Origin of the sequence: Streptosporangium sp. NPDC000563 (assembly GCF_040299985.1) — a bacterium.
Taxonomy (GTDB): Bacteria; Actinomycetota; Actinomycetes; order Streptosporangiales; family Streptosporangiaceae; genus Streptosporangium.
On the sequence record NZ_JBEPDA010000001.1, the window covers coordinates 462,734 to 578,076 of the forward strand.

Annotated in this window: 100 protein-coding genes, 1 tRNA gene and 1 pseudogene (1 of these 102 cut by a window edge); 48 read left to right on the forward strand and 54 right to left on the reverse strand. The window is 68.9% G+C overall.

Features of this window, described 5'->3' with window-relative positions; genetic code table 11:
- Positions 1-204 precede the first annotated feature (204 nt).
- The 3 genes from dnaN (ABT352_RS02110) to ABT352_RS02120 all read right to left on the reverse strand — a co-directional run bounded on the left by dnaN (ABT352_RS02110) (position 205) and on the right by ABT352_RS02120 (position 3,713).
- Positions 205-1,305 carry a DNA polymerase III subunit beta gene (dnaN, locus tag ABT352_RS02110; RefSeq protein ID WP_350941805.1) on the reverse strand — a complete coding sequence of 367 codons (1,101 nt, stop codon included), beginning with the start codon at positions 1,303-1,305 and terminating at the stop codon, positions 205-207.
- 219 nt (positions 1,306-1,524) lie between these two features.
- Complete coding sequence (locus ABT352_RS02115; protein ID WP_350943521.1) at positions 1,525-2,178, reverse strand: LuxR C-terminal-related transcriptional regulator; 654 nt, start codon at positions 2,176-2,178, stop codon at positions 1,525-1,527.
- A gap of 2 nt (positions 2,179-2,180) precedes the next feature.
- Positions 2,181-3,713, reverse strand: coding sequence for a sensor histidine kinase (locus ABT352_RS02120; RefSeq protein WP_350941807.1), 1,533 nt, complete (start codon positions 3,711-3,713; stop codon positions 2,181-2,183).
- A gap of 156 nt (positions 3,714-3,869) precedes the next feature.
- On the opposite strand from ABT352_RS02120, the gene ABT352_RS02125 reads away from it, so the two are divergent.
- The 6 genes from ABT352_RS02125 to ABT352_RS02150 all read left to right on the forward strand — a co-directional run bounded on the left by ABT352_RS02125 (position 3,870) and on the right by ABT352_RS02150 (position 9,346).
- Positions 3,870-4,769: an ABC transporter ATP-binding protein gene (locus tag ABT352_RS02125; RefSeq protein WP_350941809.1), complete on the forward strand. Its 900-nt coding sequence runs from the start codon at positions 3,870-3,872 to the stop codon at positions 4,767-4,769.
- Positions 4,766-5,500: an ABC transporter permease gene (locus ABT352_RS02130; RefSeq protein WP_350941811.1), complete on the forward strand. Its 735-nt coding sequence runs from the start codon at positions 4,766-4,768 to the stop codon at positions 5,498-5,500. The genes ABT352_RS02125 and ABT352_RS02130 overlap by 4 nt, the downstream gene beginning before the upstream one ends.
- A gap of 156 nt (positions 5,501-5,656) precedes the next feature.
- The gene (locus ABT352_RS02135; RefSeq protein WP_350941813.1) at positions 5,657-6,400 is read left to right on the forward strand and encodes a phosphodiesterase; all 744 of its coding nucleotides are present in this window, start codon (positions 5,657-5,659) and stop codon (positions 6,398-6,400) included.
- Between the two features lie 540 nt (positions 6,401-6,940).
- Complete coding sequence (locus tag ABT352_RS02140; RefSeq protein ID WP_502992750.1) at positions 6,941-7,513, forward strand: sigma-70 family RNA polymerase sigma factor; 573 nt, start codon at positions 6,941-6,943, stop codon at positions 7,511-7,513.
- Positions 7,510-8,226, forward strand: a complete 717-nt coding sequence (locus tag ABT352_RS02145; RefSeq protein WP_350941815.1) for an anti-sigma factor family protein — start codon at positions 7,510-7,512, stop codon at positions 8,224-8,226. The genes ABT352_RS02140 and ABT352_RS02145 overlap by 4 nt, the downstream gene beginning before the upstream one ends.
- Positions 8,227-8,299: 73 nt before the next feature.
- Positions 8,300-9,346, forward strand: a complete 1,047-nt coding sequence (locus ABT352_RS02150; RefSeq protein WP_350941817.1) for a CHRD domain-containing protein — start codon at positions 8,300-8,302, stop codon at positions 9,344-9,346.
- An 80-nt stretch (positions 9,347-9,426) separates the two neighbouring features.
- On the opposite strand, the gene ABT352_RS02155 is transcribed toward ABT352_RS02150, so the two are convergent.
- The 5 genes from ABT352_RS02155 to ABT352_RS02175 form a co-directional block, all read right to left on the reverse strand.
- The gene (locus ABT352_RS02155; protein WP_350941818.1) at positions 9,427-10,020 is read right to left on the reverse strand and encodes an NADPH-dependent FMN reductase; all 594 of its coding nucleotides are present in this window, start codon (positions 10,018-10,020) and stop codon (positions 9,427-9,429) included.
- Between the two features lie 187 nt (positions 10,021-10,207).
- A complete protein-coding gene (locus ABT352_RS02160) occupies positions 10,208-10,969 on the reverse strand; it encodes a sulfite exporter TauE/SafE family protein (RefSeq protein ID WP_350941819.1) in 762 nt (253 codons plus the stop codon).
- A complete protein-coding gene (locus ABT352_RS02165; RefSeq protein WP_350941821.1) occupies positions 10,966-11,571 on the reverse strand; it encodes a rhodanese-like domain-containing protein in 606 nt (201 codons plus the stop codon). Before ABT352_RS02165 ends, ABT352_RS02160 begins: the two co-directional genes overlap by 4 nt.
- 36 nt (positions 11,572-11,607) lie before the next feature.
- Positions 11,608-12,951 carry an MBL fold metallo-hydrolase gene (locus ABT352_RS02170; RefSeq protein WP_350941822.1) on the reverse strand — a complete coding sequence of 448 codons (1,344 nt, stop codon included), beginning with the start codon at positions 12,949-12,951 and terminating at the stop codon, positions 11,608-11,610.
- A gap of 218 nt (positions 12,952-13,169) precedes the next feature.
- The gene (locus ABT352_RS02175) at positions 13,170-13,439 is read right to left on the reverse strand and encodes a metal-sensitive transcriptional regulator (RefSeq protein ID WP_350941823.1); all 270 of its coding nucleotides are present in this window, start codon (positions 13,437-13,439) and stop codon (positions 13,170-13,172) included.
- 237 nt (positions 13,440-13,676) lie between these two features.
- Here ABT352_RS02175 and ABT352_RS02180 point away from each other — a divergent pair, with 237 nt between their 5' ends.
- Both ABT352_RS02180 and ABT352_RS02185 read left to right on the forward strand, forming a co-directional pair.
- A complete protein-coding gene (locus ABT352_RS02180) occupies positions 13,677-14,513 on the forward strand; it encodes an alpha/beta fold hydrolase (protein ID WP_350941824.1) in 837 nt (278 codons plus the stop codon).
- On the forward strand, positions 14,506-15,078 hold the full coding sequence (locus tag ABT352_RS02185) for a TetR/AcrR family transcriptional regulator (RefSeq protein WP_350941826.1): 573 nt from the start codon (positions 14,506-14,508) through the stop codon (positions 15,076-15,078). The genes ABT352_RS02180 and ABT352_RS02185 overlap by 8 nt, the downstream gene beginning before the upstream one ends.
- Before the next feature lie 99 nt (positions 15,079-15,177).
- Here ABT352_RS02185 and dnaB read toward each other — a convergent pair whose 3' ends face one another.
- Positions 15,178-17,817, reverse strand: coding sequence for a replicative DNA helicase (gene dnaB / locus ABT352_RS02190; RefSeq protein WP_350941827.1), 2,640 nt, complete (start codon positions 17,815-17,817; stop codon positions 15,178-15,180).
- 442 nt (positions 17,818-18,259) lie between these two features.
- On the opposite strand from dnaB, the gene ABT352_RS02195 reads away from it, so the two are divergent.
- Together ABT352_RS02195 and ABT352_RS02200 are read left to right on the forward strand one after the other, a co-directional pair.
- A complete protein-coding gene (locus ABT352_RS02195) occupies positions 18,260-19,579 on the forward strand; it encodes an MATE family efflux transporter (protein WP_350943524.1) in 1,320 nt (439 codons plus the stop codon).
- A 220-nt stretch (positions 19,580-19,799) separates the two neighbouring features.
- Entirely contained in the window at positions 19,800-21,368 is a 1,569-nt protein-coding gene (locus tag ABT352_RS02200; protein ID WP_350941828.1) for an APC family permease, read from the forward strand.
- A gap of 103 nt (positions 21,369-21,471) precedes the next feature.
- On the opposite strand, the gene ABT352_RS02205 is transcribed toward ABT352_RS02200, so the two are convergent.
- The 7 genes from ABT352_RS02205 to rpsF form a co-directional block, all read right to left on the reverse strand.
- On the reverse strand, positions 21,472-22,215 hold the full coding sequence (locus ABT352_RS02205) for an amino acid ABC transporter ATP-binding protein (RefSeq protein ID WP_350941829.1): 744 nt from the start codon (positions 22,213-22,215) through the stop codon (positions 21,472-21,474).
- Between the two features lie 70 nt (positions 22,216-22,285).
- The gene (locus ABT352_RS02210; protein WP_350941830.1) at positions 22,286-23,152 is read right to left on the reverse strand and encodes an amino acid ABC transporter permease; all 867 of its coding nucleotides are present in this window, start codon (positions 23,150-23,152) and stop codon (positions 22,286-22,288) included.
- 121 nt (positions 23,153-23,273) lie between these two features.
- Positions 23,274-24,161, reverse strand: a complete 888-nt coding sequence (locus ABT352_RS02215) for an ABC transporter substrate-binding protein (protein ID WP_350941831.1) — start codon at positions 24,159-24,161, stop codon at positions 23,274-23,276.
- A gap of 317 nt (positions 24,162-24,478) precedes the next feature.
- Complete coding sequence (rplI, locus tag ABT352_RS02220) at positions 24,479-24,925, reverse strand: 50S ribosomal protein L9 (protein ID WP_344744211.1); 447 nt, start codon at positions 24,923-24,925, stop codon at positions 24,479-24,481.
- A gap of 14 nt (positions 24,926-24,939) precedes the next feature.
- The gene (rpsR, locus tag ABT352_RS02225) at positions 24,940-25,176 is read right to left on the reverse strand and encodes a 30S ribosomal protein S18 (RefSeq protein ID WP_344892480.1); all 237 of its coding nucleotides are present in this window, start codon (positions 25,174-25,176) and stop codon (positions 24,940-24,942) included.
- 107 nt (positions 25,177-25,283) lie between these two features.
- Positions 25,284-25,838 (reverse strand): single-stranded DNA-binding protein, encoded by a 555-nt coding sequence (locus tag ABT352_RS02230; RefSeq protein ID WP_350941832.1) that lies wholly within the window; start codon positions 25,836-25,838, stop codon positions 25,284-25,286.
- 77 nt (positions 25,839-25,915) lie between these two features.
- Positions 25,916-26,206 (reverse strand): 30S ribosomal protein S6, encoded by a 291-nt coding sequence (gene rpsF, locus ABT352_RS02235; RefSeq protein ID WP_350941833.1) that lies wholly within the window; start codon positions 26,204-26,206, stop codon positions 25,916-25,918.
- Between the two features lie 265 nt (positions 26,207-26,471).
- Here rpsF and ABT352_RS02240 point away from each other — a divergent pair, with 265 nt between their 5' ends.
- The gene (locus ABT352_RS02240) at positions 26,472-26,774 is read left to right on the forward strand and encodes a hypothetical protein (protein WP_350941834.1); all 303 of its coding nucleotides are present in this window, start codon (positions 26,472-26,474) and stop codon (positions 26,772-26,774) included.
- A 173-nt stretch (positions 26,775-26,947) separates the two neighbouring features.
- Here ABT352_RS02240 and ABT352_RS02245 read toward each other — a convergent pair whose 3' ends face one another.
- Positions 26,948-27,130, reverse strand: a complete 183-nt coding sequence (locus ABT352_RS02245; RefSeq protein WP_350941835.1) for a hypothetical protein — start codon at positions 27,128-27,130, stop codon at positions 26,948-26,950.
- Between the two features lie 95 nt (positions 27,131-27,225).
- Between ABT352_RS02245 and ABT352_RS02250 the strand changes: the two genes are divergently transcribed.
- Positions 27,226-27,984 carry a deoxyribonuclease IV gene (locus tag ABT352_RS02250; RefSeq protein WP_350941836.1) on the forward strand — a complete coding sequence of 253 codons (759 nt, stop codon included), beginning with the start codon at positions 27,226-27,228 and terminating at the stop codon, positions 27,982-27,984.
- Between the two features lie 165 nt (positions 27,985-28,149).
- Here ABT352_RS02250 and ABT352_RS02255 read toward each other — a convergent pair whose 3' ends face one another.
- The 3 genes from ABT352_RS02255 to ABT352_RS02265 all read right to left on the reverse strand — a co-directional run bounded on the left by ABT352_RS02255 (position 28,150) and on the right by ABT352_RS02265 (position 33,610).
- Positions 28,150-29,304, reverse strand: a complete 1,155-nt coding sequence (locus ABT352_RS02255) for a putative hexosyltransferase (RefSeq protein WP_350941837.1) — start codon at positions 29,302-29,304, stop codon at positions 28,150-28,152.
- A gap of 299 nt (positions 29,305-29,603) precedes the next feature.
- Positions 29,604-30,911, reverse strand: a complete 1,308-nt coding sequence (locus tag ABT352_RS02260) for a glycosyltransferase family 87 protein (protein WP_350941838.1) — start codon at positions 30,909-30,911, stop codon at positions 29,604-29,606.
- A complete protein-coding gene (locus ABT352_RS02265; RefSeq protein ID WP_350941839.1) occupies positions 30,911-33,610 on the reverse strand; it encodes a transglycosylase domain-containing protein in 2,700 nt (899 codons plus the stop codon). The genes ABT352_RS02260 and ABT352_RS02265 overlap by 1 nt, the downstream gene beginning before the upstream one ends.
- Positions 33,611-34,208: 598 nt before the next feature.
- On the opposite strand from ABT352_RS02265, the gene ABT352_RS02270 reads away from it, so the two are divergent.
- Both ABT352_RS02270 and ABT352_RS02275 read left to right on the forward strand, forming a co-directional pair.
- Complete coding sequence (locus ABT352_RS02270; RefSeq protein ID WP_350941840.1) at positions 34,209-34,883, forward strand: PadR family transcriptional regulator; 675 nt, start codon at positions 34,209-34,211, stop codon at positions 34,881-34,883.
- A 33-nt stretch (positions 34,884-34,916) separates the two neighbouring features.
- Positions 34,917-35,996: an inositol-3-phosphate synthase gene (locus tag ABT352_RS02275; RefSeq protein ID WP_350941841.1), complete on the forward strand. Its 1,080-nt coding sequence runs from the start codon at positions 34,917-34,919 to the stop codon at positions 35,994-35,996.
- Between the two features lie 147 nt (positions 35,997-36,143).
- Here ABT352_RS02275 and idi read toward each other — a convergent pair whose 3' ends face one another.
- Entirely contained in the window at positions 36,144-36,725 is a 582-nt protein-coding gene (idi, locus tag ABT352_RS02280) for an isopentenyl-diphosphate Delta-isomerase (protein WP_350941842.1), read from the reverse strand.
- 135 nt (positions 36,726-36,860) lie between these two features.
- Here idi and ABT352_RS02285 point away from each other — a divergent pair, with 135 nt between their 5' ends.
- Complete coding sequence (locus ABT352_RS02285) at positions 36,861-38,162, forward strand: MFS transporter (RefSeq protein WP_350941843.1); 1,302 nt, start codon at positions 36,861-36,863, stop codon at positions 38,160-38,162.
- A gap of 98 nt (positions 38,163-38,260) precedes the next feature.
- On the opposite strand, the gene ABT352_RS02290 is transcribed toward ABT352_RS02285, so the two are convergent.
- Positions 38,261-39,475, reverse strand: coding sequence for an adenosylmethionine--8-amino-7-oxononanoate transaminase (locus ABT352_RS02290; RefSeq protein WP_350943525.1), 1,215 nt, complete (start codon positions 39,473-39,475; stop codon positions 38,261-38,263).
- 106 nt (positions 39,476-39,581) lie between these two features.
- Positions 39,582-41,018, reverse strand: coding sequence for a CCA tRNA nucleotidyltransferase (locus ABT352_RS02295; RefSeq protein ID WP_350941844.1), 1,437 nt, complete (start codon positions 41,016-41,018; stop codon positions 39,582-39,584).
- Positions 41,019-41,174: 156 nt separating this feature from the next.
- Between ABT352_RS02295 and ABT352_RS02300 the strand changes: the two genes are divergently transcribed.
- From ABT352_RS02300 to trxA, 8 genes are all read left to right on the forward strand, one after another.
- Positions 41,175-41,696: an aminoacyl-tRNA deacylase gene (locus ABT352_RS02300; protein ID WP_350941846.1), complete on the forward strand. Its 522-nt coding sequence runs from the start codon at positions 41,175-41,177 to the stop codon at positions 41,694-41,696.
- Positions 41,697-41,753: 57 nt separating this feature from the next.
- Positions 41,754-43,880: a DUF6049 family protein gene (locus ABT352_RS02305; RefSeq protein WP_350941847.1), complete on the forward strand. Its 2,127-nt coding sequence runs from the start codon at positions 41,754-41,756 to the stop codon at positions 43,878-43,880.
- A gap of 37 nt (positions 43,881-43,917) precedes the next feature.
- Positions 43,918-45,522, forward strand: coding sequence for a murein biosynthesis integral membrane protein MurJ (murJ, locus tag ABT352_RS02310; protein WP_350941848.1), 1,605 nt, complete (start codon positions 43,918-43,920; stop codon positions 45,520-45,522).
- Positions 45,523-45,717: 195 nt separating this feature from the next.
- On the forward strand, positions 45,718-47,247 hold the full coding sequence (locus ABT352_RS02315) for a protein kinase family protein (RefSeq protein WP_350941849.1): 1,530 nt from the start codon (positions 45,718-45,720) through the stop codon (positions 47,245-47,247).
- A gap of 114 nt (positions 47,248-47,361) precedes the next feature.
- Entirely contained in the window at positions 47,362-48,009 is a 648-nt protein-coding gene (gene sigM / locus ABT352_RS02320) for an RNA polymerase sigma factor SigM (RefSeq protein ID WP_350941851.1), read from the forward strand.
- Positions 47,999-48,919 carry an anti-sigma factor family protein gene (locus tag ABT352_RS02325; protein ID WP_350941852.1) on the forward strand — a complete coding sequence of 307 codons (921 nt, stop codon included), beginning with the start codon at positions 47,999-48,001 and terminating at the stop codon, positions 48,917-48,919. Before sigM ends, ABT352_RS02325 begins: the two co-directional genes overlap by 11 nt.
- A gap of 258 nt (positions 48,920-49,177) precedes the next feature.
- Complete coding sequence (gene trxB / locus ABT352_RS02330; RefSeq protein WP_350943527.1) at positions 49,178-50,113, forward strand: thioredoxin-disulfide reductase; 936 nt, start codon at positions 49,178-49,180, stop codon at positions 50,111-50,113.
- A gap of 385 nt (positions 50,114-50,498) precedes the next feature.
- The gene (trxA, locus tag ABT352_RS02335) at positions 50,499-50,822 is read left to right on the forward strand and encodes a thioredoxin (RefSeq protein ID WP_350941853.1); all 324 of its coding nucleotides are present in this window, start codon (positions 50,499-50,501) and stop codon (positions 50,820-50,822) included.
- A gap of 311 nt (positions 50,823-51,133) precedes the next feature.
- Here the strand turns inward: trxA and ABT352_RS02340 are convergent, their stop codons facing one another.
- A complete protein-coding gene (locus ABT352_RS02340) occupies positions 51,134-51,754 on the reverse strand; it encodes a hypothetical protein (RefSeq protein ID WP_030919650.1) in 621 nt (206 codons plus the stop codon).
- Positions 51,755-52,055: 301 nt separating this feature from the next.
- Here ABT352_RS02340 and ABT352_RS02345 point away from each other — a divergent pair, with 301 nt between their 5' ends.
- The 3 genes from ABT352_RS02345 (at position 52,056) to ABT352_RS02355 (ending at position 55,800) form a co-directional block, all read left to right on the forward strand.
- Positions 52,056-53,288, forward strand: coding sequence for an aminotransferase-like domain-containing protein (locus ABT352_RS02345; RefSeq protein ID WP_350943528.1), 1,233 nt, complete (start codon positions 52,056-52,058; stop codon positions 53,286-53,288).
- Positions 53,289-53,473: 185 nt separating this feature from the next.
- Entirely contained in the window at positions 53,474-54,427 is a 954-nt protein-coding gene (locus ABT352_RS02350; RefSeq protein WP_350941854.1) for a D-alanine--D-alanine ligase family protein, read from the forward strand.
- Between the two features lie 302 nt (positions 54,428-54,729).
- Positions 54,730-55,800 (forward strand): threonine aldolase family protein, encoded by a 1,071-nt coding sequence (locus ABT352_RS02355; RefSeq protein ID WP_350941855.1) that lies wholly within the window; start codon positions 54,730-54,732, stop codon positions 55,798-55,800.
- A gap of 670 nt (positions 55,801-56,470) precedes the next feature.
- Here the strand turns inward: ABT352_RS02355 and ABT352_RS02360 are convergent.
- The 8 genes from ABT352_RS02360 to rpmH all read right to left on the reverse strand — a co-directional run bounded on the left by ABT352_RS02360 (position 56,471) and on the right by rpmH (position 62,037).
- Complete coding sequence (locus ABT352_RS02360; RefSeq protein WP_350941857.1) at positions 56,471-57,445, reverse strand: ParB/RepB/Spo0J family partition protein; 975 nt, start codon at positions 57,443-57,445, stop codon at positions 56,471-56,473.
- Positions 57,446-57,517: 72 nt separating this feature from the next.
- The gene (locus ABT352_RS02365; RefSeq protein ID WP_350941859.1) at positions 57,518-58,444 is read right to left on the reverse strand and encodes a ParA family protein; all 927 of its coding nucleotides are present in this window, start codon (positions 58,442-58,444) and stop codon (positions 57,518-57,520) included.
- A 196-nt stretch (positions 58,445-58,640) separates the two neighbouring features.
- A complete protein-coding gene (gene rsmG / locus ABT352_RS02370; RefSeq protein WP_350941861.1) occupies positions 58,641-59,336 on the reverse strand; it encodes a 16S rRNA (guanine(527)-N(7))-methyltransferase RsmG in 696 nt (231 codons plus the stop codon).
- Positions 59,337-59,647: 311 nt separating this feature from the next.
- The gene (locus ABT352_RS02375; protein WP_350941863.1) at positions 59,648-60,151 is read right to left on the reverse strand and encodes a Jag family protein; all 504 of its coding nucleotides are present in this window, start codon (positions 60,149-60,151) and stop codon (positions 59,648-59,650) included.
- Positions 60,152-60,186: 35 nt separating this feature from the next.
- Positions 60,187-61,134 (reverse strand): membrane protein insertase YidC, encoded by a 948-nt coding sequence (gene yidC / locus ABT352_RS02380; RefSeq protein WP_350941864.1) that lies wholly within the window; start codon positions 61,132-61,134, stop codon positions 60,187-60,189.
- Positions 61,135-61,138: 4 nt separating this feature from the next.
- On the reverse strand, positions 61,139-61,420 hold the full coding sequence (yidD, locus tag ABT352_RS02385) for a membrane protein insertion efficiency factor YidD (RefSeq protein ID WP_425583256.1): 282 nt from the start codon (positions 61,418-61,420) through the stop codon (positions 61,139-61,141).
- A complete protein-coding gene (gene rnpA, locus ABT352_RS02390) occupies positions 61,417-61,791 on the reverse strand; it encodes a ribonuclease P protein component (RefSeq protein ID WP_350941866.1) in 375 nt (124 codons plus the stop codon). Before rnpA ends, yidD begins: the two co-directional genes overlap by 4 nt.
- A 108-nt stretch (positions 61,792-61,899) precedes the next feature.
- A complete protein-coding gene (rpmH, locus tag ABT352_RS02395; protein WP_329088117.1) occupies positions 61,900-62,037 on the reverse strand; it encodes a 50S ribosomal protein L34 in 138 nt (45 codons plus the stop codon).
- A 533-nt stretch (positions 62,038-62,570) separates the two neighbouring features.
- Here rpmH and dnaA point away from each other — a divergent pair.
- From dnaA to ABT352_RS02445, 10 genes are all read left to right on the forward strand, one after another.
- Positions 62,571-64,313 carry a chromosomal replication initiator protein DnaA gene (gene dnaA, locus ABT352_RS02400; RefSeq protein WP_350941867.1) on the forward strand — a complete coding sequence of 581 codons (1,743 nt, stop codon included), beginning with the start codon at positions 62,571-62,573 and terminating at the stop codon, positions 64,311-64,313.
- Positions 64,314-64,888: 575 nt separating this feature from the next.
- Positions 64,889-66,028, forward strand: coding sequence for a DNA polymerase III subunit beta (gene dnaN / locus ABT352_RS02405; protein WP_350941869.1), 1,140 nt, complete (start codon positions 64,889-64,891; stop codon positions 66,026-66,028).
- A gap of 136 nt (positions 66,029-66,164) precedes the next feature.
- Positions 66,165-66,950, forward strand: a complete 786-nt coding sequence (locus ABT352_RS02410; RefSeq protein WP_350941870.1) for a 3-keto-5-aminohexanoate cleavage protein — start codon at positions 66,165-66,167, stop codon at positions 66,948-66,950.
- A gap of 31 nt (positions 66,951-66,981) precedes the next feature.
- Positions 66,982-67,926: a phosphogluconate dehydrogenase (NAD(+)-dependent, decarboxylating) gene (gnd, locus tag ABT352_RS02415; protein ID WP_350941872.1), complete on the forward strand. Its 945-nt coding sequence runs from the start codon at positions 66,982-66,984 to the stop codon at positions 67,924-67,926.
- A gap of 167 nt (positions 67,927-68,093) precedes the next feature.
- Positions 68,094-69,269, forward strand: a complete 1,176-nt coding sequence (recF, locus tag ABT352_RS02420; protein ID WP_350941874.1) for a DNA replication/repair protein RecF — start codon at positions 68,094-68,096, stop codon at positions 69,267-69,269.
- Positions 69,259-70,005, forward strand: coding sequence for a DciA family protein (locus ABT352_RS02425; RefSeq protein ID WP_350941876.1), 747 nt, complete (start codon positions 69,259-69,261; stop codon positions 70,003-70,005). The genes recF and ABT352_RS02425 overlap by 11 nt, the downstream gene beginning before the upstream one ends.
- Before the next feature lie 299 nt (positions 70,006-70,304).
- Positions 70,305-72,257, forward strand: coding sequence for a DNA topoisomerase (ATP-hydrolyzing) subunit B (gene gyrB, locus ABT352_RS02430; RefSeq protein ID WP_350941877.1), 1,953 nt, complete (start codon positions 70,305-70,307; stop codon positions 72,255-72,257).
- 31 nt (positions 72,258-72,288) lie between these two features.
- Positions 72,289-74,838, forward strand: coding sequence for a DNA gyrase subunit A (gyrA, locus tag ABT352_RS02435; protein WP_350941879.1), 2,550 nt, complete (start codon positions 72,289-72,291; stop codon positions 74,836-74,838).
- Positions 74,839-75,020: 182 nt separating this feature from the next.
- The gene (locus tag ABT352_RS02440; RefSeq protein WP_350941881.1) at positions 75,021-75,755 is read left to right on the forward strand and encodes a DUF3566 domain-containing protein; all 735 of its coding nucleotides are present in this window, start codon (positions 75,021-75,023) and stop codon (positions 75,753-75,755) included.
- Positions 75,756-75,906: 151 nt separating this feature from the next.
- A tRNA-Ile gene (locus tag ABT352_RS02445) sits at positions 75,907-75,980 on the forward strand.
- A gap of 370 nt (positions 75,981-76,350) precedes the next feature.
- Here the strand turns inward: ABT352_RS02445 and ABT352_RS02450 are convergent.
- The 3 genes from ABT352_RS02450 to ABT352_RS02460 are packed head-to-tail and all read right to left on the reverse strand — an operon-like array spanning position 76,351 to position 79,153.
- Positions 76,351-77,505, reverse strand: a complete 1,155-nt coding sequence (locus ABT352_RS02450; protein WP_350941883.1) for a site-specific integrase — start codon at positions 77,503-77,505, stop codon at positions 76,351-76,353.
- Positions 77,502-77,708: a helix-turn-helix domain-containing protein gene (locus ABT352_RS02455; protein WP_350941885.1), complete on the reverse strand. Its 207-nt coding sequence runs from the start codon at positions 77,706-77,708 to the stop codon at positions 77,502-77,504. Before ABT352_RS02455 ends, ABT352_RS02450 begins: the two co-directional genes overlap by 4 nt.
- On the reverse strand, positions 77,705-79,153 hold the full coding sequence (locus ABT352_RS02460; RefSeq protein ID WP_350941887.1) for a replication initiator: 1,449 nt from the start codon (positions 79,151-79,153) through the stop codon (positions 77,705-77,707). Before ABT352_RS02460 ends, ABT352_RS02455 begins: the two co-directional genes overlap by 4 nt.
- A gap of 203 nt (positions 79,154-79,356) precedes the next feature.
- On the opposite strand from ABT352_RS02460, the gene ABT352_RS02465 reads away from it, so the two are divergent.
- On the forward strand, positions 79,357-80,331 hold the full coding sequence (locus tag ABT352_RS02465; RefSeq protein ID WP_350941889.1) for a GntR family transcriptional regulator: 975 nt from the start codon (positions 79,357-79,359) through the stop codon (positions 80,329-80,331).
- Between the two features lie 338 nt (positions 80,332-80,669).
- On the opposite strand, the gene ABT352_RS02470 is transcribed toward ABT352_RS02465, so the two are convergent.
- From ABT352_RS02470 to ABT352_RS02480, 3 genes are all read right to left on the reverse strand, one after another.
- On the reverse strand, positions 80,670-81,875 hold the full coding sequence (locus tag ABT352_RS02470; RefSeq protein WP_350941891.1) for a hypothetical protein: 1,206 nt from the start codon (positions 81,873-81,875) through the stop codon (positions 80,670-80,672).
- 330 nt (positions 81,876-82,205) lie between these two features.
- Positions 82,206-82,457 carry a hypothetical protein gene (locus ABT352_RS02475; RefSeq protein ID WP_350941893.1) on the reverse strand — a complete coding sequence of 84 codons (252 nt, stop codon included), beginning with the start codon at positions 82,455-82,457 and terminating at the stop codon, positions 82,206-82,208.
- Positions 82,458-82,459: 2 nt separating this feature from the next.
- Complete coding sequence (locus ABT352_RS02480; RefSeq protein ID WP_350941895.1) at positions 82,460-82,837, reverse strand: hypothetical protein; 378 nt, start codon at positions 82,835-82,837, stop codon at positions 82,460-82,462.
- Between the two features lie 166 nt (positions 82,838-83,003).
- Between ABT352_RS02480 and ABT352_RS02485 the strand changes: the two genes are divergently transcribed.
- Positions 83,004-84,236, forward strand: a complete 1,233-nt coding sequence (locus ABT352_RS02485; protein WP_502992754.1) for an NsdA family TPR-like regulatory protein — start codon at positions 83,004-83,006, stop codon at positions 84,234-84,236.
- A gap of 246 nt (positions 84,237-84,482) precedes the next feature.
- Entirely contained in the window at positions 84,483-84,908 is a 426-nt protein-coding gene (locus tag ABT352_RS02490) for an NUDIX hydrolase (RefSeq protein WP_350941898.1), read from the forward strand.
- Here the strand turns inward: ABT352_RS02490 and ABT352_RS02495 are convergent.
- Positions 84,878-86,131, reverse strand: coding sequence for an IS110 family RNA-guided transposase (locus ABT352_RS02495; RefSeq protein ID WP_350941899.1), 1,254 nt, complete (start codon positions 86,129-86,131; stop codon positions 84,878-84,880). The two genes, ABT352_RS02490 and ABT352_RS02495, sit on opposite strands and share 31 nt — an antisense overlap.
- A gap of 767 nt (positions 86,132-86,898) precedes the next feature.
- Here ABT352_RS02495 and ABT352_RS02500 point away from each other — a divergent pair.
- The 5 genes from ABT352_RS02500 (at position 86,899) to ABT352_RS02520 (ending at position 94,092) form a co-directional block, all read left to right on the forward strand.
- A complete protein-coding gene (locus ABT352_RS02500; protein WP_350941901.1) occupies positions 86,899-87,324 on the forward strand; it encodes a hypothetical protein in 426 nt (141 codons plus the stop codon).
- A 5-nt stretch (positions 87,325-87,329) separates the two neighbouring features.
- Positions 87,330-88,256 (forward strand): hypothetical protein, encoded by a 927-nt coding sequence (locus ABT352_RS02505; RefSeq protein ID WP_350941903.1) that lies wholly within the window; start codon positions 87,330-87,332, stop codon positions 88,254-88,256.
- Between the two features lie 39 nt (positions 88,257-88,295).
- Complete coding sequence (locus ABT352_RS02510) at positions 88,296-89,618, forward strand: hypothetical protein (protein WP_350941904.1); 1,323 nt, start codon at positions 88,296-88,298, stop codon at positions 89,616-89,618.
- Between the two features lie 581 nt (positions 89,619-90,199).
- Positions 90,200-92,473 (forward strand): catalase, encoded by a 2,274-nt coding sequence (locus ABT352_RS02515; RefSeq protein ID WP_502992755.1) that lies wholly within the window; start codon positions 90,200-90,202, stop codon positions 92,471-92,473.
- Positions 92,474-92,694: 221 nt separating this feature from the next.
- Positions 92,695-94,092, forward strand: coding sequence for an SDR family oxidoreductase (locus ABT352_RS02520; RefSeq protein ID WP_350941907.1), 1,398 nt, complete (start codon positions 92,695-92,697; stop codon positions 94,090-94,092).
- Between the two features lie 11 nt (positions 94,093-94,103).
- Here ABT352_RS02520 and ABT352_RS02525 read toward each other — a convergent pair whose 3' ends face one another.
- The 5 genes from ABT352_RS02525 to ABT352_RS02545 form a co-directional block, all read right to left on the reverse strand.
- The gene (locus ABT352_RS02525; protein WP_350941908.1) at positions 94,104-95,888 is read right to left on the reverse strand and encodes a glycoside hydrolase family 15 protein; all 1,785 of its coding nucleotides are present in this window, start codon (positions 95,886-95,888) and stop codon (positions 94,104-94,106) included.
- Positions 95,889-96,017: 129 nt separating this feature from the next.
- Entirely contained in the window at positions 96,018-98,870 is a 2,853-nt protein-coding gene (locus tag ABT352_RS02530; RefSeq protein WP_350941909.1) for an FAD-binding and (Fe-S)-binding domain-containing protein, read from the reverse strand.
- A 192-nt stretch (positions 98,871-99,062) separates the two neighbouring features.
- Positions 99,063-100,166 carry an enolase C-terminal domain-like protein gene (locus ABT352_RS02535; RefSeq protein ID WP_350941911.1) on the reverse strand — a complete coding sequence of 368 codons (1,104 nt, stop codon included), beginning with the start codon at positions 100,164-100,166 and terminating at the stop codon, positions 99,063-99,065.
- 7 nt (positions 100,167-100,173) lie between these two features.
- Positions 100,174-101,973, reverse strand: a complete 1,800-nt coding sequence (locus tag ABT352_RS02540; protein WP_350941913.1) for a thiamine pyrophosphate-requiring protein — start codon at positions 101,971-101,973, stop codon at positions 100,174-100,176.
- Between the two features lie 148 nt (positions 101,974-102,121).
- On the reverse strand, positions 102,122-102,340 hold the full coding sequence (locus ABT352_RS02545) for a hypothetical protein (RefSeq protein ID WP_350941914.1): 219 nt from the start codon (positions 102,338-102,340) through the stop codon (positions 102,122-102,124).
- Between the two features lie 304 nt (positions 102,341-102,644).
- Between ABT352_RS02545 and ABT352_RS02550 the strand changes: the two genes are divergently transcribed.
- The 3 genes and pseudogenes from ABT352_RS02550 to ABT352_RS02560 all read left to right on the forward strand — a co-directional run.
- On the forward strand, positions 102,645-102,965 hold the full coding sequence (locus ABT352_RS02550) for a plasmid stabilization protein (protein ID WP_350941915.1): 321 nt from the start codon (positions 102,645-102,647) through the stop codon (positions 102,963-102,965).
- A 703-nt stretch (positions 102,966-103,668) separates the two neighbouring features.
- Positions 103,669-105,447: a serine/threonine-protein kinase gene (locus tag ABT352_RS02555; RefSeq protein WP_350941916.1), complete on the forward strand. Its 1,779-nt coding sequence runs from the start codon at positions 103,669-103,671 to the stop codon at positions 105,445-105,447.
- A gap of 137 nt (positions 105,448-105,584) precedes the next feature.
- Positions 105,585-105,695: pseudogene (locus ABT352_RS02560) on the forward strand (hypothetical protein); the annotation flags it as partial.
- On the opposite strand, the gene ABT352_RS02565 reads toward ABT352_RS02560, so the two are convergent.
- The 5 genes from ABT352_RS02565 to ABT352_RS02585 all read right to left on the reverse strand — a co-directional run bounded on the left by ABT352_RS02565 (position 105,659) and on the right by ABT352_RS02585 (position 109,731).
- Positions 105,659-106,948: a glycosyltransferase family 2 protein gene (locus tag ABT352_RS02565; RefSeq protein WP_350941918.1), complete on the reverse strand. Its 1,290-nt coding sequence runs from the start codon at positions 106,946-106,948 to the stop codon at positions 105,659-105,661. The pseudogene ABT352_RS02560 and the gene ABT352_RS02565 sit on opposite strands and share 37 nt — an antisense overlap.
- A gap of 29 nt (positions 106,949-106,977) precedes the next feature.
- Positions 106,978-107,982, reverse strand: coding sequence for an iron-containing redox enzyme family protein (locus ABT352_RS02570; protein WP_350941920.1), 1,005 nt, complete (start codon positions 107,980-107,982; stop codon positions 106,978-106,980).
- Between the two features lie 358 nt (positions 107,983-108,340).
- A complete protein-coding gene (locus ABT352_RS02575) occupies positions 108,341-108,505 on the reverse strand; it encodes a hypothetical protein (RefSeq protein WP_350941922.1) in 165 nt (54 codons plus the stop codon).
- 203 nt (positions 108,506-108,708) lie between these two features.
- Positions 108,709-109,275: a hemerythrin domain-containing protein gene (locus ABT352_RS02580; protein ID WP_350941924.1), complete on the reverse strand. Its 567-nt coding sequence runs from the start codon at positions 109,273-109,275 to the stop codon at positions 108,709-108,711.
- Between the two features lie 114 nt (positions 109,276-109,389).
- On the reverse strand, positions 109,390-109,731 hold the full coding sequence (locus ABT352_RS02585; RefSeq protein ID WP_350941926.1) for a putative quinol monooxygenase: 342 nt from the start codon (positions 109,729-109,731) through the stop codon (positions 109,390-109,392).
- Between the two features lie 161 nt (positions 109,732-109,892).
- On the opposite strand from ABT352_RS02585, the gene ABT352_RS02590 reads away from it, so the two are divergent.
- Complete coding sequence (locus ABT352_RS02590; RefSeq protein WP_350941928.1) at positions 109,893-110,609, forward strand: YqjF family protein; 717 nt, start codon at positions 109,893-109,895, stop codon at positions 110,607-110,609.
- A 133-nt stretch (positions 110,610-110,742) separates the two neighbouring features.
- Here ABT352_RS02590 and ABT352_RS02595 read toward each other — a convergent pair whose 3' ends face one another.
- The 5 genes from ABT352_RS02595 to ABT352_RS02615 all read right to left on the reverse strand — a co-directional run.
- Positions 110,743-111,963: a cytochrome P450 gene (locus ABT352_RS02595; protein WP_350941929.1), complete on the reverse strand. Its 1,221-nt coding sequence runs from the start codon at positions 111,961-111,963 to the stop codon at positions 110,743-110,745.
- A 171-nt stretch (positions 111,964-112,134) separates the two neighbouring features.
- On the reverse strand, positions 112,135-113,526 hold the full coding sequence (locus ABT352_RS02600; RefSeq protein WP_350941930.1) for an NAD(P)/FAD-dependent oxidoreductase: 1,392 nt from the start codon (positions 113,524-113,526) through the stop codon (positions 112,135-112,137).
- Positions 113,523-113,777: a ferredoxin gene (locus tag ABT352_RS02605; protein ID WP_350941932.1), complete on the reverse strand. Its 255-nt coding sequence runs from the start codon at positions 113,775-113,777 to the stop codon at positions 113,523-113,525. The genes ABT352_RS02600 and ABT352_RS02605 overlap by 4 nt, the downstream gene beginning before the upstream one ends.
- A gap of 545 nt (positions 113,778-114,322) precedes the next feature.
- Positions 114,323-114,919 (reverse strand): ATP-binding protein, encoded by a 597-nt coding sequence (locus ABT352_RS02610; RefSeq protein ID WP_350941933.1) that lies wholly within the window; start codon positions 114,917-114,919, stop codon positions 114,323-114,325.
- Positions 114,920-115,113: 194 nt separating this feature from the next.
- Positions 115,114-115,343, reverse strand: partial view of an STAS domain-containing protein gene (locus tag ABT352_RS02615; protein WP_350941935.1) — the 3' portion only. It continues 142 nt past the right edge of the window; the window shows 230 of its 372 coding nt (coding positions 143-372); its start codon lies beyond the right edge, outside the window; it ends in the stop codon at positions 115,114-115,116.

Consider the following 115,343-nt stretch of genomic DNA (forward strand, 5'->3'; position numbering starts at 1 on the left):
GCTCCGGCGCATCCTGTCCCACCCCCCCCCCCCCCCGAAATAACCCATACGGCCGGCGCCCCCCACACCTTTGGGCCCCCCCCCCCGCGACATGAGAGCGCCTGGCATGCGAGAGGGCACCCGGCAGGGGAGGCCGGTATGGGTTCTCGGGACGGACGCGGAGAGCGCTCGTCTCGAAACGGCGCGGCCGGCGGCAGGGTCCGATCAGGTGAGGCGCAGGGACATCACGAGGTAGCGGAAAGCGGGGTCGGCATCGCCGGGAACCTCCGTGATGAGGGCCGGTCGGCTCGGTGACTCCATGTTGAGCCTGACGAGCTCGGTCTCGACCCCGTGCAGGCCGTCGAGCAGGAACTGGGACTGGAAGGCGATCTGGATGTCGCCACCGGAGATCTCCGCGTCGACGACCTCGGTGCCCCGGCCGATGTCACCACCGCCCGCCTGGATGAGGACCTGCCCCTGGGCGAAGGAGAGCCGGACCGCGGTGTTGCGCTCGGCGACCAGCGCGACCCGTTTGATCGCGTCGATGAACGGCGTCACCGGCAGGTCGGCCCTGATCGACCAGTCGTCGGTGAGCCGCGAGCGATAGTCGATGAACTGCTCGTCGAGCAGGCGGACCGTGGTGGCCCGGCCGATGCTCTCGAAACCGGCCACGCCGTCGCCCAGCGCGACCGACACCTCGCCGCCGCGCAGCGACCTGGCCACATCGACGAGCACCCGCGCGGGCACCATCGCGGCGGCCGTGGTGCCGGCCGTCTCCGGGCGCCAGTCGAACTCCCTGGCCGCGATGCGATAGCGGTCGGTGGCGGCCATGGTCACGTCGTCACCCGAGATGTCGACCCGGATGCCGGTCAGCATGGGGAGGCTCTCGTCGCGGCTCGCCGCCGGGGCCACCTGATTGACCGCGCTCGCGAAGACCACACCGCCGACCGCACCGATCTTCGGCGGCATCTCGGGCAGGGAGGGGAAGTCCTCGACCGGCATGGTCAGCAGGCCGAACTCCGCGCTTCCACAGGTCAGAACCGCTTCGGAACCACTGGTGAGGACCTCCACCACCTCGCCGGGCAGGCTGCGGGTGATCTCCGCGAGGATCCGGCCCGGGATCAGCACCCGGCCCGGCTCCGCCACGACCGCCTCGATCGAGACGCGGGCGGAGACGTCGTAGTCGAAGGCCGACAGCACGAGGTCGCCGTCGTCGGCCTCCAGGAGCAGGCCGGACAGGACGGGGATCGCCGGTCGGTTCGGCAGCACCCGGGCCACCCAGGCCACGGCGTCGGCCAGGACATCACGGTTAACCTGGAACTTCACCTGATCATCCCTTCGTCCCGAACGGCACACCGGGCGCGGAAGCCGTACTTCAACAGCACGCTATCCGCTGAGACCGACAGAACAGGTACCCGGCCGAAGAAAAGCGGATCGTCCGCGCGGGCGCCGACGAGTCGGCTCGTCGATGGGCGATGTGCCCGGCCGGGAACGGGCTCGGGAGGTCGACCACGCGGATGTCGGGGGAGATCGCGTTGAGACGGGTCAGCCGCGGGCGGCGTTGAGGTAGGTCAGGACGGCGAGCACGCGGCGGTTGTCGTCGTCGGAGGGTGCGAGGTCGAGCTTGGCGAAGATGCTGGCCGTGTGCTTGCCGACCGCGCTCTCGCTGAGGAACAGCCGCTGGGAGATCGCCGCGTTGGAGCGGCCCTCGGCCATCAGCTCCAGCACCTCGCGCTCGCGCGGGGTGAGCGCGCCGAGCGGCTGGTGCCTGGCGGTGCTCGCCAGCAGCTTCGCGATCACCTCGGGGTCCATCGCGGTGCCCCCCGCCGCCACCCGGCGGACCGCGTCGACGAACTGCTCGGCGTTGAAGACCCGGTCCTTGAGGAGATAGCCGATCGCACCCGAGCCGTCGGCGAGGAGCTCTCGCGCGTACAGCTGCTCGACGTGCTGGGACAACACGAGCACCGGCAGTCCGGGGATGGCCCGGCGCGCCGCCAGCGCGGCCTGGAGACCTTCGTCGGTGAACGTGGGCGGAAGGCGAACGTCGACCACCGCGACGTCGGGTCGCAGCCCGGTCAGCGCTCCCAGCAGCTCCGGCCCCGACTCGACGGCCGCCACCACCTCGAAGTCGTGTGCCTGGAGCAGGTGGACCAGGCCGTCCCGCAGGAGATACAGGTCTTCGGCGATGACGACTCTCAGGCTCATCGGCCCAACCATAGGCGGGCCGGCAGGACCTCCGCCAGCCGCTGCTGGCGGGCGTGCATGACGGGGATGAGCGTGCCCGCGGTGTACATGGACAGGCCCAGGAGGATGTTGAAGACGATCAACGGCCACTGCAGGGACTCGGGCAGGTAGAGCGCGAGAACCCAGCTGCGCTCCTCGGCATCGAAGATCTTCATGAACATCGCCACCAGCCCCTGCGGGAAGAGCGGGAGCCAGCCGAGCCCCCAGCAGATCCCGACGATGATCGCCTTGCCTCGGGGCAAGGACGACTTGCGGTCCGGCCCGCCCTCCCCCGAAAGGGCGTTGGGCAGGTCGAACGTGGCGGTGGTCGGGCCACCCTTCGGACTGTTGACCACGAGCACCCCGTCGAAGGCCGCCAGCCTGCGCTCGATGCCGCGCAGACCGCTGCCCAGGGACGGGTCGGCGCCCCCCGAGCCGTCGTCGGTGACCACCACCCGCAGCGCGCGGTCGTTGCTGCTGATGTCGATCCACACCCGCTCGGCGCCGCCGTGGCGGGCCGCGTTGGTGAGGAGCTCGCTGATCGAGAAGTAGGCGGCCGACTCCACGGGCGAGTCGGGGCGACTGGCCAGGTCCACGGTGACGGTGACCTTCAGCGGGCTGTCCAGCGCGAGGGCCCGCACGGCATCGCCGAGGCCGCGCTCGGCCAGGACCGGAGGGTGGATGCCCTTGACGAGGTCGCGCAGCTCGACGAGCGCCGTGGAGGATGCCTCCCTGACCTTGCCGAGCAGGACCTTGGCCGCCGCGGGGTCCTTGTCCATCAGCTCTTCGACCGCGCCGAGCGTCATGCCCATCGCGACGAGCCTCGCCTGCGCCCCGTCGTGCAGGTCGCGCTCGATCCTTCGCAGCTCGGAGGCCTGGGAGTCGACCGTCGCCAGGCGTGCCTGGTCGAGTCGCTGGACCCGCGCCGTGAGCACGGCCTTGGCCGTGGGCGACAGCAGCAGGTGGTTCCACCGCGCGTACCCCCGCAGCAAGATGGGCGTCGCGAGCAGCGTGAAGGCCGCGGCGAGCGCCAGGAGCGGCGAGCCGGCCGCGGGGAGATCGGACCGGAGCGTGAGGAGGGCGTATCCGGCCAGGAGGAGAGGCAGCAGCAGCAGGACACCGGCCAGCGGGTTGAAGAAGGCCCAGAGCCCGTCCCGCCAGGTGGCCGGGTCGCCGAACATCCACTTCAGACGGTTGTTCCAGTCGGGCCACCACGGTGTCTTGTAGAGCTGGCGCTCGTAGCGGTACCAGCCGTCGGGCTGGGGACGCACCGGCAGCGGGGACGGCAGGTAGGGGACCGGCACCGCGGTCCCGAGCCACCTGCCGGTCAGCCTCCTCGCCACCCCCGTGCGAAACCTGAGCAGCCGGACCATCGGCGGGAAACAGAAGATCATCCCCAGCCCGAACGTCAGCAGGGACGCGACCAGGATCACGACGACGAGGACCGCGTCCAGCAGCGCCATCGCTCCCAGGACGAGTGCCCTGCCGACCGTCACCGCGTACGTCTTCATGGGTCAAGTGTCGGTGATACGTCCAATATGTGCCCAGTGGTGGAGGGTGCCCTACGGGGGTGGGGGTAGCCACACCCCCCTCGGGTGCCTGACCCGCCCCCGCCGGGGGTGTAGACGGATTCTCCGCGTGCGGCGCGGCTCGTAGCGTCGGTGAGCATGAAGGTCATCGAGGTCAGCAACCTCCGCAAGCGGTACCGCGACCAACTCGCGGTGGACGACGTCTCGTTCACCGTGGAGGAGGGCGAGATCTTTGGAGTTCTCGGCCCCAACGGCGCCGGCAAGACGACCACCGTGGAGTGCGTCGCGGGCCTGCGCGTCCCCGACTCCGGCACCGTCAACGTGCTCGGAGGCCTGCACCGCACCGAGCTCAGGGAACAGCTGGGAGTCCAGCTGCAGAGCTCCGCGCTGCCGGAGAAACTCAAGGTGTGGGAGGCGCTCGACCTGTACGCCTCCTTCTACCGGAGGCCCGCGGACTGGGTGAAGTTGATGGAGCGCGTCGGGCTCGCCGACAAGCGCGACACCCCCTACGGCAAGCTCTCCGGAGGCCAGCAGCAGCGGCTCTCGATCGCGCTGGCCCTGGTCGGCACCCCCCGCGTGGCGATCCTGGACGAGTTGACCACCGGCCTGGACCCCCAGGCCCGCCGCGACACCTGGGAGCTCATCGAGCGGATCCGCGAGGACGGCGTGACGATCCTGCTCGTCACCCACTTCATGGAGGAGGCCGAGCGGCTCTGCGACCGGCTCGCCCTGATCGACTCCGGCCGGGTGGTCGCGATGGACACCCCGTCCGGCCTCATCGCCATGGTCGGCGGGCGGCAGACCGTCAGGTTCCGGTCGTCCGGGCCGCTCGACGACACCAGGCTCGAAGCCCTCCCCGAGGTCACCGGGGTGAGCCGCAGCGGCGGGCAGGTCGCGGTCACCGGCACCGGCAACCTGCTCCTCGCGGTCACGACCGCCCTCGCCGCCGCGAATGTCGTACCCACCGACCTGCGCGTGGAGCAGGCCACCCTCGACGACGCCTTCCTCAGCCTCACCGGAAAGAAGATCTCCTCATGAACAAGATGCTCCTGACCGAGGCCAAGCTCTTCCTGCGGGACCCGGGCAGCCCGATCTTCGCGATGCTGCTGCCCCTCGCCCTCCTGATCGCGCTGGGACAGATCCCCGGCTTCCGGGAGGCGACCCCCGATCTGGGCGGGGAGCGGGTCATCGACACGCAGCTGCCCGGCATGATGGTGATCCTCGCGGTGGTGACGATGGCGCTGACCGTCCTGCCGGCGACGCTGGTGAGTTACCGGGAGAGCGGCGTGCTGCGCCGGATGTCCACCACTCCCGTCCATCCGATCCGGCTGCTGGTCGCCCAGCTCGTCAACAACCTGGTGGTGGCGATCGTCGCCACCGTCCTCCTGGTCGGCGCGGGCCATCTCGTCCTGGGGTCGATCCTGCCCAGGAGCCCGCTCGCCTTCGCGGGGGTGTTCGTGCTCGGCACGGCCTCGATGCTGAGCCTGGGACTGCTGATCGCCGCCGTGGCGCCCAACGCGAAGGTGGCGCCGGGCATCGGCTCGCTGCTGATGTTCCCGCTGCTGTTCATGGCGGGGATGTGGATTCCCCGGGAGCTGATGCCCGACCTGGTGCGGCGGATCGGGGACTTCCTGCCCATGGCGCCGTTCGCCGACGCGCTCCGCGACACGTGGGCGGGACACGCGCCGCAGCCGCTGCACCTGGTGGTGATGGTGGCGACCGTGCTGGTCATGGGCGGGCTGGCGGCGCGGTTCTTTCGCTGGGAGTAGCCGGTACGGCCTACGGTCCGCCGGGGTCCGTCCCACGCGAGGGGCAGGGACGGACCCCGGCTTCTCCTGTTCACACCGGCTTTCCCCGCCCGGTGCGTTCCTGCTCGGCGCTCCGGATGCCCAGCGATGGGAAGCCGGATATGTCACTCTTGACTGATGCTGATCCTGGCGCACGTAAGTGACGTCCACATCGACGGTTCTCCCCGCAGCATCGACAGGACCCGATCCGTCATGCGACACCTGGAGAACCTCCCCGGTCCCCTGGACGCGGTCGTGGTGACCGGCGACATCGCCGACAACGGCCTGATCGAGGAGTACGAGATCGCGCGTGAGCTGCTGACCACGCGCCATCCGACGATCGTCTGCCCCGGTAACCACGACGCCCGTCCGGCGTTCCGCAAGGCCCTGCTCGGCCTCGACGAAGGCGGCGACGGGCCGGTCAACCAGGTCCTCAGGCTCAACGGGCTCACCGTCGCGCTGTGCGACTCCAGCGTCCCCGGGCGGCCAGAGGGCTTCCTGGAGGACGAGACGATCACCTGGTTGAACGGCGTGCTCGCCGAGGCTCCGGACACCCCGGCCCTCGTCGGCATGCACCACCCGCCGGTGTCCCTGGGCATCCCGTACGTCGACGGGATCCGGCTGCGGAACCCCGAGCGGTTGGAAGCGGTCGTGCGGCGGCACCCGCAGGTGGTTTCCGTCATCACCGGCCACGCCCACACCGCGGCGAGCACCGTCTTCGCGGGCCTGCCGCTCTCGGTGGCGCCGGGGGTCGTCTCCACGCTGCGGCTCAGCCAGGAGCTCGACATCCCGATCCCCGTCGACTACGACCTGCCGCCGCAGATCGCCATTCACGTCTTCGACGGTGGCCGTCTCGTCACCCACGTCCGTCCGGTCCTGTGACATCGCCGCGGCCCGCCCTCCCGGCGTGCCGCGGCCTGAGCGGTACGCTCCAGGAGACCCGGCCACTTGACGGCCGTATGTCGTGGAAGATCTGACCTTCCCGTCGGGAGGCCCGTCCCCGGCGGCTCGCGCACCTCGGGAGAGCGGCCGGCACGCATGTCCTGTCGGAGTGGTGCCGCGACCGGAAATCAGCCTGCTTTCACCCCTGGTGCGAAGGTTTTTCGGCTGATAGCCGGAAACCCACATGATCCGTTGAACCCGCGGGGATCCGGCGACGTACTGCCTGCCGACACCGGAAAACGTCCGGCGCCCGAACCGGGGAGGGCACAGCGTGATCATGGACGCCCTGTGGCGGCCCGTTCCAGCGAGCACAGCCGTGATCGCGGAACCGCAGCCCGGCATCCGCGACCGCGAAGCGGCGGGCGACGCCGGCCCGCGCTCCGGTCACGACCGCCCGGCGCGAACCGCGGGAAGCGCGTGGTGACCCGGCAAGGCGCCTGTACCTCCCTGTCGGCCGATTCCCCCGGAGAAGACCCCATCGTGAAAGCCTCCTCCCGGTCCGGTGACCGGCCGCGCCGCTCCCATCGCCTGCGACCGGTCGACGCCCCCGACGACGAGTTGGTCGTCGCGGAGCTGTACCGGACGTACCGTCGGCCGTTGCTCTCCTTCGTCGTACGGCTCACCCGTGGCGACGTGCAGTGGGCCGAGGACGTGGTGCAGGAGACCATGGTGCGCGCGTGGCGCAGCGCGGACCGGTTCGACGCCGACGCGTCGTCCCTGATGCCTTGGCTCGCGACGGTCGCCAGACATATCGTGATCGATGACCAACGCCGTAAGGACGCGCGTCCCCACGAGGCGGGTGAGGGACCACTGGAGAGTGTGCCCATGCCCGATCAGATGGAAGATCTTTTGCGACAGGTCGTCGTGTCGGACGCGCTCAACTCGCTGTCTCCCGCCCATCGCGAGATCCTCAACGAGACCGTCCTGCGCGACCGGTCGGTGAACGACGCCGCCGAGGCGCTCGGCATCCCCGTCGGTACGGTGAAGTCGAGGGCGTACTACGCCCTCCGCGCGCTGCGCGTCGCCCTTGAGGAGAGAGGGGTGACGGCATGACCTCGCGGGTGGAGCACACCGATGTGGGCGCGTACGCCCTGGGCATCCTCGGGGAGCCCGACCGGACGGCCTTCTCCGACCACCTCGCCACCTGTCCGTCCTGCACCGCGGAGCTTCGGGAGCTGTCGGGGGTGGCGGACGCGCTCGCCGGCATCGGTCCCCTCGGGGACGACGTCACGGGTGCCGGCGAGGGAAATCCCGCCGAGGTGGTCGACCTGCTGCGCCGCCGCAGGACGGCCGACCGGCGTGCCCGCAGGGGGACGTTCGTGATCGGCGCCGCCGCGGCCGTCACCCTCGTCGCCGGAGGGATCGCGGCGGGCACCGCGATCTCCGGCGAGGGTGGCAGCGTCCCCGTCGGTCACTCCGCGCACGGTCCTGCGGAAGAGGCGTATCGGACAGGCACCCCGCTCGCCGGTAAGGGCGCCTCCGGGGTCACCGGCGGCCTGGTGCTGGAGACGAAGGGCTGGGGCACCCACGCCGTCCTGGAGCTCAGGGGCGTCAAGGGGCCGCTGGAGTGCGAACTGGTCGCCGTCTCCCCGACCGGCGAGCGGCGTGTGGTCACCGGATGGGCGGTGCCCGAGCGGGGATACGGGGTTCCCGGTTCCCCGGAACCGCTCTACGTGCACGGCGGGGTCGCCTGGGGACCTGCGGGGATAGACCACTTCGAGGTGCGCACGAACGGCGGGGACACGCTGCTCACCGTCGCGGTCTGACCGGGCATTTTAGCCCTCCCGTTCTGCGGGAGGGCTTTTTCCCGGCCGTTTCCCTCTGCGTATTTTTACGTATTTGAATGTTGAACCATCGTCGGGCGTAGCGCCGTACAACCGGCTGAAGAACACAGCAGCCCCTTACAGCTACGAGAGGTCCACGATGTCCAAGCGGTCCATGCGCAGCACCCTCACCGTCTCCGGCGTGGCCATCGCCGCGACCATGCTCTCGGCACTCTCCGCGACCCTCGCCCCGGTCGCGCAGGCCGGCACGACCGCGGCCACACCGTCCGGCACCGCGAGCACCGCGGACGCCTACTTCGCGGGCACCCTGCTCGGCAAGAACGAGGTGCCGACCAGCGGCGGTCCCGCCGTCGGCGACAAGGACGGCAAGGCCGTCGCCGTGGTCCGCATCCGCGGTAACGAGGTCTCCTACGCCGTACGGTGGGAAGGGACGGACACCCCCACCGCGTTCCACATCCACCAGGGCAAGGCCGGCAAGAACGGCGACGTGAAGGTCGGCTTCTTCATGGAGGCCCTGCCCGGCGGCAGCAAGGCCATCCTCGGCAGCGTCAGGATCAACGACGGCGGCCTGCTGGCGGGGATCAGGAAGAACCCGAAGAACTGGTACCTCAACCTGCACACCGCCGAGTTCCCGGGTGGCGCGGTACGCGCCCAGATGCACAGGATCAGCCCGACCAACCTGTCCAACGTGCTCGCCGCCGGCGTGCGTCCCGTCTACCACTCCAACGCCGACGGCCGCCAGGAGGTCCCGGTCCCCGGCAAGAAGGTCGGCGACCCGAACGGCCGCGCCGAATGGCTCGTCGGTATCAAGGGCTCGAAGGTCTACTACGCCACCATCTGGGAGAAGCTCGCCGCCCCCACCAACGGGCACATCCACCGGGGCAAGAAGGGCAAGAACGGCGATGTCGTGATCGACTTCTTCGCCGACTCGAACGGCCTGCCCAAGGGCGTCACCGGGATCGCGGGCACCGCGCCGGTGAAGCCCGACATCGCCCGGGGCATCAAGAAGAACCCGAAGAACTGGTACACCAACCTGCACACCACCGAGTTCGGCGGCGGCGCGGTGCGCGGTCAGCTCTACAGGTCCGGCGGCGGCTGGTGAACCGACGTCCGGGGATCGCGCCGCGGCGGTGAGTCCGGGACGCGGAGGGGATCCACGGTCGTCACAGGCCACCCGTCAGGTCAGGTGACGTAGGGGCGGGCGGTCCTTCCCTCGCGCAGCGTCCGCGCCCACCAGGTCAGCTGGTCGAGCAGGACCTTGGCCGCGCCGTCGCAGCCCTGCGGGTCGATCGGCTCCCCCTTGTCGTCGAAATTCCTCCGGGCGCCGTGGAAGCTGACGGTGTCTCGGATGGTGACCGCGTGCAGCTCCGCGAAGACCAGGCGGAGCTGCTCGACCGCTCGAAGGCCACCGGAGACGCCGCCGTAGGAGATGAAACCAACTGGTTTGGCGTGCCACTGCCGGTCGTGCCAGTCGATGGCGTTCTTCAGCGAGGCCGGAAAGCTGTGGTTGTACTCGGGCGTCACGACGGCGAACGCGTCGGCTCTGGCCAGCCGCGAGGTGAGCATCCCCAGAGCCCGCGCCGCCTCCGCGGCTGGCGCGGCCCCGAAGCGGGGCATCACCATCGGCAGAGGGGTCTCGGCAAGGTCGACGACATCGACGTCCATGCTCTCGTGCCGCCGGGCCCGGCCCGCGAACCACTCCGCGACGGTCGGGCCGAGCCGCCCTTCGCGGACACTGCCGACGATCACCGCTAACCGGATCTGCTCTTCGGGCATGACGGTCCTTTGCTGGTCACAGTGGGTCTGTCCGCGCCCTCGCGGCGCCGTACGAACAGGTTCGTACCTCAACCTTGGTTCACGTCAAGCCGGAACCGCGCACCCGTCGGCATCGGTCGCCCCCGCCCACGGCGTCCACGGTGGTGGCGGCGCCCTTCCGGCGCGCGGCGCGATTCTCCCCGCCCGCTCACGTCGGCACGGTGACCTGCTGGGCGATCACGAACACGCCCATCGCCAGGACGAACCAGCCGAACGCCTTGCGCAGCCGATCAGGGTCGACATGTCCGGCGTATCGGCCGCCGAGCAGTCCGCCCACCGCTGCGGCGACGGTGACCACGGCGGCCAGACGCCAGTCGATGCCGACCGCGCTCAGATAACCGGCCAGCCCCGCCAGCGACTTCATGCTGATGACCAGCAGCGAGGTGCCGGCGGCGGCGGCCATCGGCATACCGCCGAGCAGGACGAGCGCCGGTACCACGAGGAAGCCACCACCCGCGCCGACCAGGCCGGTGACGACGCCGACGATAACCCCGTCCATAATGATCTTGCCGAGGGGCAGATGCTCCCGCGTTCTCCCGTCTGCGATCCGGCGTCCGCGAATCATGGCGATCGCGGTGGCCACCATCATCACCGCGAATGCGCCGAGCAACAGCTGCTCGGGCAGATGCGGTCCGATCAGGCCGCCGCCGTAGGCTCCGGCCATGCCCGCCGCGCCGAAGATCAGTCCGATACGCCAGCGCACCCGGCCCGTACGGGCGTGCGAGAGGAGTGCGGTGGCGCTGGTGACCGCGACCACCAGCAGGGACATGGCGATCGCGCTCTTGCCCGCTACTCCGGCGACGTACATGAGCATGGGCACCATGAGGATGGAGCCACCGCCGCCGAACAGACCGAGGGCCACGCCCACCGCGACGGCGGCCGCAGCGGTGAGCACCAGGGTGGTGGTCACGAGGTGGCCCGGCCGTCCGGGCGTCCGCCGCGCAGCCGCAGCAGGGTGGCTTCGGCGTCGAAACGCGGTCCTCTGTTGTAGGGCAACCTCGCCAGAGCCATGCCCATGGCACAGGTGTCGGTGATGGCGGCGAAGGTCAGTCCGGCACCGATGAATCCCGCCAGATAACCGGCCGGCGGCCACCAGACGCCGGCCAGCACCGAGGAGGAGACGAGACTTCCGGCGACCAGGCGCACCTGCCGCTCCAGGCTCCAGCGCGGCCTGCCGCCGTCATCGGCACCGGAGGTGGGACCACCGGCCGCGTTCCAGGCGTTCATACCGCCGGCCAGGATCGTGGAGCCCTCAAGACCGGCGCCGGTCAGCCTGGCGCGGGCCTGGGCCGCGCGGCCACCGACCTGACAGACGAGAAGCAGTTGGCCGCCGGCGTCGGCGACGATCCGGTTCAGATGCGTGTCGATCTGGTCGAGCGGCAGGTTGACGGCACCGGGGATGTGGCAGGTGGCGTACTCACCCGGAGTGCGCACGTCGACCACGAGCACGTCGGGATCGGCCGCGATGAGCGCACGGGCGGCGGACACGTCCAGGGAAGGGGTGGAGGTCATGCGTTCGAGATCCTTGTCGTTCAAGGGGAACGGAGGTCAGGTGGTGGTGAAGGTGGCTGCGAGCTCTTCACGCAGTTCGGCCACGCCCGCGCCGTTCAGCACGATCGGCCGGTAACCGGACCGAAGCAGCAGACCGGCCGCGATGGAGGCACGCCTGCCTGAGCCGCAGGCGATCAGGACCGGCCGCTCCCGGTCCAGATCGGCGGGAAAACCCTCGGACACCAGGTCGGGCAGGAAACGCTCGACGGCCCCGGGCATGGGCGTGGCTCGCTGCTCGCCGGGCATCCGGACGTCCAGCAGCTGCGCGCCGGGCGCGGTGAGCCGGTCGGCGAAGGCCGGCAGCTCCAGCAGCTCGAAACCGGAGGTGACCGCCTGGCCGAGGTCGGTGACGACGCCGAGCACGGTGTCGATACCGATCCGCGCGAGCTGGGTGACCGCCTCGCGAGTGTCCTGGCCGGGTGTGGCGATCAGGACGAGCGGGACCCGATAGGGCAGCAGCCAGCCGGCCCAGCTACCGAAGTCGGCGCCGAGCTCGATGCCCACGGAGCCGGGTAGCAGGCCGGCGGCCTGGGCGGCCCGGGGGCGGATGTCCAGCAGGCGGGCTTGGTCGGGGACCTGCTCCAGGGTGAGTACCGGCACGTCGGTCGCGGGCATGGGTGGCACGCCGAGGGTGTTGGCTGGCCCCATGTGCCGGTAGAAGGTGGGGATCGGCATGGGGGCGGCCAGCAGATGGTCGGCGAAGCTCTCACGGTCGGCGATGGCCAGCAGCGGGTTGCCGGTTCTCTCCTCGCCGACGGTGGAGGTGTAGCGGCCCGCGCCGGTGGCGGTGCAGAAGGAGCCCTCGCCGTGGGTGGGCAGTAGCCGGACCTCACCCGGTAGGTCGGCCAGACGGCGCAGCGAGCCGTACTGGTGGCGAGCCAGGGTGCGTGCCCGTTCCGGCCCGAGCAGGTCCGGGCGCCCGGCCGAGGAGACCAGCAGGCTGCCGCCGGAGAAGACGGCCATCGGCTCGCCGTCGATCAGCACCAGGTAGGAGGTGTGCTCAGGAGTGTGTCCCGGGGTGTGGATAGGACGCAGGGACAGGCCGCGCTCGCCGGAGATGTCTTCCAGGTGGAAGGCGGGAGTGTGCGGGTAGGCGGCCGCCGCCGCCGCGGGGAGCACGAGTTCGGCGCCCGTACGGCGAGCGGCCTGTTGACCGCCGGAGACGTAGTCGTTGTGCAGGTGGGTCTCCAGCACGAAGCGCAGATTCACGTCGCGCTCCGTAGCGGCTGTCAGGAAGCGATCGATGTCGCGCTGGGGGTCGACCAGCACCCCCTGACCTTCGTGGGTGAGCAGGTAGGTCTGATCGCCCAGTCCAGGGGTGCGGAAGGAGACGACTTCCATGAGGTACGCCTTTCGTTTTCTTATACCCCTGGGGGTATGTAGAGGATAAAAAAAGGAACAGCCTGGCCGAATGTCCCGCCCTGCCGACTCCATCGGGCCGGGATCCGGCCCGGCGCCGAGCGGCGGCGCTCCGGCGACGGAAGCGACCCTTATACCCGGGGGGGTATATGGAGGACATGGTCGAACCCGAAGTCGATCGGGTCCGGCCAGGAGAGGGTTCAGGCGAGCGCCATGAACAGCTTCTCCAACTGCGCTCTGTCCATAGGGGCCCGCTCGCCGCGACTTTCGGCCGCCTCGCAGTAGCGCATCCCAGTGGCCACGATCTTGAACCCGGCCCGGTCCAACGCCTTGGAAACGGCGGCGAGCTGGGTCAGGACCTTCTCGCAGTCCTCGCCGGCCTCGATCATCGCGATCACACCACCGAGTTGCCCCTGAGCCCGGCGCAGGCGGGTGACGGCGTCGCCGAGCATCGACTCTTTCAGTTCCATGGCCTCACTATACCCAGGGGGGTATAAACGGCAAATCAGCCCAAACCTCATCACGACAGGACATCACGCTCGCCATCGGCCCGCGAGGCGCCGCCCACACCCTTGAACCCCAACGGCCGCGGCACACGACATGTCGACAGGGGGCGATCGAACAGGCTTCCGGGGCCTCGTGGTTGACAAGGCAAGCTAATCAGATTAGCTTTTAGCTAACTTTATTAGCCTAACTCGGAGGATGTCATGAGCGAACATCTCGCCGTCGACGGCGGCACGATCGCCTACGAGGTGACCGGATCCGGCCCGCTGATCGTTCTTGCTCACGGCATGGGCGACAGCCGCGCCGCGTACCGCGCCATGATCCCGTCGCTGGTGGCGGCGGGATACCGGGTCGCCGCGGTCGATCTGCGCGGCTGCGGCGAGTCCAGCGTCGACTGGCCGGCCTGGAGCCGCACCGCCGCCGCCGGCGACCTGCTCGCCGTGATCCGTCACCTGGGCGGTCCGGCCGTGCTCGTCGGCCACTCGTTCTCCGGCGGTGCCGCCACCATCGCCGCGGCGCAGGAGCCATCGCTGATCACCGCGGTCGTCGAGCTGGCGCCGTTCACCCGCAAGCAGTCGATCCGCGTCGGCGACCTGCGGACGAAACGCTTCCGGCAGGGCATGCTGCGGCTGCTCGGCACCGCCGTGCTCGGCAGCGTGCGGCTCTGGCGCTCGTACCTCGAGGTGGCCTACCCCGGCGCGAAGCCGGCCCACTGGGCCGAGCGGATCGGCCGCGTCGACTCCCTGATGCGCGAGCCGGGCCGGATGAAGGCCCTGCAGGCCATGGGCCGCAGCGCCCCGGCCGACGCCGGCGCACAGCTCGGCAACGTCCGCTGCCCGGTCCTCGTCGTGATGGGCACACTCGACCCCGACTGGGCCGATCCGCACGCCGAAGGTTCGGCGATCGTCGAGGGCCTGCCCTCCGGCCTCGGCCGCCTTGAGATGATCGAGGGCGCCGGGCACTACCCGCACGACCAGTTCCCCGACCAGGTGGTCTCGCTCACGCTCGCCTTCCTCCGCTCGGACGCCGCTCGTGCCTAGGGCCGGTCTGGACCCGGCGACCGTGGTCGCGGCCGGTGCCGCCCTCGCCGACGAGGTGGGCCTCACCAACCTGACGATGGGGTTGCTGGCCGAACGGCTGAACGTGCGCACCCCCTCCCTTTACAAGCACGTGAGCGGACAGGAAGACCTCAGCCGTCGTATCGCGGTCCTGGCGCTGAACGAGGTCGCCGACGCCATCGGCGGCGCGATCCAGGGGTACGCGGGTCGTGACGCCCTGGCGGCCGCGGCGCACGCCTTCCGCGCCTTCGTCCTGAATCACCCTGGCCGGTACGCCGCGACGATCGGCTTGAAACCGTCCGATCCGGACGATCCGGACGATCCGCTGATCACCGCGGCTCAGCGGTCGCTCGGCACGTTCAGGGCGGTGTTGCGCGGCTACGAGATCGGAGAGGCCGACATGGATCACGCCCTGCGCATGCTTCGCACCCTCTGCCACGGCTTCGCCACCCTGCAGGCGGCCCACGGCTTCCAGATGAGCGCGGACGTCGAGGAAAGCTTCGAGTGGCTGATCGCCTTCACCGACCGTGGTCTGCGCGCCATGTGAGAATGCCGCCGTCTGGGACGGGTCCCTCCAGATCCCTCCGGCGCGGAGGGGCACGCCACGCGGAACGGTTCACCGGTCGCGGCCCCCCTACGGCGAGGTCTAGTGAGGAGCCATGTCGACGAAACGGCTGTAGTGGCCCTGGAACGCCACGGTGACCGTCGCGGTGGGGCCGTTACGGTGCTTGGCCACGATCAGGTCGGCCTCGCCCGCCCTGGGCGACTCGCGCTCGTAGGCGTCCTCCCGGTGCAGCAGGATGACCATGTCCGCATCCTGCTCGATGCTCCCTGACTCGCGAAGGTCGCTCACCATGGGCCTCTTGTCCGTTCGCTGCTCGGGGCCACGGTTGAGCTGGGAGATCGCGATCACCGGGACCTCCAGCTCCTTGGCGAGGAGCTTGATGGCCCTGGAGATCTCGGAGACCTCGTTCTGGCGGCTCTCGGTCTTCTTCGGCGAGGACATCAGCTGCAGGTAGTCGATGATGACGAACCGCAGGTCGTTGCGCTGCTTGAGGCGACGGCACTTGGCCCTGATCTCCATCATCGACATGTTGGGCGAGTCGTCGATGAACAGCGGCGCCTCGGCCACCTCGCCCATCCGCCGGGCCAGCTTCGCCCAGTCGTCATCGGTCATCGTGCCCGACCGCATGGCGTGCAGCGCCACCCGCGCCTCGGCCGACAACAGGCGCATCGTGATCTCGTTGCGCGACATTTCCAGCGAGAACACCACAGTGGTCATGCCGTGCTTGATGGCGGCGGATCTCGCGAAATCCAGGCCAAGAGTGCTGTTGTGCGTTGGGATGCAGGTCTTTCCGGCAAGGTACATGTGGTCGGCGTTGTCGACCTCCACGCATCTCACCGGCGTCGAGGGCACCGGCCGCACGTCGACGATGTATCGAACGAGCGTCGACGGATGGGGTGTGGTCACCTGCCGGACGGCCTTGCCGGACAGCCGGAACACCTTGTCCGCCGCCGTGAAGTCGATCATGTAGAAGGTGGAGGAGCCGACGCTTCCGTCTTTGACCGTCCGTGTCCTCGTCGTCGCCCGGTAGCCGAGACTCAGCACCAGTTCGCAGGCGTCCTCGGCCAGTCTCCTGTCGGTGACCTCGAGCTGGATCCGGCCGTCGCGGCCGACGTGTCCGTCGGTGTCGAGGAGACCGGCGAGCAGGGCGCGCCGTTGCTTCTCGGAGGCTCGCAAATAGATCTGGGGAATGTGCTTGTCGCCGAGGACACCGAGGGTGTGCAGGATGGCCCGCACCGTGTCATGACCGTTCCGGCATGCCTGGCACTGCCGCACACCGCTGGACGGACCACCGCAGTCGGGACACCTGGTCGCCGGAACCGGACGGGCCCTTTCCCCGCACGGGCGACCGCACGTCCGCGCCTGGGACGTCCGGGGCACGAACAGGGCACCGCATACCGTGCAGGGCCGCTCCGTCACGTCCGTCACGGGCGACGGATGCGGCAGACCGAGTGCGTAGGGGAGATCGGAGCTCGTACGGGTGACCCGCACCCCTTCGGCCTCCAGGTTGAGAGCGATCTCCGAGTCGATGGTGGTGAACCCGGCACCGTCGGGGTGACCGTCGCCAAGCCATACTCCGAGCGCGTAGGCGGGCAACGGCAGATCCCGCTCGGGCAGGTCGAACGCCGCCGCGACGGCGACGGCGTGGTTCGGTCGCCTGTCCGCCGAGGCGCAGCGCAGTGTGCGGGCGATCTCCTCGGTCGTCACGACGTCCTCGTGGGCGGCGGTCGCGGAGGCGTTCGTCGGCTCCGCCGTCGACGTCTCGTACGCGCTCCCGACGTGCTCGATGAATTCGGCGGGCCGGTGGCTCTCCGAGTCCTGCCGGCGACGCGCGCGCGTGGTCGTCCGCCACTGGTGCCGGGCGTCCGCGACGACCACGGTGCCGTCACTGAACTCCACCTCGTAACAAGGCCGTCCGTGCATCACCTCGGTCGCCGCGACCACCCGTGTCGGCCTGCCGTCCGCACCGATCAGGTGGTCACCCGGCTCGACCTCCCCCATGGTCGTCCAGCCGGCGGGAGTGGGCAGCGGCGTGTCGAGAGCGAGCGCCTTGCCGATGGCGGGCCGGGCCGCCACAACGATCATCTGGCCCGGGTGCAGGCCGTTGGTGAGGGAGTCGAGGTCCTGGAAACCGGTGGGGACCCCGACCATCTGGCCGCTCCGGCCGCCGATGGCCTCCAGCTCGTCGAGGGCGCCCGGCATGATGTCCGCCAGGGGGACGTAGTCCTCGGAGGTGCGGCGCTCGGTGACCTTGTAGATCTCCGCCTGGGCGCGGTCGACGAGGTCGTCGACCTCCTCGTCCTGACCGCCGTAGCCGTAGGAGACGATGCGGGTGCCGGCCTCGATCAGGCGGCGGAGGATGGCCTGCTCGCGGACGATCCTCGCGTAGTAACCGGCGTTGGCCGCGGTCGGGACGATGGCGGTCAGCGTGTGGAGGTAGGCGCCACCGCCGATCCTGGCGACCTCGCCCCGCTTCTGCAGCTCGTCGAGGATCGTGATGGCGTCGGCGGGGTCGCCGCGGCCGTAGAGGTCGGTGACGATGTCGTAGATGATCTGGTGGGCCGGGCGGTAGAAGTCGTCGGACCGCAGGATCTCGACCACGTCGGCGATGGCGTCCTTGGACAGCAGCATGCCGCCCAGGACCGACTGCTCGGCCTCGATGTTGTTCGGTGGGGTGCGCTCGAATCTCGGCTCGAAGACCGGCGGCTCCGCGACGCTCACCACACACCCCCTCTTTCGAACACAGTTACGTTATCTCTATTTGTAGCGGACCGGTGTGACAGTTTCGCGGCTCCACGCCCGGCTGGCAACGCGACCTGTCGACAGAGGTGTGGATAAGCTGTGCACTTCTTCCCCAGAGGTGTGGGCACCCTGGGGACAGTTCTGTGGATAACTCTTGTCCACAGCTGTGGATAACGCTCTGACCAGGGAAAACTTAATCCACCGCCTGTGGAGAAAAGAAAGTTGGGGCGACACGCTGAAAGTCGCCCCAGATGGCATGTCCTGAGAGGTTCATCCCGCCGGAGATCCGCTGGGAGGTAAGAGGCACAATGGATAAGTGCCTCTTACTCCTCGATCCGGCCGACCCGATCGGGCCGACCAGGCCGATCGACCCGACCGGTCCGGTCGGTCCGGCTCCGGCTCATCCGACAAACCAGGTCAGATCGGTCGAGCCGATCGGCCCGGCGGCTCCGGGCGCGACCACGACAGGCAGATCCTGCGGCTCGCGCTGCCCGCGTTCGGCGCCCTGGTCGCCGAACCGCTCTTCCTGCTGACCGACAGCGTCGTCGTCGGCCGGCTGCCCGCCCCCGCGCTCGGCGCCCTGGGAGTGGCGAGCACGGTGCTGACCTTCCTGGTGGGGCTGTGCGTGTTCCTCGCGTACGGCACGACCGCGGCGGTGGCCAGGCAGATCGGCGCGGGCGAGACCGGCCGGGCACTGCGGCAGGGGGTGGACGGCCTCTGGCTGGCCGCGGGGGTGGGATTGGCGATCATCGTGGTCGTCTGGCCCCTCGCGCCCTCGCTGGTCCACCTGATCGGCGCCGAGGGCGAGCTCGCCCGGCAAGCGGTGACCTACCTGCGGATCAGCCTGCTGGGCGTCCCCGCCATGCTGCTGGTGCTCGCGGGCACGGGCGTGTTGCGCGGCATGCAGGACACCACGACCCCCCTGCTGGTGTCGGTGGGGGCCTTCGGACTGAACGCGGTGCTCAACATCGTCTTCGTCCTGGGACTGGGCTGGGGGATCGCGGGCTCGGCCTGGGGCACGGTGCTGGCCCAGTCGCTCGCCGCCGCCGTCTACCTCCTCCTCATCCTCGTCCGGTACCGCGCGCCGTTCCGCCCCGACCTGGCGGGCGTACGGGCGGCGGGCTCGGCGGGGGTCGCCCTGATCATCCGCACGGCGTGCCTTCAGGTGGTGCTGGCCGTCGCGACCACCGTCGCCACCCGCATGGGGGAGCAGCAGATCGAGGCGCACACCGTCGCCATCAGGATCTGGACCCTGATGGCGTTCGCCCTGGACGCGATCGCCATCGCCGGGCAGGCGATCACCGGCCGCGCGCTGGGCGCCGGCGACGTGGCGGGAGTCCGCGGCGCGACCCGGAGGATGGTGGCCTGGGGAGTCGGCTCGGGCGTGCTGCTCGGCCTCCTCGTGGTGGTGGTCAGGCCGTTCGTGCCCTCGCTGTTCGACGCGGGCCCCGTCGTCTCCGCCGAACTGCTCGGCCTGCTCTGGGTGGTGGCCGCCCTGCAGCCTGTCGCCGGGGTGGTGTTCGTGCTGGACGGCGTGCTGATCGGTGCCGGAGACCGGCGCTACCTCGCCTGGGCGGGGGTGTGGACGACGCTCGCCTATCTGCCCGCCGCGTTCCTGGTGGATCTCAAGGGCGGCGGTCTGGTCGCACTCTGGCTGGCGCTCGGGCTGTGGATGGCGGCCCGGCTGGTGACCCTGTCGACGCGGGCGTACGGCACGGCGTGGTTGGTGGTCGGCGGCTGAGACGTCCGAGCGCCCGAAAGTGGCTCGCCGGTGACGCAACGTGTCCGCCGAACAGGTGATCCGGGCGTGACACTGTGGTATCCACCACGTGATGGGATAGCCCTTGACCTGCGAAACTCTCCTGCGGCACTGTGAGACAAGTCCCTCGATACAGGGTTAAAAGCCCACCACGATTGGTCACGTCGTGCCCAAAGGCCCTTCCCCCTCGATCGTTCGCCGCATGCCGCCGGACCATGCCACCGACCGGTGGACCGGTGCGCGCCACGGCCTCCCCACGGCCTATCGCGGGGCGGACCTCATCGTCCTCGGCATCGGTGTGATGATCGGCGCGGGAATCTTCGGCCTCGCCGGCCGCCAGGCGGCGAGCATGGCCGGACCCGGCGTGTTCCTCTCCTTCATGATCGCTGGAATCACCAGCCTGCTCGTGGCCTTCTGCTTCGCCGAGCTCGCCTCCGCGATGCCGACCGCGGGAAGCGCCTACACCTTCGCCTACGTCATCTTCGGTGAGGTCTGGGCCTGGGTCGTTGGCTGGGCGCTGATCCTGGAGCTCCTCCTCGCCACGGCGGCGGTGGCCCGCGCCTGGTCGCTCTACGCCGCCCAGATGCTCACCGACCTCGGGGTGAACCTTCCCGGCGCGGTCGCGGGCGTGGTCGGCCAGAGCATGGGTTTCGACCTGTTCACGCTGTTCATTCTGGTGATCCTCACCGCCGTGGTGGCCCTGGGCGCCCGTGTCGGACTGCGCACCCTGTGGATCATCGTGATCGCCAAGCTGCTCGCCATCGGCGCGGTCATCGTGATCGGCGCCCTCCACTTCGACCGGCGCAACCTCGCGGCCATCCCGGTGCCGGCGACGCCCGGGGGGAAGGCCGAGGACGCCCTGCACTCCCCGTTGCTCGGTCTTCTCTTCGGCCAGACGGGCGCGTTCGGCTGGTTCGGCATCTTCGCCGCCTCGGCGGCCATCACCTTCGCGTACATCGGGTTCGACGTCGTGGCCACCGCCGCCGAGGAGGCCGAGGACGCCCCGCGCTCGATCCCGAAGGGAATCATCCGCGGGCTGGTGATCACCACGGTCATCTACATCGCGGTCGCGGTGGTCATGGTCGGGATGATCCCGTACGACGAGATCGACACGGACGCACCGCTCGCCAGCGCCTTCCGCGACGCGGGCGTGGGTTTCATGGTGCACGTCATCAACATCGGGGCGGTGCTCGGCCTCACCACCGTCATCCTGGTGCTGCTCGTCGGCCTGACCCGGGTGATGTTCTCCATGGCGCGCGACGGGCTCATTCCCCGCCCGCTCTCCAAGATCAACCGCAGCTATCACAGCCCGACAAGGGTCACCCTGGTCATCGGCTTCGTCGCGATCCTGCTGGCCGAGCTCGTGGACGTGCTGACGCTCGAACCACTGGTCGTGATCGGTGCCCTGTTCGTGTTCATCGTCGTGGCCGGCGGGGTGATCAGGATGCGGCAGACGATGCCGGAGCTGCCGAGAGGTTTTCGCACCCCGCTCTCTCCCGGCCTGCCGATCGCCACGATCCTCGCCTGCCTGTGGCTCATGGTGAACCTCCAGCTCATCACCTGGCTGTACTTCATCATCTGGATGGCCTTCGGTGTGCTCGTCTACCTGGTGTACGGCAGACGCAACAGCGTGCTCGCCACGATGGCGCGCCCCGTCCCCGAGGCTCCCGCCGACCCCGCTCCGGGGCGGTACGACCCTGCACAGGGCCCTCCCGGCCGGCCCGGCGGCCCCGGGCCCACGGCCGGACCTCGCGGCAGGCACCGGCGCTGAGCTGACCGTCCACCGCGCGGGCCATGAGGCCCGCCGGACCACTGAGACGCCCGTGGACCTCACGACCCTCGCGCGGCTTCGGGGACGCGCGGGCGAGAGGGGATCAGAGACGCCGGGCGTCGATCACGTTCTGCACGAACTCCCTGGTGCGGGGCTCACGAGGATCGGTGAAGATCTGCTCGGGGGTGCCGCGCTCCAGGAGCACGCCGCCGTCGAGGAAGCAGACGGTGTCGGCGATCTCCCGGCAGAAACCCATCTCGTGAGTGGTCAGGACCATGGTCATGCCCCCCTCCTTGAGCTCCCTGATGATCCCGAGCACCTCCTTGACCAGCGCGGGGTCCAGGGCGGAGGTGACCTCGTCCAGCAGCATCAGGCGGGGCCGCGTGGCCAGCGCCCTGATGATGGCGGCACGCTGCTGCTGGCCGCCGGAGAGCTGGTCGGGGTAGGCGTCCGCCTTGTCCCCCAGGCCGAACCTGGCCAGCAGGTCGCGGGCCTGTGCCTCGGCCTCTTTCCCGCTCACCTTGTGGACCTTGCGCGGGGCCAGCGTGATGTTGTCCAACACGCTCATGTGCGGGAACAGATTGAACGCCTGGAAGACGATGCCGATGCGTTTGCGCACGTCGTCGGGGTCCACCCTGGCATCGGTGATCTCCTCGCCGTCCAGGGTGATCGTGCCGTCGTCGGCGGTCTCCAGCAGGTTGACGCAGCGCAGCAGGGTGGACTTGCCCGAGCCCGAGGCGCCGATCAGGCAGACCACCTCGTGCGACTCGACCTCCAGGTCGATCCCGCGCAGCACGTTGTGGCCGTGGTAGTTCTTCCACAGCCCCTCGATGGTGAGCAGGCTCATGCACTCTCCTCCCGTGCCGTCGCCGTCTCGCCGGGCGACGGGACGCCGCCGTACGCCGGGTTACGCACGCTCACTGGCCCCGCCGTCTCTGCGAGCGAGCCGCCAGATAGTCGGTGAAGCGGGCCATCGGGATGGTGAGCAGGATGAACAGCAGCGCCGCCGCGAGGTACGGCGTGTAGTTGAAGGTGCTGGCGACGTGGATCTGCGCCTGCCGCAGCGCCTCCAGGGGGCCGATCGTCGCGACGAGCGCGGTGTCCTTCTGCAGTGAGACGAAGTCGTTGAGCAGCGGCGGCACCACCCTGCGCGCGGCCTGCGGCACCACCACGTGGCGCATGGTCTGGCCGTGGCTCAGCCCGAGGGACCGGGCGGCGGCCCGCTGGCTGGGATGCACCGACTCGATGCCCGCACGGAAGACCTCCGCCACGTACGCGCCGTAGGAGAGGGTGAGCGCGATGATGCCCAGCGTCGCGAGGTCCGTCGGTGTCCCCTGCAGGCCGAGCGCGGGCAGGCCGAAACCGACGAGATAGATGATGAGGATCGTGGGCACGCCGCGGAAGACGTCGGTGTAGATCACCGCCAGGGCACGCAGCGGGAAGAACACCGGCGCGGTGAGGTTGCGGGCGAGCGCGACGAGCAGTCCCACGATGAGGATGAGCGGCTCGGCGATCAGAAAGATCTTGACGTTGAGCAGGAACCCGCTCAGCACGTCCGGCAGCGCCCCGGTGAACTGGTCGAGGTCGAAGAACGTCTCCCGCACCCTCGGCCAGCCGGGGGAGGCCGTGAAGAGCCAGAGCAGCAGGACGATCACGAGGATCGTCGAGACCGTCGCGACGGAGCTCGAACGGATCGACGCCCTCCTGCGGAGCCGCTCGCGCTCAAGCTGCCGTTCGCTCTTCTGCCAGTCGACGGGAACCCGCAGGCGCTCGTCGTTCTTCATCGAGCGCCGCCGTGGCGCGGACCGTACGCGCGCCGCGCCCGTGGCGAGACCCGGGCGTCCGCGTCCGCGTCGGCTCCGGGGCCGGGTCCGGTCGCGGACGGTGTCGGAGGGTGTTTCAGGGTCACTTCAGCTCCGGTGCGCCCGCGGCGGAGCCGAGCCACTCGGTCTCGATCTTCGCCAGCTCACCGGAGGCGGTCAGCTTGTCGATGGCCTCGTTCACACAGCTCACCAGCGGGCTGCCCTTCTCGAAGACCGCGCCGAAGACCTCGGGCTCACCGGAGGCCGCGCCGAACTGACCGACGATCTTGGAGTTCTCGACCTGTGCGGCGGTCACGTAGAAGGCGGTGGGCAGGTCCACCACCACGGCGTCGACCTGCTTGTTCTTCAGCGCGTTGACGGCGTCGATCTGCTCGTTGTAGACGTTGGGCTCGGACGAGGGCTTGATCACGTCCTTGACCGCCTGCAGCGAGGTGGTGCCGATCTGCACGCCGATCTTGGCGTCCTTCAGGCCCGCGAGGTCCGTGGTGGAGGCGATCTTGGAGCCGTCCAGCGCGACCACGGCCTGCTTGACCGTGTAGTAGCCCTTGCTGAAGTCGACGACCTTCGCCCGGTCGGGGGTCACCGAGACCTGGTTCACGTCGAAGTCGAACTGCTTGGCGCCCGGTGCGAACGCGGAGTCGAACTTCACCGTGGCCCAGGTGACGTCATCCTTGGCGAAGCCCAGCTGGTCCGCGACGGCGTAGGCGACCGCGCTCTCGAAGCCCTTGCCGTTGGTGGGGTCGTCGTCGCTGAACCACGGGTCGTAGGCGGGCTTGTCGGTGCCGATGGTCAGCTTGCCGGGGGTCTTCAGCGCGGGGCTGTCCTTGGCGCAGGCGCTGGGGGCCGCGGAGGCGTCGCCGGACGTTGAGGATGCGGGGCTCGCCGGGGTCGCCGTTTCCGAAGCCGGCGCACAGGCCACCGCGGTCGCCGCGAGGGCACCGAGCGCGAACAGCATCGAGGGACGAACCATGACAAAACCTCCAGGGCGAAGCAACGATTTCCGAATTGTATGTATTCGCAGTGACCTGGGGTAACGGGGTACCAGCATATGAACTTTTCCCGGCGGGAAAGGGGATTTCCGCGGTCCCCAGGCTTTCAGGGGCGGGAACGGTCCGCAGGCTCTCCGGAAGCGGGAAGGAGCACCCTCCCGGCTGCCGGAAGGCCGGAAGGGAACCCCCGTGCCCGTCGAAGATCCGGGCAAAGCACGTCCTCAGGACGCGGGAGGGCCGGGAAAGGACAAGGGCCCCTCCCCGCGAACGGAGAGGAGCCCTTGTCTCACGGGGCCTGTCAGGCCGCGACGACCTCGACATCGAGGGACGCGGAGACCTCCGGGTGCAGCTTGACGCTGACCCGGTGGGAGCCGAGGCTCTTGATCGCGGAGGCGATCTCGATGCGACGGCGGTCGAGCAGGGGGCCACCGGCGGCCTTCACGGCCTCGGCGACGTCACCCGTGGTGATGGAGCCGAAGAGGCGGCCGGACTCGCCGGCCTTCGTCTTCAGGACCACCTTGAGGGCCTGCAGCTGACCGGCGACCTCCTTGGCGGTGCCAAGGTCGCGAATCTCGCGGGCGTCGCGGGCCTTCTTGATCGAGGAGATCTGCTTCTCGCCGCCGCGCGTCCAGAGGATCGCGAAGCCGCGGGGAAGCAGGTAGTTGCGGCCGTAACCGCTCTTGACCTCGACGATGTCGCCGGGGGCGCCGAGGCCGGTGACCTCACTGGTGAGAATGAGCTTCATCTGTCCGGACCTCCTTAGCGCGCGGTGCTCATGTACGGCAGGAGCGCCATCTCACGAGCGTTCTTGATAGCGGTCGCCACGTCACGCTGGTGCTGGGTGCAGTTGCCCGTCACCCGGCGGGCACGGATCTTGCCGCGGTCGGAGATGAACTTCCGAAGCAGCCCCGTGTCCTTGTAGTCGACGTAGGAGATCTTGTCGTGGCAGAACAGGCAAACCTTCTTCTTGGGCTTGCGCAGTGCCGGCTTGGCCATCGTGGTGCTCCTTTCAGAGCCCCGCCGTCAGGCGGGAATGGTCGCTGCGGATATGGACTGGGACGCGGGATGCCGGGCGCGGTCGTGACCGTCCCGGAGGAGCGTCCCTAGAAAGGCGGTTCGTCGCTGAAGTCGCCGCCGCCGAAGCCGCCGCCACCCTGCTGCTGCTGACCGCCGCCACCGTAGTTGTTGCCGCCGCCGCCGGAGAAGCCGCCACCTTGCGGTGCGGCCGGCGCCGCGGAGGCCCACGGGTCGTTGGCGGGACCGCCGCCGAAGCCACCGCCACCGCCCTGACGGGCGGTCTTGTTGACCTTGGCGGTCGCGTTTCTCAGGGAGGGGCCGACCTCGTCGACCTCGACCTCGTAGACGGTGCGCTTCTCGCCTTCCTTGGTCTCGTAAGACCTCTGGCGGAGCCGTCCCTGAACGATGACCCGCATGCCGCGCTGGAGGCTCTCGGCGGCGTTCTCCGCCGCCTGCCGCCACACGTTGCAGGTCAGGAACAGGCCTTCGCCGTCTTTCCACTCGTTGGTCGTCTTGTCGAGGAACCTCGGAGTGGACGCGATGCGAAACCGGGCCACCGCTTGCCCCGTGGGGGTGAAGCGCAGCTCCGGATCGTCGACGAGGTTGCCGACGATGGTGATCGTGGTGTCGCCTGCTGCCATGGCTAGCGCTGCCCTTCCTGCGGCCTTCGCTGGTTATCGGCTCAGAGTACGGCTGCCGTCCGACAAAATGCCGGAGATTAGTGCACGTCCGGGCGCAGGACCTTGGTGCGCAGGATTCCCTCGTTGAGGTTCATCTGCCGGTCGAGCTCCTTGACCGTGGCGGGCTCGGCGCTCAGGTCGATGACGGCGTAGATGCCCTCGGGCTTCTTCGCGATGTCGTAGGACAGCTTGCGGCGACCCCACACGTCGACCTTCTCCACGGTGCCGCCGTCGTTGCGGACGACCGTGAGGAACTGGTCGAGGGAAGGGGCGACCGTACGCTCATCGAGCGAGGGGTCAAGAATGACCATCACTTCGTAACGGCGCATGCTGACTTCCAACCTCCTCTGGACTCTTGCGGTCACGACACCGTGCCGTGACAGGAGGACGCTGACGTGCTTCACCCCGGAACTCCCATTTCGGCGCTCGGGGTGGAGGGTGGGCCATGACACACCCATTCGACGTAGCCGTGCCAGCCTACCAGCCCGTCAAGGGTTGGGCCGTCGCCTCGCCGGGCACGTCCCCACACAGGAAACGGGTTCGTCCTCTCCAGGACACGCCCTCATGGGAAAGGGGGCGATGAAGGTGCCTCATGTGTCCGGACAGAGCCCGAGCGGGCGTTTCCGGTTCAGGCTGAACAGCGACGGGCGGCGTCATCCCCTGGAGAACGTGCTGAGCGTCTGCACGATCCTCTGCGGGCTGGTCGCCTTCGTGGCCGGGCTCATCCCCTCCGCGCACCCCGTCGCGTCGTGGCTCGGGGTGCTCGGCTTCTGCGGAGGTCTCTACTCCCAGTACGTCTCCGCCACGACACCGGAGCGCGCGCTGAACATCGTGGGCATCGTGGCCTCGTTCGTCGGTGTGGCCTTCGGCATCCGCAACGGGGGTTTCCTCCCGTAGGGCCCCGAACCTGACGAGGGCCACACCGACGAGGACCTGGCCGCGAGCCGGCCCTTGAAGATCTCGAACGCGAGCGGGGAACGACCGGCCCCGTCCTCGGTACGTGCCGCCTCGCCGCGGGTCGGCGGCCGTGTCCGATCCGATGCGATCGGGGGCGCGTACGGGACGCGGGATCAGCCGAGACGCAGATCCACGCCCAGCAGGATGAGGAACCACAGGAAGACGGCGAGCAGTGCCTCGGCGATGTCCTTCAGGAGCGCGGGAGTGATGTAGTCGTACAACCAGGCGACGTAGATGCCGATCAGGATGTAGATGAGACCGATGAGACTGATCCCTCTGCGATAGCGAGCAGCCACTTGGAACTCCTTGGGGTCGGCCCGTGGGGGCGGGCGGTGGGGCGCGACCTGCGACTGCCCCTGCCCTCGGCGTTGAAACGGCTACTCTCGGATACATGCCGCTTATCGGAGCTCACGTCGACCAGGACGACCCGTTGGCCCACGCCAGGGCACGCGACGCCCAGGTCGTGCAGTTCTTCCTCGGTGACCCGAAGGGGTGGAAGGCCCCGGTCATCGGCGAGAAGACCCGGGAGATCAAGGACTCGGACGTGGAGGTCTACGTCCACGCCCCCTACGTGATCAACGTCGCGACCGTCAACAACCGGGTGCGCATTCCCAGCCGCAAGCTGCTGAGCGCGCACCTCGCGGCGGCGGCCGAGCTGGGCGCCCGGGGTCTGATCGTCCACGGCGGGCACGTCGGCGCCGGAGACGACCCGCAGAAGGGCTTCGACAACTGGCGCAAGGTGTTCGAGCGCCTTGAGGAGCACGGGGTCCCCGTCCTCATCGAGAACACCGCGGGCGGCGGCAACGCGATGGCGCGCAAGCTCGAGCGCATCGCCCGGCTGTGGGACGCGCTCGACGGCTTCGACGTGGGCTTCTGCCTCGACACCTGCCACGCGCACGCGGGTGGTGAGGACCTGGCGGACGTGGTCGAGCGGGTCATGGCGATCACCGGCAGGATCGACCTGGTCCACTGCAACGACTCGCGCGACGCCTTCGACTCCGGCGCCGACCGGCACGCGAGCCTGGGCGCGGGTCAGATCGACCCCGAGCTCATCCTGGGCGTGTGCCGGAGCGCGAACGCGCCGATCGTGGTGGAGACCCCCTTCGACGGCCAGGCCGAGGACATCGCCTTCCTCCGGACGAAGCTCTGAGGCGAGGTTCCGGGGCCCGGGTGGCGGTGCCGCCGGACGGCGGCACCGCGGAGAACGTCTCGCCGGTGGGCGAAAGCCGATCCACAGCCCGTTGATCCACAGCCTGTGGATAACTTCATGGGATTACTTTTTCCGGAGAGTGGGTAGAGGGGTAACCCCTGCGGCTCAGCCCACCCAGGCGCCGTCGGCGAAGATCAACGCGTTGAGCGCCATCAACGGTCCCATCACCAGGGCGTAGCCGAGGATGATCCATCGTCGCCACGGCTCAGGACCGCTGCTCGCCCTGCCGATCAGGACGAAGAGCGGCCACCACAGCAGCGCCGAGCGCGGTACCGACAGGTAGTAGGCGGAACACACCAGGGCGCCCACCTGGAGTCCCACATAGACGAACTCGCTCCATCTCCGCAGGTAGAGCAGGAGAAGCACGAGCGCGACCCCGACGATCGCCCCCGCGATCTCCAGCCGGAACGCCCAGGCCATCCGCCCCTCGCCCGTCGCCGCGCCCAAGGTCGTGTTCCACGACTCCCAGGGCCACACCATGTAACGTCCCCAACCGGCCTCCTGCGCGGTCTTCCAGGCCAGCCAGTCACCCGTACGGGAGTACTGGTAGGCGGAGTAGAGGGCGAGCGGCACGAACGGAAGGAGCAGCCACCCCACCTGCCGTAGCGGGTGCCTGCGGACGAGAAACTCCACGATCAGCGCGACGGCGAGGAACAGGCCGGTGATGCGCACGCAGGAGGCGCCCGCCGCCAGGGCCGCGGCGAGCGGCCAGCGGCCCTGACGCGCCGCGAGCCAGGCGGGGATGGCGAAGGCGAGGAAGAGCGCCTCGCTGTAGCCCGCGAACAGGAACACCGCCATCGGCCAGAGCAGCAGCGCGAGCACCGCGTACCGGCCCGCTCCCCGCGGCCCCTCGAACTCGGCGAGCCTGGCGAGCGCCGTCATCGCGACGGCGCCGGCCACCAGGGAGATGAGCAGCCCGGCGAGCGTCCAGTCGTCGATCGCGAGATGCACCGCGCGGAGCATCAGCGGCATTCCGGGGAAGAAGGCGGGCAACCCCCTGTCGGGCTCGCTGCCCGGAGGCCCGCCGTACCCGTGTTCGGCGATGGTGACGAGCAGGTTGGCGTCCCAGTTGCGCCAGCGCTCCAGGAAGGGCGCCGGTAGGGCGTCCCCCTCCATGAGCGCCTGAGAGCCGATGACGACCAGTACGACGATTCCCAACCTGGAGGCCAGCCAGAGCAGCAGCCCTTCCGTCGCGACATGGCGCTCAGGAGCGGAAGGCGCGGGAGGCGCGTCTCGCGGAGGAGCGGGGGGAGTGGTCACAAGGTCGAATTGTCCCGGATCATCTGGGCGAACCGCCAGATGTGAACGCTCACCGAACAGGCCCATCCGACCCCCTGTCACCTCGGCTGTCACCTCGGCCGAGCCCTGGACGCCCCGGCCTTTCCCCGGCCCCCTGTCACCCCGAGAGAGCTCGGCTCGCCGAACGGCCCCGACGTCGGAGCACCGGTCAAGTAAAGCCCACGCGGTGTCCGGCCTTCGGCTGAACCGCAGGTCGCGACAGGTCGGCCCGGCCGCATTCGGTGTTGATCAACACTTTGTGCGGTTACCTGACCGGCTCCCTAGGAGAGCGCGAGCCGGAAACGGTCGGGTGCCTCGTCGAAGACGCCACCCGCCTGGTCGTCGGTCCCGTCCTGGCGGATCACGTCCTTGTCGGGGACGAAGATGTCCCGCACGACGAACGCCATCATGATCAGGATGGTGATCGCGCGGCCCCACACGGCGGTGAAGTAGGTGTCGCCCGCGATGCCCAGGGCCTCGTTGCCCGGCTGGATGCCGACCAGGTACAGCCAGATCGCGAAGAAGTACCAGCACTCGGCGAGCTGCCAGAGCGCGATCGGCCTCCAGCCCGGCCTGGCGAGCACCGCGAAGGGGATCAGCCAGAGCACGTACTGCGGCGACCACACCTTGTTGGTCAGCATGAACGCCGCCAGGGTGAGGAAGCACAGCTGCATCAGGCGGGGACGGGTCTTCGCGGTCAGCGTGATCACGGCGATCGCGAGACAGAACGCGGCGAGCGAGACGACGCCCAGCCTGTCGAGGAGTTCGGCGTCACCCAGGATCGGCCACTGCTTCTGGTTGAAGAAGTACCAGATGGAGCCCCAGTCGGCCGGTCGTTCCTGGCTGAAGACGTAGAACCTCTTCCACCCCTCGAAGGCGAAGATCATGATCGGCACGTTGACGACGAGCCAGGCGCCCGCGGCACCGCCGATCGTCTTGAGGAACGGCACCCACTTACCGGTTCGCAGCGCGAGCAGGAACAGCGGGCCGAGGAACATCAGCGGATAGAACTTGGTGGCGATCGCGAGGCCCAGCAGGATGCCCGCGAGCCACTGCTTCCGCTTCGACCAGGCCAGCAGCGCGCCCAGCGCGAGGGCGTTGGCCGCCAGGTCCCAGTTGATGTACGCGGTGAGGATCAGCGCGGGGGCGAGGGCGTACCAGAGCGCGTCCCAGCGCCTGGCGGGACCGGCCAGCGCGGCCATCAGCAGCACGCCGACGACCAGGCAGAGCGCCATGAGGATGACGGTGAGGTCGTAGAACGCCGTCCCCGGATCGCTCATGGGCGTGACGATCCGGCGGAAGAACTCCATGATCCCGCCGATGCCGACGGGGTATTCGACCGGATAGTCGAAGTAGGGGACCATCCCCTCGTTGAGCTTCTCGTTCCACCACAGGGGATAGATGTCGGTGTAACAGAAGTTCGTGAACTGCAGGGTCCCGTCGTTCCACGCCCCGTCGACGCGGCACGGCCACTTCCAGAACCAGGCCAGAACCGCCCCCAGCCCCGCGAACAGGGCGAGGGGCGTGTACGGAATGGCCCGGTTGCCGAACTCGGACAGCGACTCCCGCTGCGGCAGAAGGTTCTTCATCAGGGACGTCGTCCGCTCGCTGTGGGTGTCGGCACGAGGGCCCCGGCAGGTGTTCCCGGTGCGCCGACCACGCCCGGCGCGCCGTTCTGCTCGATCACGCCGTTCGGCGGCCCGTCGCCGCCCCAGCCGCCGTCGTCGCCGCCGTCACACGAGGGATCCCCGGGCATGCACTCGTTGCCGCCGAAATCGCCACCGTCGTCGGGGTTCTCGTTCGGCCAGCCGTCGTCGCCGTTCTCGTCGGGGAAGGGGTTGGTGTCCTCCATCGTCGGCGTCGGCGAGGGCGTCGGCTTGGGCGTGGCCAGGTTGTGCAGCGATCCGGTGTTGGCCCTCGGCGGGAACTGCACGACCTCGTCCTTCGCGGTCACGGTCTGCATGAAGTCGTGCCAAATCTGGGTCGGGGTGCCGCCACCGCCGATGAAGGAGGGCATGGGCTCCTCCTTCCAGACGATGTTCTCGTCCTTGATCTTCCTGCTCGGCAGGCCGTACTTGTCGACCTTGAGCTTGCGCGTCCCGGCCTTGTTGTAGGGCACGTCCTTGGACATGCCGACCGCGGTGACGATCTGCGGGGTGAAACCGACGAACCAGGCGTCCTTGTAGTCGTTGTTCGTGCCGGTCTTGCCGGCCACCGGCCGGGTGCCGATGTTGGCCGCGCCACCGGTGCCGCTCTTGACGACGGCCTGGAGCGCGACGGTCGCGTCGGCCGCGGACTCGGGGGTGATGACCTGCCTCTCGTCGGCCAGTTCCTTGAGCACGACGGTGCCGTCGTGCTTGGTCACCTTGACGACGGTGTGCCAGTCGACGTGCTTGCCCTCGTTGGCGAAGATCGAATAACCGGCGGCCTGTTCGACCGTGGTCACCGAGGCCACACCGATGGTGGTCAGGTAGTTCTGGTGCTCGACCGCCCAGTCGACCGCGTTCTTGTCGCCGTAGGCCGGGTTCTGCTTCGCCGTCTCGCCGACCCCCGCCTCCCTCGCGATCCTCGCCACCTCTTCGAGGGTGACCTCCTTGCCCATCTGGGCGAAGACGGTGTTGACCGAGCTGGCCATGGCCTTGACCATGTTGATCGGCCCGAACGGCTGGTTCCCCGAGTTCTTGATCGGGGTGGTGTTCGGCATCTTGATCGACGCCATGCCTTCGACGTAGCTGTCGAGCGACTTGCCGCTCTCCAGCCAGGCGGCGAGCACGTAGGGCTTGAACGCCGACGCCGCCTGCTTGGTGGAGTCGAACGCGCGGTTGTTGAAGTCGTTGGTGAAGTCGTCACCGCTGTAGAAGGCGAGCACCCGGCCGTTCTTCGGGTTCACCGAGGCCAGCCTGGCGTGGATGGTCGGGTCCAGGCCGGCGGTCCTCGCCTTCACCGCGTCCCTGGCGGCCTTCATCATGTTCTTGTTGAACGTGGTGTAGACCTTGAAACCGCCGGTCTCCAGGTCCTTACGAGAGATGCCCCGGCCGTTGAGCTCACGAAAGACGATGTTGAGCATGTAGCCCTTGAGCCCCTTGAAGGTCTCCGTGACCTTGACGTCCTTGAACTTCAGGTCCTCGAAGGAGCTGTTCGCATACTTGCCGTACTCGGCGGGGTTCATGTCCGCCATGTTCCTGAGGGCCGCCTGGAAGCGCTCCTTGGTCGCGGCGTAGTTCTTCTTCTCCGACTCCTGGACGTCGAAGGCGGTCGGGTTCTGGATCCGGCCGGCGAGGTAGGCGCCCTCGGGCACGGTCAGATCGCCGACGTTCTTACCGAAGAACTCCTTCGCCGCGGCCTGGATGCCGTACGCGCCGCGCCCGAAGTAGACGAGGTTGAAGTACTCCTCAAGGATCTCGTCCTTCTCCAGCGTCTTACTGATCTTGACCGCGACGAAGATCTCCTTGATCTTGCGCTGGATCGAGACCTCCTGGCTGAGACCTTCGTAGTAACCGCGGGCCATCTGCTGGGTGATGGTCGAGGCGCCCTGGAGCTGGGCGCCGCTCACGGTGCTCCAGACCGAGCGGGCCATGCCCGCGACGTCGATGCCGCTGTCGGTGCGGAAGGTCTTGTTCTCCAGGGCGATCACCGCGTCCTGGACGTGGACGGGGATCTGCTTGAGCTTCACCGGGGTCCGCTTGGTGCCGTAGCGGGCCATCACGGTCTTGCCGTCGCCGTAGTAGATGACGCTGCCCCGGTCGTCGACGCCGGCCTGCCGGGACGAGGGGACGGGCGTGTTGGCGTAGGCGACCGCGATCATGCCGAAGACGCCCGCGGTGAGGACCACGAAGCTGGCCATCACGATCTTCCAGTTGGGCAGGAAGCGCGTCCACCTCTTCGGGGGGTCGTCGTCGCCGTCGAAACCGTCTCCGCCGGGGCCCTCGGGTCCTTCCGGGCCTCCTGGTCCCTCCGCGGCGAGAGCGCTCGCACCGCGTCCTCGGCGCCTGCGGCCGCCGTCGCCCGGCCTCGAACCCGCGGAACGCCCGCCGCCCGACTGGGCGGCGAGCATCGCCTGGGTGTCCTCGAAGGCGGCCTCGGCGCGGCGGCCTGTCGGGTCGGTGTCACGGCGGCGTATCTCGCCGGGAGCGCCGGGGCCGGGCCGAGGCGTCCCACCGGGAGCGCCGGGACCCGCGGGGCCGCGCGGGGGCACGCCGCCGGGAGCGCCCGCGTCGCGCCGGGGTGGTCCACCGGGCTGCTGGGCCGTGCCGCCGGGGTAGGGCATGCCGCCGTGCTGGGGCATCATCGCGGTCCGGGGATCGGCTCCCGCCTGCGGTGCCTGTCGAGGAGAATCCCACCCCGCACCGGTTTGAACGTTTTGTGGAGGGGGGACTGCACGGGAAGCGGCTCCTGGGCTTGAGCGACGGCGCCGCCCCTGGCGAGCCGACTCGTCGGCGCCCTGACGGCGCCCGTCCGGCTCCGGGTCATTGCTGTTGCTGTAACTCACGCGTCCTCGTTCGGTCATCGGGGTCTACGACGGCGTGCAGGCGGGCGAGACTACCTCCTGATCACCGGAGATCTCGTCGCCTTGGCTCACTGGTGGCCGGCCCATTCGGGTGGATCTCCATTCCCGGGGACGAACGAGATCGTCAGGTGGTTCTGGCAACAACCTTGGCAGACCTCTCCCACATTGAGGTGGGATTCCCGGTATTGAAAAGCGGCCCACGCCACGTGGGGGCCATCTCCCACCACCGTCTGCTGTGACCACATAGGCGCCAGACTACGGCTTTTTGGCGTTTGCTCCCAACCTCTTGGGAAAGTCGCTGATTGCAGCCTTATGTTGAATGGACGTATCCTGTCGATGTATCGGTTCGATACATCGACGCGAGAGGTGGTGGTTTCCAGTGGCCGGCGGACGTGGCGGCGTGCTGGAGCTGGCCGTGCTCGGGTCGTTGCACGAGACCCCTCTACACGGCTATGAGCTGCGTAAACGGCTCAACGCCCTGCTCGGTATGTTCCGGGCGTTCTCCTACGGCTCGCTCTACCCGTGCCTCCGCCAGTTGCTCACCGACGGACTGATCGTCGAAGACGGCGACGCCGCCGCGGCCACCACGGCCACCGACAGCGCCATCGTGCTCCCCGGCCGCCGTTCGAAGATCGTCTACAAGCTGACCGCGGAGGGCAAGGAACGCCTGCAGGAGCTCCTCACCCAGGCGGGCCCTTCCGCCTGGGAGGACGAGAGCTTCGGCGTGCACTTCGCCTTCTTCAGGCACACCGAGGCCGAGGTGCGCCTGCGCATTCTCGAGGGCCGCCGCAGCCGGCTTGAGGAACGTCTGGACAGCGTGCGCACGGCACTCGCCCGTACGCGCGAGCGGCTGGACAGCTACACCCTTGAGCTTCAGCGTCACGGCCTGGAGTCGGTCGAACGCGAAGTGCGCTGGTTGAATGAGCTGATCGCCACCGAACGGCAGGCATCGCCGCCGGAGGGGGAGCGGCGACCCGCGCGAGAGGAGACGTCCAGGGCGCCCGCGCCAGGGACGGGCACGACGGGGCGGCACGCCACCCCGGAAGAAAACTGACCATTGAGAAGAACAAAAAGGGGAGCGAGTGCCATGGGTTCGGTGCGCGTAGCCATTGTCGGTGTAGGCAACTGCGCCACGTCGCTCATTCAGGGCGTGCACTACTACCGGGACGCCGACCCCGGTATGCGGGTGCCGGGCCTGATGCACGTCAAGTTCGGCGATTATCACATCGGTGACGTGGAGTTCGTCGCGGCGTTCGACGTGGACGCCAAGAAGGTCGGACGTGACCTGTCCGAGGCGATCGTCGCCTCGGAGAACAACACGATCAAGATCTGCGACGTGCCGCCGCTCGGCATCACGGTGCAGCGTGGCCCCACCCTCGACGGCCTTGGCGAGTACTACCGGGAGATGGTCGAGGAGTCCGACGAGGCTCCGGTCGACGTCGTGCAGGTCCTCAAGGACAGCAAGGTGGACGTCCTCGTCTCCTACCTGCCGGTGGGCTCGGAGGAGGCCGACCGCTTCTACGCGCAGTGCGCCCTCGACGCGAAGGTCGCGTTCGTCAACGCGCTCCCGGTGTTCATCGCCTCCGACCCCACGTGGGCGCAGAAGTTCGTCGACGCGGGCGTCCCGATCGTCGGCGACGACATCAAGTCCCAGGTCGGTGCGACCATCACGCACCGCGTGATGGCGAAGCTGTTCGAGGACCGCGGCGTCGAGTTGCTCCGCACCTACCAGCTGAACTTCGGCGGCAACATGGACTTCATGAACATGCTGGAGCGCAAGCGCCTGCAGTCCAAGAAGATCTCCAAGACCCAGGCGGTCACCTCGCAGATCCCGCACGAGATGCAGAAGGCCGACGTGCACATCGGCCCTTCCGACCACGTGCCGTGGCTCGACGACCGCAAGTGGGCGTACGTGCGCCTGGAGGGCAGGTCCTTCGGCGACACTCCCCTCAACCTGGAGTACAAGCTGGAGGTATGGGACTCCCCCAACTCCGCCGGCATCATCATCGACGCGGTGCGCGCCGCCAAGATCGCTCTTGACCGGGGCATCGCCGGGCCGATCCTGTCCGCCTCCTCCTACTTCATGAAGTCGCCGCCGGAGCAGTACTCCGACGACGAGGCGCGCGAGTACGTGGAGAAGTTCATCCGCGGCGAGGTCGAGCGCTGACCTTCCCGAGCCTTCCGGCATCGAACGGCGAGAGCCCTCGGCCCATGTGGGCCGAGGGCTCTCGCCGTTGGACGACCGCCGGTGTGAGAGGCACCCACACCGGCGGAACGGAAGGTCTCGATGGGAGGCGGGTTGGAGGCCGGCGCGTCAGCGGGCGGCGGGCGGGAGGTCGGCGGGGTCCGCGGCCCCCCAGGCGAGCGGGTCGGCGCCGAGCTCGACCAGCTGGGGAACCTGTTCGCGGCACCAGGGGGAGATCGCCAGGCGATCGCCGAGCACCCCGTCGGTGAACTCCTTCCACGGCATCCAGCGGACGTCGTCGACCTCGTCGGGGTTCGGCGAGGCCTCCGCGGTCACGAGCACCCGGTAGACCGGGCACAGCTCCCGCTCGACGATGCCGTTGTCCATGACCGCCCGGTAGGAGAAGCGCGGCAGGAGGAGGTCGACCCGGTCGGCCGCGAGGCCGAGCTCGTGGGAGAGCCTGCGGGTCACCGCCTCGGCGAGCGGCTCCCCGGGTAGGGGGTGGCCGCAGCAGCTGTTGGTCCACACCCCCGGCCAGGTCGTCTTGTGCAGGGCGCGGCGGGAGAGCAGGACCCGCCCCTGCTCGTCGAACACGTAACTGGAGAAGGCCAGGTGGAGGGGAGTGTCGAGACCGTGCACCGTGGCCTTCGCCGCCGTGCCGATCGCGTTTCCCTCTGTGTCGACGAGCACAACGTGTTCATCAGGTGTCACTCGAACGAGGGTACGTGATCATGTTGGTTTACCGCGCCCCCTAAGCGATACGTAGGCAAAGGTGGTAAATGCCCGCTAACACAATCAGGGAGGTTCCCGATGCCCGTCCAGGCCGCCCACGCATAGGCTGAGCGCGTGTCATTTGCATCCGATCTACGCGTGGTCCTGGAAGGTCGGGACTTCCGGAGGCTGTACGCGACCCGCCTGGTCTCGCAGTTCTCCGACGGGATCTTCCAGTTCGCCGTGGCCGGATTCGCGTTCTTCAGCCCGGAGAAGAGCACGAGCGCGGTGGAGATCGCCGCGGGGCTCGCCGTGCTGCTGCTGCCGTACTCGATCCTGGGACCCTTCGTCGGGGTGTTCATCGACCGCTGGTCGCGGCGGCAGATCCTCGTCATCGCGCCGATGGTCCGCGGGGCGCTGCTGCTCGTGGCGGCGGCACTCGTCGCCGCGAACGCCCCCGACGGCATCTTCTACGTCGCCGCGCTCGGCGTCCTCGGGGTGAACCGCTTCTTCCTCGCCGCGCTGGGGGCCTCACTCCCGCACGTCGTGCCCGCCGACCGGCTGATGGTGGCCAACGCGGTCACCCCGACCTCGGGCACCGTGCTCACCTTCGTGGGCATAGGCGCCGGATACCTGCTCCGGGCGGTCTTCGGCTCCGGCCACCCGGGTACGGCCGTGCTGCTCGTCGTCTCCGGTCTCGTCTTCGGGCTCAGCGCGCTCATCGCCATGACCATGGGAAGGCGTCTGCTCGGTCCCGCCGACGACCCCGACCGGCCGCAGGCCCGCGAGGCCGTACGCCACGTGCTGACCGGTCTGGCCGACGGCGCGAGGCACCTCGTCCGGCACCGGGCCGCGGCGGCGGCAATGGGCGCGATGGCCACCCACCGGTTCATGTACGGCATGTGCACCGCGATGCTCGTGCTGCTGTCGCGCTACTACTTCGCGGAGAACGCCGAGGACGCGTTGAACGCGGTCTCCGTCGTGGTCGCCACCTCGGGGGTCGGCTACTTCCTGGCCATCCTGGTCACGCCGTGGGCCACCGAGCGCTTCACCATCGAACGATGGGTCCCGGCCATGCTGATCACCTCCGGGGTGCTGACGCTCGCGTTCTGCGCGGCGTTCCAGCAGTGGGGGTTCGCGGCCGCGGGATTCGTCCTCGGCATCGCCGGGCAGAGCATCAAGATCTGCGCCGACACCGCCGTCCAGCGGGATCTCCAGGACGCCTACCTCGGCCGGGCCTTCTCCATCTACGACATGCTCTTCAACGGCAGCTACGTGCTGGCCGCGGCACTGGCGGCGGCACTGCTGCCGCCGGACGGCAGGTCGCTGCTCGTGCTGGTGCTCATCGCCACCGGATACGTCGCGGGCGCGGTGATCTACCGGGTCGTCACACCGGCCCGGGTGGCCCAACCGCTGCCGTCGCAGCCCTCGCAGTGAGCGGGCGTCGTCGCCCCCGTACCCTTCACGACGACCGCACCACCGCCACCGTCGGGCCCCTCACGACGACCGGGCGGCCGCCGCCGCCCTCACACCGGTCACAGTGAGCGGGCCGCCGCCGTCATCGCCGTCGTGACCCTCTCCAGGTCGTCGTCGCCGATCGAGTAGGGCGGCATGGCGTAGATCAGCCGCCCGAACGGGCGGAGCCAGACGCCGTGCCGCATGACGAGGTCCTGGACGGCGGGGACGTCGACGGGCTCGCGGGCCTCGATCACCCCGATCGCGCCGAGGACCCGCACGTCCCTCACCCCGGCCGCCCCCGAGGCCCCTTTCAGGCCCGCCAGGAGACCGGCCTCGATCCGGCCGACCTCCTCGCGCCACGGGCGCTCCCGCAGGAGCTCCAGTGAGGCGCTCGCGACGGCCGCGGCCAGCGGGTTGCCCATGAAGGTCGGCCCGTGCATCAGCACCCCGACGCCCCTCGCCACCCGTTCGGTGCACAGCGTCGCGGCCAGCGACATGTAGCCGCCGGTCAGGGCCTTGCCCAGGCACATGATGTCGGGCCTGATCCCGGCGTGGTCGCAGCCGAACAGCTCCCCGGTCCTGCCGAACCCGGTGGCGATCTCGTCGGCGATCAGCAGGACGCCGTGCTCGTCGGCGAGCTCGCGGAGCAGCCGCAGGTAGGCCGGGTGGTAGAAGTGCATGCCGCCCGCCCCCTGGACGACCGGCTCCACGATGATCGCGGCCAGCTCGTGGGCGTGCCGGGCGACCAGGTCCGACAGCCGTGCCGCGTAACCCTCGTCGTACTCGCGCGGCGGCCGGTCGGCGAACACGTGCTCGGGCAGCACACCGGAGAACAGGTGGTGCATGCCGTTGACCGGGTCGCAGACCGACATCGCCCCGAAGGTGTCGCCGTGGTAGCCGCCCCTCACCGTGAGCAGCCGTCCCCTGCCGGTGAACTGGAACGCCATCTTGATCGCGACCTCGACGGCGACCGACCCGGAATCGGCGAGGAACACCCTCGGCAGCCCGGTCATGGAGGCGAGCGTGGCGGCCAGCCGTACGGCGGGCTCGTGGGTGAGCCCGCCGAACATGACGTGCGCCATGTCCTCCAGCTGGTCCTTCAGCGCCCGGTTGAGCCGGGGGTGGTTGTAGCCGTGGATCGCCGCCCACCAGGACGACATGCCGTCGACCAGCTCGTGCCCGTCGGCGAGGGTGATCCGCACCCCGTCCGCGCGGGAGACCACGTGCGGCGCCACCGGCTGGGGCGCGGCCGCGTAGGGGTGCCACACGTGCTCCCGGTCGAGCAGGGCGATCCCGGCCCCGTCGAGACCGTCGAGGCCGCCGCGATCGGCCCGCGGACCGGAAGCGTCAAGGGCGTCACCACCGGGACGGGAACCGGGGGTGACATGATCGTCCGGCTCAGGGGCGCCGTTCAGAGCCCACCTCGCTCATTCCTCCCGCGCCACCGGCCTCGTCGGCCCGCGCCCACTCCCGGAGGGCGTCCGCGGCGGCCTCCTTGCCGATGACACCCCTGTCGAGGCGCATCTCCAGCAGGAACCTGTAGGCGCGGCCCACGACAGGACCCGGCGGAACGCCGAGGAGCTCCTGGATCTCGTTGCCGTCGAGCTCGGGGCGGATCTTGCCGAGCTCCTCCTCCTCGGCCAGCCGGGCGATGCGCTCCTCCAGCTGGTCGTAGGTCTGCGACAGGGCCAGCGCCTTGCGCCGGTTGCGGGTGGTGCAGTCGGCGCGGGTCAGCCTGTGCAGGCGCTCCAGCAGGTGTCCGGCGTCGCGGACGTAGCGGCGCACGGCCGAGTCGGTCCACTCGCCCGTGCCGTACCCGTGGAAACGCAGGTGCAGCTCCACCAGGCGGGAGACGTCGGCCACCACGTCCTTGGGGAACTTCAGCTCCGTCATGCGCTTTCTGGCGAGCTGGGCCCCGACCACCTCGTGGTGGTGGAAGGAGACCCTGCCGCCGGGCTCGTGGCGGCGGGTCTTCGGCTTGCCCACGTCGTGCAGGAGCGCGGCCCAGCGCAGGATCTGGTCGGGGCCGTTCTCCTCAAGGTCGATCGCCTGCTCCAGCACGATCAGCGAGTGCTCGTAGACGTCCTTGTGCCGATGGTGCTCGTCGATCTCCAGGCGGAGCTTCGGCAGCTCGGGCAGCACGTGGGCGGCGAGCCCCGACTCGACGAGGAGCCGCAGGCCCTCGCGGGGGTGGTCACCGCCGATGAGCTTGTCCAGCTCGTCGCGGATGCGCTCGGCGGAGACGATGTCGATCCTGTCGGCCATCGCGCCCATCGCGGCGAGCGCCGCCGGATCGACGGAGAAGCCGAGCTGGCTGGCGAACCTCGCGGCGCGGAGCATCCGCAGCGGGTCGTCGCCGAAGGAGCGCTCGGGAGGGCCCGGGGTGCGCAGCACCTTGGCGTGCAGATCGTCGAGGCCGCCGTGCGGGTCGACGAACTCGCGGGACGGCAGGCGCAGCGCCATCGCGTTGACCGCGAAGTCGCGCCGGGCCAGGTCGCCCTCCAGCGTGTCGCCGTAGGCCACGTCGGGCTTGCGCGACTTGGGGTCGTACGACTCGCTGCGATAGGTCGTGATCTCCAGCAGCCACCCGCCCTTGCGGACGCCGACGGTGCCGAAGTCGATGCCGATCGTCCAGATGGAGTCGGCCCAGTCCCGGACGAGCTCCAGGACGGTCTCCGGCCTCGCGTCCGTGGTCAGGTCGAGGTCGTTGCCGATCCTCGCGAGGAAGACATCGCGGACGGAGCCGCCGACGAGGGCGATCTGGTAGCCCCTGGCCGCGAAAAGCTCGCCGAGCTCGTCCGCCACGGGTGCGATCTTCCGGAACAGCTCGCTCATGCCGTGGCGCTGGCTCTGGGTCAGATTTGAAAGGGACAAGCCGGGTAGGTCCTTCGGTTACGGAACATGTTCCCTGCGGGGATACACCTGAAGCGATCACCAGGTTACGGTCGGTCAGGAAACCTCGGGGACTGTGCGTCGAGGCAAGGAGCACACATGAAGGATGCGCTCGCGATCCACCGCTGGCTCCTCGCACACCAGGTCCATCATGAGATCGTACGCCTTCCGCGCGCGATGACATGTTCGGACGAACTCCCCGAGGTGCTGTCGGTGAGCCCTGAGATATGCGTGGGGGTCGCGGTTTTCGAGGTCACGACACGACTCGGCCGCGATCCCGTGGCGGTCGTCACCTCCGTCGGCTCCCCGCCGCGCCCCGGCGTGGTCGGCGGCATCCTGGGGGCGAGAAGGGTGCGGGTGGCTCCGGCCTTCACCGTCAACTCCGCCACCGACTACGCCTCGGGACTGGTGTGCCCGCTGCTGTTGCCCGACACGCTCACCGTGCTGGTGGACGAGCGACTCACCCACGGCGCCACACTCGTTTACGTGCCCACCGGAGAGCGCAGGACGGCACTCCAGATCCGGGCGGACCACCTGCTCACACTGGTGTCAGGAAAGATCGTCGATCTGACCCGGCAGGGCTCCCGCGGTGAGCCGGCGATCTTTCCGCTCGCCGGTTAGGCGCCGGTTAGGCCATAGCATTACCGGCGTGCGCCGTACTCGACCCCTGGCCGGCACGTGATCCGCAAAGCCGCGCTGCTCGCCCTGTTCGTCACCACGCTGCTCGTTCCCGCGGCCGTGGTCGTTCCGGGTATGGCGAGCGCCCGGACGACCTCGGCGAGCCGGGCGGGCCTTCAGGTCGTGATGGAGGCGATCGGTCCCGACGCCCCCCGTGACCCGACCACCGAGATCAAACTGTCGGGCTCCCTGGTCAACTCGGGCGCCGAACCCATGAGCGGGCTGCGCATCCGGATGCACTTCTCGCCGCAGCCGTTCGCCAGGCGCGCCGACATGGAGGCGTACCTGGCCGGGCAGACCCTCCCGAGCTCGTGGTGCTGCGAGAGTTTCGTCCAGGCGTCGATCGCGCCCTCGGGCAAGCTGCCGTGGCAGTTCGCCTTCACGCCGCAGGAGCTGAAGTTCTCCGGCTTCGGCGTCTATCCGATCATGGTCGAGGTGCGCGACGCCTTCGGGCAGCAGGTCTCCACCCTGCGGACCATGGTGACCTACATGCCCAGGGAGACCAGGGTGCCCCGCACCCGGCTCGCCATGGTGCTGCCCATCGTCGACCAGCCGCGCCGGTCGGAGGACTCCGTCTTCGCCGACGGGAACCTGCCCGCGGCGATGGCCCCCGGCAAGCGCCTGGGCGACCTTCTCAAGATCGCCCAGGGCACCTCGTCCGCCAAGGGCCTCACCTGGATCGTCGACCCCGCCCTGCTCGACGACGCGCGGGCGATGGGCGAGCCGCACACGGTCAGGGTCAAGGACCGCGGCCAGCGGCGCCCCGCGGCCCCCGAGGCCGCCCGGTGGCTGAGCGACTTCCGTGAGGCCGTCGCCGACCAACCGGTGGTCGCCACCCCCTACGCCGACCCCGACGTCGTGGCGCTCGCCCACAACGGTTTCGACGACGCCACCCGGACCGGGATCTCGGCGGCCGGGATCGTCGCCAGGGAGACCCTCGGCCGCGACGTGATCACCAACGTGAACTGGCCGGTGGGCGGCCTGATCGACTACGACGGGCTTGACCTGCTCGCCACCGGCGGCGTCGACACCGTGCTGCTGAACGTGCTGAACCTGCCGCCGACGACGCCCCCGGTCACCACCCCCGACGCCTCGGCGACCCTGGAGAGCGTGAACGGCCCGCTCACCGCCCTCGTCGCCGACGCGACGCTGAGCGAGACCGTCGGCGCCGACACCTCCACCCCCGGCGCGGCGCTGACGAACCGCCAGCGGTTCATCGCGGAGACGGCGATGATCAGCTCGGAGGCCGTCACCACCGCCAGAACGGTGATCGCCGTCCCGCACCGCCGCTGGGACCCCGATCCCGCCTACGTCACCGACCTGGTCGAGACGGCCGCCGCCCTGCCCTGGCTGGCACCCGTCACGCTCGACACGATCAAGCGCGGCAAGGGCGCTCCGGTCCCCAGGTCCGGCCTGACCTACACCGACGCCGACCGCAAGCTGGAGCTTCCCAAGCAGTACATGACGGGCGTCAGGAAGGTCGGCGCCCGCGCCGACCTGACCTCCGCGATCACCACCGCCCAGGACCTCGACGTCTTCGACCTGGCGCTGCTGCGCCTGACCTCCTCGGCGTGGCGGGGCAGGACGGGCAACGCGACCCCGTACGTCCAGCAGGTCACGGGGGCGATCGACGGCCGGATCGCCATGGTCAACATCACCGGCAGCGAGCAGTCTCGGCTGCGCACCCTGGCCGGCAGCAACGGCGACGTGCCGATCAGCGTGCGCAACGATCTGAGCGGCGAGGCCAGCCGGATCGCGGTCCGGCTCAGGGTGACCTCCGACCAGCCGGATCTGCTCAAGATCGAGCCGTACGAGGACAAACTGGAGATCCTCGGCGGCCAGAACCAGACCATCCGGATCCCGATGACCTCGACCTCCACGGCCAGCGGCCAGACGACCGTGACGGTCCAGCTCACCACCGACGACGGCCGCAAGTACGGCAAGCCGGTCGAGCTGACCGTGCGGACCACCGGCTACACCGGGGTCGCCCTGGTGATCGTCGGAGCCGCCCTCGTGGTGATGCTTGCCGCCGTCGTCCTGCGCGTCCTGCGCCGCAGGGGAGGCCGCCGCCCCGCGGCCGCTCCCCCGCCCGAGCGCCTGCACGAGCCCGCCGGCACCGAGTCCTGAGCGCCTGGCGCTCCCAGCACGTAGCGGAGGAAAGCGCATGAGCAGGGTTCTGCGCGCGAGCGCGATCATGGCGGCGGGGACGATGGTCTCCCGCGTCACCGGCTTCGTCCGGACGGCGGTGCTCGCGGCGGCCATCGGCACCTTCGCGCTGGGCGACGCCTACAACGTCGCCTACACGATTCCCCTCATCCTGTTCGACCTGCTCATCGGCGGGATCCTGAGCAGCGTCGTGGTTCCGATGATCATCAGGCGGCAGAAGTCCGACCCCGACGGCGGCCGGGCCTACGAGCAGCGTCTGATGACGCTCGGGGTGATCACGCTCACCCTGCTGGCGTTGGTCGCGGTGATCCTCGCCGGACCGCTGATCAGCCTCTACAGCACCGACTGGGGGCCCAGGCAGACCGAGGTCGCGGTCAGGCTGGCGCAGTTCATCCTGCCGCAGATCGCCTTCTTCGGGATCGGCGCGATCGCCGGCGCGATCCTCAACACCCGCGACAGATTCGCCGCGCCGATGTGGGCACCGGTGCTGAACAACATCGTGATGATCGGCGTCGCGATCGTCTACTACGTGAAGCTGGGCGGGGCGGGCACCGACGTCGACACGATCGCCGACGCCGACCTGGCGCTGCTCGGGCTCGGCACCACGGCCGGCATCGTGGCGCAGTGCGCGGTGCTGGTCATCGCGCTGCACCGGGTGGGATTCCGCTTCCGGCCCAGGTTCGACCTGCGCAACGCCGGGCTCGGCGAGATGAGCAGGACCGCGGTCTGGACCTTCGCCTACGTGGGGATCAGCCAGCTGGGCTTCCTGATCACCACCAAGCTGGCGACCGGCGCGGGACAGCGTGCCCCCGGTGCGGGAAACGCCGCCTACTCCTACGCCTACCAGTTCTTCCAGCTCCCCTACGGGATCATCGCGGTCTCGGTGATCACCGCGATGCTGCCCAGGATGAGCCGGGGGGTGGCCGACGGCCAGCTCGACACGGTCCGCGAGGAGTTCGCATCCGGGGTGCGGCTGGTGTCGGTGCTGCTGGTGCCCGCCGGGCTGCTGCTGATGGTGCTCGGCCCCGCGGTGACCGTGCTGATCTTCTCGTGGGGCAACATGACCGTCGGCTCGGCGGTCTACATCGGCAACGTGCTGCAGGTCTTCGGGCTCGCGCTGGTGCCGTTCTCGATCTTCCAGCTCCTGCTGCGCGTCTTCTACTCCTTCGGCGACACCCGCACCCCGGCGTTCCTCGCCCTCGGCAACGTGGCGGTGAACGCCACGCTCAGCCTCGTGGCCTACTACACCCTGCCCGCCAGGTACATCGTGATGGGCCTCGCGCTCGCGTTCACCGTCGCCTACGTGGCCGGTGCCGCGATCGCCTGGACGATGGCCTCGCGCCGCGTGGGGGGCCTGGCGGGACGCACGGTGGCCGCCGGACTGTCCCGGATGTATCTCGCCGCCCTCCCGGCGGCCGCGTTCGCGCTCGGCGTGCTGTGGCTCACGCAGGAACTCACCGCGTTGGACGCGCTGAGTGCGGCCGTCATGCTGGCGGCGGGCGGCGGACTCGGTATGGTTCTTTACTTGGCGATCGCCCACCGGATGCGCATCCCCGAGGTGAGTTCGATCGTTGGAATGGTCGCAGGACGGGTAGGCCGGTAAGCCAAAGACTTGTCTTAAACGTCTGACAAGACGAACACGGGCGGAACCGGTGCGGGACTACCATGGTGCGACGCGTGTGGTGACATGCGGCTAATGGAAGCAGGAGGGCGTGGGCGGATCCACCCAGCATCATGTGATGTGTCTTGATGTGCTGACCGGGCATGGTGTTGTCGTGTTCTCAGGTACGGGGTCCTCGTGAGTTCCCCCGCCGTAGAGCCCGGCACCAAGCTGGCCGAGCGTTTCCGGCTCGAAGACCGCGTCCACGAGTCGGGCGGGGCCACCCTGTGGAAGGCCATCGACGAGGTGCTCGCCAGGCCCGTCGCCGTCCACACCTTCGATCCCGACTTCCCCCGCCTGAACGAGGTCGTCACGGCCGCCAGGGTGGCGAGCCGGCTCACCGACCCCCGTCTCACCCAGGTCTTCGACGCGACCGAGGACGACGGCCACTCCTACGTCGTCAGCGAGTGGGTGAGCGGCGAGTCCTTCGGCGACATGATCGCGGGCGGGCCCCTCGACCCCGAGCGGGCCGCCGCGATGGTCGCCGAGGCCGCGGAGGCCCTGGCGCACGCGCACGAGGCGAACCTCGCCCATCTCTGCCTCACCCCCGAGCACCTGGTCTGGACGGCGGGCAGCACGGTCAAACTGCTCGGCCTGGGAGTCGACGCCGTCCTGGACGACGTGATGAGCGACGACCCCGCCCGCGAGGACGCCGAGGGACTCGGCCGCCTGCTGTACGCCGGGCTGACCGGCCACTGGCCGGGCGACGAGCGAAGCAGCGGCGGCCTGCCCGTCGCGCCCGTGACCGACGGGCACTTCTGCACACCGCGCCAGGTCACCGCGGGCGTTCCCGGCTACCTGGACGCCATCGTCTGCCGGGCGATACTGCCGGAGACCAGGCGCGGGCTCGAACCGCTGACCACGCCCGCCGAGGTCGCCGAGGCCCTGGCCTCGGTGTCGCGGCCCAGTCCCCTGCCGATGCCGACGCCGATGCCCATGACGGCGCTGCCGGTGGCGGCCTCGCGCTCCGAGGGGGTCGACACCGCGGCTCCCCAGCGCCACACACCGCCCTCGCAGCATCAGACCCAGCACCAGCACCAGCACCGCCCGATGCCCCGGCAGGGGGGCGGCATGGTCAACAAGGTCGCCATGACCGTCGTCGTGCTGCTGGTGATGGTCGCCGTCGGTCTGGGCGCCTGGACCCTCGGCCGCAGCATCGGCAACGCCGGCACCCCGGTGCCCGGCGAGGAGAGCACCACGCCCACGCCGACCGCGGCCGTCGAGATCCGCGAGGTGAAGCCCTCCTCGGTCACCGGCTTCGACCCGCTGGGCGACAGGGAGGAGCGCGGCGAACTCGCCGGCTTCGCGATCGACGGTAAGGATTCCACCGACTGGCACTCCGAGTCGTACGACTCCGCCGACTTCGGCCGGCTCAAGACGGGTGTGGGCCTCCTGCTGGACATGGGCGAGAGCGTCCCGGTGAAGCAGGTGACGGTCGATTTCGGCGGCACCTCGGGAGGCACCGCCGAACTCAGGGTTGGCGACTCCCCGCAACTGGAGTCCCTCTCGGTCCTCCAGAAGGTCAACGGAGTCTCCGGTAAGAAGACGTTCACCGCGGAGGCCCCGAAGAAGGGCCGCTACGTGCTCGTCTGGTTCACCAAAATGCCCACCTACCAGGGGAAGTTCCGCGGGCAGGTGCAGGAGATCAAGGTCTTCGCGACCAAGTGACACTGCTCCGATTTGATCTGTTTTGCATGGCTTCTTGCAGATCATCGGAGAATTCGTGGCACCATCTATCCCGTAGAGGTGTTCTCCCCGGATCGGTATAGCAGGACTCTCCTTGTGAATTCCCCACCCGAGACCCCGCCAGCGGCGGACGAGCAGACGGCGAAGGCCCACGTGTCCGACGCCGACCTGCTCACCCGGCACATCGCCGGGGATCCGCACGCCTTCAGTGAAATAGTCAAGCGACATCGAGACCGCATGTGGGCGGTCGCCCTGCGCACGCTGGGCGACCCCGACGAGGCGGCCGACGCCGTTCAGGACGCCTTCGTCTCGGCCTATCGCAAGGCCGGGAGCTTTCGCGGCGAGGCGGCCGTGACCACGTGGCTGCACCGCATCGTGGTCAACGCCTGCCTCGACCGCATGCGCAGGAAATCGGTGCGCCCGGTGGCCGACGACGAGCTCGTCGAGGCCGCGGAGCGTGATACCCCGGTGCTCGACCAGACGGCCGAGCGCGAAGTGTCCATGGAGGTTTCCGCGGCACTGAAGCTGCTGCCCTCCGACCAGCGCGCCGCGCTGGTGCTCGTGGACATGATGGGCTACTCGATCGAAGACGCGGCCCAGGTGCTGGAGGTGCCGAGCGGCACGGTGAAGAGCCGGTGCGCGCGCGGAAGGGCGAAACTCGCCCCGATTCTTTCCCATTTACGGAACCGATCAGACCTGTCTCGCGTCTCATCCGCGAAGGGAGCAGAACTTCGTGACGGGTGATACGCACTACGACCTGGAGATCTTGGCCGAACTGGCCGAGGGACTCCTCGACGCCGCCACCGCCATGCGGGTACGCGAGCATCTCGCGATCTGCGACCCCTGTGGCGAAAGCCTCGCCGATCTCGCAGCGGTCCGTGAGGTCCTGGCGGCGACCCCCACACCGGCGATGCCGATGGGAGTCGCGCTGAGGATCGACCGCGCGCTGGCCGCCGAGGCGGAAAGCTTCCGTGGAGGTGGAGTGGGCCTGGTGGAAGCACCGGCCTGGGACGACATAATGCGCGACGCGCCGTGGGAGACGTCCTCTCCCGCACAACCGGCGCCATGGGAGACGACCCCTCACCGGGACCCGATCCCCGAAAAGGAGCCAGAGCTCGAACCGGCCGTGCGGCTGGGGGTCGTCGACGACGACGGCACCGTGGTCCCGGTGGTCCCCACCAGACGTCGCGGCGCGAACCGACGGCGCCGGTGGGCGATGCCCGCCACCGCCGCGGCGGGCGTGGCGGCGGCGGTGATCGGCGCGACCGCGCTGGCGACCGGGACGCTGTCGGCGTCCGGCCCGGACCGCGTTCCGCTGATCGCCAAATCCGCACCGACGGCGGACACGATCCAGTACACGCTGACCGACAGCAACTACAACTACACCGACGCCGAGCTCCGCGGCTCGCTGCTCGACTACATCGGCCCCGGGACCATCGTCGGAACGACCGACAACTCCGGGATCGACAAGTGCGTCCGGCAGATCTCGGCGCGGGTCGGCACGTCGCCCTTCGCCGTGGACCAGGGGTTCTACAACGGGCAGGAGGCCAACATCCTGCTCTTCTGGCAGAACAAGGCCAAGAACACGGTGCGCGTCCACGTCGTGGGTCCGCAGTGTGACGACGTGCGCAAGCCGGGTCTCGCGAGCTGGTGACCTGGAGGAGGCGGCCCCGGGGGACCTCGGCAGGCCGCGCGGAACGATCGGTGGGGAGACACACGGGGTGATCGGCGGCGGGTAATCCGCTCCCAGAACCCTCGCACCTTCTCCGTACCCTTCGTCTGCGCCCGGCATGGATTCGTCCGTGCCGGGCTTTCCCGTTCCACCGGCGGATCCGTCACCGCGCCCGGTGGGAATCAGCGGCGCCTAGGATCTGTTGACGCCGGTGGCAACGACAGAGGAGAGGCGCGAGCACTGATGGACGTCCGGAATGTGATCATCATCGGGTCGGGTCCCGCCGGTTACACGGCCGCCGTGTACTCCGCGCGTGCCGACCTCAACCCGCTGGTCTTCGAGGGCTCGGTCACCGCCGGTGGCGCCCTGATGAACACCACCGAGGTGGAGAACTTCCCCGGCTTCCCCGGTGGCATCATGGGCCCGGACCTGATGGACGGGATGCGCAAGCAGGCCGAGCGGTTCGGCGCCGAGCTGGTCGCCGACGACGTGATCGAGGTCGACCTGACCGTCACCCCGAAGGTCGTCAAGACCGCCACCGACACCTACTACGCCAAGTCCGTCATCCTCACGACGGGCTCGGGCTACCGCGAGCTGGGTGTGCCCAACGAGAAGCGCCTCTCCGGCCACGGCGTGTCGTGGTGTGCCACCTGTGACGGGTTCTTCTTCCGCGGCCAGGACATCGTGGTCGTCGGCGGCGGCGACACCGCGATGGAGGAGGCGATCTTCCTGACCCGGTTCGCCGCCTCGGTGACGGTGGTGCACCGTCGCGACGAGCTCCGCGCCAGCAAGATCATGCAGGACCGGGCGTTCGCGAACGAGAAGATCCGCTTCCTGTGGGACAGTGAGGTCGTCGACGTGCTGGGCGAGTCCAAGGTGAGCGGGGTGCGGGTGCGCAACCTCAAGACCGGCGCGGAGGCGGAGATCGCCGCCACCGGCCTGTTCGTCGCGATCGGGCACGACCCGCGCGTCGAGCTGGTCAAGGGCCAGGTGGACCTGGACGACGAGGGTTACATCAAGGTCGACTCGCCCTCGACCCGCACCAACCTGGACGGTGTGTTCGCCGCGGGCGACGTGGTCGACCACATCTACCGGCAGGCGATCACCGCCGCCGGCACCGGCGCCGCCGCCTCGCTCGACTCCGAGCGCTGGCTGACCGAGCACGAGAACGCGTAACCCCGGGCGGAAGAGAGCGACGGGCGGTGCCCGCACCGCCCGTCACCCCGTCCGTCAGGGCGGGCCTCAGGCGCCGTGAGCATCGTCATGGGTCGGCCGGGCTCTCGCCCGCCGGGCACACGTCGCGCACCGTCGAACGGCGCGTCGGGCGTGCGCCGGTCGCCATGCCGGTGATCCCAGCGGTATCGTCCTCGCCGCCGGGTCGGCGGAGAGGTGGAACGCGTGTCGGGCCGGTGCGAGACCCCCGGGGAGGGTTCTCCTCGGCGGGTGACCGGCGACGAAGCGGGAACACCCTCGCGGGCGACCGTGGGAACCCCCTTGTGCACGAGGGGGGAAAGTCAACAGCAGCAGTCCTCAGGCAAGAGCAAGAGGGAGAGCAGGAACCTTGGGCACCATCAAGCACGTGACCGACGCCAGCTTCGAGACCGACGTTCTCAAGAGCGACAAGCCCGTGATCGTCGATTTCTGGGCCGAGTGGTGCGGCCCGTGCCGCCAGGTCGCGCCCATTCTGGAGGAGATCGCCGGCGAGAACGCCGAGAAGCTGACCGTCGTCAAGCTGAACGTCGACGAAAATCCGGCAACGGCGACAAACTACGGCGTACTCCAGATTCCTACCCTGAACGTCTATAAGAACGGAGAGGTTGTGAAGCAGATCATCGGCGCCAAGCCGAAGGCCATGCTGCTTCGCGAGCTTGAGGGCATCATCTAGGCCCCCTGCGGTCGGCCGTCCCCCACGGCGTCCGGCCGTATCACCCGCTTCCGAGCGGCACACCCACCCACTGAAGGCCCCCCGTCTCACCACGGGGGGCCTTCACATGAGCGGGCACATGCGCGGGGCCTTCCCACCGCGCCGGGACGGGCCGACGGATCCGGGGACGGGTTCGGCCGGGGAGAAGAGGGGTTCGACCGACGCGTTCGACCTCGGATGTCCGGCCCCCGCGGGAAGGGCCGGTGCGGCTCCGGAGGGTCTCGGAAGGGTGCGTTCGGCCCCAGAGCGTGCCGTACGGGCTCCAGAAGGTCTCAGACGGGCCGTAGCGCCCTCTCGGGACTCATCGACCCGAGGAGCCTCTCCAGTGCCACCTCGACGTCCTCACGCCACGAGACGGCGTTCTTGAGCTCCAGGCGGAGGCGGGGGAAGCGCAGATGCGGGCGCACCGTCTTGAACCCCACGGAGAGCAGGTAGTCGGCGGGCATCAGGCACGCACCCGGCTGCTCCCACTTCAGATCGCCGAACGCCTCGATCGCACGCACCCCGCGCCGGGTCAGATCCTTGGCCACGCCCTGGACCAGCATCCGGCCCAGGCCGCCCCCGGAGAACTCCGGGATGATGTGCGCGGTCATCAGCAACACCGCGTCCGCGCTCACCGGCGAGGTCGGGAAGGCCACCGAGCGCGGCACGTAGTGCGGCGGCGCGTAGAGGACGAATCCGGCGGCCACCCCGTCCACGTAGACGATCTTTCCGCAGCTTCCCCACTCCAGCAGGGTCGAGGAGATCCAGGCCTCTTTCTCCAGTCCCGGGTCGCCGGCCTTCATCGCCCGGTCCGCGTTGACGGGATCGAGCTCCCAGAAGACGCACCGGCGACAGCGGCGCGGCAGGTCGTCGAGATTGTCGAGGGTGACGTTTGCCAGCCGACGCGACACCTGTTGGCCCCAATCCTGGCGAGACGAGTGCAAGCCATGGCGAAAAACGCGCGAAAACGGCGTCTCCAGCTGGCATCGTAGCCCAGTGCGGGTCCTGCTTTCAGGAGGTCCTCTCCCTACACGCAGACGAACTGCGACCCCTGACGTACGCTGGTTTCTCTGGTATGAGCGCTTTGTGTGCTCCACACAACCTAGGAGGTGGACCGTGCCCCAGAACCGTGATCACGGTCAGGCCGTCACCCCGGCCCAAGGTTCGCGCATCGACGCCTACGTCGACCGTTACGCGGCACGGGCAACCGGGATGGTCGCCTCCGAGGTACGAGCTCTCTTCTCCGTCGCGTCGAGGCCCGAGGTGGTCTCGCTCGCCGGCGGCATGCCGTACGTCACCGCCCTCCCGCTGGACGTGGTGGGGGAGCTGGTCGCCGACCTGATCGCCAAGCGCGGCCCCGTCGCGCTCCAGTACGGCTCGGGGCAGGGCGACCCGCACCTGCGCGAGCAGATCTGTGACGTCATGCGGCTGGAGGGGATCGAGGCCAACTCCAACGACGTCGTCGTGACCGTCGGCTCCCAGCAGGCCCTCGACCTCATCACCCGGATCTTCATCGACCCGGGTGACGTCGTGCTCGCCGAGGGACCCTCCTACGTCGGAGCCCTGGGCACGTTCTCCGCCTACCAGGCCAATGTCATCCACATCGCGATGGACAACGAGGGGATCATCCCCGAGTCGCTCGCCCAGACCGTCTACGCCCTGAAGAGCGCGGGCAATCGGATCAAGTTCCTCTACACGATCCCCACCTTCCAGAACCCGGCGGGCGTGACGCTCAGCGCCGAGCGCAGGCAGCGGGTCCTGGAGATCTGCCAGCGGGCCGACGTGCTGATCGTCGAGGACAACCCGTACGGCCTGCTCCGCTTCGACGGCGACCCCGTCCGGACGCTACGCGCCGACAACCCCGAGGGCGTCGTCTACCTCGGCTCGTTCTCCAAGACCCTCGCCCCCGGTTTCCGGGTCGGCTGGGCCCTCGCCCCGCACGCCATCCGCGAGAAGCTGGTGCTGGCGATGGAGTCCGCGGTCCTGTCGCACTCCTCCTTCACCCAGCTCGCCGTCGGCCAGTATCTGGCCACCCAGCCCTGGCGCGAGCAGATCAAGACGTTCGGGGAGCTCTACCGCGAGCGCCGCGACACCATGCTCTCCTCGCTGGAGGCCCTGATGCCCGACGGCGTCACCTGGACCCGCCCCGACGGCGGGTTCTTCGTCTGGGCCACCCTTCCCCAGGGACTCGACTCCAAGGCGCTCCTGCCCCGCGCGGTCGCGGAGCGGGTGGCCTTCGTGCCGGGCACCGGCTTCTTCGCCGACGGCGGCGGCGCGCGGCACATGCGGCTCTCCTACTGCTATCCCGAGCCCGACCGCATCCGCGAGGGCGTCCGCCGCCTGGCAGGGGTGATCGGGCAGGAGCTCCGTCTCCGCGACACCTTCGGGACCGGCTCGCCCACCGAACGCGTCGGCATCGACACCCCGGGACCCGACCTCGCGTAACCTCGCCCCCGTAAGGTGCCCCGTGCCACGGGGCACCTCCGGCATGAGTTCCTCCCCCTCGGTGCCGTACGGTGACTTCCTGCGCCGGTGCGCGGTGATCGATACCGATCCGTCGGGACGACCGCGCACGCGGGACGAGAGCGACAGGACAGGCTCGGAGCGGGCCATGACGAGAGGTATGTCGGATGAGTGACCTGGGCCATGTGCTCGTCCTGGCGGGCGGGCTCTCCTACGAGCGGGAGGTCTCGCTGCGATCGGGCCGGCGGGTGAGCGAGGTGCTGCGGGGAGCGGGCGTCTCCGTGGAGACCCGCGACACCGACGCGTCCCTGGTTCCCGCCGTGCTCGCGGACCCGCCGGACGCGGTCTTCGTCACCCTGCACGGCGGAGCGGGCGAGGACGGAGCCATCCGCTCGGTCCTCGAACTCCTCTCCGTCCCGTACGTCGGCGCCGGCCCCGACGCCTGCCGGGTCGCCTACGACAAGCCCACCGCCAAGACCGTCGTCCGCTCTGTCGGACTGCGCACCCCCGACTCGGTGACGCTGCCCAAGGAGACCTTCCACGACCTCGGCGCCTCCGCGGTGCTGGCCCGCATCGTGGACCATCTCGGCCTTCCCCTGTTCGTCAAGCCGTCCCGCGGCGGTTCGGCGCTCGGCGCGTCGATCGTCCGCAGCGCGGAGGATTTCCCCGCCGCCATGGTCGGCTGCTTCGCCTACGGCGACACCGCGCTGATCGAGCGCTGCATCGAGGGGGTCGAGGTCGCCGTCTCCGTGGTCGACCTCGGGGACGGGCCCGTGGCACTGCCCCCCGTGGAGATCGTCGCCGACGAGGGCGTGTACGACTACGCGGCCCGCTACACCGCCGGGCACACCGAGTTCTTCGCCCCGGCACGCCTCACGCCCGAGGTGTCGGCCGCATGTGCCGAGATGGCCGTGACCGCGCACACCGCCCTCGGTCTCCGGGACATCTCACGCACCGACCTGATCGTCGACGCGAACGGCCTGCCCTACTTCCTTGAGGTGAACGTCGCCCCGGGGATGACCGAGACGTCGCTCCTCCCCATGGCCGCCGAGGCCGCAGGGGAAGATCTCGGCACCCTCTGCCGGACCCTCCTGGAACAGGCCGTCATCCGCGGAGCCTGACCCTCCTTGCCCTGCCTCCTTGACGGGAGGCAGCCGGGGAAGGGCCTCTCTGTCTCGGAGTGAACGTCGCCCCGGGGATGACCGAGACGTCGCTCCTCCCCATGGCCGCCGAGGCCGCAGGGGAAGATCTCGGCACCCTCTGCCGAACCCTCCCGTAACAGGCGCCGTCACTCGCGGAGTTCCCTCCCGCGAGGGTCCTGCGGTGAGGGCCGCATGGTGAAATCAGGATTTCCCAGACGAAAGTCGAGCCGACGAGCGGGGCGAGCCCGGTAACGGACCGGGTTTGCCCATACGCTGACCGTGTGCTGACCTCCACCCCATTCCCCAAGAGATTCCCCAAGAGCTTCGCGAGCGACAACCACGCGGGCGTGCACCCTGCGGTTCTCACCGCCATCCTCAAAGCGAACACCGGAGACGCCCTCCCCTATGGGGGGGACGTCTGGACCACCGCTATGGAGGACGCCTTCCGCGCCGAGTTCGGCGCCCGCGCGACCGCATATCCCATGTTCAACGGCACCGGCGCCAACGTCGTAGGGCTCGGACTCGTACTCCGGGCGTACGACGCGGTGCTCTGCCCCACCACCGCCCACATCAACACCAACGAGTGCGGCGCCGCCGAACGCATGCTGGGTGCCAAGCTGGTCACCCTCCCCACGGACGACGGCAAGCTCTCCGTGAACGACATCCGTGGCCAACTGTCCGTGCTCGGGAACGAGCACCACTCCCAGCCCAGGGTCGTCTCCATCTCCCAGGTGACCGAGTGCGGCACCTGTTACACCGTCGACGAGATCGCGGAGCTCGCGGAGTTCGTCCACGAGCACGACCTCTTCCTGCACATGGACGGCGCCCGGCTCGCCAACGCGGCGGCCGAGCTCGGCTGCTCGCTCCGTTCCCTCACCACGGACGCGGGCGTGGACCTGCTCAGCTTCGGGGGTACCAAGAACGGGGCGATGGGGGCCGAGGCACTCGTGGTCCTCCGCCCGGAGCTGGACCCCGCCGCACTGTTCCTCCGCAAACAGGGGATGCAGCTCGCTTCCAAGATGCGCTTCGTCTCCGCCCAACTGACCGCCCTCCTCACCGAGGAGCTCTGGCGCGAGAACGCCGCCCACGCCAACGCGATGGCCCGCCGCCTCGCCAACGGCATCGCCGACCTTCCGGAGGTCTCGCTCCGCTACCCCGTGCAGTCCAACGCCGTCTTCCCCGTACTCCCCGAGAAGGCCATCGCGGAACTGCAGCAGCGCTATCTCTTCCATGTCTGGGACGCGGCGGAGAACGTGGTCCGCTGGGTCACGGCCTTCGACACCGCTCCCGAGCACGTCGACACCTTCGTCGCCGACATCCGTCTCGCCGTCCAAGAAGCCGTTGGCTTCTGAGGGGCGTTTGTTTTACGTGAAACAGCCTTCTCCCGGAAGGGGCGGCTGTTTCACGTGAAACACCGGTCGCCGTCCTGGTGGGCCGTCGTCCACACGCCACGGGTAAGGGCGTCTCGAACCTGGTCTCGTGCGCGATGCGCGTCCTGGCGAGCCGTCCACACGCCGCGGGTAAACCCCGCCATTGACGACGAGAGTTCGGCTCTCGGTGACAAGCCCGGCCTCCGGAGGACGAGAGTCCGGCTCTCGCTCCTCGTCGCCACTCCCGCCCTTCGGCCCTTCTCGGCGAGGCCCGTCGTCCCGCCCCCGAGCTCGGTTCGCATGGTCGCCCCTCTGTGTTTCACGTGAAACGGTGCCGCCTCATCACAGCGGCGGCTGGTACCGCTCCGGTCGGGCTGTCGCGGCGAGTCGGCCTTCGCAGGCCGCTCTCACCTCCCGGGGAAGCACCCCGAGAAAATCGAGGCTGTCGGGGGCATCCAGACTCCGGAATGGTGTCGGGGTGGATTCACCGAGTCGCCGAGTGCACCGCGGGACCGCTTCCCCACCTTCGCGGTGGGCGTACCTTCCCGGACTCACCTTCCCGAAGTCACCGCAACCGGTTCGCCCTCTCCGGCTCACCGTCCCGGAGCCACTGCCATCGGTTCGCTTTCCCAGGTCTCCGGGATCGGAGAGATCACCCTTCCATCGCCTGCAGCGACCCCGGAGCCATCGTGCCGATGATGCGCTCCAGATCGTCGATGGTCGCGAACTCCACCACGATGCGTCCCTTGCGGCGGCCGAAATCGACCTTCACGCGGGTCTCGAAGCGGTCGGAGAGACGGTCGGCCAGGTGCCGGAGGGCCGGCTCCTCGTCGGGCTTCGCCCGAGGAGCTCGCGGAGCGGGTGCCGGGGCCGCCTTGGCATCGCCCACGGCGACGATCTCCTCGACCGCGCGGACCGACAGCAGTTCGGCCGAGATCCGGTTGGCGAGATGTTCCTGGGCGGCGGGATCGTCCAGGCGGAGCAGGGCTCGGGCGTGGCCCGCGCTGATCGTTCCGGCCGCCACCTTGCGCTGCACCCCGGGCGGGAGCTTCAGCAGGCGCACCGTGTTGGTCACGTGCGAGCGGGAACGGCCGATGCGGGCGGCGAGCTGCTCGTGGGTGGCGCCGAAGTCGTCGAGCAGCTGCTGGTAGGCCGCCGCCTCCTCCAGGGCGTTGAGCTGCTCGCGCTGGAGGTTCTCGATGAGCGCGTCGAGCAGGAGCTTGTCCTCCTGGGTCTCCCGCACGATCGCAGGGATCTCGGAGAGCCCGGCGAGCTTGGAAGCGCGCCAGCGGCGCTCACCCATGATCAGCTCGTAGTGTCCCTCGCCCGTGGCGCGCACCACGATCGGCTGGAGCAGACCGACCTCGCCGATCGAAGTCGCCAGATCCTTCAGGGCGTCCTCGTCGAAGATGTCTCGCGGCTGACGTGGGTTGGGCGCGATGTCGTCGACGGGGATCTCAAGGAAGTAGGCGCCCTCGACCGGGGCGGGCCCCGGCCGCTCCGGTGTCACCGGCTCCGGGGCGACCATGGTCGCGGTCATCGACGCGGGTGGCTCCGCGACGACGGCCGGGCCCGTCGGGATGAGCGCCCCCAGCCCTCTGCCCAGCCCTCTCGGCTGCTTGCTCACTTGCCCCTCCCGAGACTCAAGGTGTCGCACTCACTGACAGGCCCGTGACCGCGGCCACGAGATTCCCGGCGCTCATACGGCCGCACCGCGATAAGCGATCTCGCGGGCGGCGTCCATGTAGGCCATCGCACCGCTGGAGCCCGGGTCGTACGTCATGACCGACTGACCGTAACTCGGCGCCTCGGAGACGCGCACGCTTCGGGGGATGAGGGTACTCAACACCGTCGCGCCGAAGTGGGAGCGAACCTCCTCGGCGACCTGGGAGGCGAGGCGGGTGCGTCCGTCGTACATCGTCATGAGGATGGTGGAGAGGTCGAGTGTGGGGTTCAGGTGCGCGCGGACCAGATCCACGTTTCTCAGCAACTGGCCAAGGCCTTCCAGCGCGTAGTACTCGCACTGGATGGGGATCAGCAGTTCGTTCGCGGCCATCAGCGCGTTGACCGTGAGCAGGCCGAGCGAGGGAGGGCAGTCAATGAGGATGTAGTCGAACTCGACGGCGTCGTACGCGGTCAGCGCGCGCTGCAGGCGGGCCTCACGGGCGACCATGGAGACCAGCTCGATCTCGGCTCCGGCGAGGTCGATGGTGGCGGGGGCACAGTAGAGGCCCGGCATGTCCGGAACCGCCTTCACGACCTCCGCGAGCGGCAGATCCTCCACGAGCACCTTGTACATGTCCGGTACGTCGCCACGGTGCTCGACCGCGAGAGCCGTCGAGGCGTTGCCCTGGGGGTCGAGGTCGACCACGAGCACCCGCTGGCCGTGCATGGACAGCGCCGCCGCCAGATTGACCGACGTGGTGGTCTTGCCGACGCCGCCCTTCTGGTTCGCGACGGTGAAAATCCGGGTTTTGGCAGGGCGCGGCCAGTCCCCATCCCGGACCCCGGTGGAGCCTCCGGGAGCGGTGGCGGTCTTCTGGGCCGATGTTTCACGTGAAACCACTGAGCTGAGTGCCTCTCGTACCAGCGGCGAGTCGCCGGGATTAAGGGGGGTCTGGGTCACGGTCGTCTTCCTTTCAACCGGCCTGACTACGGCACCGGGAGCCGGTGCCGGCCAGCCCAGACCGGAAAGCCGTCCATGGGGCAAAACGGCAGGAACCTCGGGCCAGCCGAGACCGCTCCTCGCGCTGGCGATCGCACTCGAATGGTCTTCCACTGGCCTCGTACTCGCTTTGCTCGGTCTATCTGGGGGCCTCGCGCTACCTGCCGCGCGAGGCACGATCCTTCCGGCGAGAGGTCTTCCGCGCTCCCTCGGGAGCTCGACCGGCGACCACTCGGATGAGAGTTGCGGGCGGCTCGACCTTACCGCGCCCAACCGATGCGAGCTCGGCGGTTTGCACCCCACTCGACCGTAATTGCGCCTCTGCGTCCGCCAACTCCTCAGCGGCACGCTCGCCCTTCATGGCCAGTAGCTCACCGCCCTCGCGCAGGAGGGGCAGTGACCATTTCAGCAGGCGGTCGAGCGGCGCCACCGCGCGGGCGGAGGCGACGTCGAACTCCCGCCTGCCCGCGAACTCCTCGGCCCGGCCGCGCAACACCTCGACGTTGCCGAGTTTCAGCGACTCCACGCACTCCTCCAGGAAGACCGTCCGGCGAAGGAGCGGCTCCAGGAGGGTGACGGTGATGTCGGGCCGCACGATCGCGAGGACCAGACCCGGCAGACCGGCACCGGAACCGATGTCGACCAGGCGTACGTCGGCGGGCACGACCTCGGCGATCACCGCACAGTTGAGCAGGTGGCGGTCCCAGATGCGCGGTACCTCCCGTGGGCCGAGCAGCCCGCGCACCACCCCGGGACCGGCCAACAGCTCCGCGAAGGCCTCCGCTCTCGCCCAGGCGTCGCCGGTGAACACCTCGCGCGCGACCTCGGGCGGTTCGGGGATCTGGTCACTCACTCGACGCTCACTCTTCCCTCGGAAAAATCGGGCTCAGGCCGGTCTCAAGGCTAATGGCCCGCCTCGGCATCGGGTGACGTCGCCACCGTGGGTTGGGGCATGCGTCACCAGAACGGGCGTCGGCACCGCGATGGATCGAGACGTGAGGTTACGAGAACGGATGACGTCGCCACCGTAGGTCAGGGTGTGACGCCACCAGAACAAGTGACTTCGCCACCTGGCGCAGGATGTGGAGTCACGAGAAAGGCCGCTGCCCCGGCGAAGCGGGAACAGCGGCCTTTTGCCGGCGCGTAGCTTCGCGCCAAAGGGTGCTAGGCGGGAAGGACCACCACGAAACGACGGGGCTCCTCGCCCTCGGACTCGCTGCGCAGGCCCGCCGCGGCGACGGCGTCATGCACGATCTTCCGCTCGAACGGGGTCATCGGCTGCAGCGACTTGGGCTCGCCGTTCCGCTTGACGTCCGCTGCGATCTTGGTGCCGAGCTCGCTCAGCTCGCTCCTGCGGCGGTCGCGGTAGCCGCCGATGTCGAGCATCAGGCGTGAGCGCTCACCCGTCTGGCGGTGGACCGCGAGGCGGGTCAGCTCCTGGATGGCCTCCAGCACCTCACCGTTGGGGCCGACCAGGTCGCCGCCCTTGATGTCGACGACCGACACCACGGCGCGATCGCCTTCGACATCCATGTCGATGTCACCGTCGATGTCGGCGATGTCGAGCAGACCCTCGACATAGTCCGCCGCGATCTCGCCTTCCTGCTCCAGGGCGGCGAGATCGGGAACCGCCTTCGCGGGCTCCTTCTCGGCCTCGGCCTCGGTCACGTCCGGCCACTCCTTCGTGCTGTCGGGATGAGACGTCAGGACTTCTTGCTGCCGGTCCGCTTACTGCGGGGCTGGCGGGTGGGCTGCTGCCGGATCACCTTGGTCTCCGGTACCGCAGGCGCCTCGGGCTCGGGAGCGGTCTTCTTGACCTTGCTCAGCAGGCTCGGCTTGGGCTCGGGAGTGGTGACGTTGCCCTTGGCGTCGACCACCGGGGAGGGGTTGCGGCTGTAGAACCAGTGCTGCTGGCCGAGGGTCCAGACGTTGGTGGTGACCCAGTAGAGGATCAGGCCGAGGGGGAAGTTCAGCGAGAAGATCGCGAACAGCGGCGAGACGTACATCAGGATCTTCTGCTGCTGCGCCATCGGGTTGTCCGGCATCTGGGCGATCGAGCGGGTCACGCTCTGCCGGACGGTGAGGAAGGTCGTCAGCGAGCTGACCGCCACGAAGATCGCGAGCACGACCTTGGTGATGATCGGGTCGGCGTCCAGCTGGACGATGTCGGCAGAGCTCGTGAAGAACGTCGCGGGGATGGGGGCGCCGAAGATGTGCGCGGCCCGGGCGCTGTCGACGAGGGTCTGCGTCATGCCGAACTTGGCGTGCCCGCCGGCCATGGCCTGCAGCACGGTGAACATCGAGATGAAGATCGGGAACTGCGCCAGGATCGGCAGACAGCCACCCAGCGGGTTGGCGCCCTGCCCCTGGTACAGCGCCATGACCTCCTGGTTCATGCGCTGCTTGTCGTTCTTGTACCGCTTGCGGATCTCCTGGACCTTGGGGGCCAGCTCCTGCATCTTCTTCGAGGAGCGCATCTGCTTGAGGAAGAGCGGGAAGATCAACAGTCGCATCAGCACGGTGAGCGTGATGATGGTCAGCGCCCAGTTGAGCCCGCTGTTCCTCGGAATGAAGGTGCTGTAGCCCTCGTGAATCCAGGTGATTACTTGGGCGACGGCTGTGTACAGCCAGTTCAGCCAGGACAGCTCCACCGAGCTAGCTCCCTTGCGTTTCGTCGGACCGGCCCGGGCGCGGGGGCACCGGGTCAAAGCCTCCGGGATGGAATGGGTGGCAACGCCCGATTCTCCGGATCGTCAACCATGTGCCGCGCAGCGCGCCGTGAACGGCCACGGCTTCGAGGCCGTAGGCACTGCACGAGGGGTGGAAGCGGCAACGGGGACCCAGCAGAGGGCTCACGAAGGCCCGGTAGAACCGGATCGGAGCCATCAGGATCCTGGCAGCCGGAGAAATTCCAGCGGTCTGCTGCGCCGTCATCATCGCCCATCCATGCGAGCCCCTGAGGGCTCCAGCCGCCTGAGTAAACGATCCAGCGCGACATCGAGTTCGGCGGCGATGCGCTCGCTTCGCGCGGACGCGGCCGGTGGATTGGCGCGTACCACCAGCAGGCTACCTCTCGGAAGCCGGTCGAGACGGTCTCGCATGAGGTGTCTCAACTGACGTTTGACGCGATTCCTGATGACCGCGCCTCCCACGGCACGGCTCACCACGAATCCCACCAGGGGGGGAGCATCCCTGTCAGAGCGCATGCCGAGGTGCGCGACCAGGGTGGGGCGGCCTACTCGGCTTCCCCTTCTGATCGCGCCGGCGAACTCGTCGCCCCGGCGCATGCGGGACCCTGACGGCAGCACGAGAGATCTTGTTCACCCTGGGCAGGTACGCCTGTCGCCCACCGGCAGCGATGCCGGTGGGCGACAGGCGCTACTGCCTCGGCCCGGCGAACGGGCGCAACGGATGCGTCAGGCGGAGATCTCGGCGCGGCCCTTGCGACGGCGAGCGGCAAGGATGGCGCGGCCGGCGCGGGTGCGCATGCGGAGCCGGAAGCCGTGGGTCTTCGCACGACGGCGGTTGTTCGGCTGGAAAGTACGCTTGCTCACGAGTGGGCTCCAGGCTCAAGACGCATCCCCAGCACATGGGGACGCTCGACAATGGCTGACCTGCCGGATGCGGGGCATGCGAAATAGCCGCCGCGTGACAAGCCGACCGTCGTACGTTACGGGTCAGGCGTGTCCCAGGTCAAACCAGAGGCTGTTTCCGAAGCACGCCCACACAGGTTATCCACGTTTCCACAGGCACGTTATCCACCGGCGCCTCGCCGTCCACAGGATGTGCGCTCCGTCCCCCTCGTACGCCACTAGGCTGTGGACAACGTCTTGTACACAGCTGTGGACAGGGCTACTGTCGGCCCTTCCAGACCCTCTCTCCGCTGCGAGGACGCGTCGGACCGCAGGTAACGGGCTGTGCACAGCCTGTGGATTCGATGTGGATTTCGTATGGCGCCCACGAAGGGGCCACGGGACTCCCGGCATGTGGACAACGACGAGATCCGGTGCGCCCGGCGGCCACCGTTGTGGATAAACAGATCGCGGTAGGCCAGCGGGGGCCGCGTCGGGAGGAGGGGAGCCGGACCATGGACGAAACGGACCTCAGCGCTGTCTGGGCGAGGGCTCTTGAGAACTCCCTGAACGAGAACGTCCCGTCCCAGCAGCGGGTCTGGCTCAACATGACCCGGCCCTTCGGCCTCATGAACGACACCGTGGTCCTCGCCGCCCCCACGGATTTCGCCAGAGATGTCCTGGAAAACAAACTTCGTCCGCTCATCAGCCAGGCGCTCTCCCAGGAGTTCGGCCGACCGATGCGGGTGGCGGTCATGGTCGACCCCAGCGCGGCGGGCCCCGAGTCAGGGCTCACCCCCCGCCAGGACACTTATCCCCAGGCCCAGCCGCAGGGTTATACACAGCTTGGCGGGGCCCAGCAAGGTTATGCACAACCCTCTCAGGGCCAGCACCACGGGGGTTCCGGGCCGCAGCACCCCTATCCGGGGGGCAACCAGGCCTCGCAGTCGTCCACCGACTATCCACAGGCACAGGCGTTCTCCTATCCGTACCAGCAGGGCGAGGAGCCGCCCCAGCCGTACCTCCCCGCGGAGCCCTCGCAGAGCTCCTCGCAGGGGGAGCAGAGCCCCGGATACGGCCGTGGTTACAACCCCCAGCCGTCCCCGCCCCGACCCGAGCCCGACTCCTTCGACCGCGGCGCGCCACCCGTGCCCGGCGCGGGCGGCGCCGGAGGGGTTCAGAACAGATGGGACGGGCGCGGGAGCAGGACGCAGGGCGAGCCGGCCCGGCTGAACCCGAAGTACACCTTCGAGACCTTCGTGATCGGCTCCAGCAACCGGTTCGCGCACGCGGCGGCGGTCGCGGTGGCCGAGGCGCCGGCCAAGGCGTACAACCCGCTGTTCATCTACGGTGACTCGGGCCTGGGCAAGACCCACCTGCTGCACGCGATCGGCCACTACGCCCAGAGCCTGTACGACGGCGCGCGGGTGAGGTACGTGAGCTCGGAGGAGTTCACCAACGACTTCATCAACTCCATCCGCGACCACAAGGCCGACAACTTCCGGGGCCGCTACCGGGCGGTGGACATCCTGCTGGTGGACGACATCCAGTTCCTGGAGGGCAAGGAGCAGACGCAGGAGGAGTTCTTCCACACCTTCAACACCCTGCACAACTCCAACAAGCAGATCGTCATCTCCAGCGACCGGGCGCCGAAACAGCTGGTCACGCTGGAAGACCGGCTGCGCAACCGGTTCGAGTGGGGTCTGATCACCGACGTCCAGCCGCCCGAGTTGGAGACCCGGATCGCGATCCTGCGCAAGAAGGCGATCCAGGAAGGGCTGGCCGCGCCGCCCGAGGTGCTGGAGTACATCGCGAGCCGCATCTCCACCAACATCCGCGAGCTGGAGGGCGCCCTGATCAGGGTGACCGCGTTCGCGAGCCTGAACCGGCAGTCGGTGGACCTGCAGCTCACCGAGGTCGTGCTCAAGGACCTGATCACCGAGGACGCGGGCTCCGAGATAACGGTCGCCACGATCATGGCCTCCACCGCCGCCTACTTCGGCCTGTCGATCGACGACCTGTGCGGCGGGTCGCGCTCGCGGGTCCTGGTCACCGCCCGCCAGATCGCCATGTATCTGTGCAGGGAGCTCACCGACATGTCGCTGCCGAAGATCGGCCAGCAGTTCGGCGGCCGCGACCACACCACGGTCATGCACGCCGACCGGAAGATCCGCTCCCTGATGGCCGAGCGACGCTCGATCTACAACCAGGTCAACGAGCTGACGACCCGGATCAAGCAGCAGTCCCGCAATGGATGATGAGGTTTTTCACCCCGTGATGCACAGGCTGTGGAAAACCTTGTGGATCAACGGTTCGCGCGGGCCCCGGGAGCTCGGAGGCGCCGAACCATGATCATCCGGAAACCCGCTGGTCCGAACGCTGTTCGGCGTCTGTGGACAACTCTGGGGAGAACCTGGGGACAACCTGGGGACAACTCGTGGATAACCTGGGGACGCCCTGTGGGGAGAGTTTTCCACAAGGACAAAACGACCTCCTACCCCGTGGATAACCTGGGGAAACCTCGTGGAAAACTTGGGGACAGAGGGCACCGAATCTGGGGACGGCCTGTGTGTACTCCGGAGTTCTCCCCAGCCCCAAGAGTTGTCCACAGCGGCCACCCACAACCCCGGTGGATGAAAAAACAGCACTTGACCTGCGGAAACAACGGCTTTCCACAGTATCCACAGCCCCTAATACGAAGGCCACTTGTATCTCTAACTAGGAAACCCAAGAGCCATAAGAGGGGTTCCGAGGGAGCGCGGGTGCGCGAGAGTGAACACTTCAACCCCAGGCACCGAGCGGATGGCGCTCGACACACAGGAGGCGGATCCACGTGATGTTCCGGGTCGACCGAGACGTGCTCGCTGAGGCGGTCGCATGGACGGCGCGCAGCCTGCCCGCGCGTCCCTCCGTGCCGGTGCTGGCCGGCATGCGTCTTGAGGTCACGGAGGACGGGCAGCTCAAGCTCTCGGGCTTCGACTACGAGGTCTCCGCGGAGGTGACCCTCGAACTGCAGACGGGCGAGGCGGGCGTGGTGCTCGTCTCGGGCAGGCTCCTGGCCGAGATCACCAGGGCGCTTCCCGCACAGCCTGTGGATCTCGTGGTGGAGGGCGCGAAGGCCGTCGTCACCTGTGGCAGCGCCCGCTTCACCCTGCTCACCATGCCTGTGGAGGACTATCCCTCCCTGCCCACCATGCCCCCCGCCGCGGGACGGATCGGCAGCGACGTGTTCGCCTCGGCCGTCGGCCAGGTCGCCGTGGCCGCGGGCAAGGACGACACCCTGCCGATGCTCACCGGCGTACGCGTGGAGATCGAGGGTGACACGGTCACCCTCGCGGCGACCGACCGCTACCGCCTCGCCGTACGCGAGCTGAAGTGGCAGCCGGGCCAGCCCGACTTCTCGGCCATCGCGATGATCCCCGGCAGGACCCTCGCCGACACGGCCAAGGCCCTGGGCGGCACCGGGGCCGAGGTCGAGATCGCGCTGAGCTCGGCCGGCGGCACCGGCGAGGGCATGATCGGCTTCTCCAGCGCGGGACGCCGCACCACCACCCGGCTGCTCGACCCCGAGTTCCCCAAGTACCGCTCACTGCTGCCGACGGAGTTCTCCGCCCGCGCCGAGCTGCCGACGGCCGCCTTCGTCGAGGCCGTCAAGCGCGTGGCCCTGGTCGCCGAGCGCAACACGCCCGTACGGCTGGCCTTCCGCGGCGACGAGGTCGTCCTGGAGGCGGGCAGCGGCGACGAGGCACAGGCGGTCGAGGTGCTCCCCGTCGACTTCGAGGGCGACGACATCAACATCGCCTTCAACCACCAGTTCCTGCTCGAAGGGCTCGGCGCGATCGACTCCGACGTGGCCCGCCTGCAGATGACCACGTCCACCAAGCCCGCCATCCTCACCGGGGGCAAACCCACGGACGACGGGAGTGCTCCCGACTACCGCTACCTGATCATGCCCATCCGCCTGTCCAGCTGATGCCCGCCCACCCGACGGGGGCCCGCGAAGGCCGGGCGCGGCGGATCCCTCCACAGGCCATGGGACGGACCGGGAAAAGGATCTCGCGGCGGCACCGGAGACCGGCGGGGAACGCGACCCAGGGGTGGACACGGCGGTGGACACGGTGACGGGTGGAGACTCGGGACCGTCCGGCGGGGCCGGAGGGGGAGCGACGTGGCTCAAGGCGTGCCTGAACGGCGCCAGGAGGCCCGGCGAGCACCCGGCCCTCCCCCTGAGCCCTCTGGAGCTCGCTGAGGCGGCCCGTGAGGCTCATGGGGCGGGTGCGGACGCCGTTCACATACATCCGCGCGACGAGGCGGGCAGCGAGTCGCTCAGCGCCGCGCACATCGGGGCGGCCGTGCGCGCCGTACGCGAGGCGTGCCCCGGTCTCCCCGTCGGGGTGAGCACAGGGCTGTGGATAACCGGCTGGGATGTGGACGCGCGGCGCGAGGCCGTGCGCGGCTGGGCCGGGCTCGCCCCGGGCGAGCTGCCGGACTTCGCGTCGGCGAACCTCTCCGAGCCCGGATTCGAGGCCCTGTGGCACGACCTGCGGCGGCTCGGCGTCGACGTGGAGGCGGGGGTCTGGTCGGTGGAGGACGCCGACGCCCTCGCCGCGACCGGCCTGGAGTGCGCGCGGGTGCTCGTCGAGATCATCGGCGGTTCCGCGGACACCGCCGTCCCACGGGCGCGTGCCATCCTGGTTCGTCTCGCCGAACTCGGCGTCCCAGGCCCGAGGCTGCTCCACGGGGAGGGGGACCCGACCTGGATTCTCCTGGACGAGGCGGGGCAGGCTGGACTCGCCACGCGTATCGGCCTGGAGGACGTTCTCCACAGCCCTGTGGGTGGCCCTGTCGGCGGGAACGCCGAGCTGGTAAGACTTGCGCGGGCGCGCTTGGCGTAGGTGAACACGAAACCCTGAAGGGGGTGCTCGTATGCAGATCGGCATGGTCGGGCTGGGCAAGATGGGCGGCAACATGGCTGAGCGCCTGCGCCGAGGAGGTCACGACGTCGTCGGATACGACCGTGATCCCGAGGTCAGCGACGTCGCCGATCTGGAGGAGCTCGTGGAGCGGCTCCAGGCGCCGCGCACCGTGTGGGTCATGGTGCCCTCCGGTGAGCCGACCAGGGCGACGGTCAGGGCACTCGGCGACCTGCTGTCACCCGGCGACACCCTCGTCGACGGCGGCAACTCGCACTACGTCGACGACCAGAAGCACGGCGCCGAGCTCTCTGCCAAGGGCATCGGTTTCGTCGACTGCGGCGTGAGCGGCGGCGTCTGGGGATTGCAGAACGGCTACGCGCTCATGGTCGGCGGCGACAAGGCCGAGGTGGAGCGGGTCATGCCGATCTTCGAGACCCTCAAGCCCGAGGGCGACGACGGTTTCGTCCACGCGGGCACGGTCGGCGCCGGCCACTTCGCCAAGATGGTCCACAACGGCATCGAGTACGGCATGATGCAGGCGTTCGCCGAGGGCTGGGAGCTGCTTCAGGCCTCCGACATCGTGACCGACGCGGCCGGCTCGTTCAAGAGCTGGCGGCAGGGCACCGTCATCCGCTCCTGGCTGCTGGACCTGATGGTCCGCGCGCTGGAGGAGGACCCGACCCTGGCCGAGCTGGAGGGCTACGCGCAGGACTCGGGCGAGGGCCGCTGGGCGGTGCAGGCCGCCGTGGAGCTGGCGGTCCCGCTGCCGGTCATCACCGCCGCCCTGTACGCCAGGTTCGCCTCCCGCCAGGACGACTCGCCGGCGATGAAGGTCGTCGCGGCCCTGCGCAACCAGTTCGGCGGCCACGCGGTCACCTCCAAGGCGGGCGCGACCGAGAAGGGCGCGGACTCCCCCGGCGCCGACGTCACGCCCCCCGTCGAGACGGCCGGATAGCCAGGCCGGCCCGGCATCGGCCCACCGCCGGTCCACCGCGGGCCCTCCGCAGGACCATCCTCGGTCCACCGTCTCCGGCGGCTCGCGCCACGACCTTTTTCACAGGGTGCGAGCCGTACGGGCACGGGAGGCCGCGGTGACGGACGAGGCCGACTAATCTTCCTGGGGTGCATGTCGCCCATCTCTCCCTCACCGACTTCCGGTCCTACGAGAACGTCGACCTCGGCATGGAGCCGGGGGTCACGGCCTTCGTCGGACCCAACGGCATGGGGAAGACCAACCTCGTCGAGGCGCTGGGTTACGTGGCGACGCAGGCCAGCCACCGCGTCGCCAACGACGGGCCGCTGGTCAGGCAGGGCGCGGCGCGGGCGGTCGTCCGCTCGTCGGTGGTACGCGACGACCGGCGCGCGCTGATCGAGCTGGAGATCAACCCGGGCAGGGCCAACCGGGCCAGGCTGAACCGTTCCCCGGTCCCCCGTCCCCGCGAGGTCGTCGGCCTGTTGCGCACGGTCCTGTTCGCCCCCGAGGACCTCGCCATGGTCAAGGGCGACCCCTCGGAGCGGCGCCGGTTCCTCGACGACCTCCTGGTGGCCAGGACGCCCAGGTTCGCGGGGGTGCGCGCCGACTACGACCGGGTGCTCAAGCAGCGCGGTGCCCTGCTGCGCACCGCCGCGCAGGCCAGGAGGGGCCGGGGCAGGAGCACGCGGCGGGCGGAGAGCGACGCGGCGTTCGCCGAGGCGGGGGCGGGAGACCCGCTGAGCACCCTGGAGGTCTGGGACGCCCACCTGGCCACGCACGGTGCCGAGCTGCTCGCGGCCAGGCTGGAGCTGGTCGAGACGCTGCGCCCGCTCGTCGCCGCCTCGTACGCCTCCCTCGCGCCGGACTCCGCGGCCGCCGCGCTGGAATACCGGGGCACCCTGGCCGCGGACGCCGGGACCGATCGCACCGAGCTGGCCAAACGGCTGCGCGCCGGCCTGCTGGAGGTCCGGGCCTCGGAGCTGGAACGCGGTGTCACCCTCGTCGGCCCGCACCGCGACGACCTGTTCCTCGGCCTGGGTGAGCTGCCCGCGCGCGGTTACGCCAGCCACGGCGAGTCGTGGTCGTTCGCGCTGGCGCTCAGACTGGCCGCCTACGACCTGCTCAGGGCCGACGGCGGCGATCCGGTCCTCATCCTCGACGACGTCTTCGCCGAGCTGGACAGCAGGCGCAGGCGCCGCCTGGCCGAGATGGTCGCCCCCGCCGAGCAGGTTCTGATCACCGCGGCGGTGTCCGACGACGTGCCCGCCGAGCTGGCCGGAGGCCGTTTCGACGTGACCGAGGGAGGCGTGGCCCGTGTCCGATGACGCAGGGGAGCGCGCGAGCGGCCCGGTGCCCGTGCCGCGGGCCCCGGAGCCGAGGGGGCGCGCGGCGGCGGGGGAAGGCCGGGAGCGGGGAGGCGGGAGCCGGGCGGCCGGGCCCGCCCCGGGTTCGCGAGGCCCGGCGGACCCGGTCGGTAAGGGCCCGGCGGGCTCGGCCGGTAAAGGCTCGGCGGACCCGGTCGGCAAAGGCCAGGCGGGCACGGGTGCGGACGGGGCGGCCGCCGGTTCCGCGAGGAGCGCGGCGGCCAAGGGGGCCGCGCTGGCGAGGGAGAAGCTCGCCCAGGCCAAGTCGGACGCCGCCAGACGGGGGCAGCTGCCCCGCCGAGAGCCGCGGCGCAGGGCGTCGGGGGCGCGCAGGGACGCCGGCGACCCCCAGCTCCTCGGCAGGGCGATCGCGGACCTGCTGTCGGACCGAGGCTGGGAGCAGCCCGCCGCGATCGGCGGCGTCTTCGGCCGCTGGTCCGAGATCGTCGGCGCCGACATGGCGGCCCACACCAAGCCGGAGACCTTCGCCGACGGCGAGGTCGTGGTGGTCGCCGACTCCACCGCATGGGCCACCCAGGTCCGTCTCCTGGCGAGGACCCTCGTCCGGAGGTTGAACGAGGAACTCGGGGACGGAACGGTACAAAAGGTAAAGGTTCGCGGCCCGCAGAACGGCCCCCGCTCCAGTGGCGGTCTGCGTGTCACCGGGAGCCGCGGTCCGGGCGACACGTACGGCTGACACGGGCCTGAAAAACGGATCAGCGGCTCTTCTGGCGCGACGAACCCCCTCCGCGTAGGGGGATGTCCAAGACGATGATCGTCGCGCGACAGGCCATTCCAGAGGCTGTCAATGCCACATGATGTGTTCTGAGCCGCTAGAATGAAATCGAATTCCGGACACGTCCGTTTGCGTGCCACCCCCCGGCGAGCATGTCGGCTCCCCTGGGTGAGCGCATCGGGGCATTCACGACGGTGACGGGCACGGCGGGGCTACATCTTGTCTCCCTGCCGCGTGTCCGCGGCAGGAGGATTTCGCACTTGTCCTACGACGCTAGCTCAATCACCGTTCTCGAAGGGCTTGAGGCGGTCCGTAAGCGCCCCGGTATGTACATCGGCTCGACCGGCGAGCGCGGTCTGCACCACCTCGTCTACGAGGTCGTCGACAACTCCGTCGACGAGGCCCTGGCCGGGCACGCCGACCGGATCGAGGTCACCCTGCTCGCCGACAACGGCGTTCGGGTCGTCGACAACGGCCGTGGCATCCCCGTCGGCATCGTCCCCGGTGAGAACCGTCCCGCGGTCGAGGTCGTCCTCACCGTGCTGCACGCGGGGGGCAAGTTCGACGACAAGTCGTACGCGGTCTCCGGCGGACTGCACGGCGTGGGTGTCTCCGTCGTCAACGCCCTGTCCAGCAAGCTCGACGTGGAGATCCGCACCGACGGGCACTACTGGCGGCAGAGTTATGTCGAGAGCAGGCCCACCGCGCCCCTGGCGAAGGGGGAGAAGACCGACTCGACCGGCACCTCGATCACCTTCTGGGCCGACGGGAGCATCTTCGAGACCACGACCTGGCACTTCGAGACCCTCGCGCGTCGCTTCCAGGAGATGGCCTTCCTCAACAAGGGCCTGACGATCTCGATCAGGGACGAGCGCCCCGATTTCGTCGACGGAGAGGAGGGGGAGCCCCGGGAGGTCACCTACCACTACGAGGGCGGCCTGTCCGACTTCGTCAAGCACCTCAACTCCAAGAAGGAGCCGGCCCACCTCTCGGTGATCGACTTCGAGGCGCAGGGCGAGGGCATCGCCGTCGAGATCGCGATGCAGTGGAACAACTCCTACAGCGAGTCGGTCTACACCTTCGCCAACACGATCAACACCGCCGAGGGCGGCACCCACGAGGAGGGCTTCCGCGCGGCGCTGACGTCCATCGTCAACCGCTACGCGCGCGAGCAGAAGTTCCTCAAGGAGGGCAAGGACGACAACCTCGCGGGAGAGGACATCCGCGAGGGGCTCACCGCGATCATCTCGGTGAAGCTGACAGACCCCCAGTTCGAGGGACAGACCAAGACGAAGCTGGGCAACACCGAGGCGAAGTCGTTCGTCCAGAAGGCCTGCAACGACCACCTGCGCGACTGGTTCGAGCGCAACCCCGGCGAGGCCAAGGACATCATCACGAAGTCCCTGCAGGCCTCCCGCGCCCGCCTCGCGGCCCGTCAGGCCCGCGACCTGACCCGGCGCAAGTCGCTGCTGGAGTCGGGCTCGGGGCTGCCGGGCAAGCTGGCCGACTGCCAGTGGAGCGATCCGGAGAAGTGCGAGCTGTACATCGTCGAGGGTGACTCGGCGGGCGGCTCGGCCAAGGGCGGCCGCGACTCCAAGTTCCAGGCGATCCTCCCGATCCGCGGCAAGATCCTCAACGTCGAGAAGGCCCGGATCGACAAGGTCCTGCAGAACAACGAGGTCCAGGCGCTGATCACCGCCATGGGCACGGGCGTGCACGACGAGTTCGACATCACCAAGCTCCGCTACCACAAGCTCATCCTGATGGCGGACGCCGACGTCGACGGCCAGCACATCACGACGCTGCTGCTCACCCTGCTGTTCCGCTTCATGCGGCCCCTGATCGAGGCCGGGCACGTCTACCTCTCCCAGCCGCCCCTCTACAAGATCAAGTGGGACAGGAAGGGCGAGGACGCCTCCTACGCCTACTCCGACCGCGAGCGTGACGCGGTCATCCAGGCCGGTATCGACGCGGGCAAGCCCGACCCCCGGCCGCGCGACAACGTGCAGCGCTTCAAGGGACTGGGCGAGATGAACGCGGGCCAGCTCTGGGAGACGACCATGAACCCCGACACCCGCCTTCTCCTCCAGGTCACCCTCGACGACGCGGCCCAGGCCGACGAGCTGTTCAGCGTGCTCATGGGTGAGGACGTCGAAGCCCGCCGTTCCTTCATCATTAGGAACGCCCGGGATGTCCGTTTCCTCGACGTGTAGCGGTAGCCGTACCAGAAAAGGATCCTGACCTGTGACGGAAGTCAACACTCCGCCCGGCCCTCCGACCGACCGCGTCGAGCCGGTCGACATCCAGTCCGAGATGCAGCGCAGCTACATGGACTACGCGATGTCGGTCATCGTCTCGCGCGCGCTGCCGGACGTCCGCGACGGCCTCAAGCCGGTGCACCGCCGCGTGCTGTACGCCATGTACGACGGCGGTTACCGGCCCGACCGCGGCTACTTCAAGTGCTCCCGCGTCGTCGGTGACGTCATGGGCTCCTACCACCCGCACGGCGACACGTCGATCTACGCGACCGTGGTGCGGATGGCGCAGCCCTGGTCGCTGCGCTACACGCTGGTCGACGGGCAGGGTAACTTCGGTTCCCCGGGCAACGACCCGCCGGCGGCGATGCGCTACACCGAGTGCAAGCTCGCGCCCATCGCGATGGAGATGCTGCGCGACATCGACAAGGACACCGTCGACGTCGTCCCCAACTACGACGGGCGCTCCCAGGAGCCCCTCGTCCTGCCCTCGCGCTTCCCCAACCTGCTGGTCAACGGCGCGGCGGGCATCGCGGTCGGCATGGCCACCAACATCCCGCCGCACAACCTGCGGGAGGTGGCGAGCGGTGTCGTCTGGTGCCTGCAGAATCCCGACGCCGACGACGAGGAGCTCCTCGAAGCACTGATCGCCCGCGTCAAGGGGCCCGACTTCCCCACCGGCGCGCTGATCGTGGGCAGGCGCGGCATCGACGACGCGTACCGCACCGGTCGCGGCTCGATCACCATGCGGGCGATCGTCGAGGTCGAGGAGGACGCCAAGGGCCGTCAGTGCCTCGTCGTCACCGAGCTTCCGTACCAGGTCAACCCGGACAACCTCGCGCTGACCATCGCCGAGGCGGTGAAGGACGGCAGGATCAGCGGCATCGCCGACGTCCGCGACGAGAGCTCCTCGCGGGTGGGCCAGCGTCTGGTGATCGTGCTCAAGCGCGACGCGGTCGCCAAGGTCGTGCTGAACAACCTCTTCAAGCACACCCAGCTGCAGACCACCTTCGGCGCCAACATGCTGGCCCTGGTCGACGGCGTGCCGCGCACGCTCAGGCTCGACCAGTTCGTCCGCCACTACGTGGCGCACCAGATCGACGTCGTGGTCCGCAGGACCCGATACCTTCTGCGCAAGGCCGAGGAGCGGGCCCACATCCTGCGCGCGCTGCTCAAGGCCCTGGAGCGGATGGACGAGGTCATCGCCCTGATCCGCCGGTCGCCCTCGGCGTCCGCGGCGCAGGGGGGCCTGATGGCGCTGCTGGAGATCGACGAGATCCAGGCGCAGGCCATCCTCGACATGCAGCTGCGCAAGCTGGCCGCCCTGGAGCGCCAGCAGATCACCGACGAGTACGACGCGCTGATGGCGCAGATCACCGAGTATCAGGCGATCCTCGCCTCGCCCGAGCGGCAGCGCTCGATCGTCCAGGAGGAGCTCACCGAGCTCACCGGGCGGTACGGCGACGACCGCAAGACCGAGATCATCGCCTATGAGGGCGACATGTCGATCGAGGACCTCCTCGCCGAGGAGGACATGGTCGTCACGATCACCCGCGGCGGCTACGCCAAGCGAACCAACACGGACCTTTACCGGGCGCAGAAGCGCGGCGGCAAGGGCGTGCGGGGCGCGCAGCTGCGCCAGGACGACATCGTCGACCACTTCTTCGTCACCACGACGCACCACTGGCTGCTGTTCTTCACCAACAAGGGCCGTGTTTACCGGGTCAAGGCGTACGAACTGCCCGACTCCGGCCGTGACGCGCGCGGGCAGCACCTGGCGAACCTGCTGGCCATGCAGCCGGACGAGGTCGTGATGGAGGTCCTCGACCTGCGCGACTACGAGGTCGCCCCGTACCTCGTGCTCGCCACCCGCAGCGGCCTGGTGAAGAAGACACGCCTTTCCGAGTACGACTCGCCGCGCACGGGTGGTCTCATCGCGATCAATTTGCGCGAAGATGACGAAGTGATCGCTGCCAGATTGGTATCGGAGGACGACGATCTCCTTCTCGTCTCGCGCGGCGCCCAGTCCATCCGCTTCACGGCGTCCGACGAGGCCATGCGCCCGATGGGCAGGGCGACGAGCGGCGTGATCGGCATGCGATTCCTCGACGGGGACGAGCTCCTCGCGATGAACCGGATCGCCGACGGCGACAACGTTCTGGTCGCGACCGAGGGCGGATACGCCAAGCGCACCCCTGTGGATCAGTACCCTCTTCAGGGAAGGGGCGGAAAGGGAGTCCTGACCGCCAAGATCGTAAGCGCCCGTGGCAAGCTGGTTGGCGCGGTCATGGTCAGACCCGAGGACGAGGTTTTCGCCATCACGTCCGCCGGAGGGGTTATCCGGACGAGTGCCGGGGAGATCAAGCAGTCTGGCCGCCAGACGATGGGGGTTCGGCTGATGAATCTGGCGGAGGGGGACAGCGTCGTGGCGCTGGCCCGCAATGCGGAGGCGCTGGAGACCGGGGAGAACCCGGTGACCGGGGAAAGCGCCGAGACGCAGGTGGAGACCGGTGAGAACGGGGAAGGGGAGAATCCGTGAATGCTCAGGGCAAGCCGGGATCGCGCCCCGCCTCCTCGTCGACACGCGATCAGGCGACGGAGAAGATGGACAAGATCGCTGGAACGAAGGACGTCGAGGCGGCCTCGTCACCGGTTAACGGTAGCGCGCCCGCGCCGGAGACCGATGGATCGGTATCCGACAATCGCAAGGGCAGGCCAAAAGTGACCACGACAGAGGACGGCAAGCAGGCCGACACCACGGTGCGGATCCGTCCAAGCGGATCTCCACCACCATCCGCGCCACCACAGTCCTCACATCCGCAGGGAGGGCAGCAGGGGCGTTCCTCCTCCGCGCCCTCGCCCGGGGGACAGCAGGGCCGTCCCCCGTCGGCCCCGCCGACGTCCCCAACCGGCGGGCAGCAAGGGCGTTCTCCGTCCGCCCCGTCATCGGGACAGCAGAGCCGGCCATCGACGGGCCAGCAGAACAACCGGGCCTCGTGGTCGCCCGGCAGCCTGTCGTCGCCCCAGGCCCCGGCCGACGCGGCCGACAGGAAGGCCGCGGACGTCGGCGGCCCGAGGTCGCCCCGCAAGGCGCACCTGGTGCTGCGCAGGGTCGAGCCGTGGTCGGCGATGAAGTTCAGCTTCGTCGTGTCGCTGGTCTGCTTCGTGGTGCTGTTCATCGCGGTCGCGGCCCTGTACATGGTGCTGTCCAGCCTCGGGGTGTTCGAGAACATCATCCAGACGGTCACCCAGCTCACGACGGCCGACGGCAACTCGACCAACGGCGTCGACATCGCCTCCTGGTTCGAGCCGGTCCGCATCCTGGGCTACACCGCCCTGATCGGCGCGGTGAACGTCGTGCTGATCACCGCTCTCGCCACCCTCGGCGCCGTGATCTACAACATCGCCTCCGACCTGGTCGGCGGTGTGGAGGTCACCTTCAGCGAGGCCGAGTAGTCGTAGTAGCGGTCCCGCCGAGTGTCCCCGCCCTCTTTCCGGGGCGGGGACATGGCGCGAGCAGGTGCCGAAACAGGGTAAGCTTTTCCCTGTTCGAGCGAACGGGTTCGTCTCCGCCAAACGGATACGGGACCGTTCGTCTGTGTGATGAGGGGCTATAGCTCAGACGGTTAGAGCGCTTCCCTGATAAGGAAGAGGTCCCAGGTTCAAGTCCTGGTAGCCCCACCCAGCTCAGAGGCCATTTCCCGGTAGGGAAGTGGCCTTTTTTGATCTTCCGAGTGACTAAGTGAGTGACTAGCGATCCTGCTTAGTGATCGAGTGGGTAGCATGATCAGGGACTACTGGGTTGAGTCTGGCTAGACACGGCCAGCCAGTCACCATCGTTTTGCTGCTGTTGTCCGCTATTGTCTGCCAGCATGCTTCCTCTGGGTTCGTCACCATCACGGAAGACAGGAACCCCACGGGAGGCAAGATGATCTCGTACACCAAGGAGCGACTGGTTGGTTGGTTCCGCGCTGCCGCGCAGGTAGGCGCAAATCTACTCGCCGGGTTGGCCGGAGGAGCGGCAGCGTCGGGCTGAGCCCAGTAGTCCATCTCACTCACCGCTGAAGATCCGATCCATTGCTTCGGCCCCGTCCAGCAGCACAGGGCGGAGCTGTTTCCGGTAGACCTTCTCGGTCACTACGGTCCCCTTGTGGCCAACCAAGCGGGAGATGTTCTCCAGTGCGACGCCGGAGTCCGAAAGCAGTGAGACGAAGCTGTGCCGCATCTCCCGAGGAGTCCACTCGTCCTCGTTGAGATCAGTCCTTTTGAGGATCACCCGGAAGGCCCGGCGAACGTTGGCCGCGTCCAACTCGGTCCCGTGCTTGCTCGCGAAGACGAGATCATTCTCTTGCCACAAGTCCCCTGCCTTCTCCCGTGCGAGCACTTGCCGCTCACGGTGCCCGCGCAGCGCGTCCACGCACAGCCTGGGGAGAGCGAGGGTTCGCCGGGACTTCTCAGTCTTGGTGTCTCCCCCGACCCGCACCGAGCGCCACACCATGATTGACGGAGGTACCGGAGGATCAGCGTTCGGCTGGCCGTCCAGGTCCACATGCGCCCAGGTGAGCGCCCGTAACTCCTCAGTTCTGGCGCCGATGAGGAGCGACACCACGATGTAGGCGTACAGGATCGCCCCCTCGGCGGCCTTGAGCACCGACGCCGCCTGGTCGAGCGTCAGCGACTTCGAGGGACGACCCTCCTGCCCCTTGGGGATCTCGCACAGCATCACCACGTTGCGCTTGACCTTGTCGCGGGCCTGAGCGCGGGCGATGGACCGCTTGAGAATTGAATGGATCTTCCGCAGCGTCTCCGTGCTCAGGATCTTCGCTTTGGCCGACAGCCACCGGTCCACGTCGTCGGCAGACAGCTCACGGAGCTTGCGAGCGCCCAGCGCGGGGATCACGTGCTGTTCGGCCAGGATGCGACGGTTCGTGATCGTGGAGGCTTCCCGCCCGTTGAGACCGAACTCCAGCCAGTCGCGTACGGCGTCACCCACGGTGTAGTTGTGCGCAGCCGTGGTCAGGCCGTCGTCGTAGTCGCGGATGATCTCTTTGAGCTTGGCCTTGGCTTCGGTCTTGGTCTTGCCGCTGGCCTTCTTGACGATGCGCTTTCCGGCCGGGGTGTAGCCGACGGTGACCGAGGCGATCCAGCGTTCGCGGGTCTCGTCCCAGTGCAGGCCGCCGTCTCCCCGGCTGCGTCGTGTGGTCATGATGCCCTCGCTTCCTGTTCGAGTAGTGCGACGTAGTCGGTGATGGCCGAGGCCGGGATGAGCCGGGTGCGGCCCTGGGTGACCGAGCGCAGGCGCCCGGAGCGGATCTGTTCGTAGATCACGCTGCGGCTCATGCTGAGCAGGTACATGGCTTCGCTGACGCGATACAGCCGCCGGTCGGCGGACGGTCGGGGTGCGGTCAACCGTCCTCCCGCTTCTTCGCGGCGATGGCGCGGGCCTGAGAGACGCGGTGCCGGATGTGTTCGGCCATGATCGCCTCACCGGGGGTGTAGCCCGATCCGGCGAAGCGCCAGTGCCCGAGCACGAGCGTGCTCTCATCAGCCAGGGCAGGAAGGCCGTGCCGCTCGCGTGCTTCGGCCGTCCGGTGCTTCGCCCTGTCCTGGCGCAGGTCGCCGAGGGTGGTGGAGTAGCGGCGCGACTTGGAGGAGAAGTGGCCGCGAAATCCCAGCATGTGCGCCCAAGGTCGCAGCCGCAGTGCGGTGAACTCCCGTCGTGCGCCCAGCTCCCAGCAGGTACGGATCATGCGGCGGGCGTGCTCGGTGACCGGGAGCGCGTCCAGGTGCAGGCCCGGCTTGAGGCCGGTTCCGTGGCAGCGCCCGCAGGAGGCCGTAAGGCTCAGCCGTCCGCGCCCCTTGCAGACCGGGCACGACAGGCGGTGATCCACCGTGCCCGAAGTCTCCGCGCCCTTGGTCGCGTACTTGGCGATGTAGGAGGCCACCGCCCTCTCACTCAGCCCGTCCGCACTCTGGTCGACGACGATGGGCTGGATGTCGAGCTGATCGCCCCACGTCAGGTCCCAGCGTCCGAGCCCGCTGGCAGGAGTGCGAACGATGACCCGCCTCACGGCCGGAGCGATGGCCCGCACGAGGAGGTTGTGATCAGCCCAGGCCGGGGGGACGTCGGTGCTGCCCTCGGGACCGTCCAGGCGGATCACCGCGTGGAAGTGCACCAGGCCGCGCCGCTGGTACTCGGCGACCTTGGCGAAGGAGACCCGGACCTGTTTGGCGAACGCCGTCCGTGTCAGGCCCGCCTCACCGGCCAGGGTGCGCCGCATCTCCAACGTGAAGCGATGCCACAGCGCGCCCGCGTGCGCCTGCCACAGCACCGCCCCGGTGTAGTCGTAGCACTCCGCGCAGATCGGTTGGCCCAGCCGTTCGTCTCCGATCTCGTGACGGGCGTGGCAGCCGACCGGCCGCCCGTGTTCACACACCGTGGCGCGGTTACGGGGACGGCAGGCCCGCAATGCGCCGTTCTTCTCGCGCCGGGTGTGCACCGGCCCGAACGAGGGAGCCGTCAGGGTGACGAACGCCCGAGGGTGCGCGCTGACGGTTTCGGGAGTGCCTTTGCCGCCGGACAGGCCCGCCCGGATGAGCTGGAAGGTGTCGCCCTGGTAGACGCGTGAGCACGACGGGCAGACCGAGGCCCGCCGGTTGCCGCAGGCCACCAGCAGATACCCGCGCACCTCGTCGGTGGTGCGGTAGTCGTGCAGCACCTCGCCCGTGTCGGCGTTGACGATGCTGGATTCTCCGGCGAGGTGGATCGGATGAGAGCATCCGCCGGTCGCGGCCACCATGGAACGCCACCGGTCATAGCCCGGATCGTTGATCAGCTGTGCTACGTCGATCATCCATTGCGGATGTCCTGACCGGTTCAGTCCCTCAGCGTCGCTGTTCGGTTCGGTGGTGATGTGGGTTTCCTCCTTGCCGTTCATGGTCACCATCCCCTCATGCACACTCGTACGGTTGACTTGTAGTACAAGAGTGATCGCGTTGCTATGCCTTGTCAACATGTAGTACAAGAGAAACGTACGTCTATGCCGAAGGAGTTCCCGTGAACAGCAGCAACTACGAACCCGACCTCGCCGATCTCGACCTCAGCGCGGAAGAACAGGAACGGCTCGCCGACTCCCAACGCCCCCTGTGGGAGGTCATCGCCGCATCACTGCGCGCCGACATCCTGGAGGCCCGCTACACCCCCGGCGCACCCCTGCCCAGCGAGACCGCCCTGTCAGCCCGCTACAGCGTCTCGCGCCCCACCGTCCGCGACGCCGTCAAAGCCCTGGTCGGCGAAGGACTCGTCAGCGTCGTACGCGGACGCGGCACCTTCGTCCGAGCCATCCCCGACCGCCACGCGATCCTGCTCGGCGCATGGCCCCGCCACGACATCGCCGACCCAGAGTTCATCCCCACTGCCCGTCAATGGGGTTGGACCCAGCTCGCCGCCCCGCACGCCAATGACGCCGAAGACCAGCAGATCTACAGTCGCAGCGAGTTCAGCGCCGCCAACCGCGACATCGCCAGCACTCTCGGCCTGCGCACCGGCCACACCGTCTTTCACCGCTCCAGCCGATGGCGCCACACCACCACCGGCCTGATCATTGGCATCAACTCCTACACCGTCCCCGAGATCATCCCTGCCCCGACCCCCAAGCAGACCGTCGGCGAAGCCTTCGTCCACGCCCTCACCCGGCAGTCGTTCTACGAGACGATCACCAGCGGACGCGGCCCGACCACCTGGGAGACCATCGTCACCGCCCGCATGCCCTACGCAGACGAGCGCGACCTGATGGCCCTATCGGTCGGCAGTCCCATCCTGATCATCCGCCGCATCCTCGCCGACAAAGACGGCCGCCCCCTGGAAATGACCGAGATCAAGGCCGACGCCGAACGCTTCGAGACCGTCTACGCTCGCGAGAACTCCACCAGTGATCTCCCTGACGGATTCGACCCCAACATCCACGACCCCGAACAACTCGTAGACAAGCCCGATCCCGAACCGACCGGCCGCATCCTGTTCCTGCTGTGACAGGTCATTGCGACTGGCATTGGCTCAGAGTTTCTTTACTGGTTCAAGGCACCAGCGCTCCGCGCCGCCGCACGGCGGGACACGCCCCGCCGTCCCGGCACGGCCAGCGGGCCGGGCGTGCGGCCCTGGCGGCCGGTCCCGGCCCGCGCCAGCCGGGACGGCACGACGTAAGCCCGCCGCCCACCGCACCGAGTACCCGCCGCACCGAACGCACCCGCCGCCCCTGGTACGCACTGCCGCCTGCCGCTCCGACCGCCGGCCCAACCGCTTCGCGGCCCCTACGGGGTGCCATTCGGCATTGCGCCGGCCGCCTCCACTATCGCTGCAAAACTGTGTCTCTATGAATCGGTCGGATTCAAAAGAGCAGGAAGAATGTCGACTAGCTCTGATAAGTTCTTTACAACAGGGGCCGATGCTGGCCGGTCGCCCCATGCGCGACTTAAGTAGTTAGTTGCGGCTTTCTCTCCAACGACGAGATCTGCATAGGCCGTTGCGCAAGTCAGAAACAGTATATCGATAAAGTCATTATCGACCCACTTGGTGTTTGAATTAGATAGGCGAACATTTAGTGCGTCGGCATAGAGTCCAAGGGACGGCATCTTGGATAAATCTTCCTGGTATTTTCCTCCGAACCAATCTTCGAGCTGGGTGCGGCTTGTGTTAGTCTCAGCTGCCGCAATTTGTACCTCATTTATGAGGTCGATAACGACTAGCCCCTTGGTTGTTGCGTATCGCTTTTTTGCGTTGAGTCCCTCATCTTTAAACATCTTAGATACTTCTTGGAAGTGTTCAACCCATTTTGTAATCTCTCCTCGCTCTATACGATTGGGGTCCATGAGAATGTCGTAGTTGGAAATAGCCGCCGTCAGGCACCTGAGTAGATGATCGAAGTCTTCCGGAAGATCTTCATCGAATCCCTTTTTTGTCGATAGTTGCAACTTCCTGGACAGTGCCTCGGGCTCAAGGGTGAAGACTGGTGGGCTGTAATGCTCAGAATTCCCATAGCGCATAGAAAATACTGTAGCTATTTCATTTCGCCAAATCCTAAATGGATGGCGCATCTGCCATCCTCTGGAGAATTCGAGCATGGTGGCTGCGATATTTTGCCTTTTATCATTGTAGGTTACGGTTGTCTCGATAAAATGCCCGGAGGAAATAGGGAGTATAATCTTCTTTTGCCTGACGAGTTCAATAACGGTTTCTGCTGCCTTTTTGTCTACTCCCCGCGCGTCGGTTGGGTTATATAAGTGCCTCGATAGCGCGCTCCAGTGGCACTGGTCAAGGTATATAACTAGGCGCCCTAGGCGTGGGTCTGAGACGCCTGAGGGCTGAATCTCTATTGTTGCTTCTTCTCCTCTTGCCAATGTTGCAATTAAAGTATTGTTGGCGAATGAGTAAACTGCTCGCCGAACACCCGAGTCTTTATAAACCGGAAGAGATGGTAGTGGCAATGTCATCGACTCGCCACTTCGAAGAAAAATCTCCGCTTGACGAGCCACGGCGTCAAATAAAATTTCGGTGACATTTGATTGAGGATTTTTCATGACGAATTAATCCTTGGGGGAAGACTCCGTGCTGAGGATGCTTAACAGTGCTGTACTTGATGTTACGGTCTTGCTGTGGCCCTGGAGTCCTGGTCTCAACTCTCTATCTCCGACTGTCTCGTTGTTCGTATCTCCTAATCTGCATCAACTCTGTTTGTGCTGTTGGAGGAATCGACAACTCTGCCGCCCTGCTTCCGGTGCGCGGGCCTGGCGGCCCTGTGCTCCGGGTCAGGTTGCCACCGGATGACACGGTTACCCAGTCACGGGCATTACCGGTCGGGTACGGCAACGCGACTGCGAGGAAGGTCTGTTGCCGCACCCGATCGGTGATCATTTGGTGTCGTCGGTTTGCGGCGCGTGTTTTCCACGACTGCCCGGAGTGCGGTGGGACTGGAGGCGGGCCAGCGCGGCATCGACCAGGCGGCCGAGGTTGCCCAGTTCGTACAGCATCCGGTGGCGCTCAGCGTCCTCCCACGCCCTGATGACCGACCTGATGTCGCCCGACTTACCAGCCGTGACGATGACCTCTTTGCCGTTGACTCGCTTGGTGGCCGCATCGCCCACGATGATCCAGCCGTGCACGGTCACATCCCCCGAGCAGCCACGATCAGGGCAACCACCTTTTCCGGATGCTCGCTCCGGACCGCCTGGGGGCCGGAGCCGTCGCGAAGAGAGACCAGGTAGCTGCCCGAGCGCGGACCCATGGTCACCGTGGCTACACACCAGCCTTGCGGACCCTTCACGGTCAGCTCCGGCGGGTAGCGCTCCATCCGCGACCGCAACGGCGGCTGATCGGGCCAAGCAGCCGCACTGTTGGCGAAGAGTCCGAGACTGATCGTGTGGTGACGGTGAGCGCGGATTCCCCGCTCGATGAGAAGCCGCTGAACGACGGCCAGCGCCTTGTCATGGCTCTCCACCGTCGCCTCATCAACGGCGGGCGGGACGGCTCTACAGTTGTCCATGGGTCGCACCTCCAGTGTGCGATCAAGGGACCCGTACGGCGTTACCGCGCCTGCGGGTCCCGTTTTTCCTGGTGCTCCCATGACATCGCCGGGTATCCCGCGCCGACAGTGCGAGTAGGGGAGACTGGGGGAGACAGGAGGACCCCAGTCCCCCGAGGTGCACACAATGAATAACGTTCCGGCCTGGGCCGTACGGTTACGCGCCGCGAGGCGTGGCAAGTTGTGGACGCAGCGAGACATGGCCAGGCAGCTTGCCGAGGCTGCCGACCCGCGCACTCGTGCCCGCCTGCCCGAGCGAGATTCCCTGATCCGCATGATCAAGGATTGGGAAGCGGGCAGGCACCAGCCCAAGGACCCCTATCGGCTGCTCTACTGCCGGGTGTTCGGCACGGAAGAAGCCGAGCTGTTCAGCGAGGAGCCGGAGAGCACAGCGCCGGGCAGCCCTCACTTCGCCGACGAGATCGAAGCGTTGGAGCTGGCCCGTCGTGTCGCCGCCAGCGATGTGGGCACAGGAACGCTTGACCGGCTGGAACTGGCCGTTGACGACCTCGCGATGGCTTATCAGGCGACACCACCGGCCGAGTTGCTGGAACGGGTACGTCAGCACCTGTCGTACGTCTCACACCTGGTCGACGCCAAGAAGACGTTCGCCGAGCACCGCCGTCTTCTCACGGCCGGTGGCTGGTTGTCGCTGCTGGCCTCCACCTGCCATATCGACCTTCGCCAGTTCGAGGCAGCCGGAACGTGGCTTCGCACGACCGCCCAGCTGGCCAAGCATGCCGAGCATCCCGAGATCGCCGCGTGGTGTCTGGAGACCGAGGCATGGCAGGCGGTCACCACCGGCGACTACCGCCGAGCCTTGGCCTTGACCCAAGGCGCGCAGGCGATCGCACCACGTGGCGGCTCGGCCTACATTCAGGCGACCGCGCAGGAGGGCCGGATCTGGGCGCGGCTTGGGTCCGGCCCGGAGACGCGTGATGCGCTGAACCGTGTTGCCCGGCTGGTCTCGCCGCTGTCGATGCCCGAGCATCCCGAGCATCACTACCGCTATGACCCTTCCAAGAGCGAGGCGTACGTGGCGACCACGCTGTCATGGCTGGGGGATCCGGCAGCCGAGTCGTACGCCCGGCAGGTGCTCGCCCGTTTGGAGTCGGCCGCGGATGGGTTGGTTCGTCCACGTCGAGCGACCTCCGCACGCCTTGACCTGGCCCTGGCGCTTCTGGCCACCGATCAGCCCGACGAGGCGGGTCAGCTTGCTCTCACGAGCATGACGAGTGGCGCGTTGGTGCCGTCCTCCTACTGGAGGGTGCGCGAGGTGATCGGTGCTATCGAGACGCGTCGCATGCCGGAAGCCGCAGAACTACGCGAGGCGTATCGAGAGCTGAGCGTCCCCGAGTGAGAACCGGGGAAGGCGCGTTCTACCGGCTCGGACAGGCGAATCACTGAGTGACCAACTGAGTGACAACGACCACGGACGAGGCCAGACGACGGTGGATCACCATGGACCATATGCGCAGGTGGGAGCGGGTATTGCCCATGGTTCCGCTCCCTCCCGTCTTGCCTGATAAGGAAGAGGTCCCAGACATCCGATCTGCGTAGAGTGTCAAGCTAATGTCTTCAAGATCGCTTTTGGGATGATGGGGGGATGTCTCGCCCGCGAATCCGCGTCGCCGCCTACGTCATCCGTTACCGATCCGCCCCGGAGTTGCTTGTCTTCGATCATGTCGGCATGCCCGAAGCGGGTACTCAAGTACCGGCGGGAGGGGTCGGGCCGGATGAAAGCCTGGAACAGGCTGTCTTGCGAGAAGTCGCAGAGGAGACCGGCCTGACGGGACTCTCCCTCATCGGGCCCATTGCGGTGGACAACAGGCCGCGTGCCGATACCGGGCAGCTGCGGCAGACAACGTTCTTCCAGCTCACGGCCCACTCAGATGGCGCTGATGCATGGCAGCACCATGTTCGCGGTGATGGCGAGGACGCGGGGCTTGAATTCGCGTGCCGCTTCGTTCCGATACCGCTGGTAGGGCGGTTGGCCGACGCTCAGGACGCGTGGCTGAGCCGCATCGATTGACGCTGCGGGAAGGCGGTGGACTCGTCGTAGGTCCTGTGGTTCTGCAGGCAGTGGAACAGGCAGCCGAGCATCCGGTTGAAGGTGTTGCGCAGCGCGCTGGAGTGCCGGTCGCCCTCGGCGCGCCGGTAGTCGTAGTGGCCTCTGGGGCCTGGTGCTCGTAGGGAGGCGAAGGACCACACGTAGCCGACGGCGGCCAGGCGTTGGTTCTTCACTTTGCGGTGGTGGACGACCAGGCTCTTGCCCGAAGCGCGCGTGATGGGCGCCGATCCGGCGTAGGCCTTGAGCGCGCGGGCGTTGGCGAAGCGGGTGCGGTCATCTCCGAGCTCGGCGAGCACCCGGGCGCCGGTCAGGTCGGCCAGGCCGGGGAAGCTGGTGATGATGGCCGCGTCCGGATGCCGGCCGAAGGCCTCGCCGGTAGCTTCGGCGAGCTGGTCGGCGGCGCGGCAGGCCGCGTCCAGCTGCAGCAGCAGCGCCTGGGCCTGGCGGCCGAGCGCTTCTTCGACGAGCGGGAGCTGACGCAGCTGCTCTCCGCGGAACAGGGCCTGCAGCCGGTCGATCCAGGTCTCGATGTTGCGCTGGCGACCTGAGCCGCGTAGCAGGGCGTGCAGCCGGCGGAAGGTGAGTTTGGCGGCCGCGCCCGGGGTGGGCGCCGCCTGCAGGACGGCGCGGGCCTCGCGGGAGGTCAGGCCGATGTTCTTGACATGAAAGGCCTTCAGCGCTGCGGGGAAGTACTCCCGCAGCAGGGAGCGCAGCTGGTTGGCCAGCTGCTGGCGGTTCCAGACCGCGTCCTGCTGGGCGCGGGCCAGCACGGCGATCGCCTGGACCAGCTCGGAGTCGGCCGGCAGCGGCCGATGGTGAGCCGCGTCGACACGCAGGATGTTGGCCAACGTCATGGCGTCGAGGTGGTCGGACTTGGCTCGGGCGACGCTGTGGCGTTCGCGATAGCGGGCCACGGCCAGCGGGTTGATCGCATATACCGTTCGGCCGGTGGCGCGCAGGCAGGAGACCAGCAGGCCGCGACTGGTCTCGATCGCCACCGGGATCGGGTCGCCGGGGTGGTCGCCGTGCTCGGCCAGCAACTCGACCAGGGCCCGCCAGCCCTCGGCGTCGTCGCTGATGCGCCGCTTGGCCACCAGTGTGCCGTCTTCGTCGACCAAGGCGACGTCGTGGTGTTTCTCGCTCCAGTCGATTCCGCATGTCACCGTCATCGGCGCCTCCTTCAACGGTCGTTAGCCCAGGTGAGCCGCGCAGGGGCACGCCACGCCCTAATGAGAGAGCTCGGCGGCTCGACATCCGATCAGCGGTTCGTGGCCCCAGTCGGCCGCAGGCCCGCGCTCTGCGCAAGGGCTCGGCGGCCCCGGTGAATACGAGCGGTGTCTCCTGCGGCTGGCTCACACCACGATCGTGCCGAATCGCACGGACTGGCGGGTGACGGTCGGCAGGGGCCGAGGCGCACGGCCTTAACAGAGGACTCCAGGCCCGGGTATCAGCGCAGGCGTTCACTCGGCCCCTGCCGACCGTCACCCGCCAGTCGCTCACCCTCACGGCGTACGGCCTGCGATGAGAAGTCCAAGCTCCAGTTCAAGTCGAGACGTCAGCGGGATGAGCTCCCGAGTCGGGAAACTCGGGGTCGTACAGAGTCATTAGGTTCAAGTCCTGGTAGCCCCACGCAGCTCAGAGGCCATTTTCCGGCAGGGAAGTGGCCTTTTGGGATCTTCCGGGTGATCGGGTGAAGTGATCGACGTGCGGTCGACCGGCGGCTGGGGCGGCATGCGGGCCGTGGGTGGCGCCATCGAATCGGGGACACGCCAGGCACGGAGATCTTGCTCTGTGTGTTCTGATCGCTACTTTGTGTGTGCGTCTTGTTGATGAGCGAAACCTGACTCACTCGCCCCGTCGGAAGAGGACCATGCATCCCATCCGCATCTCCGGCTTCTTCGTCATGCTCACCTCGGCATTGGCGATCGCCTGTGCTCCTGTCCCCGCGGCCATGGCCGCCACCTTTCACCCCACACTCCACGCCGATCCTCCCGAAGAGGAGACCTGTCCCAACGGGCAGCCGAAACCGTGCGGCGCCCAGGAGGAACGCGGCGGCGTCGACGCCGACCGAGAAGAGACCAAGAAGGACACGGCCAAGGCGAAGGAAGACATCGCCGAAGCGAAAAAGAAGGTGGAGGAATGCCCTCCAACCTCGAAGCAGTGCATGGAAAACCTCATCGGCGACGGTGGCCAGCAGCGTAAGGACCTCGACGACACCCGGCAGGCACTGGCCAATTTCCGGCCCGCCCCCTCGGACAACGCTGCATCTGTCATCGCGGAAACATGTGACGAGTTCGCCGCGGGCCTGCCCGCCGTACTGCGCGACTCCCCTGACTTCTCCCAGCTGACCGGTGTCTGCGAGCTGATGAACCCATGATCGCCGTGAAATCTTCTCTTCGTCGGACACCGTTGGTCTTCACCGCCGTCCTGGTCACGCTCGTTCCAGCGACCGCCTTCGCCACCTCCGCACCCGGTGTGCCCGACGTTCCCGTCGCCCAGGCCTTCGACGGCGACAAGCCGTTGCCATCGGTGGACGAGGCGGTCAGGCGGTGCGCGGAAAATCCCGGTGCCTGCCGCTTCCGCATCGATTCACAGGCCTCTGGCGAGTACTACAGCGCCGTCAAGTCCCTGGGCAACGCGGTCATCAATTGCACCAAGGACCCGATCACCGTGGAACGCCAGGTCACCTTGCGTACCGGCAGCACGGACAACCTCGGCGGTGAGATAACCGGCAACATCTCGGTCGAGGGGCAGGTCAACGCCTCCGGAGAGGTCTCCGCGGGGGTGTCGGGAGAAGGCAGCGGAACCTTCACCACACCCAACACCCAGCAAGGTCCATACGCCGCGTTCAGCGCCAAAGGAGGGGCGAACGGCAACGGCAAGCTGGCGGGCTCGCTCGGCGCCAAGGGCGCGTTCGAGGGCGCCTTCAAGCTCCACTATCAGCGCAGCTGGACCACCGAGAACACCGAGGCGACCCAGTACACCACCACCGTACGCTCGGGCGACGCCCTGGTTTTCGGGGCCAGCTCCGCCATGCAGCGGGTCGCGGGAAAGATCACCATCGGCGGCCTGCAGGTGCGCAACGTCACGGTCGACGGCCCTTCGACCGTGAACACCAGCACCTTCGTCGCCGACACCTTCACCGTGCCGGGCGACACCTGTGACCGGTTGCGGCCCGCGAGCAAGACCGCCGTGGAAGACACCGTCAATCGCGGATTCCGCAGGGCTGATCGCTCAACGATCCTTCCCGCGCTGCCGGAAGGCGCGCGGCTGAGGCAACGCACGGTGCTCGCCGCCGAACGTTCCTGACCGCCCCGCCCAAGTGCCCCTTTTTCCGTGGAGATCATCATGACATCACCGCACGCTCCCGTCAGGGCCGCCGTCGCCGGTGCACTGTTGCTCGCCCTGGGGCTGGCCGCCCCTGCCACAGCGTCCGCGCAGATCACAGGACCCGATACCAAGCCGGTCGCCGTCATCAACGGCGACTTCGCCCTGCCGGCCTTCACCGGCACCGGCCCGAACTGGACGGCTGTTCAGGGCTGGTCCGTCGGCTCGACCAACGGATCCGGCACATTCTCCGGCGTCGCCCGCTACGCGGGCACCGTCTCAGGCCACCCCGACGGCAAGACGGCCGTCATGCTTCGCCTCCCGAACGCCACCACTCACTCCTTCAAGCAGCGGCTGCGCGGTGTGCGCGCGGGCGCCCAGGTCACCGTCACCTTCGACGACAGCCCCAGCGTGGCCGCCGTCTGCACCCCGGCGGCCCTCAGCCAGGGTCAGGCCTACATCGTCGAGGGCGACGGCGGTCAGGCCGACGCTCGGACCACTGCTCCGGACCCGGACAAGAAACCCGGTGTCCTCGGCACCGGTGTCTGGCGCACCGGTCAGAGCTACACCTTCACCGCCGGTGAGCACGAGCCACTGCTCACCTTCACCTCCCAGGTGCCCGTCGCCGACAACGCCAGAGGCGACTGTGGACCTCTGATCGCCGATGTGCGGGCGACCCAGATCCCGCCGCCGGTGGACAAGACCATTCCGAAGACCGCGCTGCCGGCCTCCCAGGCCTTCTACGGCAACGATCGCAGGCCGGTCGCCGACGCCGTCAACCACTGCGCGAGCGCGCCCGGCACCTGCTCCTTCACGCCGCAGGAGGCCTACTCCTACACCTACTACGAGCCCGCGAAGGTCAACGGCGACACCTACATCAACTGCACCCGCAACGCCCTGACCCGCGACCGTCCCGTCACCGTCGCGGGGCGCTCCTACGGCGACCTGCCCGTCAAGGCCGGACTGCCGGGCGGCGCGGGCGCGGCCAGCTCCATGGCCCAGCAGTTCGCCACCGGTGCCGGAACGGCTCCCAGCTGGGTCACCTCCATCACCCACAACGTCACCGAGGTCGCCCAGCCCGCCGAGGCCTCATGGGTGGAGACCCAGGCGGGGCGTCGCCGTACGGAGGGTTGGTTCATCACCAGCCCGGCTCCCGCCGACCCCCACACCGAGTGGCGCCTGTACACCGTTCTTGACTATCCCGCCACCGAGCTGTCCGACCGTCTCTACCAGCGCACCGGCCCGATGACCGGATCCGAGAAGCAACGCTGCCAGTCCAACCGACCCGCCGCCGCCACTCCGGTCGGTGCCGACGCCCCCGCGGGCTTCGACCGCGCTTCCTGAAACGCGGACGGAGGTCGGAGCCGAGGTGTCCGTGCCCGGTGCGTACGAGACCGGGACGGACACTCCGAGTCGGCGCTCCTGCGGCCGAGACGTCCCGAGGTTGTCGGCCGACGTCCGCTGGGGCGACTGGAAAGAGGTAAAGGCGCTGTCGGCGTACGACACGCGACGCCTCCGGATCGGGCACTTCCTCATCGCGGGGTGGTGCGTGGCTTTTCGCAGGTAGGGGATGGCGAGGGCGAGTGGCGGTTGGACGTTTGCCCACGAGGGAGCGGGTAAAGACCTGGCCTCACGTGGAAAGAAGCGCCGCTCATGGAGTGTGGAGTCGCCGGGTAGGGCACACGTCCGAACGAACGATGTCCGCACCCCGTGTCGCGGAGCCGGTCAAGAACGGGGATTCCGGGGCGTGAGCAGCGGGATCCCATAACCGTGATCAGGTCATGTGCCGAAGCCGGGGCATCGCGTAACGCCGCCGGCTCTCGGCGGTCCGACCGCGCCCTGGGCGCGTCGGACCCCGAGGACCGAACGTGATCTCACACGGTGCCGTCACACCTTGAGGGGGAACGATGGAGAAGTCTCATCCGATGAAGGAAACGGTCGACAAGGTCGTCGACAAGGTGGTCGACGCCGTGTCGGGCGATGGATCTTCGGGTGTGGTCCCCGGCCGGCCGAGCAGCGGGACACCGTCGCCGGATGAGCCGACCGAGCCCCGGGCGCCTCTGCCGCCCAAGCCCGACCAGAGCGGCCCCGATCCCTTCACCCCGACCGGGCAACCCACCGATGTGCCGCCGGCGGCGCGGGCGCAGGGGGGCGAGTATCTGACGACGGCGCAGGGCCTGCGGGTGGCGGACACCGACCACTCGCTCAAGGCCGGCCCCCGCGGGCCGGTGCTGCTGCAGGACCATCACCTGCGCGAGAAGATCATGCATTTCGATCACGAGCGCATTCCCGAGCGCGTCGTGCACGCCCGCGGCGCCGCTGCGCACGGCGTCTTCCGTGCCTACGGCAACGCCTCGACGGTGACGAAGGCGGCGTTTCTCGCCGAGGGCGTCGAGACCCCGGTCTTCGTGCGTTTCTCGACCGTTCTCGGGTCACGGGGGTCGGCGGACACGGTGCGTGACACGCGGGGATTCGCCACGAAGTTCTACACCGGTGAGGGTGTCTTCGACCTGGTGGGCAACAACATCCCGGTGTTCTTCATCCAGGACGCGATCAAGTTTCCCGACGTCATCCACGCGGCCAAGCCGCACCCCGACCGGGAGATCCCCCAGGCCCAGAGCGCGCACGACACGTTCTGGGACTTCGTGTCCCTGCACACCGAGGCCACCCACCACACCATCTGGAACATGTCCGACCGGGCCATTCCCCGCTCCTACCGGACGATGGAGGGTTTCGGTGTCCACACCTTCCGGCTCGTCAACGCCGAAGGGGAGACGACGCTGGTGAAGTTCCACTGGAAGCCCAAGGCCGGGGTGCACTCGCTGGTGTGGGAGGAGGCCCAGATCATCAACGGCATGGACCCGGACTTCCACCGGCGCGACCTGGCCGACGCGATCGAGGCGGGCGCCCACCCGCAGTGGGAGCTGGGTATCCAGGCGTTCCCCGACACTCCCGAGCAGACCTTCGAGGGCATCGACCTGCTGGATCCGACGAAGATCGTTCCCGAGGAGCTGGCGCCGGTTCAGCCGATCGGCCTGCTCACCCTCAACGCCAACCCGACCAACTACTTCGCCGAGACCGAGCAGGTCGCCTTCCACCCGGGTCACCTGGTACCCGGTATCGACATCACCGACGACCCGCTGCTCGCGGGGCGCCTGTTCTCGTACCTGGACACCCAGATCAGCCGGTTGGGCGGCCCCAACTTCGCGCAGATCCCGATCAACCGCCCGCACGCCCCGGTGAACGACATGCTGCGTGACGGCCTGCACCAGACGGCGGTGCACGCGGGCGTCGCCCCCTACAAGCCCAACTCCCTCGACGGCGGCTGCCCCTTCTTCGCGGGGCAGCAGCAGGGGGGTTACGTGGAGAGGCCGGTGCAGGTCGCGGGCCGGAAGGTGCGCGAGGCTCCGGCGTCGTTCGCCGACCACTTCAGCCAGCCCCGCCAGTTCTGGCTGAGCCTCACCCCGGTCGAGCGCGAGCACGTCATCTCCGCGTACACCTTCGAGCTCGGCAAGGTCTACGAGCAGCCGATCAAGGAGCGCACCCTGCGGGTGCTCGCCGAGATCGACTCGTACCTGTGCGCGCAGGTGGCCGCGGGACTGGGTCTCCCCGTGCCGGAGCCGACGGGGCCGCCGGCTCCGGTCGAGCCCAGCCCCGCGCTCTCCCAGCTCGGTCGGACCTGGCCCACCACCGGCCGGATCGTCGGCATCGTCGTCGGTGAGAACAGCGGCCTGGAGACGGTGCGCGCCGTTCGCCAGGCGATCCTGGACGGCGGCATGGTGCCGCTGGTCGTCGCCCCGGCGGGTGGAGTGCTCGGAGCGGACGGAGGCGATCCCGTCACCGTGCAGCGCACCTTCGCCACCGCCCGGTCGGTGGAGTTCGACGCCCTGCTGCTGGCCGGTGCGCCCGCACCGGGCAAGGACGCCTACGGCGCCCGGGACGCCAAGGCGGGCACCGGCACGCTCGCCGCGGGAATCGACCCGCGGGTGCTGCTGATGCTCGGCGAGGCGTTCCGCCATGCCAAGCCGCTCGGTGGCTGGGGAGACGCCGAGCGGGCGCTCACCGCCGCGGGGATCGACACCGCGGCACCCGGCGTGCTCGTCGGCGAGAGCGGCGACGGCGTGCTCGGGGAGGTCGTGCGGCTGCTGGGGCAGCACCGGGTCTGGGAACGCTTCCCCACCGCGATCGACATCACCTGACGGGAACGCTCGGGGCGAGGCGGTGGCCTCGTGGGCCGATGAGCGCGTACTCCGGCTCGTCGGCCCACGGACGGCCATCGGCCTCTCCCCGCACGCCGGTGACGCCGTATCTCCGGGCGCGCCACCTCAGGGGGCGCGTCGACCACGAGAACATTAATCCTTTTGGCGTGTTATGTCGTTTTTGTCAGGGTAAATCGACTCTGCACGATGGGAGTCGAGCCATGACAACACGAGATGGACGACGCGTCGTAGTGATCACCGGAGCCAGCGCGGGTATCGGCAGGGCCACCGCCCGCCGTTTCGCCGCCCGGGGCGATGCGGTGGCGCTGATCGCCCGAGGTGCCGACGGCCTGGAGGGGGCCGCGCGTGAGGTGCGTGAGGCGGGCGGAAAGGCGCTGGTCATCGAGGCCGACACCGCCGATCACGATCAGATCGACGCCGCCGCGGAGCGGACAGAGGACGAACTCGGTCCCATCGACGTGTGGGTGAACGTCGCCTTCGCGTCGGTGTTCGCCCCCTTCACGCAGATCACACCCGAGGAGTTCCGCCGCGCGACCGAGGTCACCTATCTCGGCTTCGTCAACGGCACGCGCGCCGCGTTGAAGCGGATGCTTCCCCGTGATCACGGTGTGGTCGTCCAGGTCGGCTCGGCACTGGCGTACCGCGGGATTCCGCTGCAGAGCGTGTACTGCGGAGCCAAGCACGCCATCCAGGGATTCAATGAGTCGCTGCGCTGCGAGTTGCTGCACGACAAAAGCGGTGTACGGGTCACCATGGTGCAGATGCCGGCGGTCAACACGCCGCAGTTCGACTGGGTGCTGTCGCGCCTGCCCGGCCATCCCCAGCCCGTTCCCCCGATCTACGAGCCCGAGATCCCGGCCGACGCCATCCTGTACGCGGCGGAGCACCCGCGGCGGCGCGAATACTGGGTGGGAGTCTCGACCGCGGCGACGCTCCTCGCCAACGCGGTGATCCCCGGCCTCCTGGACCGATACCTGGCCTGGACGGGCTACGCCTCCCAGCAGACCACCGAGGTGACCCACCGGACCTCTCCCAACCTGTGGCGTCCGGCCGACGAGGAACCCGGTACCGACGAGGGGGCGCACGGCTCCTTCGACCACAGGGCGATAACGCGCAGCCCTCAGCTCTGGGCCTCCCAGCATCACGGACTGCTCGCGGGGGCCTCGGCCCTGACGGCGGGGCTGGGCGCCCTGGCATGGGCGCACGGGCGTACGGCGAAGGGAACGAGGTGGCGCGGGCCGTTCGAGGAGCGGTCGATGCCACCGGTGCGGGCGATCGAGGTCACGCGCGCGGCATGGGGGCTGGCACTGCTGCTGGCGCCCTCGCAGGTGCTCCGCGTCCTCGGGGGGAGAAGGAGTCGCGGGGCGAAGGTCGTCGCCCGTCTGCTGGGGGCCAGGCAGCTGGGCCAGGCGGCCTGGTCGGGCCTTCGCCCCAGCCGGTCGGTGCTCGCCGGTGGCGCCGTGATCGACCTGGTGCACGCGGGCACCGCCGTGGCGCTCGGGGTGGTCGACGACCGCTGGCGCCATGTCGCGCTCTCCGACGCGGGGGTCGCCCTCGCCTGGAGCCTGGCCGGACTGCGCGACAGCGGCAGGTCGTGACGCCGGCCGCGTCACGGGAGGGTACGCGCACCGCTTAGCCCGGTTCCCCGAGCCGAGAGTGTCACCGCCGACTCCAGCAGCAGTGCGTGCACGAACGCCTGGGGCAGATTGCCGCGCGACTGCCGCTGCCCGATGTCGTACTCCTCGGTGTACAGGCCCGGTGAGCCGCACGCGGCACGGTTGCGCTCGAACCAGCGGACCGCCTCGACCTCGTCTCCGCTCTGGTAGGCGGCGAGCGCGGCCATCAGCCCGCACATCACGAAGGCACCCTCCGCCTCGCCGAGAGGCCGCTCGTCCTGCCGGAAGCGGTAGAGGTAACCGTCACGTTCGAGGTCGGTGTGTACGGCCGCACGCGTGGCGACGGTCCGCGGATCATCCGGCGCGAGGGCGCCGCGGACGGCCGGGATGAGCAGGGCCGCGTCCACTCGTCGATCGTCGAAAGCGCGCTGCCAGCGGCCGGACGGGTGGAGTCCGTGCCGTGCGGTGTGGGCCAGGACGGTATCGGCGAGGGTGCTCCAGCGAGCGGCCTGCCTGGCCGGGGCGACGTCGGCCGCCGCCTTCAGCCCGGCGACGCAGATCAGCTTGGAGTGCACCCACTGCCGCGGGGGCAACTCCCAGATTCCCGAGTCCGGCTCCCGCCACCGTCGTGCGATGGTGTCGAGCGCGCTCTCCAGGGCGTTCCAGGAGTCGATGTCCAGCCGATCCCGGCGCGCGGCGGTGGCGAGGAGCAGCAGCGCCTCGCCGAACGCGTCCAGCTGGAACTGCCCGGTCACCCGGTTGCCCACCCTGACCGACGACCCCGGGTAGCCGGGCAGGAACGGCAGCGGGCGCTCCTCGGGCACCCGGTCGCCGCCGGTGGTGTAGGCGGGGGCCAGATGAGGGCCGTCGGCGAGCAGCCGTGCGGTGACGAACGCGACCGCCGCGTCCAGCAGATCGTCGAGACCGGCGACCGCCGCCGCGCGGCCCGCGTAACACTGATCGCGGATCCAGGTGTAGCGGTAGTCGTAGTCGCGGCCTGCCTCGGCGCGCTCGGGCAACGAGGTGGTGGCCGCGGCGACCATGCCGCCGCCCGGTGTCGTCATGCCCCGCAGCACCGTGTGGGCGTGTACGGCGTCGCGGTGGGCGACGTACCCCCGCAGGGAGGGGTCGGTGACGAGCCACGACTGTTCGGTGGTGCGCCATGCCGTCACCGGATCGACGGGCGCCACGTCGAACGGCCGGCAGGCCAGCTCCAGCACGAGGTCGTGATGCCCTCCCTCGGGCACCCGCAGGTCGGCGCGTAGCTCTCCCCCCGCTCCTCGGCCGGCGTGTTCGGCACCCGTCCAGCGCAGATGGAGGTCGCCGGTGCGCCCGGTCCAGACTCCCGACTCGCGGTGCGGTTCGCGCAGGGACCGCCTGCCGAAACCCGCCCGCGGATCGAGGATCACCGTCACCCGGGCGGGGCCGTCCACGGCCCGTATCCGGCGCAGCAGCACGGCACGTTCCGGATCGGCGGGGAAGGCGAGGGCCTCGCGGCACTCGACGATGCCGTGCGAGGTCACCCACCGGCTGTGCCAGATCAGCGAGCCGTCCTCGTAGAACCCGCCCCACACGAACCGCGCGTCGACGGGTGTGACGGCGTACACGCCGCGGCCGCCGAGCAGGTTCGTGAACACGGCGTCGGAATCCCATCGCGGCACGCACAGCCAGCAGATGTCCCCGCGCGGACCGATGAGGGCACCGCGGTACCCGTCGGCGAGAAAGGCGTACTGCCGAAGCACCTGCGGAGCGAAACCCACGGTGTCCTCGCTCGTCATGGAGTCGGCCTCCCTTCTCGGCGTGTCAGGGCCGCATGGAATCGGACTCCCCTGTCTGGGGGCAGGGCGCTCACGGCCCGCTTTCCCTCCGTCGGATACGCGACGGGAGGCCGGGGTCGGCGAGACGGTTCAGCGGGCGCCCGAGCGCACCCGTTCCTGCTGCCGGTGCGCGGGGGCCGGTGGCGACCGCAACAGCACCTCGGCGAGGAGTTCGGCCAGATGAACCGGTTTCGCGTGGGTGCCGGACTCGATCTGGGTACGGCAGGAGAAGCCGTCGGCGAGAATCCTGGTCCCCTCGTCCGCCGCCCGCACGGCGGGCCACAGTCCCAGCTCGGCCACGCCGGTCGAGATCTCGTGGTGGCCGCGCTCGAAGCCGAAGTTGCCCGCGAGCCCGCAGCAGCCCACGTCCAGCACCTCGACCTGGATCCCGACGCGCTCCAGCAGCCTGGTGTCGGCCTCGAAGCCCCAGATGGCGTGCTGGTGGCAGTGCGGCTGGGCGAGCGCGCGCACTCCGGTACCCGGCGGCGGGGCGACCTGTGCCCGGTCGAGCAGCATCTCCGACAGCGACCTGATCCGGCGGCCGAGCAGCTCCACGTCCGGGTCGCCGGGCAGCAGTTCGGGCGCGTCGGAGCGCAGGACGGCGGCGCAACTCGGCTCCAGCCCGACGACCCGCATCCCCCGCCGCAGCCGGGGGGCGAGCGCCGCCGCGGTCCGGCGCAGCACGCGCCTGGCGGTGCCGAGCTGGCCGGTGGAGATCCAGGTGAGCCCGCAGCACAGCGGCACCGGCGGCACCTCGACCCGGTAGCCGTGCGCCTCCAGCAGGCGCGTCGCCGCCACGGCCGCGCCGGGACGGAAGTTGTCGGTGAAGGTGTCCGGCCACAGTACGACCGGCTCGCCCCCGTCGAGATCTCGTGGCGGCCGGTCGCGGAACCAGTCGGTGAAGCGCTCGGCGGCGAAGCGCGGCAGTTCGCGACGCCGGTCGACACCTCCGGCGAGCCGGACCAGCCCGCTCAGGCCGGGCGTGTGGGTGAGCGCGTTGACCGCTCCGGGCGCGAGGGCGGCGATCCTGGCCCACAGGGGCAGCCAGCCCATCGAGTAGTGCGCGACCGGCCGTGGTCGTCCCCGGTAGTGATGGGAGAGGAACTCGGCCTTGTAGGTGGCCATGTCCACGTGCACCGGGCACTCACCTCGGCAGCCCTTGCAGGACAGACACAGGTCGAGCGCGTCGTGCACCGCCCTGGAGCGCCAGCCGCCGGTGACCGTCTCGCCGCGCATCATCTCCATCAGGATGCGGGCCCGGCCCCGGGTGCTGTGTCGCTCCTCCCGGGTGACCCGGTAGCTGGGGCACATCACCCCGCCGGAGTCGGAGCGGCACTTGCCGACGCCGACGCAGCGGGCGGCGGCGTGGGTGAACCGGTGGTGGTCGTCCGGGTAGTCGAAGTACGTCTTCGGCTCGGCGGGGTGATAGTCAAGGTGGTCGAGGTTCTCGTCCAGCCGGTACGGATCGACGATCTTGCCGGGGTTCATCCGCCCTTCCGGGTCCCAGATCCGCTTGAAGACACCGAACAGTCCGACGACCTCGGGGCCGAACATGATCGGCAGCAGCTCGCCCCGTGACTGCCCGTCGCCGTGCTCGCCGGACAGCGATCCGCCGTAGGAGGCGACGAGGCGCGCGGCGTCCTGCGCGAATCCGCGATACTTCGCCACTCCCTCGGGGTCGTCCAGGTCGAACGGTATCCGGGTGTGCACACACCCCTGCCCGAAATGCCCGTAGAGAGAGGAGTTGTGGTAGCCGAAGCGGTTCAGCAGCGCCTGGAAGTCGCGCAGGTAGTCGCCGAGCCGCTCCGGCGGGACGGCCGCGTCCTCCCAGCCCTCGTGGGTGTCGGGATTGTCGGGTGGGTAGGCGGTCACGCCCAGCCCGGCCTCGCGGATCCTCCACACCCGCTCCTCTTCCGCGGGGTCGTCCAGATAGGTGGTGTGCGCGCCCGCGGCCTCGCCGAGCAGCCTCCTGGCCCGCTCGTCGGCCTCCTCGCGGGTGTCGCCGCCGAACCGCACCATCAGCCACCCCGACCCTTCTGGCAGCCTGTCCAGTACCTCCTGCCCGGCGACGTGTTCGACCCTGGCCAGGTCCATCAGTTCGTGGTCGAGCCCCTCCAGCGCCAGCGGCCGGTGCTTCACGATCTTCGGCACCGCGTCGCCCGCCGTGGCGATGTCGGGGTAGCCCAGCACCGCCAGCGACTGGAACCGGGGCACCGGGAAGAGTCCGATCTCCGCGTGCAGCACCGTGATCAGCGTCGACTCGCTGCCCACCAGCGCGCGGGCCACGTTGAAGCCGTTCTCCGGCAGCAGCGAGTCCAGGTTGTAGCCCGAGACGCGGCGCGGGATCTTCGGGTAGCGGGTCCGGATCAGCGCGAGGTTCTCGTCGCGCAGCCTTCGCATCGCCCGGTAGATCTCCGCCCGGCGCCCGCCCAGCGTGAGGATGCGCTCGTACTCCTCCTCGGAGGTCTCCCCCACCCACATCCGCAGGCCGTCGTAGGTGAGCACCTCCAGCCGGATCACCGAGTCGGCCATCTTCCCGTACGCCTGTGCCGAGGCGCCGCACGAGTTGTTGCCGATCATCCCGCCGATGGTGCAGGTGTCGTGGGTGGAGGGCTTGGGGCCGACCATCAGGTGCCGGTCGGCGAGTTCGGCGTTGAGGTCGTCCAGGCAGACGCCGGGCTCGACCAGGGCCCGCTCGCCGTCCACCGACAGCAGTCGCGTGCAGTACTTCGACCAGTCGATCACCACGCCCTCGTTGCAGCACTGCCCGGCCAGGCTGGTTCCCCCGCCCCGGGAGTGCACCGGCGTCCGGTGCTCGTGGCAGACGCGCACGGCCTCGGCCCCGGCCTCCACGGTGCGGGGTACCACGACCACGGACGGGGTCTGGCGGTAGTTCGAGGAATCGTGGGCGTAGGCGGCGAGCGACCCCTCGTCGCATCGCACCTCCCCGTCCACCCGGGTTCTGAGGTTGCGATAAAGGGACACAAATCGCTACATACCCGACATAATTCACATTACGGTGAAAAAAGGTAATTTTCCGGCGTGGAGTTTTTTCGTTTCCGCCGGGATCGGGGTGTGCCCTCGGACCTTACCGCCGCTGAAAGCCATACCTGGTCGGACACCGGGCGGACGCCGTCAGCCGACCCGGTACGGTTCGGCGTCGGCGTCGCGCAGGCTCAGCCCGTGTCCCGGCGCGTCCCGGCGAAGCCGCAACAGCCCGTCGTCCGGGTCGAGGGTCCCGTCGAAGAACATCGTCTCGATCCGCGCGTGGTCGTGGAACCACTCCAGGTGGCGCAGGTTGGGAACGGCCGCGGCGGCGTGCGCGTGCAGGTGCGGCGCGCAGTGTCCGGACAGCTGCAGGCCGTACGAGGCGGCGACGGCGGCGACCCGCAGCCACTCGCTGATCCCGCCGCAGCGCGACACGTCGGCCTGCAGGCAGTCCACCGCCCTCGCCTGGCACATCCGCCGGAAATAGGTGAGGTCACCGCCGTACTCCCCGGCGGTGACCTCGGGCGACACGGCGGCGCGGACCTCGCGCAGCCCGTCGAGGTCGTCGGAGGAGACGGGCTCCTCCAGCCAGCGCACATCCAGCCCGGCCGCCTCCCCCATCACCCGGACGGCCTGCTTGACGGTGTAGCCGCCGTTGGCGTCCACGAACAGCTCGACGTCCGCACCCACGATCTTCCTGGACAGGCGCATCCGCTCCAGGTCGCGACCCGGGTTCGCGCCCCAGGACTCCCCGATCTTGATCTTCACGCGGGGGATCCGCCGTTCCTGGGTCCAGTGGGCGAGCTGGCGGGTGAGCGCGCCGTCGTCGTAGGTGGTGAAGCCGCCGCTGCCGTAGACCGGGACCTCCTCGCGGGCCGCGCCGATGAGCCGGTGCAGCGGCAGGTCCAGCAGGCGGGCCTTGAGGTCCCACAGTGCCACGTCCACGGCGGAGAGCGCGTACCCGGCCACCCCCTGCCTGCCGTCGTTGCGCACCGCGCGGACCATGGCCTGCCAGGCGCCGGTGATGTCCAGCGCCGCGCGGCCCCGCACCGCCGGGGCGAGCCGGTCGCCGATCACGGCGGCGCAGGCGGCCGGCCCGTACGTCCAGCCAAGTCCGGTGCCGCCACCGGCCCGCACCCGCGCCAGCACGATCGTGGTCGAGTCCCAGGCCAGCGTCCCGTCGGCCTCGGGCGCGTCCGTCGGGACGGTGTAGGCGCTCGCCTCGACCGCATCGACGAGCGGGCCGGTCACGGGCCGCTCACCCGCCGCCGTCGCGGTGCGGAAGGAACTCCTGCATCTTGGTCCTGATCCCCTCCCGCAGGACGCCCCAACGGTTCTCGTCACCCCGAAGAAGCGCCTCGGCGGAGTCCTTCATCTGCTCGAAGGTCGCGTGCGGCGGGATCGGAGGCACGTCAGGATCGACGTACACGTCCAGGAGGACGGGCCGGTCGGCACCCAGCGCACGTTCCCAGGCCGGCGCGACCTGTTCGGGGCTGTCGACGGTGAACGCCCCCATGCCCAGGCTCGCGGCGAAGGCGGCGTAGTCCACGTCCGGCAGGGTCTGCGACTGGGGGAACTTGGGCGAACCCTGCATGGCGCGCATCTCCCAGGTGACCTGGTTGAGGTCGTTGTTGTGCAGCACCGCGACGATCAGCCGCGGGTCGGACCAGTCGCGCCAGTAGTGCTTGACGGTGATCAGCTCGGCCAGGCCGTTCATCTGCATCGCCCCGTCACCGGCGAACACGATCACCGGGCGGTCCGGGTGGGCGAACTTGGCGCCGATCCCGTACGGCACGCCCGGCCCCATGGTGGCCAGCGTGCCCGACAGCGAACCACGCACGCCGTCACGGAAGCGCAGGTTGCGGGCGTACCAGTTGGCGGCCGAGCCGGAGTCGGCGGTGACGATCGCGTCGGCGGGCAGCAGCGGGGACAGTTCGTGGAACAGGCGCATCGGATTGACCGGCTTGGCCTCGACCATCGCCTCCATCCGCATGGTCTCCCACCACCGCTCGACGCCGGCCTCGATGCTCTCGCGCCAGGAGCGGTCCTGCTTGGGTTTCAGCAGCGGGATGAGGGCCCGCAGGGTGGTCGCGGCGTCGCCGACCAGGTTCACCTCGTACGGGTAGCGCATGCCGATCAGCTTGGGGTCGATGTCGATCTGCACCGCCCGCGCCTGGTCCAGGTCCGGCAGGAACTGGGTGTAGGGGAAGCTGGAGCCGACGGTGAGCAGCGTGTCGCAGCCCTTCATCATCTCGTAGCTCGGCCGGGTGCCCAGCAGCCCGATGGAGCCGGTCACGTACGGCAGCTCGTCCGAGAGCACGTCCTTGCCCAGCAGTGCCTTGGCCACGCCCGCCCCCAGCAGTTCGGCGACCTCCATGAGCTCCGCACGGGCACTTCGAGCGCCGGAACCGGCCAGGATCGCGACTCTCTCACCGGCGTTGAGCAGGTCGGCGGCGTAGTGGAGCGCCGCGTCGTCAGGAAAGATCTTCGGCCAGTCGATGCCCAGGCTGGAGGGCACCATCTTGAACTCGTGGCCCGGCGGGGTGTACTCGAGTTCCTGTACGTCGGCGGGCAGGATGATCGCGGTCGGGGCCCGCTCGGCAAGTGCCACGCGGATCGCCCGGTCCAGCACGTTCGGCAGTTGCTCGGGCACGGTGACCATCTGCACGTACTCGCCGGCCACGTCCTTGTAGAGCGAGAGGAGGTCGACCTCCTGCTGGTAGGAGCCGCCCATCGCGCTGCGGTTGGTCTGGCCGACGATCGCGAGCACCGGGACGTGGTCGAGCTTGGCGTCGTAGAGACCGTTGAGCAGGTGGATCGCGCCCGGTCCCGAGGTCGCCGCGCAGACCCCGAGGCGCCTGCCGAACTTGGCATAGCCGACCGCCTCGAACGCGCTCATCTCCTCGTGCCGCGCCTGGACGAACACCGGCCGGTCCCCGGCCCGTCCCCACGCGGCGAGCAGGCCGTTGATGCCGTCGCCCGGATAGCCGAAAATCCTCTGGACCCCCCACTCGCGCAGGCGTTCCAGCACATAGTCGGCAACGGTCGTCGAAGTCATCGGTCATCCCCCCTTGGTCGGGATACAGGCGGCCGACCGCTCTCACCCCGTCTCTCGCCCACCTCGCCGGTCTGCTCCGGGCCGGCCGGTCGTCCCGGGGTTCCCGTGGGATCCGGGTGTCCTCCCGTCGGCCGCCGGTCGTCGGAGCTCAGCGGCGCCGGGGTCCGGACCTGGTGGGACCGCCCCTGCGCAGGGTCGCCAGCCACTCCCCGGTGACCAGCGCGTAGGCGGCGGCCAGCGCGGTCAGCGCGATGCCCGCCAGGAAGAGCGGCCACCTCTGGGAGATCCCGGCCCCGAGGGTGAGCGCCAGCAGGATGACGAAAGCGATGCAGGAGACGATCAGCCGGGCGTTCGGCGGTTTCCTCATGACCCTCCTCCCGGCCGGTGGTGCCGTCGGTCATCTTTCCTGCTGCTCCCCTACCCCGACCAGCGTCAAACCACCACAAAAGCTGACATATAACTCAATTGGCTTGTTTGTCGACACCCGCTTCGTGATCCGGGGGTCCGGCGGCGGGTGCGCCGATCAGCGGACGCAGTCCGGCTCCTCGTGCCCGAAAGGTCCAGCGGTGGTGGCGAGCCGAATTCGGCCGGTGCCCGCATGTCCGGAAGGCGTTGGGGCACGGACCGGACAAGGGCACGAACGACGAAAGGATCAAGGAAAGGGGATCGTCATGCCTCGGGGATCGAGTCCCAAGCGGGAACGACAGTACAAGCACATCAAGGAGAGCGCACGCGAGCGCGGCGAGAGCGAGAAGCGGGCGACCGAGATCGCGGCCCGCACGGTGAACAAGGAGCGGGCGAGGGCCGGTGAGTCGCGGACCGCGAGCCGTACCTCGACCCAGGACATCTCCTCCTCCCGGCGCGGCGGGCTGCGTTCGCACTCGGGTGCGGGTGGCCGGACGCGGGACCAGCTGTACGCCGAGGCCAAGCGCCGCAACGTCAAGGGGCGTTCGAAGATGACGAAGGCCCAGTTGGAGAAGGCGGTCGGCTAGTGATCGGCCGTTAGGGCCCGGTCGGCGTCGGGCGCGACGGCGAGGCGGTCGTCCTGAAGACCGGTGCCACGCGGACCGCGGTTTCGACGGTGCTCGTCGAGAACACCGTTGACATCGTCCGGGGGCCGTTGGCGCCGGTCAGGGATGCCCTGGAAGATCCTGGGATGTCCCGGGATCTTGGTATGCCGTGGGGTGCCGGGGGATGCCCGGGATATCGGGGACGCGGCCGTCGGGTGCGAGGTGAAGGCCCGTGCGCCGGGCGAATGCGGGCCACGGTGTCCGAGCTCGGGCGTGCGGTTTGGTGAATCTCCGCCGGATGGAAGGAAGCGGTGCGGCCATGCCGTTCCCCATGGGATGTCATTCTCTGTTCGGGGAATTCCGCACGAGTGTCACGGTCGCATGGCCGGGGGATTTATATGAGATGCAATCTCAGTGGTGCGGCGATATGTTGAAAATTGTTGTACGTGCATAATGTCGATCCTATGATGACTTGAGTTATGGATCCGTGCGGGGACATTGAGGCCGAAACTCGGGATTCGGCCATGTTTCCTGACGTGCCGGACGATCTCGCATCGACCTCGATCCGTGCGAGCCCGGCCGTGGACGTGCCCGCCCCTGCCACCGTCTTCGGGGTGTGGTCCGGCCGGCGGCTCGCCGACCGGTGGACATTCGCGTCGAACAGTTCATATCCGGGGGAGGGTGCATGACGGACGATCAACCCATGCAGTCCGGGGAGCCTTCACGAATCAGCGCCTATCGCATTGTCCGGAGGATCGGGGAGGGCGGGCAGGGCGTCGTCTATCTGGGTGAGGCGGATTCCGGCACTCCTGTTGCCGTAAAGCTCTTCCATATCCGGCTCGGCAGGGACAGCGCCGTCCGTGATGACTTCGAACGTGAGCTGAAAGTCGCGAAACGGGTCGCCCGTTTTTGTACGGCACAGGTGCTGGATTTCGGCATCTGGGGAAACCACCCGTACATCGTGAGCGAGTACGTCCCTGGCCGTTCGCTCCAGGAGGTGGTGACCGAGGAGGGGCCGCGCTCGGGCAGCGCCCTGGAGCGCCTGGCCATCGGTACGGCCACCGCACTGGTCGCCCTGCACGACGCCGGAATCGTCCATCGGGATTTCAAGCCGCAGAACGTGCTGATCGGCCCGGACGGGCCCCGGGTCATCGACTTCGGCATCGCCCGGGACCTCGCGGTGACCGGTGCGGTGACCAGCAGGGTCGTGGGAACGCCCGCCTACATGGCACCCGAGCAACTGAGCGCCGGTCGGCCCGGTCTCGCCCTGGACGTGTTCGCCTGGGCCTCCACCATCGCCTTCGCGGCGACGGGCCGTCCGCCGTTCGGCGACGACGCCATCCCCGTGATCATCAACAGGATCGTGAACCTCGATCCCGACCTCGACGGGATCGAGACACCGCTGCGGGACCTGCTCGCCGCGTGCCTCGCCAAGGACCCCGGCCGAAGGCCCACGGCGCAGCAGATCCTCGATCGGCTGGTGCGCGGAAACGGGGCCGCTCCCGTCGACTCACGGGAGACCTCCGCCGTCGACCGACCGGACGCCCCCACGGGAGACGGCGCTTCGCGATCACCGGTCCGAGATGGGACGCCCGGTTCGCCGGGCGGGAACGGCGGAGGTGGCTCGCCGGTCAGGGATAGGGAGTCGAGTCTCCCGAGCGGGGGCGGAGCGGTGGGTTCGCCGAGCGGAGCGGTGGATTTGCCGGGCGGAGTGGCGGGTTCGCCGGGCGGAGCGGATGCTTCCGGCGTCATGGGCGCCGCCACGGACCCGGACACGCTCAAAAGGCGCGGGAAGAGGCGTACGACGGTCCTCGCGGTAGCCGCCGCCGTGGTCGTCGTGGGAGTCGCCGGGGCCTTCGTCGCTCTGGTGCCCGTCGGGGACTCGACCGTGCCGGTGGCCGGCGGGCCGCGGACCTCGTCGGCGCCGACCGGTGGGACAGGAACGATCGACGAGTCGGAAACGAGCGGTGGGACAGGAACGATCGGGGAGGCAGAAACGAGCGGTGGGACAGGAACGCCGAGGGACGTCGCGGGCCCCATCTGGGCCTCCATCGGTGTGGGGACCGTCTCTCCGGAGGCGGTTCCCACATCATCGGTGTCCGATCCCGTCGCGAGCAGCCGCCCCGCGACGAAACCGGCGGTGCCCCAGCCCTCCCGCGAACCCTCCACCCGTACCGAACCTTCGAGCGGAGACTCGCGCCCCGGACGCTCGTCGCCCGAACCGACGCGGCTCGTCGAGCTCGGTCCCGGCCATTTCACCGAATACTGCAGGACGATCGGCTGGGAGTGGGTGGAATACCGGAAAACTCCCACGCCGGGGGCGTACTGCGTCATGCGGAAGGGAGACCGGACCATGTATCTGACCCAGGCCAAACGTGACGCCGGCTGCCGGTGGCGGTTCGACGAGCCGAAGGCCGTCCACCGTTTCAAGAACAGTTCGAACTACTGCTACGTCTCCCGCTGACGAGGCCGCGAGCGGTATGTGTACGGTCTGCTGAGCAATGGGCGGGTAAATCGATGGAACGGGGGCGGGTCCGTCAGGGCGCGGAACCGGCGTTTTCTCCGGGGCGCGGTGGGCACAGGGGCGATATGCGCTCAAAAATGGATGATTCGGTCACGGTGACCTCCTGTGAGGACGGGCCGCTGCTGATCCGAGGGCCGTTCACCCTGCTCACTCAGGACGGGGCCGTCATCGATCCCGGCCGGACGACGGTGGCGCTGTGCCGTTGTGGCCTGTCCGCTTCCAAGCCGTTCTGCGACGGCTCGCACAAGCGGGCCGGTTTCCGGGCCGCGAGCGAGCCGGACGCGGCGGCCTGAGCAGACCTCTGAGTCTGAGCACACGTCTGAGTCTGGGTAGACGTCTGAGCAGGTGTCCGAGCGCGCCTCTGAGCACGCGTCCGAGCGCGCCTTCTGAGCAGGCGGGGCGGGTGGGCGGCGGCCGGTATCCGGCGTCCGGCGTAGAAGACGCCGCCGCGCAGAAATCGGGTCGCGAGGGCGAGCCAGCTGCAGACGGCCCGTTCCAGCAGCCATACCGGGGCGAACAGCGCGGCGGTGAAGGGAAAGACCTGTGGCCCGCCCGCGCGGCGACGACCGATCTCGGCCAGGCCCACCGCCAGCCCGGCCCCGGCCAGGGCCGGTCCGGGGCGCCGTCGTAGCAGCGCGACGGCGAGAGCGGGTGCGATGGCGAGAAAGAACGCCATCCTGGCCGGCTGCGCGAGGTCGTCATAGGCCTGGCGAACCCGCTGGGACCAGAAATGGCGCGGATCGGGCGGCAGGCGGCGAACGTAGAGATCGAGCGGGCGATCCTCCCGGCCTCCGTGGGCGCGGACGGTGCGGATCAGCTCAAGGTTTTCGAACAGGACGTCCCCGTCGTAGCCGCCCATCGCGAGGAAGGTCGAGCGGCGCACCCCGAACGTGCCGGGATAGTCGGCGCCGAAACCGCGGTTGAGCAGGGTGCGGGCGGTGTCCCAGCGGGCGTGCCAGGGCATCGGATCGAAGTGGTTCTGCGGGCGTACCAGGTCGGCGTTCCTCAGCAGGGCGTCGATCCTGGCCAGTTCGCCCTCGCCGTAGCGGACGTCGTCGTCGGCGATGACCACGTGCTCCGCGCGGGCCAGGCGCAACCCGGTGATCACCCCGTTGACCTTGCCGTTGGCGAAGTCGAGGTCACCGTCGGGCCGTACGTGCAGCGCGAGGCCCTCCCAGCGGGCGGCGTGCCGGGCGAACAGCGCGGCGGGTGAGCCGTCGACGACGATGACGCGGACGAGCGGGCGCAGCCGGCGCAGGTAGGCGGTGAACTCCTCAAGACCGGCGTCGTCACTCCAGCGCAGCGGCAGCACGTAGTCCACGCCGGGGTCCACGCCGGGGTCCACGCCGGGGACCACGCCGGGGTCCACGCCGGGGTCCACGCCGGGGTCCACGCCGGGGTCCACGCCGGGGTTCATATCGAGGGCCACATCGGGGTCCATGTCGGGGTCCGTCTCCGTGTCGGGGTTCGTCAGCGGCTCTCCGCCATCACGTTCGTCTCGCGCAGTGAGGAGGCACCGCACCGCCAGTGATCCATGACGTGCTCGGCGAAGAGCCGATCGAGGGTGAGGGCGCAGGCCGCTCCGTACAGGACGTCGCCGGCCCGCGAGGGGTGCTCGCGGACGAAGCCGCCGCACATGTCGTGCGCGGCGATCTGCTCGTGGACGGCGTCCGCCTGTACGTGCTCGTCGTAGAAGCGCCTCGCGGCCTCGTCGCCGCCCAGCCTGCGCAGTCCGGTGGAGTAGCGGCGGTTGGGGGCCGAGGAGGTCATCTCGAACGCCGCCAGGTGGCCGAGCAGCGCCCCGAGGTGGCGTCGGTGAAGACCGAAGAGCGACATGGTGTTGGAGATCGCCAGTGTGATCGCCGGGACCCGGTCGAGGTAGGCGCCGTAGGAGTCGTCCAGGCCCAGCCCGCGCATGGTGGCCCGAAACAGCTCGGAATGCATCTTCTCGACGCGCCCGCCGCCGTACTCGTCCGCCTGGATCTCCACCAGCGCCGCCTTGGGGCGGCCGTCCAGCCGGGGGATCGCCCAGGTGTGCGGATCGGCCTCCTTGAGGTGGTAGATCGACCGGTGCGTGACGAACTCGCGGAACTGCTCCAGATCGGCTCGCCGGGCGAGGAAGGCCGACAGGGAGGGGCCGTCGTCGGCGGTCACCAGTTCGGCCAGGGCACGTCGCACGGGCACGTCCGGTGGGCACGGCGGGCGGGGTACGGCTCGCGCGAGACCGTTCTCCAACCGTCGCTCCAGCACCTTCCTCATCGCCAGCAGCGACGGTTCCCATTCCCACTCCTCGTCCACCTCCTCGAAGCCCCGGTAGTGCAGCTCGTAGCAGGTGAAGAGCGCCAGCTGGAGATCCTCGTCGGCGATGGCGGGAGTTTCGGCCGGTGCCGGCGGTGGGTCGAAGGGGTGGGGCGGACGCCTCAGCCGTTCGAAGAGCGCGGCGGTAAGGGGACCCCGAGGCGTGGGAAGCTGCATCACGATCTCCCGTGTCGGCGAAAGGCTGCGGGTGGAAGGGGGGGTGATGGACCGGTGGAGCTTCAGGTTCCCGAGGGGTCTCTCCCCGCGAGGCCGCGCGGCGGGCTCTCCGGCCTGGTGGATGAATGGGTCCCGATGTGCATGCCGCCGTCTGTAGATATGTGGCCGTATATCGACTTATCGAACACCCGTACCATATGTCCCTGATGCCCTCATCTTTACCGAGCTAACCTCCCGGCGGTGCAAGCCGTGAGGAGAGTCGCGGCCGAAGGGAGGAGCGATCAGGGTGAACACCGTCATCCCAGGTGACAGCGGTCGGCGGGCGCCGGAGCCGGTGCGGGGTGCGTCGAGCCGAGGGTCATCCCGGGCAGCGTTCGGCGGGAAGGAGTTCGGCGCGCATGTTGCGCTCCATCATCCGCAGTGACGCGTCGGCGAGGTCGGGATGGATGTGGGCCACGCAGTCGGAGGCCACCCGGACGGAGAAGTCGCGCACGTAGGCGTCCAAGGAGATCGGGCTGATCAAGGAGGAGCACGTCACTACGAGTCGCTGGTGGACCCGGGCGAGACGCCGTCCTGCGCGTCGACCGGTGTAGTCCCGGGTGCCGGGTGCCGGGTGCCGGAGCCGGGGAGGGGGCTCCGGCATCCGGCACCCAGGGGTGAGATCTCGCTCCACGCGTGCGGCCCGCGCTCCCCGATCGGGGAACGCGGGCCGGGGCGACGACCCGTTCAGCCCTGTTTGCCCATGGCCTGGCGGATCACGTCACGGGCCCGGTCCATCATCGCGACCGGTGTGCCCACCAGCAGGTTCTTGGTCGCCGACTCCACCCCGGGATGCGGGTGGGTCGGAGCCATCGCCTCGGCCGCCTTCACCCCCACCGCCATGGCCCGGCGCTCGGCGGCGTTGGTCTCGGCGCGCAGCCGGGTGAACTCGTAGCGCTCCTCGCTGCGGGCGTGGGCCGTCACCGCCGCCCGTAGCACCGCCAGGTTCTCCGCGAACCGCGGATCGTCGGCGCCGGCCTTGTCCATCTCCATGAGCAGTTGCTTGGCCTCGTTCTCCTCGGCCAGCCGGTCGTCCACCACCGCGTCACCGTCCTCGATCTTGTGGCGCGCGTACGGGTGGACGATCTCCTCCTCGGCGGTCTCGTGCACCGCCAGCAGCCGCACCAGGCGCTGGAACGCCTCCGGCCGCTCGCTCGGCGAGGCCTTCTTCACCTCGTCGAACAGGTCGCGGATCAACGCGTGCTGGGCCAGCAGCAGATCCACCACGTCGTTCTCACCCATCAGTTCGGGCACTGTCTGATGATCACCCATGTTCTCTCTCCCCTCGTGTCCGGCCTGCCCTACCCTTTTGGCGCGACAAATCCATCCGAGGGGCGTGGGAGAGCGGAAGGCGAACCAATAATTTCCCTACGGATGGTCCTGGCTCGCCCGGGGCGTCACCTCCGCCATCCGCGACCAGCCCTCGCCGGGCACCTCAACATTGATGATCTCCGGTGTCGTCGCCACCACATCGGGCATCCAGGTCATGGCGGTCTTGAAGTGCTCCGATCCCACGTGCGCCGCACCGGCGGCGGACGAGGCGAACGCCTCCAGGAGAACGAACTGGTCGGGTGTGTCGACGCTCCTGGACCATTCGAAGAAGATGTTTCCCGGCTCGTCGCGGGTGGCCCGGGTGAAGTCGTCGACGAGTGCGAGCCACTCGTCGGCTCGCTCGGGACGGACGGTGAACTTGACGGCGATGAAGATCACGAATTGGCCCCTTCGGCTCTGTTCGGGAATCTGTTTCGTTGGAAGTCTGGCCTTGTTTACGTCGAGACGGATGTCGCCGGGGACGACACCCGGCGTCATGGCCAAGATAAGTGGCGGACACCCTCGCCCGGGCACCGCCACCACCAGAGAAGGAGCGGATCATGCAGGCTCCGCCGTCCCCTCACCTGTCCCACCCGGTCATGTACCACCGCTGGTCCGAGATGACCTTCATGCACTGGCGGTACCCACCCGCCGTGATCCAACGGCTGCTGCCTCCCGGACTCACGGCCGAGACCTTCGACGGCACGGCCTGGGTCGGCCTCACCACCTTTCTGATGGAGGACGTGCGGGCACCGGGCGTGCCCGCCCTGCCGTGGCTGTCGCGGTTTCCCGAGACGAACGTGCGTACCTACGTACGGGACGAGCAGGGGCGTGACGGCATCTGGTTCCTCTCGCTGGACGCCGGGCGCCTGCTCGCGGTGCTCGGCGCGCGAGTCGGGTACGGATTGCCGTACTTCTGGTCCCGGATGGCGGTGAGTGCCGTCGGCGAGCGGCGCGGCTACCGTTGCCGGAGACGCCTGCCGGGGCCGGTGGGGGCGCGGTGCGACGCGATCGTGGAGCACGGCCCGCCGTTCACCGAGCCCGAGCGTGACGAACTGGCGCACTTCCTGACCGCCCGCTATCGGCTTTTCACCACGATCGCCGGTAAAACGGTCACCGCCCAGGTCGAGCACCCCGACTGGCCGTTGCGCCACGCCCGGCTGGTCCATCTGGACCAGGACCTGCTCCAGGCGGGCGGTCTCGACGCACCCGATCACGCTCCCGTACTGCACGCCTCCCCTGGGGTGCCGGTGCGGATCGGGATGTGGACCCGGTGACGCGCGGGCTCTCCCCTCGGCGGACCCGGTGACGCGGGCCCTCCCGCCCGGACCCGGGGGCGTGGCGTGACCCGGGCCGCGGTGACCTCTGCTTGAGGTGACCTCTGTCGGAGAGGGACGGCCGTACCGTCCGTCATCCCTGCCTGACGAGGAGGTGGCGCGGGCCGCGCAGGACCGCGCTCTGCCGGTACGGGGGCGGATCGGCGGCGAGCCGAGGGTTCTCCAGGTTGCGCACGAGTTCGGTCAGCGCGATCTGCGTCTCCAACCGGGCCAGTGGAGCGCCAAAGCACAGGTGGACGCCCCCGCCGAAGCCGAGGTGCTGGTTGTCCCGCCGGTCGGGATCGAACCGGTCGGGGTCACGGAAGCAGGAGGGATCGCGGTTGCCGGAGGCGAGCACGAGCGTGATCTGCGAGCCCTTCGGGATGACGGTGTCCGCGACGGTGAGGTCGCTGTAGGCGGCCCGCCAGGGGATGAGATGCACCGGAGGTTCGTAGCGCAGCAGTTCCTCGACCGTCCGAATGATCATTTCGGGCTCGCGGCGCAGGCGTTCCAGCACGTCGGGGTGGCGCAGCAGCGTCAGCACGCCGTTGGTGATCAGGTTGACGGTCGTCTCGTGGCCCGCGATGAGCAGCAGGTTCGCGGTGCTGACGATCTCCTCGTCCGTCATGCGCCCGTCGGGTCCCTCGTCGTTGGCCAGCCGGGAGAGCAGGTCGTCGCCCGGAGGCCGGCCACGACGGCTCTCCAGGAGTTCGGCGAGGTAGGCCCTGAGGTCCTTGCGGGCCTGGATGCCCTCCCGCACGCGTTCCTCGGGGTCCGTCGCGGGGTTGAAGTCGAGCACCGCGACGATCGCCTCGACCCACCCGTGGAACCGCGGCTCGTCCTCGCGGGGTACGCCGAGCAGGTGGCAGATCACGGTGACGGGGAAGGGGTAGGCGAAGTCGTCGACGATGTCGATCTCGTCCTTGGTCACCAGGTTGTCGATCAGGTTCGTGACGATCGCCTTCAGGTCGGGACGCATGTCGTCCACCAGCCTGGGCGAGTGCGGGGGGCCGAAGTACCGCATCGCCATGCGGCGCAGCCGGTCGTGGCGCGGCGGGTCGAGGCCGATGAACGCCGGTGGGTCCTCGCGGCCGGCGGCGGCGGGGCCGGGGTTGTCGAGATTGTCGGTGTCGGAGCTGAGATGCGGGTTGTGAAGCAGTGCGGTGATCTCCCGGTAGGTGCTGACGATGTAGCCACCGTCCTCCTGCCGGGCCACCGGGGTTTTGCGCAGCTCGGCGTAGAGCGGGTACGGATCGGCCCGGCTGGAGTGGTCGAGGATGCGCTGGAAGACGCTGGACGGATGGGTGACTGTCATGACCGCTTCTCCTAGGGTGTCGCCGGTTCCCGCCGCCCCGGCCGGATCGATCCGAACGGGTCCGTCATCCGGCCGGGCGGGTCGACAGGGGCGGCCTTCCGGCAGGGCGGGTCGGCCGGTTCGAACGGGTGAGCCGTCCGGCAGGACAGGTCGACGGCCCGGTTCAACGGATCAACCGCCCGGTCGCGCGAACGCCACGCGCCGCTCACTCGGCTGGTAGCCGGTGACCACCACCGTCGCCCCGTGGGTGATGATCTCCCGGTCGGGGAAGTGGGCGGGCACGGGCTTCATGTCGGCGGGCTGGTCGGGGGTGGGACAGGAGGGCGGGAACGGGGCCGCCGTCTCGATCAGGTGCCGGTAGTGGTCGAGCCACTTGGCGTTGTCGAAGCTGACCGCCGCGGTGACCCGGCCGCGGTAACCGTACGCGGCGACGAAACGGTGCTCCTCCACCGATCCCTGCGTCACGACGACCTCGTCCGACAGGACGGGGACACCGACGGACTTGATGTTGACGCCGAACTGCGTCGACCAGAACGCCGGCATGGACAGGTGCGGCCAGCGGTCGGTCGGTGAACTCACCATGTTGTGGGCCGCGACCTGGGCCTGTTCCACCGCGTTGACCCAGTGTTCCAGCGACAGGAATCGATACTCGTAGACCGGGTGCGGGCAGCGTGCCACGTCCCCGGCGACGAAGACGTCGTCGGTGACGAGGCCGTTGACGTCGAACGCACGGCAGCCCGAGTCGCAGGCCACGCCCCAGACACCGGCGGCCAGCCCGGAGTCCCGCAGCCACTCGGTGTTGCGCACGCCGCCGAGGGCGACCACCACCACGTCGGCGTCGACCGTGTCGCCGTCGGAGAAGTGGGCGCGGCGCACCCGTCCCCGCTCGTCCCCCTCCAGCCGCGTGACCTTGACGCCGCAGCGCAGGTCGACGCCGTGGGCACGCTGGAGGTTCGCGGCGATCGAGCCGACCATGCCTCCCAGGGCTCCCACCAGCGGGGCCTCGGCGCTCTCGGCGACGGTCACCGGTATGTCGAGCCCACGGCACACCGAGGCGATCTCGGAACCGGCGAAACCGGCCCCGACGACGAGCACCCGACCGGGCCCGGCGGCGAGCCGCTCCCACAGGCGGCCCGAGTCCTCGCGCGTGCGTACCACGAACACGCCGTCCAGAGCCGCCTCGGACTCGTCGGCCCAGGGCCTGGCGCGCACGCCGGTGGCGATCAGCAACCTGTCGAAGGGGACCTCACGTCCGTCCGCGAGGTCCACCCGCTTGCCCGCGAGGTCCAGCCCGGAGGCGGGCACGCCGAGCAGCCAGTTCGCGTCGATCTCACGGCGCCGCGGTAGCGCGGTGCCGTTCGCGGGCACCCAGCCCGTCAGGACCTGCTTGGACAGCGGAGGCCGGTCGTAGGGTTCGCACACCTCGTCGCCGACGAGGGTGAGCGAGCCGGTGAAGCCCTCGTCGCGGAGCGCTTCGGCGGCCCGCAGTCCCGCGAGGGAGGCGCCGACGATGACGATGCGGCCGTCGTGCGGGAACGTCTCCCCGCTCCGCCCGCCGGTCACACCGTTCTCGTTCCGCTCGTCGCGGCCGTCGCCGCGGTCACGGGCGGGATCGCGACGGTGTCCAGCAGGTCGACCAGGATCGCCTGGACCGGGCAGGCGGCCGCCGCGCGCAGGACCGCTTCCCGCTGCGCCTCGTCCGGGCTGGAGTGGAACATGAGCGCCTCCTCGCCCTGCATCCGGAACGTGTCCGGGGCCAGGAAGGCACACTGCGCGTATCCCTGGCACCGCGCCAGATCGACGACAACCCTCATATCGACCATCCCTTCCGAACCTGCGTACGGCTGAGTGAGACGGAGAGAACCGGGAGAACGGGGGCGACTTCTGAGGTGGCGGTCTCGGCATCGTTCCGGCGGGTGTTGACCGGGGCGGGTGGCTTCGCGCGCCGCCGGAGACGCGGTGAACTCCGGAAGGCCGCTCCTGAAGGCCGCTCCGGAAGGCCCAGGAGGGGCCGGGACGACGTGGGAGTGGTGTCGGTTTCCTGGTTTCGCTTTCCAGAGGGAGGCCGGTGTTCCGGAAAAGCCCTGCGGGCATCGCGGATGTTTTCTCCGCGAGGTCACCTATTAAGGCGCTGACCTGGCCAAATAATCATATCGCGGGCATTTGTCCGGTACGTCGATCTCCCGCCAGATGACGGTCAAGGATTGCGTACGAAGAAGGGGCGGGCCGGGGGCGGCGCGACAGGTGATCCCTTCGCCGCGGCCGCCGGACCGCGAAGACCGCCCCTGAACGGCGTTTCGGAAATTCTCCGAGTTCTTTTGGCACGGGACCGGAACTCTTGGAACGAGACCCGGAGCCCCTAGAGCGAGACCTGGAGTTCGTCCTGGCCTGGATCGTCCCGTACGGGATCGGAGACACCCCGGCCGGGATCGGCGGCGCTGGAGATGGGGCCGGTCCGTACGTGGTCCATGGTGCTGGGGGTGGAAGTGAACCGCGCGGAGTCGGTGGCGCCGGAGGTGACGGGGGACCGCGCGGAGTCGGCCGGATCACCGGCCCCGTTCCCCTCCGCCGGAGGGACGAGGCGCATGCGCAGGCGGACGCGTGACCCCTGCTCCGTCTGGTCGATGGCGAACTCGTCGCACAGCTGGTTCATCAGCCACAGGCCGAACCCGCGGACCGTCCCCGTGGGACGTTCGCTGGGAACGAACCGGGTGGTCAGGAGCCCCAGGGTGTCGGTGACGTCGACGGTCAGGTGGGTCTCGTTCTGCCAGATGGCCAGCGTGCCCTTGCCGCCGCCGTGCTCCAGGATGTTGATGACCGCCTCGTTGGTGACGAGGAGGAGGTCGTCCAACCGTTCGCCCCGCATGCCTGCCTGAACGGCGTGATATTGGAGACGCTCCCGCAGACCGCTGAGGTCCTCGTCGATCGGCCAGTGCTGGCCGTGGTCGCCGGTCACGACACCCCCTTGAGATCGCCTTATCTGGCAGTCACCGGGGGGCGCGCCGACTTGCTCCAGAATCAGGGCGTTGCTGACGAGTTACACGATGCTAGACACCTGCCCGCTCATTGCCAACTTACGACCGTCGGGACCAACAGATGTTCGCTCGGTCGTGCTCTCGGCGAGCGGCGGCCGGGCGGGGCCGGGATCGGTTACGACGGCTGACTCGGTCGCAGGGCCTTGAGCGCGTCGGCCACGGTGGGCTGGATGCCGAAGGCCTGGGCGAGGCCGGTCAGGTGGAAGAGCCTCTCCAGGCGGGGATGCAGGTTGGTCAGGACGATGTTGCCGCCGCGGTCCTGGACGGTCTGACGGGTCTTCAGGAAACTCTGGATCCCCGTGGAGTCGCAGAAGGTCAGCTCGGTCAGGTCGATGACGAGGTCGC

Excerpts from the sequence above, each read along its gene's own strand:
- ABT352_RS02120 (WP_350941807.1), bottom strand. The coding sequence starts at position 3,713 with ATGAAGACGTACGCGGTGACGGTCGGCAGGGCACTCGTCCTGGGAGCG.
- ABT352_RS02125 (WP_350941809.1), top strand. The coding sequence starts at position 3,870 with ATGAAGGTCATCGAGGTCAGCAACCTCCGCAAGCGGTACCGCGACCAA.
- ABT352_RS02130 (WP_350941811.1), top strand. The coding sequence starts at position 4,766 with ATGAACAAGATGCTCCTGACCGAGGCCAAGCTCTTCCTGCGGGACCCG.
- ABT352_RS02135 (WP_350941813.1), top strand. The coding sequence starts at position 5,657 with ATGCTGATCCTGGCGCACGTAAGTGACGTCCACATCGACGGTTCTCCC.
- ABT352_RS02145 (WP_350941815.1), top strand. The coding sequence starts at position 7,510 with ATGACCTCGCGGGTGGAGCACACCGATGTGGGCGCGTACGCCCTGGGC.
- ABT352_RS02155 (WP_350941818.1), bottom strand. The coding sequence starts at position 10,020 with ATGCCCGAAGAGCAGATCCGGTTAGCGGTGATCGTCGGCAGTGTCCGC.
- ABT352_RS02165 (WP_350941821.1), bottom strand. The coding sequence starts at position 11,571 with ATGACCTCCACCCCTTCCCTGGACGTGTCCGCCGCCCGTGCGCTCATC.
- ABT352_RS02170 (WP_350941822.1), bottom strand. The coding sequence starts at position 12,951 with ATGGAAGTCGTCTCCTTCCGCACCCCTGGACTGGGCGATCAGACCTAC.
- ABT352_RS02175 (WP_350941823.1), bottom strand. The coding sequence starts at position 13,439 with ATGGAACTGAAAGAGTCGATGCTCGGCGACGCCGTCACCCGCCTGCGC.
- ABT352_RS02180 (WP_350941824.1), top strand. The coding sequence starts at position 13,677 with ATGAGCGAACATCTCGCCGTCGACGGCGGCACGATCGCCTACGAGGTG.
- ABT352_RS02200 (WP_350941828.1), top strand. The coding sequence starts at position 19,800 with ATGCCGCCGGACCATGCCACCGACCGGTGGACCGGTGCGCGCCACGGC.
- ABT352_RS02205 (WP_350941829.1), bottom strand. The coding sequence starts at position 22,215 with ATGAGCCTGCTCACCATCGAGGGGCTGTGGAAGAACTACCACGGCCAC.
- ABT352_RS02210 (WP_350941830.1), bottom strand. The coding sequence starts at position 23,152 with ATGAAGAACGACGAGCGCCTGCGGGTTCCCGTCGACTGGCAGAAGAGC.
- ABT352_RS02215 (WP_350941831.1), bottom strand. The coding sequence starts at position 24,161 with ATGGTTCGTCCCTCGATGCTGTTCGCGCTCGGTGCCCTCGCGGCGACC.
- rplI (WP_344744211.1), bottom strand. The coding sequence starts at position 24,925 with ATGAAGCTCATTCTCACCAGTGAGGTCACCGGCCTCGGCGCCCCCGGC.
- rpsR (WP_344892480.1), bottom strand. The coding sequence starts at position 25,176 with ATGGCCAAGCCGGCACTGCGCAAGCCCAAGAAGAAGGTTTGCCTGTTC.
- ABT352_RS02230 (WP_350941832.1), bottom strand. The coding sequence starts at position 25,838 with ATGGCAGCAGGCGACACCACGATCACCATCGTCGGCAACCTCGTCGAC.
- rpsF (WP_350941833.1), bottom strand. The coding sequence starts at position 26,206 with ATGCGCCGTTACGAAGTGATGGTCATTCTTGACCCCTCGCTCGATGAG.
- ABT352_RS02250 (WP_350941836.1), top strand. The coding sequence starts at position 27,226 with ATGCCGCTTATCGGAGCTCACGTCGACCAGGACGACCCGTTGGCCCAC.
- ABT352_RS02260 (WP_350941838.1), bottom strand. The coding sequence starts at position 30,911 with ATGAAGAACCTTCTGCCGCAGCGGGAGTCGCTGTCCGAGTTCGGCAAC.
- ABT352_RS02265 (WP_350941839.1), bottom strand. The coding sequence starts at position 33,610 with ATGATGCCCCAGCACGGCGGCATGCCCTACCCCGGCGGCACGGCCCAG.
- ABT352_RS02275 (WP_350941841.1), top strand. The coding sequence starts at position 34,917 with ATGGGTTCGGTGCGCGTAGCCATTGTCGGTGTAGGCAACTGCGCCACG.
- ABT352_RS02295 (WP_350941844.1), bottom strand. The coding sequence starts at position 41,018 with ATGAGCGAGCTGTTCCGGAAGATCGCACCCGTGGCGGACGAGCTCGGC.
- ABT352_RS02300 (WP_350941846.1), top strand. The coding sequence starts at position 41,175 with ATGAAGGATGCGCTCGCGATCCACCGCTGGCTCCTCGCACACCAGGTC.
- murJ (WP_350941848.1), top strand. The coding sequence starts at position 43,918 with ATGAGCAGGGTTCTGCGCGCGAGCGCGATCATGGCGGCGGGGACGATG.
- ABT352_RS02345 (WP_350943528.1), top strand. The coding sequence starts at position 52,056 with ATGGTCGCCTCCGAGGTACGAGCTCTCTTCTCCGTCGCGTCGAGGCCC.
- ABT352_RS02350 (WP_350941854.1), top strand. The coding sequence starts at position 53,474 with ATGAGTGACCTGGGCCATGTGCTCGTCCTGGCGGGCGGGCTCTCCTAC.
- yidD (WP_425583256.1), bottom strand. The coding sequence starts at position 61,420 with ATGATGACGGCGCAGCAGACCGCTGGAATTTCTCCGGCTGCCAGGATC.
- dnaA (WP_350941867.1), top strand. The coding sequence starts at position 62,571 with ATGGACGAAACGGACCTCAGCGCTGTCTGGGCGAGGGCTCTTGAGAAC.
- gnd (WP_350941872.1), top strand. The coding sequence starts at position 66,982 with ATGCAGATCGGCATGGTCGGGCTGGGCAAGATGGGCGGCAACATGGCT.
- ABT352_RS02450 (WP_350941883.1), bottom strand. The coding sequence starts at position 77,505 with ATGACCACACGACGCAGCCGGGGAGACGGCGGCCTGCACTGGGACGAG.
- ABT352_RS02460 (WP_350941887.1), bottom strand. The coding sequence starts at position 79,153 with ATGATCGACGTAGCACAGCTGATCAACGATCCGGGCTATGACCGGTGG.
- ABT352_RS02470 (WP_350941891.1), bottom strand. The coding sequence starts at position 81,875 with ATGAAAAATCCTCAATCAAATGTCACCGAAATTTTATTTGACGCCGTG.
- ABT352_RS02480 (WP_350941895.1), bottom strand. The coding sequence starts at position 82,837 with ATGGACAACTGTAGAGCCGTCCCGCCCGCCGTTGATGAGGCGACGGTG.
- ABT352_RS02485 (WP_502992754.1), top strand. The coding sequence starts at position 83,004 with ATGAATAACGTTCCGGCCTGGGCCGTACGGTTACGCGCCGCGAGGCGT.
- ABT352_RS02490 (WP_350941898.1), top strand. The coding sequence starts at position 84,483 with ATGTCTCGCCCGCGAATCCGCGTCGCCGCCTACGTCATCCGTTACCGA.
- ABT352_RS02500 (WP_350941901.1), top strand. The coding sequence starts at position 86,899 with ATGGCCGCCACCTTTCACCCCACACTCCACGCCGATCCTCCCGAAGAG.
- ABT352_RS02510 (WP_350941904.1), top strand. The coding sequence starts at position 88,296 with ATGACATCACCGCACGCTCCCGTCAGGGCCGCCGTCGCCGGTGCACTG.
- ABT352_RS02515 (WP_502992755.1), top strand. The coding sequence starts at position 90,200 with ATGAAGGAAACGGTCGACAAGGTCGTCGACAAGGTGGTCGACGCCGTG.
- ABT352_RS02520 (WP_350941907.1), top strand. The coding sequence starts at position 92,695 with ATGACAACACGAGATGGACGACGCGTCGTAGTGATCACCGGAGCCAGC.
- ABT352_RS02525 (WP_350941908.1), bottom strand. The coding sequence starts at position 95,888 with ATGACGAGCGAGGACACCGTGGGTTTCGCTCCGCAGGTGCTTCGGCAG.
- ABT352_RS02540 (WP_350941913.1), bottom strand. The coding sequence starts at position 101,973 with ATGACTTCGACGACCGTTGCCGACTATGTGCTGGAACGCCTGCGCGAG.
- ABT352_RS02545 (WP_350941914.1), bottom strand. The coding sequence starts at position 102,340 with ATGAGGAAACCGCCGAACGCCCGGCTGATCGTCTCCTGCATCGCTTTC.
- ABT352_RS02550 (WP_350941915.1), top strand. The coding sequence starts at position 102,645 with ATGCCTCGGGGATCGAGTCCCAAGCGGGAACGACAGTACAAGCACATC.
- ABT352_RS02555 (WP_350941916.1), top strand. The coding sequence starts at position 103,669 with ATGACGGACGATCAACCCATGCAGTCCGGGGAGCCTTCACGAATCAGC.
- ABT352_RS02565 (WP_350941918.1), bottom strand. The coding sequence starts at position 106,948 with ATGGACCCCGATGTGGCCCTCGATATGAACCCCGGCGTGGACCCCGGC.
- ABT352_RS02570 (WP_350941920.1), bottom strand. The coding sequence starts at position 107,982 with ATGCAGCTTCCCACGCCTCGGGGTCCCCTTACCGCCGCGCTCTTCGAA.
- ABT352_RS02590 (WP_350941928.1), top strand. The coding sequence starts at position 109,893 with ATGCAGGCTCCGCCGTCCCCTCACCTGTCCCACCCGGTCATGTACCAC.
- ABT352_RS02595 (WP_350941929.1), bottom strand. The coding sequence starts at position 111,963 with ATGACAGTCACCCATCCGTCCAGCGTCTTCCAGCGCATCCTCGACCAC.
- ABT352_RS02605 (WP_350941932.1), bottom strand. The coding sequence starts at position 113,777 with ATGAGGGTTGTCGTCGATCTGGCGCGGTGCCAGGGATACGCGCAGTGT.